Origin of the sequence: Blautia schinkii, from assembly GCF_013304825.1 — a bacterium.
Taxonomy (GTDB): Bacteria; Bacillota; Clostridia; order Lachnospirales; family Lachnospiraceae; genus Blautia_A; species Blautia_A schinkii_B.
Genome location: NZ_JAAWUO010000003.1, coordinates 1 through 115,343 on the forward strand (window position 1 = coordinate 1; position 115,343 = coordinate 115,343).

Genomic DNA, 115,343 nt, shown 5'->3' on the forward strand with positions numbered 1-115,343 from the left:
GAAGTGTGGTAACACATGGAGCTGACTGTTACTAATCGGGTGAGGGCTTGACCAAGAAACGCAGGTTAAAATTGATTCAAAATACGATTAACAATCATCACCAAAACCATGTATGTAGTTTTCAAGCTACAAGGAAAGAGTAAAACAGGTAAGTAAACCATTTAAAATTGGTTCATTTACCTGTTTTTATTACTCATTTTTTCTCAAAAACCTCATGATCATACATATTTACACCCACTTCCCCATGTGCTACAATAGGTAAGACCAAGGGAGCCGGACAGGCTGAGAGGAAGCACAAGCTTCGACCTTTGAACTTGATTTGGGTAATCCCAACGTAAGGAGGAGAGAAAGAATATGTTTGATTTTCTTGTGACTGCCGACGGCGGTCTCACAACGGCAGGTTACACTGCATCTATCGTAGCAGTTCTGGTACTTGTAGTTCTTATAGCTGCATTACTTCAGAAGAAAACATCCACTTTAAAACTTACCACACAGCAGCTTGTTACCTGCGCGGCAGCACTTGCCCTGGCATATGTAACATCTTATATTAAGCTGTTTAAACTGCCATTTGGCGGATCTGTAACTTTGTTCAGCATGCTGTTTATTGTTCTGATCGGTTACTGGTACGGTGTTAAGGTTGGAATTCTTACAGGCCTTGTATATGGAATTTTCCAGTTCCTGCAGGAGCCATATGTGCTTTCATTTTTTCAGGTATGCTGTGATTACATCTTTGCATTCGGAGCAATGGGACTTTCCGGATTATTTACGAAATCCAAAAAATATGGCCTTCTGAAAGCCTATATTACAGCCATACTGGCAAGAGGTGCATTCCACGCGCTAGGTGGATATCTCTACTGGATGGATTATATGCCGGATAATTTCCCGAAATCCCTGACTGCATTGTATCCGATCATCTATAACTACAGTTATATTCTTCTGGAAGGTATATTGACCATTGTGGTGATTTCTGTCCCGGCAGTATCCAGTGCACTTGGAAGAATGCGGGCAATGGCAACTGGCGGAAATCGTCAGCCGGCAGCGCAGAAATGATATAATCAAACAACAAAAAAGATCGCAGGCTCATCTTTAAAAGATACATTGTATAATCAGAAAAGATGAATCCGCGATTTTTTTATTTCCCGGTTTTTACACAAATAATGCTTTTTGACAGTAGCGGCAGAGGCAGCTTCCGTTGTTCCGATGACTGGGATTGCCAAAAACACAAAGAATACTTTTATCTTAAAGCAAGTTGTGCTATGATAAATCAGGCAGAGAAAACATTCGATTTGCGGCAGATATCATATATCTGACAATATAAAAAACAAAAGAAAAAGCAGCGATACAACTGCGAAAAGGAGAAGAAAAAGATGGCTAAAAAGATTGAAAGAAATGATCCGTGCTGGTGTGGAAGCGGAAAGAAATATAAAAAATGCCATGAAGCATTTGATGAAAAGATGGAGCTCATGAAAAAGAAGGGATATGCGGTTCTTGACCATGATCTGATTAAGACACCTGCACAGATTGAGAAGATCAAAGAGAGCTGCAAGATTAATATTGCAGTTCTTGATTATGTTGCAGAGCATATCGGACCAGGCGTAACCACACAGCAGATCGATGACTGGGTACATGAGGAAACGGTACGCCATGGAGGAATTCCGGCACCACTTAATTATGAAGGTTTTCCAAAGAGTGTGTGTACTTCTATCAATGAAGTGGTATGCCACGGAATACCGGATGAGGAGATCGTTCTGAAAGAAGGAGATATTGTCAATGTAGATGTTTCCACGATTTATCAGGGATATTTTTCTGATTCCTCCCGTATGTTCTGCATTGGCAAAGTAAGCCCTGAGAAGGAGAAGCTTGTCCGTGTAACAAAAGAATGCGTAGAGCTTGGCCTTGAGCAGGTAAAACCATGGACTCCGATCGGAAATATGGGAAGTGCAGTGCACAAACATGCAGTTGAAAATGGCTACACTGTAGTCAGGGAAATAGGTGGCCACGGAGTAGGCCTTGAATTCCACGAAGATCCGTGGGTAAGCTATACATCAAAAGAAGATACCGGCGTACTTATGGTTCCGGGAATGATCTTCACAATCGAGCCGATGGTTAATATGGGATCCGATGAGATCTATACAGACGAGATCGATGACTGGACTGTACGTACGGAAGATGGCCTTCCGTCAGCACAGTGGGAGATCATGGTACTTGTCACAGAGACAGGACATGAGGTACTCTGCTGGTAAAACCCCTCGAAAATCCAGGAAAAAAGTTCTTGCATTGAGAACTTTTCTAGTGTATAATCACTTATGTTGTGAAAAAAGATGGTCCTCTGTTACCATATGGGTATTAAGAACATCCAGTATAATTAAGGAGAGAAAGACATGAACGAAATTATTAAGAACATTGAGTCCGCTCAGCTGAAAGCTGAAGTACCGCAGTTCCGCGTAGGAGACACAGTAAGAGTACACGCACTTATCAAAGAGGGAACACGTGAGCGTGTTCAGATCTTCGAGGGTACAGTACTTAAGAGACAGGGAGGAAGCACAAGAGAGACTTTCACAGTTAGAAAGAGCTCCAACGGTGTTGGTGTTGAAAAGACATGGCCGCTTCATTCCCCACACGTAGTTAAGGTTGAGGTTATCCGTCGTGGTAAAGTACGTCGTGCTAAACTGAACTACCTGAGAGATCGTGTAGGTAAAGCAGCTAAGGTTAAAGAGCTTGTAAAATAATTTCATATGTAAAGAGTTGGGGACAATAACATTTGCTATTGTCCCTCTTTTTACATCAGCAGGCATAAAATCATATCCGATATTTTTATGCTGTACAGGGGACTGAATATGAGATTAAAAGAAAAAATAAAAATTGACAGTCTGAAGGAAAACATAACTGTGTCTGAAGCAAGAGAGAAACTTCGCGATGACAGGACACGAGGGATTGTCAAATGGATATTTGAGATTGCTGTAACCATCGTTTTTGCGATTTTGGTGGCAATTTCCGGATTTCAGAGTGTGACGCTGCAGGAGAGTGCCATGGAACCCACTTATTCCGTAGGGGAGAAATTTTTTGTAAACAGGGCTATTTATAAATTTGGTTCTCCGAAGCGCGGTGATGTGATCGTGTTTAAGACAAGTGCCAGCGATGATGCAGCACTCCACATTCGAAGAGTGATCGGACTTCCGGGGGAGACTGTCCTTATCAAAGATGGCCAGGTGTACATCAACGGAAAAGTGTATGATGAGGACGGAGCTTATGCGGATATCACCAATGCAGGGCTTGCAGAAAGCTCTATCACACTGGAGAGCGGGGAATATTTTGTTCTGGGAGATAACCGGAACAACAGTGAGGACAGCCGCTTCAGTGATATTGGAAACATAAGCAAGAAATATATTGTAGGAAAACTGTGGTTTACAGTTTCTCCGAAGAGTAAAATTGGTTTTATAAAATAAATGAGGTGAATTATGAACGTACAGTGGTATCCTGGACATATGACCAAAGCGAAACGTCAGATGCAGGAAGATATCAAGCTGATCGATTTGATCATTGAGCTTGTAGATGCAAGGGTTCCTCTTTCCAGCCGTAATCCGGACATTGACGAACTTGGAAAAAACAAGGCGCGGATGATCCTTCTTAACAAGGCTGATCTTGCTGATGAGAAGCAGAGTCGCGCATGGATGGAATATTTTAAGGAAAAGGGATTTTATGCAGTCAGCATAGACTCCAGGAATAAAGGTTCCATGAAAGCTGTTTCTGCAGCTATTACAGAGGCCTGCAAAGAGAAAACCGAGCGTGACAGAAGACGTGGGATCAAGAACCGTCCGGTACGCGCCATGGTAGCTGGAATCCCAAATGTAGGTAAATCAACATTTATCAATACATTTGCAGGAAAAGCCTGTGCAAAGACTGGAAACAAGCCGGGTGTTACAAAAGGAAAACAGTGGATCCGTCTGAACAAGAGCGTGGAGCTTTTGGATACACCAGGTATCCTTTGGCCGAAATTTGAGGATCAGGAAGTTGGTATGCGTCTTGCGTATATCGGTTCCATCAAGGACGATATCCTGAATATTGAGGAGCTTGCACTTGGACTAATCGGATATCTGCAGGAGTTTTATCCGTCATCTCTTTCAGAGCGATATGGTCTGGAAGGAGAACAGAAGCCTTTGGATATTCTCACAGCTGTAGCGAAAGCAAGAGGATGTCTTAAGAAAGGTGAAGAACTTGATTATGAAAAAGCTTCCCGTCTTTTACTGGAAGAGTTCCGGTCCGGAAAACTTGGCAGGGTAACGCTGGAGTTTTCTGGAAAGCTGGAGGAAGCATAATGGAAACAATGAAAGATATCAAGGCGCGTTTTGCGTCGGCGAAGGAGGGCGAATATAACGCCCTTTTTCAGCATTATGAAAATGATGAGAGAAGCGGCGTACAGAAGCTGATCCAGCAATACCGCAAAAAGCTTGATGCCTTGGAAAAAGAGCGCGGGCGCATAGAAATCATGAAGGAATATGAACATAAATATGAGCATTTGGGTTATCTCTGTGGCATTGATGAGGTAGGAAGAGGTCCTCTTGCAGGACCTGTGGTAGCCTGTGCAGTGATTTTGCCGAAGGACTGTGATATTCTCTGGCTTAACGATTCCAAGAAGCTTACTGCGAAAAAGAGAGAAGAGCTTTACGATGTGATTCTGGATGAGGCAGTTTCTGTTGGAATCGGAATGGCAAGTCCGGAAAGGATTGATGAGATCAACATCCTTCAGGCAACTTATGAGGCTATGCGCCAGGCTGTAAGCAAACTTTCTGTGCAGCCGCAGCTTCTTTTAAACGATGCTGTCACCATACCAGAAATTACCATTCTGCAGGTTCCGATCATTAAGGGCGATGCGAAAAGCGTGTCAATAGCAGCGGCAAGCATTGTGGCAAAAGTGACCAGGGACCGGATGATGGAAGAGTATGATAAGGTTATTCCTGAATATGGTTTTGCATCTAACAAAGGATATGGTTCAGCGGCGCATATTGAGGCATTGAAGAAATATGGCCCAAGTCCGATACACAGAAGAACTTTTATTACACATTTTGTATAAAAACAGAATTACAGAAGATACCCACATTAAAATAGAAAGGAATTTTTTTTCTGGCAGAAAACAGAAGAGCGAAAGGTGCTTATTATGAGGAAATAGCGGCGGAATTTCTGAAAAGGAAAGGCTTGCGGATCATGGAGAGAAATTTTCGCTGCAGGAACGGTGAGATCGATCTGATTGCTCGGGATGGAAGATATCTTGTATTTATAGAAGTGAAATACCGGAAGAACCGGAGAAGCGGAAGTTCTTTTGCAGCAGTGGGGAAACAAAAACAGCGGACTATCCTCAAAGTCGCGCTGTTTTATCTTATCAGGAATGGATTTCAGGATGACATTCCCTGCCGTTTTGATGTGGTAGGGATTGACGGAGAAGAGATCCGGTGGATCAAAAACGCGTTTGAATACAGGCAAAGGTAATAATACAGATTCGTAAGGAATGGGCGCTGATATGCTCATCTTGCAAATGAAAGGGTTGGTATACAGAATGGAGATTAAATGGTATAAGAACAGACAGCTGATGAACGTAAATCAGAGAGAAGGAGTTACCTGGCTTACATATCCGGCTTTTGAGTCACTTCCAGGAGTGGTGCATGGTTTCAGCACACGTCTTGGCGGCGTCAGCAAAGGTATTTATGAATCTATGAATTTGAGTTTTACAAGAGGCGATGACGAAGAAGCAGTAAGGGAAAATTATCGCAGGCTTTCCGGCGCGATGGGATTTTCCATGGAGGATATCGTAACGTCGGATCAGACACATACAACTAATGTACGTGTAGTAACAGAAGAAGACAGAGGGAATGGTATTACGAAACCAAGACCATATACAGATGTGGATGGAATGATCACCAATACACCGGGTCTGGTACTGGCAACTTTTTATGCAGACTGTGTGCCGCTGTTCTTCTCAGATCCGGAGAATAAGGCTGTTGGACTTTCCCATTCAGGATGGAGAGGAACTGTTGGAAAAATTGGTAAAGTAACTGTGGAAAAAATGGCAGAAGAATTTGGAACAGACCCGTCACAGCTTTATGCAGCTATCGGTCCGTCTATCTGTCAGGAGTGTTATGAAGTCAGTGAAGATGTGATCGAACAGTTTAAAGAAGCTTTTGATGAAAAATACTGGGATGTCCTTTTTTACGGGAAGCCAGATGGCAAATATCAGCTCAATCTGTGGGAGGCCAACCGCAGGATCCTTCTGGATGCAGGTATAAAAGAAGAGCGGATATCCATGCCAGGTATCTGTACCTGCTGTAATCCGCTCTTTCTATATTCGCACAGGGCTTCTCACGGGAAGCGTGGAAACCTGGGAGCATTTATTACTTTTCGTTGACTTTCTTCATGAGATCCATGATCTTCTCGTTACTGGAACGAACTTTCTCAACAGATACATCATGGTTGATGATGTCCATGATGCTTGCAAGATATTTGCTCATATTAGCTTCGATGTAATATGGACGGTCAAGAAGATCAGGAACACGATAGTTAAGGTTGGTTGTGATAACTCTGTCAAGCCAGCCTTTTTCGTAGTATTCGTCGAATTTGGAAACGCCGTCTGTGAACAGACCGTAAGTGGTGCAGACAAATACACGTCCTGCCTTACGCTCTTTCAGCTGACGGGCAACATCCAGCATACTCTCTCCGGAAGAGATCATATCGTCGATGATGATAACATCCTTGCCTTCTACAGAGTCGCCAAGGAATTCATGAGCTACGATAGGATTCTTTCCGTTGACTACAGTGGAGTAATCGCGGCGTTTATAGAACATACCCATATCAACTCCAAGAATATTGGAAAAATATACAGCACGTGACATGGCGCCTTCATCCGGGCTGATGATCATAAGATGGTCATTGTCAACTTTGAAATCCGGAACATTCTTAACCAGTGCCTTCAGGAACTGATAAGTCGGGAAAAAGTTGTCAAAGCCTTTTAACGGAATGGAATTCTGTACACGTGGGTCATGGGCATCGAAAGTAATGATGTTGGAAACGCCCATTGCACTTAACTCACGAAGTGCAAGTGCACAGTCAAGAGACTCTCTCTTGGTACGTCTGTGCTGACGTCCTTCATAAAGGAATGGCATGATAACGTTGATACGGTGTGCTTTACCGGTGGCGGCAGAAATGATTCTCTTCAGATCCTGATAGTGATCGTCCGGAGACATGTGGTTCTCATGGCCGCATACGCTGTAAGTAAGACTGTAGTTAGTTACGTCTACCATAATAAAAAGATCTGTTCCGCGGACGGATTCCTTGATGTAACCTTTACCTTCACCGGTTCCGAAACGAGGACACTCGCAGTCTACAAGGAAAGATTTCTCTGCATAGCCCTGAGGGATGATTGCGGACTTTTTGGCTGCTACAAGTTCTTTACGGAATTTAACCAGCTTTTTGTCAACCTCCTCGGCCAGTTCGCGGCATCCGGCAAGTGCGGCGATGCGGATCGGGGCAACAGGCATAGACTTCTCCAGCAATTCTATGTTTGGCATAATATTCCTCCTAAGTGTATGTCATAAAAAAATTCTCAGTCTATTTATAACATCAGATACACATGTCAGTCAAGGTGTTTTCTCAAAGTGTTGCTTTTTGGCTGCAAAGTTGTTATTATAATAGGTGCTATCCTCAGGTGATATTCCGCGTGCTGTTGGCTACATTGCGAACAGTAGCATTATATACGGGATAGAAAAGGGAGATAATGATGAAATTAAGAAAGCATATGATTTCCAGGGTGCTGCCCGACAGTATTGCCGAGGAGCTGGGGCTGGAACCGGGAGACAGACTGATATCTGTCAACGGACAGCCTGTGGAGGATGTCTTTGATTACCGGTATCTTATGAATGAAGAGCTTGTCGTACTTCTGGTGGAGAAGCCTGACGGTGAGGAATGGGAGCTGGAAGTAGAGAAGGAATATGAGGAAGACCTTGGAATAGAATTTGAGAACGGGGGACTGATGGATGATTACCGCTCCTGTTCAAATAAGTGCATATTTTGCTTTATTGATCAGATGCCGCCTGATATGCGGGAGACGCTGTATTTTAAAGATGACGATTCCAGGCTTTCTTTTCTGCAGGGAAATTATGTGACACTTACCAATATGAGTGAGAGGGATATCGAACGTGTGATCCGGTATCATCTGGAGCCGATCAATATTTCGTTCCAGACCATGAATCCGGAACTCAGGTGCAAAATGCTGCATAACCGTTTTGCGGGAAAGGCTTTGGAGAAGGTAGATACCCTGTATAATGCAGGAATCACCATGAATGGCCAGATCGTACTGTGTAAGGGAGTAAATGACGGAGATGAGCTGGATCACAGCCTTGAGAAGCTTTCTGCTTATGCGCCGATCCTTCAAAGTGTTTCGGTTGTGCCAGTAGGACTTACGAAATACAGGAAAGGCTTGTATCCGCTGGAGCCTTTTAACAAAGAAGATGCAGAGGAGGTTTTGGAGCAGATCCACCGCTGGCAGAAGATCATGATGGAGAAGCACGGGATACACTTTATCCATGCTTCTGATGAATGGTATATCCTGGCAGGCAGAGAACTTCCAGAGGAAGAAGAGTATGACGGCTATCTTCAGCTGGAGAATGGTGTGGGAATGTTGAGACTTCTGGAAACAGAGGTGAAAGAAACCCTGGAGGATCTGAAAGGAGATGGCCGTAAGGCGACAGGAACTGTTGCTACAGGTAAACTTGCAGCTCCGTTTATCAGCCATTATATAAAAGAAATACAGAAGAAATTTCCCGATGTACAGATTCAGGTCAGAACAATTGAGAATCGCTTTTTCGGTGAGAAGATCACAGTATCCGGCCTGATCACAGGACAGGATCTTAAAGAACAGCTTTCCGGGATCGAACTCGGAGAGAAACTTCTCATTCCATGCAGTATGCTGAAAGGTGATGAGGAGATATTTTTGGATGATATGACGCTGGAAGAACTTTCTGATGCACTTGAAACAGAAATTGTAATTGTAGACACAGGAGGAAAGGATCTGGTAGAGGCTGTGATCAATCCTCCGGAACATAAAAAAACAAGAAGGAGACAGATTTATGAGCAAACCAGTAGTAGCGATAGTGGGAAGGCCTAATGTAGGTAAATCCACTTTATTTAACGCTCTGGCAGGTGATAATATTTCCATAGTAAAGGATACACCAGGAGTAACACGTGACAGAATCTATGCAGATGTCACATGGCTTGACAGAACATTTACCCTGATCGATACAGGCGGTATCGAGCCGGACAGCAGTGATATCATCCTTTCCAGGATGAGGGAGCAGGCACAGATCGCCATTGATACAGCAGATGTGATCATTTTTATCACAGATGTGCGTCAGGGGCTTGTGGATTCCGATGCCAAAGTAGCAGATATGCTCCGCCGCAGCGGAAAGCCGGTACGCCTTGTGGTTAATAAGGTAGACAGCCATCAGAAATATATGATGGATGTCTATGAGTTCTATAATCTTGGAATCGGTGAGCCGATTCCGGTTTCAGCAGCTAACAGACAGGGACTTGGAGATATGCTGGATGAAGTGATCAGAGAATTCCCGGATAAGAGTGAGGAAGAAGATCAGGATGATATTCCGAAGATCGCCATTGTAGGTAAGCCTAATGTGGGTAAATCCTCCCTCATTAATAAACTTCTTGGTGAGGAGCGGGTGATTGTATCCAATATCGCAGGAACCACACGTGATGCCATTGATACCAAGGTTACATGGAACCATAAGGATTATGTATTTATCGATACAGCAGGACTTCGCCGTAAAGGCAAAGTAAAAGAAGAGATTGAGCGTTACAGCGTTATCCGTACAGTAACTGCAGTGGAGCGTGCAGATGTGGTAGTTGTTGTGATCGATGCTTCTGAGGGAGTTACAGAGCAGGATGCCAAGATCGCAGGTATCGCGCATGACAGGGGTAAGGGTATCATTGTAGCGGTAAATAAATGGGATGCCATTGAGAAGAACGACAAGACTATCTACAAGCATACAGAGAAGATCCGTCAGATCCTTTCCTTTATGCCATATGCCCAGATTATTTTTATCTCTGCAAAAACAGGCCAGAGACTTCCGAAACTTTTTGAAAATATTGATATGGTCATTGAGAATCAGACACTTCGTGTTCAGACAGGTGTTCTCAACGAGATCCTTTCCGAGGCTGTAGCTTTGCAGCAGCCGCCGTCTGACAGAGGACGAAGACTGAAGATCTTCTATATGACTCAGGTTGCAGTAAAACCGCCGACATTTGTTATCTTTGTAAATGACAAGGAACTTATGCATTTCTCCTATGTAAGATATCTGGAGAACAAGATCAGGGATGCTTTCGGATTTGCAGGAACTTCTCTGAAATTCATCATCCGCGAGCGCGGGGAAAAGGAATAAGCTATGGAACGTATTATTTGTCTTGTTATTGGTTATGTGTGCGGACTTTTTCAGACAGGCTATATTATAGGAAAGGTTCACAAGACAGATATCAGAGAACACGGCAGCGGAAACGCAGGAACTACCAATGCGTTTCGTACTTTCGGAAAAAAAGCGGGAGCACTTACCCTGTTGGGAGACTGTCTGAAATGTGTGCTGGCGATCATGATTGTAAGAATTATTTATGGCGATTCCATGAGCAGCATCCTTCCGCTTCTGACATTGTATGCGGCGCTGGGATGTATCCTCGGACACAATTTCCCGATTTCCATGGATTTCCGCGGCGGCAAGGGAATCGCAGCTTCAGTTGGTATGATCATTGCCTTTGACTGGCGGATCTTTCTTGTGTGTGCAGTGATCTTTTTTGCACTGTTTTTTACAACGCATTATGTATCTTTGTGTTCACTCAGCGCATATGCGGCAGCATTTATTCTGGTTCTTGTTTTTGGACAGATGGGAAAATACGGGATGGATCAGCCACATACGATCGAGTTGTATGCTGTAATGGCGGTTCTTACAGGAATGGCTTTTTACAGACATCGTGCAAATATCGGCAGGCTTATTCACGGAACGGAGAACAAGGTGTTCCTGAGCGGTAAGAATAAAAATAAGAGGTAAGATTTATGGCAAAAATCAGCGTACTTGGTTCAGGAAGCTGGGGGATGGCTCTGGCTCTCCTTCTGCATAATAACGGCCATGAAGTACTTCTCTGGTCAGCAAGGCCGGAAGATGCCCGGAAACTCCGGGAAAAAAGAGAAAATTCCAGCAGGCTTCCAGGTGTGGTGCTCCCTGATGCAATCGAGATCCTGACAGACCTGGAACGTGCACTGCGGGACGCAGATGCAGCAGTGCTGGCTGTAGCTTCTCCATATATCCGAAGCACAGCACACAAAATGGCACCTTTTGTCCGGGAGGGACAGAAAATCGTCAATGTTGCAAAGGGTATCGAAGAAAAAACACTGAAAACACTTAGTGAAGTGATCGAAGAAGAAATCCCGCAGGGAGATGTGACAGTACTTTCCGGGCCCAGCCATGCTGAGGAAGTCGGAAAGGGTATTCCTACCACCTGTGTAGTTAGTGCACATACGAGAGAAACTGCGGAGTATCTTCAGGGTATTTTCATGAGTCCGGTATTCCGTGTGTATACAACACCGGATATTCTTGGAGTTGAACTTGGCGGAGCACTTAAGAATGTGATTGCCCTGGCAGCGGGTACTGCAGACGGACTTGGGTATGGTGACAACACAAAAGCGGCACTGATCACCAGAGGAATCACAGAGATTGCAAGACTTGGAAAGAAAATGGGAGCACAGATGGAAACATTCTACGGTCTTTCAGGAATCGGAGATCTGATCGTTACCTGTGCGAGTGTACACAGCCGCAACCGAAAAGCAGGCTATCTCATTGGACAGGGAAAGACAATGGAACAGGCCATGGACGAAGTTCAGATGGTTGTGGAAGGCGTTTACTCTGCAAGAGCTGCAAGAGAGCTTTCTGAGAAATATGAGGTAGAAATGCCGATTATTACAGAAGTGAATAAAGTGCTTTTTGAAAAGAAACCGGCAGCAGAAGCAGTTATGGATCTGATGCTGCGGGATAAAAAAGTAGAAACACCAATGCTTCCGTGGGAATAAAGATCTGAAATCCGGAAGCGTTTGGACTATAACTTTAGAAGTATATTAAAAAGGATATCTGTATGGATCGAATATATACTGTCCCGGATGAAAAAGTCAGATTTTAAAATCTGATTTCGGGAGCGTATATGGCAGACCAGCCGGATATCCTTTTTTATATTTAATGTCTTATATTATATCATGTTTGTCAAAACTGAATGTCTCGGAGATCTTCCGGGACATGAGATACATGCAGATTCTCATTCAGTGTATCAATGATAGCCATATCTTCCTCTTCAATATTAAAATCAAAAATATCACTATTGCTCCGGATACGTTCCGGATTTATAGATTTCGGAATTACGGAGATTCCCTTCTGGACAGCCCAGCGAAGTCCGATCTGCGCAGGAGTTCTTGCATATTTCGTTCCAAGGACACACATCACATCATTGTCAAAATAAGCACCTCTTGCCAGGGGAGAGTAAGCCTGTACCTGGATACCAAAAGCCCTGCAGTATTCAATCAGTTCAGAAGGAAAGCACAGAGGATGGCATTCGATCTGATTAACAGCAGGAATGATACCGGAAACTTTACGTAGCTCTTCCAGATGGCGGATGTCGAAATTGCTGACACCAATGCTTAAGGCACGGCCGGATTCCAGGATATTTTCAAGTTCCTTCCAGGTGCTTAAGTAGCAACCGGGAACAGGCCAGTGGATCAGATAGAGATCAACATAGCTGAGTTTGAGACGATCAAGACTTCGTGAAAAAGCTCCCTGGACATCTCCCAGCCGCTGGGCAGTGTTCCAGATTTTGCTGGTGATAAAAAGATCTTTGCGGGGGACACCGCATTTCGCAATGGCACGTCCTACACTTTCTTCGTTCTTATACACAGAAGCAGTGTCGATCATGCGGTAGCCTGAGGAGATCGCAGAGGTAACGGCAGCTTCAGCCTGTACGTCATCGGGCAACTTATATACACCAAGCCCCAGAAGGGGCATTTCTCTGTCGTTGTTCAGAAAAACAGTTTCTTTCAAAATAATTCCTCCTATTGTTTGTTCTGTTTCCCAAGTTTTTGCTATTATAGCACAAAAATATGAAAGAATCACATCAAATATATTACAAAAGTGATAAAGCTTGAATGCAGAAGCAGAGCGTCAGAAGACAATAGCTGCTGGTTTGGAAAAACTAACTTCGTTAAAATAGAAACAATCGGGTTAATTAGCTGTCAAAGTTTTTGAAAAAACAAGAAATAAGGGACTGAAAATTGGCTATTTTTTATAATAAATTCCTTGATAATGAAAGGAAAAAGATGTATAATGAATTTAATTGATAAATTCTTGTCATGAAGGTGTCCGTCATACGGATACAGGAAAGGGGTATTTATGCATTTAATCAAAGATGAGAATGGCAATCTTGTACAGCATGGCCATGCTGACAGCCACGAACATACACATGAGCATACTCATGAAGATGGTATGACTCACAGCCATACACACAGTCATGCGGAAGGAGAGGGACATTGCCATACACACGGTGATGGACATTGCGGATCCTGCGAGTCCGGCGACTGCAAGAATGAGACAGTAGCACTTCTTACCTATATGCTGCAGCATAATGAGCATCATGCAGCAGAGCTTGACCAGATGGCTGATAACCTTAAGAAGCTTAATATGGATGCAGCTGCCAGGACGATCAAGGAGGCAGTATCTGACTTTCAGAAAGGTAATATGAGACTGGGTCTTGCCCTTACACTTGTTAAGGAAGAGCTGAAATAAATTTGACAGAGTGATTTTGACAGCATAGCGGAAGACAGAAACCGCTAATTGGAGGAATTGAATATGTGTCTTGCAACTGTATATAAAGATGAAGATAATTCGGTGATTTTTAAAAATGTGAGCCGGATCGATGTAGATGGAAATAAGCTGATTCTTCGTGACATCATGGGAGATGAGCGCGTGGTAGAAGGCAGTATCCTTATGGTGGATCTTGCAAATAGTATCGTTAAACTACAGTGTGACTGATTTTTGCACCGGATGACTGAAATGTGAACTGAGAAAATGATAAAGATCATTTCTATAATAAAAAGTTAAGACGTGGAGGAACGATCAATGAAATTATCAGATGCAATGAGAGAAAAAATGTTGCTTTCCTTTGAGCTTTTTCCACCAAAAACAGAAAAAGGCATGACAAATCTGCCGGGAACCATCGAACATCTCATGAAGTACAAGCCAGAGTATATTTCCTGCACATACGGTGCAGGCGGAGGAAATGTCGGAGCTAACAGAGAAGTATGCCAGATGATCAGGAATGCAGGAACAATTCCTGTAACACACTTCACAGTAATCAAGAATACAAAAGAAGGAATTAAAAAACAGCTTCAGCAGTATCTGGCTGAAGGCGTTGACCATATGCTTGCGCTTCGCGGTGATATTCCGCTTGGCGAGACAACAACATGCGGCGATTTTAATTATGCGACAGACCTTGTTAGATTTGTGCGTGATGAGTTCGGCGATAAGTTTGAGATCGCAGTAGCCGGTTCACCGGAAGGACACATCGCATGCCGCAGTCTGGATGCAGATATCGCTGTTTTAAGACAGAAACAGGATAACGGAGCTGACTACATTATGACTCAGCTCTGCTGGGATATGGAGCAGTTTAAATATTGGCTGGATGCGATTCGTGAGGCTGGTGTTACAATGCCTGTGGATGTTGGAGTTATGCCGATCCTTGATCAGGCTGCCACCATCAATATGGCTCTTTCACGTAACGGTTGTGTAATGGACAGTGAGCTTTGCAGACTCATTTCCAGAAACTGGCTGTTCCCGAATCCGTTCAACGCAAAAGATGCTGACGGAAAACCGTTTGATATGTTCTATGAGGACAAGCTTAAACGTTTTAAAGAAGAAGGAATTGAATATACTATCAGACAGATTGATGAATATCGTGCACTTGGTGTTGACGGAATCCATCTTTATGCATTAAACAAGTGGAAGGATGTATCCGAGATCATTGACAGATCCGGACTTCGGACACTTATCTAATTATCAACAGAATAAATAAGAATTCCGGCACGATGCGGAGGTGCCAGAACAGTATCAGGCACCTCCCTTATGCGCCGGCATAACAGATATAAAATCAGGAGGTGCCCGTTTTATGGCACATGTTATTGCAGTCGCAGGAAAAGGCGGCGTTGGAAAAACTACATTATGCGGAATGCTGATCCAGTATCTCTGCGAAAAGAAAAAAGGACCTGTACTGGCGGTAGATGCAGATGCCAATTCAAATCTGAACGAGGTTCTTGGCGTAGAAGTAGACACAACTCTTGGCGATGTACGTGAGGAGATCGCACATGCTGAGATGACAGAGAAAAGCCCGATTCCAAAAGGAATGTCCAAGGCAGATTATGCAGAGGTACGTTTCGAGGATGCTCTTGCTGAGGAAGATGATTACGATCTTCTTGTGATGGGAAGAACACAGGGAAAAGGATGCTATTGCTTTGTAAACGGTCTGCTTCAGGCACAGCTTGCCAAATACCAGAAGAATTATCCATATATTGTTGTGGATAATGAAGCAGGAATGGAACATATCAGCAGAGGAATCCTTCCAAGTATGGAAACGGCAATCCTTGTAAGTGATTGTTCCAGAAGAGGAGTACAGGCTGTAGGCAGAATCGCGGAACTTATCAAGGAATGTGAGATGAAGCCTTCACGAGTAGGACTTATTATCAATCGCGCACCAAAAGCAGAACTGAATCCGGGAATCCTTGAGGAGATCCAGAAACAGGGACTCGATCTGATCGGTGTAGTACCACAGGATGAAGCAGTTTATGAGTATGACTGCGATGGGAAACCAACAGTCACTCTTCCTGAGGATAATCCGATGAGAAAAGCAGCTTTTGAAATTTTTGATAAATTAGGTTTATAATTAAATATAAACCTTTTTTTAAAAAAGAGAATAACCCATGGGTGGGGATGGGTTCCTGCCCGGGGCTTATTATAAAAAAGAAAAAATAAATAGATGTGCTATTAAAGGAGGTCTATAATGAGTGAATTCAAATTAACTACAGTGGAGGAATTTGAAGCCGCTACAGCCCGTCTTCTTGAGACAGGTGCAAAGGTAGGAGCAGATGCATGGCAGATCCGTGCAAAGAACCAGACTCCGCACTGTAAATTCGGTGAGCAGGGTATCTGCTGTCGTATCTGTGCAATGGGACCGTGCCGTATTACACCGAAGGCTCCAAGAGGAGTCTGCGGATGTGATGCTCATGGTATCGTAGGAAGAAACTTCCTTAAATTTACAGCTGGTGGTGCAGCTACTCACTCTGATCATGGTCGTGAGATCTGTCATACACTGTACTGCGCAAAAGAGGGCGGAAATTATCAGGTAAAAGATCCTGAGAAACTTCTTCGCATTGCTAAAGAGTGGGGCGTAGAAACAGAAGGCAAGGATATCTATGATCTGGCTCATGAGATGGCAGAGATCGGTCTTATGGAATATGGTAAACCGTTCGGATATCAGAGATTCCTTGACAGAATGCCAGCAGGACAGAAAGAAAAACTGATTGAGAACGAAATCGCACCACGTGCTATTGACCGTGAGGTTGCAAGTTCTCTGCATATGTCTCATATGGGATGTTCTTCTCTTCCGGAAGCACTTGTAAAACAGTCTCTTCGTTGCGGCATGGCTGATGGATGGGGCGGTTCCATGATGGGAACAGAGTTCTCTGATGTATTATTCGGAACCCCGAAGCCGCTTGACACAGAGGCTAACCTTGGAGTAATGGTTGAAGAGAACGTAAACATTGTTGTGCACGGACATGATCCGAGTCTTTCTGAGATGATCTGTGAGTATGCAGACAGCAAAGAAATGATCGATTATGCAAAATCCGTAGGAGCAAAAGGAATTACAGTTTCCGGTGTATGCTGTACTTCTAATGAGGTAGCTATGCGTCGTGGTGTTCCGATGGCTGGTAACTTCCTGCAGCAGGAGAACGTAGTGCTGACAGGTGCCTGCGAGGCGATCGTAGTTGATGTTCAGTGTATCTTCCCTGCATTAGGACCTCTGAGCAAATGCTTCCATACTAAATTTGTTACAACTTCTCCGATCGCTCAGATGCCGGATTCTGAATTTATCAGATTCAACGCTGAGACAGCAGGAGAAAATGCAAAAGCAATCGTTAAGATGGCTATCGATAACTTCAAGAACAGAAAACCTGAGCTTGTACATATCCCACAGCTGAAACAGAAAGCTACTGTTGGTTACTCAGTAGAAGCGATCGTTAAAGTTCTTGATGGTGTTACAAACTCTCAGGTTGACGTAACAGGAACAACCAAACCATTACTTGAGTGCATCACTTCCGGTGTTATCCGTGGTGCTGTTGCTATGGTTGGATGTAACAATCCTAAGATCCGTCCTGACTATGCACATATCGAACTGATGAAGAAGTGTATCGCAAATGATATCATTATCATCGCTTCCGGATGTTCCGCACAGGCAGCTGCTAAAGCTGGTCTGATGGACAAATCCGCAAGAGATCTCTGCGGTGCAGGTCTGAAACGTGTCTGTGAGCTGGCTGATATCCCACCAGTACTTCATATGGGATCCTGCGTAGATATCTCCCGTATGATGATCCTGGCTGCTGAACTTGCAAAAGATTCAGGACTTCAGATCAATCAGCTTCCTGTAGTAGGATGTGCTCCTGAGTGGATGTCTGAAAAAGCTGTATCCATCGGTAACTACGTAGTTGGTACCGGTATTGATACATTCCTTGGTGTTGATCCATATGTTTCCGGTTCTTCAGAAATGTGTGAACTTCTTACAGAGGGAACAAGAAAATGGACAGGTGCTGCTTACACAGTAGAGACAGACATCGAGAAATTAGTTGATCTTATGATCGAGAGAATTGAAGAGAAGAGAACAGCATTAGGAATCTAATCCGTTGCAATCTTTAAAATGTTATAAAAGGTGGAAGACGTAAAATGAAAATAGCAGTAACCGGTAAAGGTGGAGTAGGAAAGACCACTTTCGCAGCAACACTTGCAAGATTATACGCAGATGAGGGAAAGAAAGTCCTTGCAGCAGACGTGGATCCGGATGCAAACTTGGGTCTTGCCCTTGGATTTGATGAGGAAACATTGGACTCTATTGTTCCGATCTCAAAAATGCGTAAGCTTATAGAAGAACGTACCGGAGCCAACAGCCAGAATCAGTTTTATAAACTGAACCCAAAGGTAGACGATATTCCGGATACTTATGGAAAAACCTGTAATGGCGTAAAGCTGCTTGTCCTTGGGACTGTGGAAACAGGTGGAGGCGGATGCGTCTGTCCTGAACATGTGATGCTTAAAAGAGTGATCAATAACCTTGTGATCCACAGAGGTGATGTGGTGATCATGGATATGGAAGCCGGCCTGGAACATCTGGGCCGGGGCACCACGGAGAGCATGGATGAATTTATTGTAGTGATCGAACCAGGGGCAAGAAGTGTTCAGACTTATAAAAATGTCAAACGTCTTGCAAAAGATCTGGGAGTTTCCCAGGTCAAGGTCGTGGCCAATAAGGTAAGAAATCCGGAAGATGAGGAATTTATACGGAATAAGATCCCGGCAGAAGATCTGCTTGGAATGATCCACTACAATACAGAAGTTATAGATGCTGATCGTCAGGGAAAATCTCCCTACGATTTCAGTGAAACTGTAACAGCTGAAATCAGAAAAATCAAAGACAAAATTGATCAGAATTCAATTCTGTAAAAATAGGAGGTATTACAGTGACTTTATTTGATAGAGTATTCGGCGGAAACGATGCTGTATATGGTTTAACAGAGGGTGCTATTGACGGCGCGATCGCTCAGTATGGCGAAGACAAAGCTGTCAGCTTCCCGAATACCGCTTACAGCCTTCCTTGCTACTATGCTGTAACAGGAACAAAAGTTACAACATTAAAAGAATTAAAAGAAGCTCTTGGCGTTGTAAAAACACTTATGACAAGAGAGAAAAGACTGAATGATGCATTTATGTCCGGTGTTGCTACAGCACTCTGCGCAGAGTTCATCGAGGTTCTTAAATATATCGACGGAGCAACTCCTTATGAGGAGCCATGCTATGGCCATCTTGGTGATGCTGTTATCCGTGAGCTCGGTGTACCGCTTGTAACAGGCGATATCCCAGGCGTTGCAGTTATCCTTGGTGCTGCTCCTACTACAGAAGAGGGTGTTGCCCTTGTAAAGAGCTATCAGGCACAGGGTATCCTTGTAACACTGGTTGGAGGAATCATCGACCAGGTTGCTGAAGCCGGAATGAAGACAGGCGCTAACGTACGTGTTATTCCTCTTGGAAAAGATGTTACATCTGTTGTTCATGTAGTTTCCGTTGCGATCCGTGCAGCTCTGATCTTCGGTAATGTAACACCTGGAGATGCAGGAACACTTATGAAATACACAATGGATCGTGTACCGGCATTCGTTAACGCATTCAAACCTCTGGATGATGTGATCGTAGCATGTGGCGCAGGTGCTATTGCACTTGGTTTCCCGGTTATTACAAATGAGACAGAGAATATCTTCCGCGTACCGAAGAGCCTTATCGTTCAGGAGGACGTAAGCAAATTCAACGCTACTTCCCTTGAGGCACGTGACATTAAGATCAAGATCACAAATATCGATATTCCGGTTGCTTTCGCATCTGCATTCGAGGGTGAGATCATCCGTCGTAAAGACATGCAGGTTGAGTTCGATGGTTCCCGTGTAGACTGTGCAGAGCTTGTACATACCTGCGATGCTTCTGAGATCGAGGATCACAAGATCACAGTAATCGGACCTGAAGTAGACGAGATGGAATTCGGCAGCAAGAACAGCATTGCATATGTTGTTAAAGTTGCAGGTAAGAACATGCAGGCTGACTTTGAGCCGGTTATCGAGCGTAAATTCCACAACTACATCAACTGTATCGAGGGTGTATACCATACAGGACAGCGTGATATGCAGCGTATCCGTATCAGCATTGACGCATTTAATGCAGGATTCAGAATCAAACATATCGGTGAAGTTCTTTATGCATCTGTTAAAAATGAGTTCGATGCAGTTGTTGATAAATGTGAGGTTGTTATCTATACAGATCCTGCTGAGTGTACAAGAATCCGTCATGAGGTTGCAATCCCGATCTTTGACAAACGTGATGAGCGTCTTGATACTCTGACAGATGAATCTGTTGATGTATATTACAGCTGTATCCTTTGCCAGGCATTCGCACCAAGCCATGTATGTGTAGTAACACCGGAGAGACTTGGACTTTGCGGTGCGGTTTCATGGCTGGATGCAAAAGCTACTCATCAGCTTGACCCGGCTGGTCCTTGCCAGATCATCACAAAAGAGCGCCCGATCGATGAGAATCTTGGTTCTTATGAGGACGTTGATGAGGCAGTTCAGAAATTCTCCCAGGGTGCTCTGGAACACGTTACACTGTACTCCATCATGCAGGATCCGATGACTTCCTGCGGATGCTTCGAGTGTATCTGCGGTATCGAGCCATTCTCCAACGGTGTTGTTATTGCCAACCGTGAGTATGCAGGCATGACACCACTTGGAATGACATTCCCTGAGATGGCATCCATGACAGGTGGTGGAGTTCAGACACCTGGATTCATGGGACATGGTAAACATTTCATTTCCTCCAAGAAGTTCATGAAGGCTGAGGGCGGTATCGAGCGTATCGTATGGATGCCGAAAGAACTGAAAGAGTTCGTAGCTGACAGACTTAACAAGACTGCAAAAGAGCTTTACGGAATCGACAACTTCACAGATATGATCGGTGATGAGACAATCGCGGAAGATCCAGAGACACTGGTAGCATTCCTTACTGAGAAGGGACATCCGGCACTGGGACTTGATCCGATGATGTAATTAAGTAAGGAGAAAGGATGCAAAAGCGTTCTTTCTCCTGAAAAATGTTAAAAAGTTTGTTGATTTTTTAACGGAAATACGCGGCTACACCTTGCCAATAACTGGTATGGTGTAGTATAATATATAAAGCTCTGTAGTTTTTAATTATTATTTTTAAGGAGGCTAACGAAAAATGCCGTTTAATCAGAAACCACAAAAGTTCAATGCAAAGATTAATGCTGTCACAATCGGAAGCGGAGATAAGACTGTGACAATTGGTGGGGATTGTACATTCCCGTTTTATTCCTTTGACGCAGAGTCAGAGAACTGCCCGAAGATTGGTGTAGAGATCTCTGATATGGGTCTTGAGGGCGTATCTGAAGGTATCAAAGCTTACTATGAAGGCGCTACTACAATGGCTGACATTGCTAAGAAAGCAGCAGCTATGGAGGGTGCTGACTTTGTTGCACTTATTCTTGAGGGCGGCGACCCGAATGGTGTTAACAAATCTATCGATGAGCTGATCGCAGTTGTTAAAGAAGTTGCAGATGCAGTTGACTGTCCACTGGTTGTAGAGGGCTGCAAGAATGTTGAGAAGGATGCAGAGCTCCTTCCGAAGGTTGCAGAGGCTCTTCAGGGCAGAAACGCTCTGATCCTTTCCGAGAAAGAGGAAAACTATAAAGCAATCGGTGCAGCAGCAGGTCTTGCTTACAATCAGATCGTAGGCGCTGAGTCTGCCGTTGATATCAACCTTGCTAAACAGCTTAACGTTGTTACTACACAGCTTGGCGTAGATGCTAAGAAGATCGTCATGAATATCGGTAGTGCAGCAGTTGGTTATGGATATGAGTACGTAGTATCTACTATGGACCGTATCAAAGGTGCCGCTTTAGGCCAGAATGATAACATGCTGCAGATGCCTATTATTACACCTGTATCCGCTGAGACATGGAATGTTAAAGAGGCAATGGCTTCCGAAGCAGACATGCCGGCATGGGGACCACAGGATGAGCGTGGAATCGACATGGAAGTTGAGACAGCAGCTGCTGATCTTGCAGCTGGTTCTGATGCAGTTATCTTAAGACATCCGGAATCTGTTAAGACAATTTCCAAGCTGATCAAAGCACTTGCGTAATAAATAGGAGGATAAAGAGCTATGGCACTGAATGGTATTCAGATCTTTAAATTAACACCAAAGAAAAACTGTAAGGAATGTGGATGCCCTACATGTATGGCTTTCTCTATGAAAGTTGCACAGGGCGCACTGAAAATTGAGCAGTGTCCTCATATGTCCGAGGAAGCACTGGCTTCTCTTTCTGAGGCAACTGCACCGCCAATGAAAACTATCAAGATCGGAACAGGCGATGGAGAGTTTACACTTGGTGGAGAGACTGTTCTTTTCAGACATGAGAAGACATTTGTAAGCAAAACAAGATATGCCGTATCACTTTGCACATGCATGAGTGATGAAGAAGTAGAAGCAAAACTTGCAGAGATCCCACACGTTGATTATGATCGTATCGGTGAGAGAATGCATGTAGAGCTTGTATATGTAAACTGCGATGAGAATGCAGATGCTGCAAAATTCACAGCACTTGTAGAGAAGGCTAAAGGTCTTGGAAGAACACTGATCCTTGGCTGTACAGATCCTGAAATCGCAAAAGCTGCCCTTGAAGTATGTAAGGACGGCAAACCGGTTCTTAACGGAGCAAACGCTTCCAACTACGAGGCAATGAGCAAGGTTGCTACAGATGCAGGTGTAGTTCTCGGTGTATCCGGTAAGGACATCAATGAGTTATATGATACTACAGCAGCTATTGAGAAACTTGGCAACAAGAATCTCGTACTTGATACAACAGGAGCTGACATCAAAGAGACTTTTGCAAATACTGTACAGGTTCGTCGTGCAGCTCTTAAGAATCAGGATAGAACATTTGGTTATCCTTCTATCGTTAACCTTGTTAAACTTGCGAAGGGTGACAAACATTTACAGGCAGCACTTGCTTCCATGTTCACTATGAAATATGGTTCCATCGTTGTTATGGAGCAGATGACATATGCAGAAGCACTTCCGCTGTTCGGTCTTCGTCAGAACGTATTTACAGACCCACAGAAGCCAATGAAGGTAGAACCGGGTATCTATCCTCTGAACGGAGCAGACGAGAATTCTCTCGTTGTAACAACAGTAGACTTCGCTCTTACATATTTCGTAGTGTCCGGCGAGCTGGAGCGTTCCGGTGTTCCGCTTAACCTGGTGATCAATGATGCAGGCGGACTTTCCGTACTGACATCCTGGGCAGCAGGTAAATTCTCCGGAAACAGCATTTCCGAGTACATCAAAGAGAATGTTGAGCCGAAGGTTAAATGTAGAAGACTGGTTATTCCTGGTAAAGTAGCAGTTCTTAAGGGCGATCTTGAGGCTAAGCTTCCTGGATGGGAGATCATCGTAGGACCAAGAGAAGCAGTACAGCTTGTGAAATTCTTAAAAGACCTTGACGCGTAAACTTAAGGTTTAAGAAATCAGCTGTCAGGCAATACCGCCGACAGTTATAAGCGGCTGTGTAGGATTGCTGCACAGCCATATCCTACTAATATGTAAAGGAGAACACGAGTATGGCAAAATTTGTAACAATTGGGGAGAGACTTTCAACAACAGCACCGGCAGTAAATAAAGCATTTACTGAGAGAGATCCTGAGCCGATCATCAAAAGAGCAAAACAGCAGCTTGATGCTGGAGCTACATATCTTGATGTAAACATCGGACCTGCTGAGAACGATGGTGAGGATCTTATGAAATGGGCGGTACAGCTCCTTCAGTCCGAGTTTGACAACGTTCCGCTTGCTCTGGATACAACAAACCAGAAAGCAATTGAGGCCGGTATTTCCGTATACAACAGAAGCAAAGGAAAACCGATCGTAAACTCTGCAGATGCTGGTGACAGAATCACTAACATTGATCTTGCAGCAGCTAATGATGCAATCTGTATCGCACTTTGCTCTTCAGGAATGGTTGCAGCAGACAACGATGAGCGTATGATGCACTGCCAGAACATGCTTGAGAGAGGTCTTGGCCTTGGTATGGAAGCAGAGGATCTCTGGTTCGATCCGCTTTTCCTGGTTGTAAAAGGAATGCAGGACAAACAGATGGAAGTTCTTGAGGCAATCAAGATGTTCTCCGAGATGGGTCTGAACTCCACTGGCGGTCTTTCCAACAACAGTAACGGTATGCCAAAACATATCCGTCCGATCATGGATTCTGCTCTTGTAGCTATGGCTATGATGAATGGTCTTACATCTGCGATCGTTAACCCTAACGACCTTCGTCTTATGGAGACAATCAAATCCTGTGACGTATTCAAGGGTAACACACTTTACGCAGATTCTTACCTTGAGATCTAATTTGGCGTGTGAACAAAACAGGAGCGCTGTTTCAGAGGCTGGGGGCTTCGGCCTTCAGCCTCTTTTTTATTAATATAGTTTAGTCTAACTCCCAACGCCACAGGTGGAAGACGAATAACTTTTACGAGGCGAGAAAGGTGGTTGCCGAATGTTTAAGGTGACTTTTGCTTTTGAAAATGGCAGTACGGTAGAAGCATTTGCCAATGCGGGGGATAATTTACTGGAGGTTGCTCGTGGTGCCAATGTGGCTATCGATGCACCATGTTCCGGAAACGGAGCCTGTGGAAAATGTCGGGTACAGTTAAAAGGCGGAGAACTGGACTCAAAGAAAACTCTTCATATTTCGGATGAAGAGTACAGTGCCGGATGGCGTCTGGCCTGTATGAGCAAGATCAGTGCTGATGTCGAGGTGCTTGTGCCGGATATCGCATCCGCGTATAAGAGCAGAATGAAGGTTGCTGACTTAAGCTCAAAAGAAGAAATCGCGATTTTTGAAAAAGCCAAGCATGATGTTGAATTGGCTGGCATAGAACTTACAAACAGTCTTGATGTTGTAGAACTTAAGATGGATGTTCCGACACTGGATGATACCATGCCGGATAATGAGAGACTGACCCGTGCACTTCAGAAATATATGAATTTAAAGCGTGTCAGAATACCATATGCAGTACTTAAGAAACTTCCAGACGTACTCCGTGAAAGTAAATTTTCTGTGAAGTGTGTAGTTCGTACAGCACCAAATGATATGTATGTATACGATATTTTTGACAGTAAAAAAGATGTTGTGATCGGTGGTCTTGCTGTAGATATCGGTACTACAACAGTTTCTGCAGTTCTGATCAATATGGAAACAGGAGAGATCCTGGCTAAGAGTTCTTCCGGTAACGGTCAGATCCGTTTTGGTGCGGATGTTATCAACCGTATCATCGAATCTCAGAAACCTGGCGGAAAGAAGAAACTTCAGGATGCAGTAATTAAAGAGACTATCAATCCGATGATCCATGAAATGTGCAGAAGCATTCATTTCCCGGAGGAACAGATCTACCGGATGTGTGTTGCTTCCAATACAACCATGAATCATCTGTTTGCAGGAATCAATGCGGATCCGCTTCGTATGGAACCGTATATTCCTACATTTTTCAAAACAAATTCTCTGTTTGCATCGGATGTGGGAATTGAGATCAATCCGGATGCACATATTATCATGGCTCCGAATATCGGAAGCTATGTAGGCGGAGATATCACTGCAGGTACATTGGTAAGTATGATCTGGAACAGACCGGAATTCTCCCTGTTTATAGACCTTGGTACAAACGGAGAGCTTGTATTCGGTAATTCCGATTTTATGATGAGCTGTGCATGTTCCGCTGGTCCTGCCTTTGAGGGTGGAGATATCAGCTGCGGTATGCGTGCTACAGACGGTGCTATCGAGGCATGTACTATTGATAAAGAGACTATGGAGCCGACTTATAAGGTTGTGGGTGAGCCTGGAACAAAGCCGGTAGGACTTTGTGGATCAGGAATCATTGATGTGATCAGTGAACTCTTTATGACAGGTATCATTAATCCTAAGGGTAAATTTGTCCGTGAGGGCAAGAGAGTCCGTCACGATCATTATGGCATGGGAAGCTATGTGATCGCCTTCGAAGAGGAAGCTGGCTCTGCCAAGGATGTTGAGATCACAGAAGTAGATATTGATAACTTTATCCGTGCCAAAGGTGCTATTTTCTCTGCAATCCGTACTATGCTGAATTCTCTTGATTTCGATGTTTCCATGATCGATGACGTATATGTTGCCGGTGGAATCGGAAGCGGAATCAATATGGCCAATGCAGTGCATATCGGAATGTTCCCGGATATCCCTCTTGAGAAGTTCCATTACATTGGTAACTCTTCTCTGACAGGAGCTTATCTGATGCTTCATTCCACATCGGCAGAGAAAAAGACTTACGAGCTGGCATCCAATATGACGTATCTGGAGCTTTCCACAGTTCCTACCTATATGGATGAATTCGTAGGTGCATGCTTTATTCCACATACAGATACAGGACTTTTCCCATCTGTTACGGAAGAACAGCAGAAGAGATAAGACAGACTAAAATGGCAGAGGTAAAACATGGCTTTTAGTATAAATGATTTGAACTATGAAAAAGACAGCAAGGAAAGAATGCCCTGGGAGCATTATACAGAGGAGTTTGGAAAGGCAGATCCGGCAGAAATTGCCGGACGTCTCTCCATTCCTTATGATGAGGAGAAGAAAGAACTGACTCTGAAATTTCTTGGGACGGTTTATCACATTTCCTGGCCGGATTTTCAGGTAACTCATGATAAAGATGATATGGGATTTTATCCTCTTGAGGAAATGCACTATGCGAAGATCCTTACCATCCGTTTTCTGCTGAACGGGAATATTTCCCAGGGAAGCGGAAAGTTTAAAACCTACCGGGAGATGCCCTGGGGAGAGGTATATCTCCGCCAGTTTGATGGAAGATGTATCAAGCGGCTGGCTTTTACATACGGAAACAGGCTGAAGGATTTTAAGGGGATCATGGAGCATATCCATGCAGTTCCTGTAAAGCATGGAGATATTTCCTATCAGGTAGAGATTTTTTCCGGATATCAGATTCAGATGATTTTGTGGGAAGGTGACGATGAATTTCCACCGTCCTCACAGATCTTGTTTTCCGATAATTTTCCGGTTTCCTTTGCAGCTGAGGACATGGCTGTTATGGGAGACGTTATCATTGGGTCTTTAAAGGCGTTTCTGAAATGTCTTTAAATTTAAAATAGTTAAGAACAGGATGGGACCTGTTTTTATAGAGATGCAGTTTTAAGGGATTAAAAACTGTAAAAATACCTAAAGGGAGGTAACATTATGGGATTCAAAAGTGACATCGAAATTGCACAGGAGTGCGAAATGCTTCCAATCACACAGATTGCAGAGAAGGCAGGTATTGACGACAAATATCTGGAGCAGTACGGAAAGTACAAAGCAAAAATTGATTACAATCTGTTAAATGAGAGTGACAAAAAAGATGGTAAGCTGATTCTTGTAACAGCTATCAACCCGACACCGGCAGGAGAAGGAAAAACAACTACAACAGTTGGTCTTGCTGACGGAATGCAGAAACTTGGAAAGAACGTAATGGTTGCACTTCGTGAGCCGTCCCTGGGACCGGTATTCGGCGTAAAAGGCGGTGCAGCAGGCGGCGGTTATGCTCAGGTAGTTCCGATGGAGGATATCAACCTTCATTTTACAGGCGACTTCCATGCTATCGGTGCAGCTAATAACCTTCTTGCAGCAATGATCGACAACCATATTTTCCAGGGCAATGAGCTGAATATTGATCCGAGAAAGATCACATGGAGACGTTGCGTTGACATGAACGACCGTCAGCTTCGTAATGTAGTAGACGGCCTTGGCGGAAGAACAAATGGTATGCCGCGTGAGGATGGATATGATATCACAGTTGCATCTGAGATCATGGCAGTTCTCTGTCTTGCAAGTGACATCAAGGATCTGAAGGAGAGACTTTCCAGAATCATTATCGGATATACCTATGGTAAAGTTTCCGAGCAGAAACCAGTAACAGCAGGTGATCTTCATGCAGAGGGTGCTATGACAGCACTTCTGAAGGACGCCCTGAAACCGAACCTTGTACAGACACTGGAGCATGTTCCTGCAATCGTACACGGCGGACCATTCGCTAACATCGCTCACGGATGCAACTCCGTAACAGCTACAAAGATGGCTATGAAGCTTGCTGATTACGCTATCACAGAGGCTGGATTCGGTGCTGACCTTGGTGCTGAGAAATTCCTTGACATCAAGTGCCGTATGGCTGGTCTTACACCAAGTGCAGTTGTTATCGTAGCAACCGTACGTGCGCTGAAATACAACGGCGGTGTTGCAAAAGCTGATCTTAACAATGAGAACCTTGAGGCTCTTGAGAAGGGTATCCCGAACCTTCTGAAACATGTTGACAATATCAAGAACGTTTACAAGCTTCCATGTGTTGTTGCAATCAACGCATTCCCGACAGATACCAAGGCAGAGCTTGACCTGGTAGAGGCAAAATGTAAAGAGCTTGGTGTTAATGTTGCACTTTCCGAAGTATGGGCAAAAGGCGGCGAGGGTGGCCTGAAGCTTGCTGAGGAGGTTATCCGTCTTGTTGAGGAGCCGAACGATTTCACATATGCTTATGAGCTTGAGGGTTCCATTGAGGATAAACTGAACCAGATCGTACAGAAAGTATATGGTGGTAAGAAAGTTGTTCTTACAGCGAATGCTCAGAAACAGGCAAAACAGCTGGAGGCACTTGGATTTGGTAACTGCCCGATCTGCGTAGCTAAGACACAGTACAGCCTGACAGATGATCAGACAAAACTTGGTGCACCGAAAGACTTTGAGGTAACAGTACGTAACCTTAAGATCTCTGCTGGTGCAGGATTTATCGTAGCTCTTACAGGTGAGATCATGACTATGCCAGGTCTCCCGAAAGTACCGGCTGCAACTAAGATTGATGTAGATGAGACAGGAAAGATCACAGGTCTCTTCTAATCACAATATAAGATTATGAAACAACCGGAGGGGGCTTTTTATAAGGCCCCCAATGGGCTCTCAGGAGTGCTAAAATAAGAATATAAGGAGGAGAGTCCTATGGGATTTTCTACAAGTACTTGTACTGAATTTGTCGAGGTATTAAGCTCCAAGGCACCTGTTCCCGGCGGCGGCGGTGCATCTGCCCTTGTAGGTGCTGTTGGTACAGCTCTTGGAAACATGGTTGGAAGCCTTACTGTTGGTAAGAAAAAATATGCAGATGTAGAAGATGAAATGTGGGAGCTGAAAAAGAAATGTGATCAGCTTCAGAAAGATTTCCTTCATCTGATCGAGAGAGATGCGGAAGTTTTTGAGCCTCTTTCCAAGGCTTATGGAATGCCAAGAGAGACAGAGGAAGAGAAGGCTGAGAAGGCTCGGGTAATGGAAGCTGCCCTCAAGGAAGCATGCTCTGTTCCTATGGAGATCATGGAGAAATGCTGCGAGGCTATTGAACTTATCGTTGAGTTCGGAGCAAAAGGTTCCAAGCTTGCAATCAGTGATGCCGGTGTAGGTGCTGCATTCTGCAAAGCAGCTCTTAAGGGAGCAAGCCTGAATGTGTACATTAACACAAAATCCATGGCTGACCGTGCGTATGCAGAGGAATTAAATAAAAAAGCAGACGCTATGCTTGAGAAATATACAAAGATTGCAGACGAGACATTTGACAGTGTTCTCGGAAGATTGAAATAGGAGGAACCAGACAAATGGCAAAGCAGTTATTAGGTAAAGAAGTTACAGCAGCTCTCAATGAGAAGATCAAAGCTAACGTTGCAGAGCTTCAGGCAAAAGGTGTAGATCCTACACTTTGCATCATCCGCGTTGGTGAGAACCCAAGCGATATTTCCTACGAGAGAGGTGCTACAAAGCGCTGTGAGACTCTTGGTGTTGCATGTGAGAAGATCCTTCTTCCGGAGGATGTCTCCCAGGATGAGCTTCTTGCAACAATTGATAAAGTAAACAAAGATGACAAGATCCACGGAGTTCTTCTGTTCCGTCCGCTTCCGAAACATCTGGATCAGGCAGTGATCGAGAATGCACTTGCAGCAGAGAAAGATGTTGACTGTATGACAGATCTTTCCATGTCCGGTGTATTCACAGGCAAGAAGATCGGATTCCCACCATGCACACCGCAGGCCTGCATGGAGATCCTTGATCATTACGGAATTGACTGCACAGGCAAAAAAGCTGTTGTAATCGGAAGAAGCCTTGTAGTTGGCAAACCGGCTGCAATGATGCTTGTTAAGAAGAATGCGACAGTTACTATCTGCCATACAAGAACTGTTGATATGCCGTCTGTTGCAAAAGAAGCTGATATCGTGATCGTTGCAGCAGGCCGTGCTGGTGTTGTCGGTGCTGATTATGTCAGAGAGGGACAGACCATTATCGATGTAGGTATCAATGTTAATGCAGAGGGTAAGCTTTGCGGTGATGTTGATTATGCGGCAGTTGAGCCGATCGTTGATGCGATCACACCGGTTCCTGGCGGAGTTGGAAGCGTTACAACTTCTGTTCTTGTAGGACACGTAGTTGAAGCAGCAATGAGAAAAGCGCAGTAATAAAGGATTGATTATTGATATATGTACAGATTCCGAAATAGTTTTTGTTTACGGATGATGATGCTTGCAGGCGTTCTGGTGATCGGAACGCCTGTGGGTGTTTTTGCGGAAGAAGTGGATCATTCCATGGAGGGACAGATCTCCAAGCCGCAGTCATCCGGAGAGAGTGATATAGATAGTTTTGTGGATGATTCCACAGATAATACTTACGGATATTATACGATCATGGGATGTACCACAGCGACTGAGGAGGATATGGTGGCGCAGTATGAGGCGCAGAATGTAGAGTATCCTTCCGGTATCCTGACAGAGGGCGGTGCACCGAACATTGATACGTTTTGCACAATTGTGATAGAGGAAGCGGATACGGAGGGTGTCCGTGGTGAAGTTGTATATGAACAGGCAATGCTTGAGACCGGGTGGCTTCAGTTTCAGGGAGATGCCAGTGCCGGGCAGTTTAATTTTTCCGGACTTGGGACTACCGGCGGCGGTGTTGCCGGAAATTTTTTTCCTGATGTCAGGTCCGGGATCCGGGCTCAGGTACAGCATTTGAAGGCTTATGCGTCTTCAGATGAACTGAACCAGGCCTGTGTGGATAACCGTTTTCAGTATGTGACCCGGGAAAGTGCACCTTATGTGGAATGGCTTGGGATTCAGGAGAATCCTTATGGTGGTGGATGGGCCGCCGGGAGAAGCTATGGATATAAGCTTAGAAGCCTTCTGGCAGATCTGAAAGGTGAAGAATATACCTGGCCGGAGAGCACAGAGACTGTGGAGAAATGATAAAATGGAGATATGTGTCTTGTGTAAGATGCATGTCTCTTTTTTGTTCACAAAAATTATCAGAAAAGTGATTTTTAACATTGGAAAAATGGAGAAATATGGTAAAATAAAAAGAAAAGAGCACAGGGAGGAAAACTATGCGAAAAAGAAAAATTTTCAGTGTATTAATGGCAGCTGCAGCATCTGCGTCCATGCTTTTTGCACCTGTTGTTGCGAAAGCAGATGGAACAGAAAGCTGGGTACGCAATTATCAGTCACTTGTAAATGCTGCAGGAGGAAATTGTACAATAGCACCGGAAACACCATTTGGATGGCCTGAAGAAAATACAACGGTAAAGCTTGGAGCCTTTGATATTGGCTGGGATTCTTGGGTTATTCCTAAACAGATCACAGTAAATCAGAAAGGTGATATGGGATATACCAAGGATGTGGCAGTGATCATACAGGGAAAATGGTTTACAGATGGTGGAACGTATCATGGAAATGTAATTATTGATAATGGTGGCTCCATGACTGTAAAAAGGGCAGATATGTCTGGTGGATGGAATTGGTACGATAATGTTACAGTAAAAAATGGAGGAACACTAAATGCGGATGGATCAACAGTAATTGGATATAAAGGAACACTTAATTTAGAAAGAAAGGCAATTGTTAAGTCTACTGACAGATGGTCTCTTCGAATTCAAGGCGGCACTCTGAATGCGGATGATTCTACTATAACTGGAGCACTCTGTGCAGAAGATCAGCAAGAATTAAAAACTGTAATAAATGGAAAATTAACTGTTGATAAATTCTATGGCGGTGCACTTACATTACCAACCGGAACAACTTTAACTGTGAAAGATTATATGGATTTATCACATGATGGAGATAACGAGCAGTTTGTGGTAGAAAAAGGAGCTGTGCTCAATATAGAGGAGGAGCATAGTATATTAAGTCATTCCTGGAAGCTAGGACATCCGGCCAGAATATTAATTAAATCTGGTGGAACTGTAAATATGCAAAGAGTTAGCCTGGGACAAGGTGTTGAGATTAAAATAGAAAAAGGAGGAGTCCTTAATCTGAATAAAGGTTTTTCTACTACATCTGGCAGGGAAATCACAGGTTCAGGAACTGTAAACATTAAAGGAACAGAAGTTACCACAACAGGGAAGCGTACAAACGAGGCTTTCGCGCGTTCTTTAACTATAAATCATAAAGGGGATCATTGTTATGAGTACTATTATGATGCTGCTGCACAGGAAAAGGGATATGGAATGCAGTATTGTCGTTACTGTGGAAAAGAGCAGAAAATAAAAATCGCCACCCCAACTCCAAAACCATCTGCAGAAGCAAAAAAAGGCACAACCTTCAAAGTATCCGGGCTTACCTACAAGATCACAAAAACAGGAACAGGCCGCAGCGTTTCTCTCACTAAAGGAGTTTCCGGGGCAGTAGTTTTAGTTCCTTCAAAAGTAACCTACAAGAAACGCAGCTACGCAGTGACCTCTATTGCTGCAAAGGCATTCTATAATAACAGGAGGCTTACAACAATAACAATCCCGGCCTCTGTAAAGACTATTGGAACCCAAAGCTTTGTAAACTGCACAAAACTGAAAAAGATCAATGGCTTCACAAAAGTAACAGCAGTAGGAAAACAGGCATTTTATAAATGCACGGCATTAACTCAGATCGGAAGCAAGGCATCAACCATCACACTGCCGGCAGTGCAGAAGCTTTACAGCGGCGCTTTCCAGAACTGCAGTAAGATCAGTCGGATCACAATCAGCAGTAAGAGTTTTAAAACAGTGGAGAGCAAAGCAATCACCGGAATCAATAAAAAAGCAGTAATACGCGTGCCGGCATCAAAACTGACTGCTTATAAAAAAATATTCAAAACTTCAACCGGATATGTAAAAACCATGAAAATCACAAAATAAAAAAGATGTGCGTCTGAACAAAAACAGGCGCACATCTTTTTGTGTTAAAGAATTTAATTCAATTCCAGATTTTCAAGCTCCTGAGATGGAATCTTAGGGTCTGAGCCATCTACATATTTCTTGAGTGCTTTGGAGGTTTTTGCGAAGCCGGCATTGGTTCCGGCACCGCCGATGCAGCCTCCTGGACAGGCCATTCCTTCGATCATGCAGTTTTTGATCTTGCCGGCTTTGGCCAGAGTGAGGACTTTTTTGCACTCAGCGAGGCTTTCTGCGTGTTCGATGTGGACGGGGACATCAGGATAATATTCCTTCAGACAGGCTTCAATAGCACCTGCTACGCCGCCTGCGATGGCATATCCTCTTCCGGCAGCTGTTGCAGTCTGGGTTTCTTCCGGGATGTCCTCGCATGCAGATGGAATGATATCTTTGGCATCGAACATTCCCCAAAGTTCTTCGAAGGTGATAACGAAATCTACATCACTTCTTACGGAATGGCGCATGGCTTCCAGCTTCTTGGAGGCGCAGGGGCCGATGAATACTACTTTCGCATTGGGGTGCTCTTTTTTTACAATGCGGGCAGTTGCCACCATCGGTGTCAGCTCCTGTGAGATGTTGTCGATCATAGCCGGGAAGTATTTCTTCGCCATTACAGACCATGACGGGCAGCAGGAGGTAAGCAGGAACGGGAGATTGCCGGTGGCTACTTCTTTTGCATAATGATGGGCCTCGGAAATACAGCCGATGTCTGCGCCGAGTGCTACTTCATAAATATTGGAAAAGCCAAGCTGAGTTAAAGCAGAGCGGAATTTACCGGGAGTTACATCTTCACCGAACTGATTGATGTAAGCTGGTGCAACTTCTGCAATGATCTCAGTTCCCTCACGGAGGGCATGTGCCAGCTGGAAAATCTGGGATTTATCAGAGATGGCACCGAATGGGCAGCTGACCATACACATACCGCAGGATACACATTTATCCTGGTTGATGGAAGCGCGTCCCTGCTCATCGCTTTCGATAGCTTTTACACCACAGGCACGTTCGCAGGGGCGTTCTTTATGGGCAATGGCATCATAAGGACAGACCGCTTTGCATCTTCCGCAGTGGATGCATTTGTCCTGATCAATAAAAGATTTCCCATCAACCATGGAGATGGCTCCTTTAGGACAGGTCTGAATGCATGGATGGGCAACACAGCCGCGGCACATATTGCTTACTTCGTATTTATTGGATTCGCATGCAGAACATGCAGAAGGGATTACCTGCATAAGAGGTGGTTCGTAATATTTCTCATCAATATTGCTTGACTTTACGCCGTCAGTAAGATGGACAGAACGGTTCTCCGGGCGGAGGGAAAGTCCCATAGCCAGACGGACACGTTCACTTGCAACAGCTCTTTCACGATAGATGCTCTCGCGGTATTTCGCGCGTTCCTCTACAATATTGTAAGGGATGGATTCAATATCGTGGATCAGGGATTCGTCCGTGGATTCAAATCCGATCTTCGCAATTTCTGTAAAAATCTTTCGCCGGATCTGTTTAACTGGTGTGTCGAGATTTCGCATAAATGTTCTCCTTTTCAAAAAATGTTTAAAATGTTTTCCACGCACTTTTTATTCATCTTATAGTAATTGAGAAATAAAATCAATAAAAGAAAATGTTTTTTAGCAAAAACAAAAAGAGATTATTTGTTTCTTTATTGTCATGAATGTTAAAAAATGCACATTTATTGTAAAAAATAGATGCAAAACAAGTAAGGCGTTGTAAGCTTTTCGATATATTCTGAAAAAAGCAAAAAAATTACTTGTGAAAAATGACGATATAAGTTATAATTAAAAGCACGAAAATAGTGCAATATAATGATAGGCACGTAAATGAGACACTGACAGAGTGTTAAATCATTAACTTGTGGTAGGAACAGGTTAATCAAGTGGAAAATCTATGAGAAACAAGGAGGGAACCGAATGTTAGACCAGACGTATTACAGGAAAACGGATGAGATCATCGAGCATTACGGCCGGAAAGCTGCATCACTGATACCGATCATGCAGGATATCCAGGCTGAGTACCGTTATCTCCCGGGAGAGCTTCTTACTTATGTTGCGGAACAGATTGGTGTAAAAGAAGCGAAGGCGTACAGCGTAGCTACTTTCTATGAGAATTTTTCCTTTGAGCCGAAGGGCAAGTACATCATCAAGGTATGTGATGGAACTGCCTGTCATGTACGTAAGTCCATGCCTGTAAAGGAAGCAATGCTTAAAGAACTCGGACTGAGCCATAAGAAACATACAACCGATGATATGCTTTTTACAGTTGAGACAGTATCCTGTCTTGGTGCATGCGGACTTGCACCGACCTTAACTGTAAATGATGAGGTTCACCCGAAAATGACACCTGAGAAGGCTATTGAGCTTTTAAATGAATTGAGAGGTGAGAACGTATGAGTATAACCAGTATGGAAGATCTGAAAAATAAACAGGCTGAGGTTAAGAAGAATCTTGATGGCTATACTTGCCGTGTTCTCGTCTGTTCCGGTACCGGATGTATCGCTTCCGGTGCTCAGAAGATTTATGAAGAAATGTCAAGACTCTGTGAAGGTATCGAGGGTGTTGCAGTAGAAATGCAGAAAGATGTTCCACATGTGGGCATCGTTAAGACCGGATGCCAGGGACTCTGCGAACTTGGACCTCTTATGAGAATTGAACCGTATGATTATCAGTATGTACATGTACAGGTGGATGACTGCCGTGAGATCGTTGAGAAGACGATCATCTGCGGACTTCCGGTTGAGCGTCTGTTCTATCGCCATAATGATGAAGCCTGTCCGCATCCGGATGATATTCCGTTTTTGAACCAACAGACCAGAATCGTTCTTGAAAACTGCGGTAAGATCGATGCGGAATCTATTGATGAATACATTGCTGTAGGTGGATTTTCAGCCATGGCAAAGGCTTTCTTTGAGATGACCCCACAGGGTGTTATTGATGAGATCACGAAATCCGGTCTTCGCGGCCGTGGCGGTGCCGGATTCCCGGCAGGCAAGAAATGGTCACAGGTAGCACGTCAGCCAGAGAAGGTTCGCTACGTAGTATGTAATGGTGACGAGGGTGATCCCGGAGCATTTATGGATGGTTCCGTAATGGAAGGTGATCCTTACAAGATGATCGAAGGTATGGTCATTGCAGCTTACGCAGTAGGCGCAGAGGATGGCTATATCTATGTACGTGCCGAGTATCCTCTTTCTGTACAGAGACTCCGGATGGCCATTGAACAGGCAGAATCCTATGGGCTTCTTGGTGACAATATCCTTGGTTCCGGTATTAATTTCCACTTACATATCAATCGGGGTGCCGGAGCGTTCGTATGTGGTGAAGGTTCTGCCCTGACTGCATCCATCGAAGGCAACAGAGGTATGCCTCGTGTTAAACCGCCGAGAACTGTTGAGCAGGGTCTGTGGGGCAAGCCAACTGTTCTTAATAACGTAGAGACCTACGCTAACGTACCGAAGATCATCCTTCAGGGTGCTGACTGGTTCCATACCATCGGTACAGAGGGAAGCCCCGGAACAAAGACATTCTCACTTACCGGTTCCATTGAGAACACTGGTCTTATCGAGGTTCCTATGGGAACAAGTCTTCGCCATATTATCTATGATATCGGCGGCGGCCTTAAGAGCGGTGCTGCATTTAAGGGAGTGCAGATCGGCGGACCATCTGGTGGATGTCTGATCGATGACCAGATCGATCACCCGCTTGATTTTGACTCTGTTAAGAAGCTGGACGCTATCATGGGATCCGGCGGACTTGTTGTTATGGATGAGAATACCTGTATGGTAGAGGTTGCACGTTTCTTCATGAGCTTTACACAGCGTGAGAGCTGCGGTAAATGTGTTCCATGCCGTGAGGGTACGAAACGTATGCTTGAGATCCTTGAGAGGATCGTTGAAGGCAAGGGTGAGCTTTCCGACCTGGATGAGCTGGAAGAGCTTGCAAACATGGTTCAGAGCATGGCTTTGTGCGGCCTTGGCAAGAGTGCACCGCTTCCGGTCATCAGTACCCTGAAGCGTTTCCACGATGAATATGTAGAACATATCGTAGATAAGAAATGCCGGGCGAAAGTCTGCACGGCACTCCGTCAATTCCATATCAATCCTGAATTCTGTATCGGCTGCGGCAAGTGTGCTAAGAACTGTCCGGCAGGCGCGATTTCAGGAAAGATCAAGCATCCACATGTAATCAACAACGACGTATGTATCAAATGCGGTTCCTGTAAGGATAACTGTAACTTTGATGCGATTTATGTGGAAGCATAGAAGGGAGGATATCTTATGGGTACAATGACAATTGACGGAAGAAAAGTAGAATTCACCGACGAAAAAAATGTCCTGACAGTCATCAGGAATGCCGGTATCAATATCCCCACACTGTGCTATCATTCAGAGGTTTCCACATTTGGTGCCTGTCGTCTCTGTACAGTTGAGGATGACAGAGGCAAGACATTTGCGTCCTGTTCCGAGCAGCCGAGAGACGGAATGGTTATCTATACCAACTCCGGTCGTATTAAGAAATATCGTAAACTGATCGTGGAGCTGCTTCTTGCAGCACATTGCCGTGACTGTACAACCTGTGTAAAGAGCGGCGAATGTATCCTGCAGGAGTTGGCACATCGCCTTGGCGTGCGGGATATCCGTTTTGAAAATACAAGAGAACAGCACGAGATCGATGACAGTTCACCGTCCATCATCCGTGATCCGAACAAATGTATCCTCTGCGGCGACTGTGTACGTGCCTGCGAGGAGCTTCAGGGAATCGGAGCTCTTGGATTCGCATTCCGTGGAACAGAGGCCATGGTCATGCCTGCATTCAATAAAAAGATTGCTGAGACACAGTGTGTAAACTGTGGTCAGTGCCGTGTTTACTGTCCGACAGGTGCGATCTCCATCCGTACACATATGGATGAAGTATGGGATGCACTGGCTGATAAGAATACTCGTGTTGTTGCACAGGTTGCACCGGCAGTTCGTGTTGCAGTTGGTGATCATTACGGACTTGCCAAAGGCAGAAGTGTTATGGGTAAAATCGTTAACGCGCTTCACAGAATGGGCTTTGACGAAGTATACGATACCACATTCAGTGCCGACCTTACCATCATGGAAGAGACCAAGGAGTTCCTAAACAGAGTGGAGAAGGGTGAGAATCTTCCGCTTCTGACTTCCTGCTGTCCTGCATGGGTGAAGTTTATCACTGATCAGTATAAGGAATATGTTCCGAACATTTCTACCTGCCGTTCCCCACAGGGAATGATGTCTGCGGTTATCAAGGAATACTTCCGTGATCCGGAGCATGCAGCAGGCAAGAAGACTGTTATGGTTTCTATCATGCCATGTACTGCCAAGAAGGCAGAGGCGATCCGCCCCAACAGCTTTACAGATGGTGAGCAGGATACCGATATCGTTATCACAACTACCGAGCTCCTTCGAATGATCGATAACTTTGGTCTTGATTTTGCAACACTGGATCCGGAAGCATGCGATATGCCGTTTGGATTTGGTTCCGGTGGTGGTGTTATCTTTGGTGTTACCGGCGGTGTTACCGAGGCAGTTCTCCGAAGACTGAGCCCGGATCACAGTAAGGAAGCCATGCATGAGATCGCAGAGTGTGGTGTCCGTGGTGAAGATGGAATCAAGGAATTTACCGTGCCGTATAAGGGAATGGATATCAATGTATGTGTTGCCAGCGGCCTTGCAAATGCAAGAACTGTTATGGAACGTGTGAAGAACGGTGAGGCAAACTATCATCTGATCGAGGTTATGGCATGCCGCCGTGGATGTATCATGGGTGGAGGTCAGCCGACCAGATCCGGTGACAGAACCAAGGCAGCCAGAGCAAGAGGACTGTATAATGCAGACAATACAATGATCATCAAGAAATCGGATGAGAACCCACTTGTTCTGGAGCTTTATGAGGGTCTTCTTAAAGGTAAGGAACATCACCTGCTCCACAATGAATTCTATATTAAGGAATAGTGAATAATTGATGCTGTCCGCAGAGTGAATAATAACGGCTAATGAAATAAACTGCTGTCTGCAGATGAACAGTAGCATATAAGAAGCCTCCATAGCATATACTGTGATATACGGGAGCTGTCCGTCGGGCAGTTCCCGGGATTTACAGGCCAATATATGCAGGGAGGCTTTTTTATATGGAAAACTTTCAGGTTTACCATGATATCCAGGCCCGGACCGGCGGGGATATCTACATAGGGGTGGTGGGCCCGGTGCGAACAGGAAAATCCACTTTTATCCGCAGATTTATGGAACTGGTGGCTCTGCCTGCTATCAGTGAAGAGAAAAGGGCAGAGCTTCAGGATGAGCTGCCTTTAAGCGGAGCCGGAAAAATGATTACAACAGTGGAACCGAAATTTATTCCAAAAGATGCAGTGGAAGTTACCATAGGTGAGAACCAGAAGATCCGCGTAAAACTCATTGACTGTGTAGGATTTCTGGTAAAAGACGCATCTGGAAATGTGGAGGAAGGCCGTGAGCGGATGGTTAAGACTCCATGGATTGAAAAAGCGATCCCTTTTCATGATGCAGCCAGGATCGGTACGGAAAAAGTCATCGGTCAGCATTCTACCATAGGAATTGTCATTACTGCAGATGGAAGCTTCGGGGAAATTCCAAGAGAGAATTTTATCCCTGCAGAGGAGCAGACTATAAAAGAACTGAAGACACAGGGCAAGCCATTTCTGATCCTGGTAAACTCCCAGGCTCCCTACAGTGAAGAAACTGGAAAAACCGTGCAGGACATGGAAGAAAAATATGGGGTCTCCGTTCTGGCAGTCAACTGCGAACAGCTTCGAAAAGAGGACGTTACCAGGATTCTGGAAAAAATCCTTTACGAATTTCCGGTTAGTGAGATTGAACTATTTGTTCCGAAATGGGTGGAAATGCTTTCTCCGGAACATGAAGTAAAGGCAGCGTTATTAAATGAGATCCGGGAAAAAATGACGAAGCTTACTCATGTGAGAGATATAAACAAGGATTCTGTACAGCTGGAAAGCCCTTATGTGGAAGATACACTCCTGGAGAAAGTCAGTCTTTCTGATGGAACTGTGCGTGTCCGTATTTCTGTAAAAGACGGCTATTATTACAGGATGCTCAGTGAGATGAGCGGCATTCCCATGGAAAGTGAATACGAACTGATCCAGACAATGAAAGAACTTGCAGGTATGAAGGAACAGTTTGTAAAAGTACAGGCAGCACTGGAAGCGGTGAAAGGAACCGGCTATGGTGTGGTAGTTCCGGAGCTTTCCGAGATCACCATTGAAGATCCGGAAGTGATCCGCCAGGGAAATAAATTTGGGGTGAAGATCCGCTCTAAGAGTCCGTCCATTCATATGATCCGTGCAGGGATCGAGACAGAAATCGCGCCTATTGTGGGAACAGAGCAGCAGGCAGAAGATCTGATCAAATATATCAGGGAAAGCCCGGAACGTGGAGAAAGCATCTGGGAAACCAATATATTCGGGAAATCCATCCAGCAGCTTGTAGAAGACGGGATTCGCAGCAAACTGGCCATGATCAGCGAAGAAAGCCAGGTGAAGCTCCAGGATACCATGCAGAAGATCGTCAACGACAGCAAAGGCGGACTGGTATGTATTATCATATAATTGTTTAACCGAATAAACTGCGGAGCAGTTATTCGGTTATGAGCAAGTAGCGAAAGCGGATTGCGAATATCCGATTGACTAAAAAAAGGACGTTTCTCAGCAGACGTCCTTTTTTCCGTGATGTTTCTTCCATTCCGTGATAAACTGCAGCTGTTCCAGGTCGGAAAGCTCCTGTGAGGCAGCGTCGTTTCCGGCAGCAGCACAACAGAAAAGGATAAAGATCTGAATTCCGAAGAATATAAGAAAAAACAGAAACATAAAGAACCCTCCTGACATTTTTGATTGATATCTGATCACAGTTCCGAAATATTTAGGGTTTTCCGGATAGTGATAAGTATGGGAGGAAAAAGTGAATTTTATACATTATATGACAGAAAAACGAAAAAATTACATATTATGAATGAAGTTGCAAAAAAGCATGGCCCTGAATAGGCTAAAGAGAAACCATCTGTCCGGCAGGAGATTTTTTGCCATGCGTAAAAAAGTGTATACAGGAAAAGGAATCGGTGTGGCTGTGCTGGACACCGGAATTTTTCCTCATATAGATTTCGGCAGCCGTATCAGGGCTTTCTGTGATTTTACAAAAGGAAAAACAGGACCTTATGATGATAATGGACATGGAACCCACGTAAGCGGGATCCTGGGAGGGGATGGAGCTGCGTCAGATGGCAGATACAAAGGAGCTGCACCTGGATGTAGCATCATTGCCCTGAAAGTTCTGGACCGGTTCGGGAACGGAAGCCGGGAAGATGTGCTCAGGGCTTTCAGATGGATCGTGAATTTCGGACAGATCTATAATATCCGTGTTGTGAATATTTCTGTTGGAACTACTTCCAGGAGTAGAAACGAACAGCAGGATCTTCTGCGTGGAGTGGATGAGCTCTGGGATCAGGGACTTGTGGTGGTGGCAGCTGCCGGAAACCAGGGGCCTGGGTCAGGAACTGTAACTGCACCGGGAAGCAGCCGTAAGATCATCACCGTAGGTTCCAGTGATATGCTCCAGGGAAATAAGGCTGTTTCCGGTAGAGGACCTACATTTGAGTGCGTGTGCAAGCCGGATCTGGTAGCACCTGGAAACCGGATCACAGCCTGCACACCCGGCTATCCTTATTCCTATGGGATCAAAAGCGGAACATCCATGTCAACTCCAAGAATTTCCGGTGCAATAGCCTGTCTTCTGGAAAAAGAACCTCAGCTTTCCAATGTGGAAGTAAAAATGTTGTTAAAAGAAAGCACGGATGATATGGGACTTCCCAGAAATCAGCAGGGATGGGGTAAATTTAACTGTGAAAAACTAATGAAATGTTAAATTATTATATAATTTCTATAAACATGTTATGGTAAAGTATAAAAGCGTTGACGGAAATAGAAAATATGAGTACAATGTACAGTAAAAGTGCAAAAGAAAGACTCTAAAGGAGAAAATATTATGGAAAAAATTAAAATGCAGACACCTTTAGTTGAGATGGACGGAGATGAGATGACACGTATCCTGTGGCAGATCATCAAGGACGAACTTCTCACACCATATCTTGATCTGAATACAGAATATTATGATCTTGGTCTTGAGCACAGAAATGAGACAGATGATCAGGTAACTATCGATGCAGCAGAGGCAACCAAGAAATACGGTGTTGCTGTAAAATGTGCAACCATCACTCCGAATGCAGCCAGAATGGAAGAGTATGACCTCAAAAAAATGTACAAGAGCCCGAACGGAACCATCCGTGCCATTCTTGATGGAACTGTATTCCGTGCACCGATTGTAGTAAAGGGCATTGAACCATGTGTAAAGAACTGGGTAAAACCGATCACACTTGCCCGTCATGCATATGGAGATATATACAAGAACACAGAGTTCTATATCAACAAACCGGGAGATGCTTATCTTGTATTTGAAGGTGAGGACGGAGAAGAACGCAAAGAGCTGATCCAGCATTTTGACGGTGCCGGTGTCCTTCGTGGCATGCACAATCTTGATGATTCAGTGAAGAGCTTTGCAAGAAGCTGTTTTAACTATGCGCTGGATACCAGACAGGACGTATGGTTTGGAAGCAAAGATACCATCTCCAAGACATATGACGGCAGATTTAAAGAGATCTTCCAGCAGATCTTTGATGCAGAGTTCAAGGATAAATTTGAGGAAGCAGGACTCACCTATTTCTACAGCCTGATCGATGATATCGTAGCACGTGTCATGAAGGCAGACGGTGGATTTATCTGGGCATGCAAGAACTATGACGGTGATGTTATGAGTGATATGGTTTCTTCTGCATTTGGTTCTCTTGCAATGATGACATCTGTCCTGGTATCTCCGAAGGGATATTTCGAGTACGAGGCTGCTCACGGAACAGTACAGAGACATTACTACCGTCATCTCGAGGGAAAAGAAACTTCCACAAACTCCGTTGCAACGATCTTTGCATGGACAGGTGCTCTCAGAAAGAGGGGAGAGCTGGATGGAAATGCAGCACTTGCTGATTTTGCGGGAAAACTGGAAAAAGCAACTCTTGACACTATCGAAAGCGGAAAAATGACAAAAGACCTTGCTCTTATCACATCCCTGAAAGATGTACAGGTACTGAACAGCAGGGACTTCATCCTGGCTGTAAAGGCAAGACTTGATGAGCTGATGGCATAAGATCTGATCAGAGAAAGAAATTATTCTGATGTGATAAAAAAACTGCACCGAAGATCCTGAAATATGGATCACGGTGCAGTTTTTTAATATCAATTACAAAATTAAACTGATGCGTTCATGGCAGCCTGTACATGATCAACAAGGATCTGTCTGATCTCTGGGTATTCTCCAAGACCCTTTAATACTGGTGTAACCTCATATCCACCGGAAGAAAGAAGATTCATCCAGGAATCCGGATCATCCCCTGCAAGGTCGTTCTGTGCGTGATCTCCGGCTACGATCATAAACGGAGCAAGTATGATCTTCTTTGGCTTAAAAGTATCAGCAGCACGGAGAAGAGAGTCCAGTGCAGGATAAGCTTCCACAGTGCCAAGAAAAATATTCTTGTGTCCCATATCCTGGAAGCGATAAGCCAGTGCTGCATAGACAGTGTTGGAATAATGTTCTGTTCCATGTCCCATAAGAACAAGGGCTGTCATTGAATCCATATCCTGAAATTCATCTGCTACAGCTTTCACAACAGCCTGGTTGTCATTCTCTGTGGTAAGAAGCGGGTTTCCAAAAACAATGCTTGCAAACTGATCTTTAAAAGAAAGAGCATCTGCCTTCATCTGATCATTCTCAATACCGTTGATCACATGGGTGGGCTGTACTACAACATCTGTGATCCCATCGCGGAGCATCTGCTCCATGGCTTCTTTTACAGTGTTTATAATGATCCCGTCGCGTTTCTTAAGCTTGGAAATGATCATCTTGCTTGTCCATGCACGGTAGGTTGGACAGGCCGGGAATGCATCGGCAATATCGCGCTCAATAGCATCAATGGTAACTTTACGCGTATTCTCGTAGCTTGTGCCGAAGCTGACTACAAGGATCGCTTTTTTTGAAGCTGAATTCATACTGGGATTTCCTCCATCCTGGAAAATATTGATTTTTATATTTTTCCGCAAAAATATAAAAGAATTATACAGATTTCTACCTGATGAATATTATAAAAGGCGGGCACAGGATTGTCAATCATAGTTGACTTTCCAGCCGGAAATGTTTATCATTATATAAGACTGCGAAATATGCGAAATGTACAGGAATATACGTGTGAGAGAACGGAATTTCGGCAGAAAAGACATAAATTTTGCTGGATTTATATTATAGAAACAAAGGAGAAACATAAGACATGAGTATATTCATGCTTGGAATTGACCACAATATGGCACCTGTGGATATCAGAGCTCTTTTTGCCTTTACCCGGAAGAATACCGGGGAGGCACTGCAGCAGCTTCATAAAGAGCCGGGGATCTGCGGGTGTATTATTCTGTCAACCTGCAACCGCCTGGAGTTGTGGGTAAGCACAGATGATGATGAAAAGCCGGAACTGTATCAGTGGCTTTGTTCATTGAAGGGAGTGCAGGGAGAAGAATACCGGAAATATTTCATCAGCAGGGAGAATGAAGAGGCAGTGGAGCATCTTTTTTACTTGACCAGTGGTCTGAAATCACAGATTCTGGGAGAAGATCAGATTCTTACCCAGGTAAAAGAAGCCTTAAGCTTTGCAAGGGATGAATTTACCACAGACAGTGTTCTGGAGGTGCTTTTCCGTATGGCTGTTACAGTTGGCAAGAAGATCAAGACGGAGGTTCCTTTTTCCCATGGAAATCCTTCCGTGATCCATCAGGCCATCCGATTTCTGGAAGAGGGCGGATATCACATCCGCAATAAGGTCTGTATGGTGATCGGAAACGGCGAGATGGGTAAGATGGCGGCACAGACATTAAGAGAAGCAGGAGCTGATGTAACGGTCACCATCCGTCAGTACAGAAGCGGTGTGGTAAACATCCCGGTTGGATGCAGCAGGATCAATTACGGTGAGAGAATGGATTATCTGCCGGAATGTGATCTGGTCGTCAGTGCAACGGCAAGTCCGAACTATACACTGACAGAAGAGCTGTTTGAGGATGTGAGACTGGAGCGGCCTATGATACTGATCGATCTGGCTGTGCCGAGAGATATTGATCCGGAGATCGGAAAGAAAGAGAATCTGACGCTTTATGATATGGACAGTTTCCGTGTCAGCGAGACACCGAAAGAGCTTGCAGATAATCTGGAGGCAGCCGGTGCGATCGTAAAAGCACAGATGGATGAGTTTTTTCAGTGGCTGGACGGACGGGATATTATTCCGCGTATCCAGGAGATCAGAGCTGATGCAGTGGAAGATCTGAATTTAAGGATCGAGAAGATTTTCCGTAAGACTCCGATGGAAGACTCAGACAGAGAAAAATTAAAAAAAGCAGTGGATACTGCGGCCGGAAAAGTTGTGAACAAGCTGATCTTCGGACTCAGGGACAGCCTGAACCAGGATGCTTTTCTGGAATGTGTGGAAGGACTGGAGAAACTTTATGAAGAATAAACCTTATTTCCCCATGTTTATAGATTTGTCAGATAAGAACATCGTTGTGGCAGGAGGCGGCAAGATCGCCACAAGAAGAGTGCGTACACTTCTGAAATTTACAAGAAATATTACTGTGGTGGCACCGAAAGTTACACAGGAACTGATGGATCTTGGAAAGGCAGGAACAATAACCTTACATAACCGGCCTGTGAAACGTTCTGATTTTGCAGCCGCATATATGGTGATCGCAGCCACTAATGACTGGAAATTAAACGATGAGATCCACCGTGTCTGTCGTGAAGAGGGTATTTATGTGAATGTAGCCTCCGACAGAGAAGCCTGTGATTTTTATTTCCCGGGTGTTTATATGCGGGATGAGATGGTTGTAGGTGTTACGGCCAGCGGCCTTGACCATAAGAAAGCGAAGCGTATACGGGAAGAGATACAGAAAGCACTGGAAAAAGTATTAGAGGAGCAGGACGATGAAGAAGAATAAGATCGTGATCGGAAGCAGAGAGAGCAAGCTTGCAGTGCTCCAGAGCGAAATGGTCCGTGACTATATAAAGAAACAGAATCCGGAACTTGAGGTGGAAATACTTACCATGAAGACCACCGGAGATATCATCCTTGACCGCACCCTGGATAAAGTAGGGGGAAAGGGTCTCTTTGTAAAAGAACTGGACAAAGCACTGATGGACGGAAAAAGCATTCTTTCTGTACACAGCCTTAAAGATATGCCAATGGAAGTACAGGAAGAGCTGCCGCTTCTGGCATTTTCCAAAAGAGAAGACCCGAGAGATGTGCTGGTACTTCCGGAGGGCGTTACAGAGTTAGATAAGAATAAACCTCTTGGATGCTCCAGCTTAAGACGAACTCTGCAGCTGAAAAAAATATATCCGGATATGGAAGTGAAGAGTATCCGCGGAAATCTCCAGACAAGACTTCGTAAGCTGGATGAAGGCCAGTACAGCGGCCTGATCCTGGCAGCGGCAGGACTTAAGCGACTGGGACTTAAGGCACGCATCAACCGGTATTTTACAGCAGATGAGATCATTCCGGCGGCAGGCCAGGGAATCCTTGCTGTGCAGGGCCGTAAAGGGGAAGATTACGGATTTCTTGATGGTTATTGTGATGCAGACGCCTGGGCAGCAGGAAGTGCGGAGAGAGCGTTTGTGAAACTTCTGGATGGTGGATGTTCTTCACCTGTGGCAGCTCATGCGGAAGTTTATGGGGAAGAGATTTATCTCCGCGGTCTTTACTACAATGAAAAAGACGGTTCCTATGTAACAGGAACTCTGCGTGGACAGAGAAAAGATGCAGAGAAACTTGGCAGAGAGCTTGCAGAAACTCTTCGGGAAAAAGGAGAAAATAAAGAATGAAAACAGGAAAAGTTTGGCTTGTAGGTGCAGGCCCTGGGGATATCGGTCTTTTTACATTAAAAGGTCTTAAGGTTCTGGAGCAGGCAGATGTGGTTGTTTATGACAGCCTTGTGGGACAGGGCGTACTGTCACGGATCCCGGCAGAGGCGAAGCTGATCAACGTGGGAAAACGTGCCAGCCATCACATCATGCGCCAGGAGGATATCAATCAGGTGCTTCTTGAGGAGGCGCAGAAAGGACATCGCGTAGTACGACTGAAAGGCGGAGACCCTTTTCTTTTCGGAAGAGGCGGCGAGGAGCTGGAGCTTCTTGAGGAGAACGGAATCGCTTATGAGGTGGTTCCGGGAGTTACCTCTTCCATCGCAGTTCCTGCATACAACGGAGTTCCGGTAACACACAGAGATTTCTGTTCTTCTGTGCACATTATTACGGGACATAAGCGTGCAGGAAAGGAGTACGACATTGATTTTCGCGCTCTTGTTGACACAAAAGGTACCCTGGTATTTCTTATGGGTGTGTCCGCACTTCCGGATATCTGTGCAGGACTTATGAATGCAGGAATGGATAAAAATATGCCGGCAGCGATCCTCCAGAAGGGAACCACAGCAGGACAGAAACGCATCGTGGCTACAGTTTCCACTCTGGAAGAAGAAGTGAAGCGTCAGGGAATCGAGACGCCGGCTATTATTGTTGTGGGCAAAGTCTGTACACTGGCTGAGAAATTCGGCTGGTATGAGGAACTTCCTCTTGCAGGCTGGAAGGTTCTTGTCACAAGACCGAAGGAACTGATTTCCAGAACAGCAGAAAAACTTCGTGAGAAAGGTGCCGAGGTACTGGAACTTCCGGCTATCCGTACTGTGCCAATGGAGGATCAGAAGCTCCTCCATGAAGCTTTTGCGAAGCTTGAAACATATCAGTGGCTGGTATTTACAAGTCCTACGGGAGTAAGAGTATTCTTTGAGGAGCTAATCCGTTACGGAAAAGATATCCGTGCTATGGGAAATATCCGTCTGGCAGTGATCGGAGAGGGAACAAAAAAAGCTCTGAGGGAGCGAGGCCTTCTTGCAGATTTCGTGCCGTCTGTATATGATGGCGATACCCTTGGAAAAGAGCTTGCAGAGATCCTTTCCGGAGGCGAGAAGATCCTGATTCCCCGTGCTGAAAAAGGAAATGAGAAGCTTACTGCATTTCTTACAGAGGCGGGCGCATCTGTTTCTGATATTCCGACTTATCAGACCGTTTATGAGGCGAGTCAGCTTATTGACGAGAAGAAGGAATTTGAGAACGGCGAGATCAGCTGTGCAGTATTTACAAGTGCTTCCACAGTGAAAGGCTTTGTGGAAGGAACAAAAGGACTGGATTATTCAAAAGTCAAAGCAGCCTGCATCGGAAAACAGACCAAAGCAGCGGCAGAGAGTTTTGGAATGAAAGCATATATGGCAGAAAAAGCCACCATTGACAGTCTTGTCAAACTGGTGGAGGATATGAAAAGGAGCGAATGATCATGGAATTGACAAAAAGACCAAGAAGATTAAGAAACGGAGAGTATCTTCGCAAGATGGTGCGTGAGACAAGAATGGATAAATCTTCTCTTATGTATCCGATGTTCGTAATGGAAGGCGAGAATAAGGAAGAAGAAATCCCGTCCATGACAGGACAGTACCGCTATAGTCTGGACCGCCTCCCATATAAGCTGGAGCAGCTTGCAAAAGCAGGTGTCGGAAGTGTTATGCTTTTCGGTATCCCGGATCATAAGGATGAAGTAGGAAGCGGCGCATACGATCCGGAAGGAATCGTACAGAGAGCACTTCGCGTTGCAAAAGAGAAATTCCCGGAGCTTTATTATGTAACAGATGTATGCATGTGTGAGTATACTTCCCATGGTCACTGCGGTGTTCTCTGCGGCCATGATGTAGATAACGACAAGACTCTGGACCTTCTTGCAAAAACAGCTCTTTCCCATGTAGAGGCAGGTGCTGATATGGTAGCTCCTTCTGACATGATGGATGGCCGTGTTGCAGCAATCAGAGAATGCCTGGATAAAGCAGGACATTACACAACACCGATCATGTCCTATGCTGTAAAATATGCTTCTGCGTTTTACGGCCCGTTCCGTGAAGCAGCAGATTCAGCTCCGGCCTTTGGCGACAGAAAGAGCTACCAGATGGATCCGCACAACAGCAGAGAGGGACTGAAAGAGGCCCTCGCAGATGTGGAAGAGGGTGCTGATATTATTATGGTAAAACCGGCTCTTGCATACCAGGATATGATCTGGCAGGTAAAAGAGGCAACAAACGTACCGGTTGCAGCATACAGCGTCAGCGGTGAGTACGCAATGGTAAAAGCCGCAGCAGCAAATGGCTGGATCGATGAGGAGAGGATCGTAGGCGAGATGGCTACCGGAGCATTCCGTTCAGGAGCACAGGTTTATCTTACTTATTATGCAGAACTTCTTGCAAGACTTATGGATGAAGGGAGAATCGGCTGATGACAAGATCAGAACAGTTATTTGAGCGTGCAGTAAAAAGGATCCCGGGCGGCGTAAACAGTCCGGTAAGATCTTACGGAGCTATTGGCGAGGCACCTCGTTTTATTGAAAAAGCAGATAAATGCTATATTTATGATGTAGATGGCAACCGTTATGTAGATTATATTGATTCCTGGGGACCGATGATCCTGGGACATAATTTCCCGGAGATCCGCGAGAGCGTAATCAAGGCCTGCGAGAATGGCTTAAGTTTCGGATGCGCCACAGGTATTGAGGTGGAGATCGCAGAGTTCATCTGTGAGCACATTCCTCATGTAGATATGATCCGTATGGTAAACTCAGGAACAGAGGCTGTTATGAGCGCCATCCGTGCAGCAAGAGGATACACAGGAAAAGATAAGATCATTAAATTCGCAGGATGCTATCACGGACACAGTGACTGCCTTCTGGTAAGCGCCGGTTCTGGTGTGATGGCAAGCGGAATTCCGGACAGTGCAGGCGTTCCGAAGGGATGTACACAGGATACCATGACAGCAACCTATAATGATGCAGCCAGTGTGGAAGCACTTCTCAAGCAGGAAGAAGGAAATGTGGCAGCAGTGATCGTGGAAGCTGTAGGAGCCAACATGGGTGTTGTTCCTCCGAAACCAGGATTCTTAAAAAGACTTCGTGAGCTCTGCGATGAGCATAATTGTCTGCTGATCTTTGATGAGGTTATCACAGGCTTCCGTCTTGCTTTCGGCGGCGCAGCAGAGTATTTTGGCATCCGTCCGGATCTTGTAACTTACGGAAAGATCATCGGAGCGGGTATGCCGGTTGGTGCATACGGCGGACGTAAGGAGATCATGGAGCTTATTTCTCCATGCGGCCCTGTATATCAGGCAGGTACATTAAGCGGAAATCCGGTTGCCATGGCAGCAGGATTCACACAGCTGAAATACCTCTATGAGCATCAGGAAATTTATAAAGAGCTGAAAACAAAAGGTGAAAAGCTTTACGGCGGATTAAAGAAGATCGTTGAGGAAAAAGGTCTTCCATATCAGGTAAATTATGATTCTTCCCTGGCAAGTATTTTCTTTACAGATCAGGAAGTAAAAGATTATGTTTCTGCAAAAACTTCTGATCTTGATCTTTTTGCGAAATACTTCAAGGGAATGTTGAAACGTGGTATTCATCTTGCACCATCACAGTTTGAGGCAATGTTCCTTTCCACAGCACATACAGACGAAGTTATTGATGAGACTCTGGAGGCAATGCGTGGTGCACTGGGAGATCTGTAAAAAACAGCAACTTTGCATAAAAAATTGCACAAAAGATAACAGGATGATAACTTGTCCTTGTAGGAACTTTGTGATAAAATAAACATAAAAATACGCAGCGAATGTGAAAGCAGGAGGCCAGAGCTTATGGGAAAAAAGAAGTACGTGGCTTACGTGGGAACTTATACCCATGGAACCAGTAAAGGAATTCAAGTATACGACGTAGATGTAGAGAACGGAACACTTACAGAGCGCAGTGAGGTAGAAGTCAGCAATGCTTCTCACCTGGCAGTTTCCAAGAACGGCAAATATCTGTACTCCATCGAGGATGAGGGTGTAGCCGTATTCCGCAGAGATAAGAACGGTGATCTTTCCCGTATCAACAGTGTTGATATCAACGGAATGAGAGGATGCTATCTTGCAACAGACGTAGATGGAAGATATCTTTATGTGGCTGGTTATCATGATGGTAAGGTAACGGTTGTACATACACATAAAGACGGACGTCTTGGAAGCGTTATGGACGGTGTTTTCCACAAAGGACTTGGAAGCGTGGCAGAGCGTAACTTCCGTCCGCATGTAAACTGTGTCCGCCCCACACCGGATAACAAATATCTCTGTGCAGTAGATAACGGTATCGATCAGGTGAAGATATACCGTATCAACAAGAAGAAAGATAAACTGGAGCTTGTTGATATCCTTCGCTGCCCGAGAGAGAGCGGCCCGCGTATCATCCGTTTCAGTGATGACGGAAGATTTGCATATCTTCTTTTTGAGCTGAGCAATGAGGTTAAGGTATACAGCTATGACGGAAGCGGCAAGAACCCGGAATTCGAGCTTCTTCAGAGCATCACTACCCTTGGAAAAGAGGACGCAAATGATGCAATCCATAATGCCGCATCCGGTATATCCATGTCTGCAGACGGTAAATATCTTTTCTGTACAACAGCAGGCGAGAATACTGTCACAATGTATGCAGTAGACCAGGAAACAGGCCTTCTGACAAAGAAATTTTCACTTCCGATCAGTGGCGATTATCCGAAAGACCTGATGATCTTCCCGGACAACAAGCACATTGCAGTTGCTAATCATGGAAGTAACAGCATAACAGTATTTACTGTTGATTATGAGAAAAATATTATCATGATGAATGAGAAGCCAAGAAAGATCGAGACACCGAACTGTATCCATATCTGGCCTGTGCCGGATGAATGGGAGGATCCGGCAGATCCATTAACTTCTGCTGAAAAGTAAAACAGAATATAATATAACAGAATAAAACAGACTCAGGGACGAGTGGTAAGACAGCCGGTTCTGAGTCTGTTTTTCTGTTTTTATCTGTGATAAAATTCATGGATACGGTCCATGCGTGCGCTCATGTTGTTAAAGAGTGCGTCTGTGATCGTAAGTGCTGCCATAGCCTCCACAACAACTACTGCACGAGGGACGATCACCGGGTCGTGGCGTCCTTTGATCTCAAGCTCCAGATTTTCGCCCTCACTGGTGACAGTGGACTGAGGCTGGCTGATAGATGGGGTAGGCTTGATGTGGGCACGAAGGATAATATCACTTCCGTCACTCATACCACCCATGATACCTCCCGCATGGTTGGAAGTCTTGGTAATGATGCCGTCTTTCAAGGAAAAACCATCGTTGTCAGCGGAACCGGTCAGTTTTGTTACCTGAATTCCGTCACCGATCTCAACAGCTTTTACAGCACCGATGGACATGATCGCATGGGCAAGAGTTGCATCCAGCTTGTCAAAAACAGTATCGCCAAGCCCGGCAGGAACATTTCTGATCCGGCATTCTATGATGCCGCCTGCACTGTCCTGATTTTTGAGGCATTCTTCAAGATAGGCAGAAGCTTTCTCTGCTGCGTCTGCATCCGGCATGCAAAGTGCATTATTTTTGATCTCATCTTCTGAAAAAGACCGAATCTCCACAGGCCCGATCGATTTTGTATAAGTGGTAAAAGTAATGCCAAGTTCATTAAGCAGCTTGATTGCAATCGCACCGGCCGCCACCCGTCCGGCAGTTTCTCTTCCTGAAGAACGTCCGCCGCCCCGGTAATCACGGAACCCGTATTTCTGGTCAAAAGTATAATCTGCATGTCCCGGCCGGTAGGAATATGCGATATTTCCATAGTCTCTGGAACGCTGGTCTGTGTTGCGGATGAGAAGAGAGATCGGAGTTCCGGTAGTTTTTCCCTCGAAGACACCGGAGAGGATTTCTACCAGATCACCTTCCTTACGTGCTGTTGTATAGCGGCTCTGACCTGGCTTTCTGCGGTCAAGGAACACCTGGATATCTTCCTCGCAGAGAGAAAGACCTGCCGGGCAGCCGTCAAGAACTGCACCGATAGCCTTGCCATGAGATTCGCCCCAGGTGGTAACTACGAATTTTTTTCCGAATGATGACTGACTCATTTGTATAACTTCCTTTCGTTGGAATTCTGGAATCATTATATAGGAAGCCGGAAAAAATGTAAAGAAGAGGAGAATGCTTACGTAAAGATTCTGTGAAATTATAAAAAAGCTTTTTTAAAATGAAAATGTATGAATTGACAAAGCTATTTTGACTATTTATAATAAAAAAGAATTTTGCCCTGGCAAAAGCAAAGCAAAAGAAGGGAAGTGGAAATCGTGGTAAGGATTTATAAGACAATAGACGGGGCCATCCACCAGATACAGGAACCGGAGGAAGGCTGCTGGATTGCACTGACGAATCCGACGGCAACAGAAATTTTTGAATTTTCCGAGAAGTTTGATATAGAGGTTGACGATCTGCGATCCCCTTTGGATGAGGAAGAACGGTCACGTATCGAAGTTGAGGATAATTATACACTGATCCTGGTAGATGTTCCTATGATCGAGGAACGTAATGATAAGGACTGGTATGGAACCATTCCTCTTGGTATCATTGTTACCGGTTCCATGATCATTACCATCTGTCTGGAGGACACGCCGGTTCTGACTAGATTTATGGAGGGAAGGGTCCGGAGCTTTTTTACCTATATGAAGACACGCTTTATCTTCCAGATTCTTTACAGAAATGCAAGTATGTACCTGCGTTATCTGCGTATCATCGATAAGAAAAGTGAGCAGGTGGAGGAGAAACTGCATCTTTCCACAAGGAATGAGGAGCTGATCGAGCTTCTAGAACTGCAGAAATCCCTGACATATTTTATCACATCTCTGCGGTCTAACGAAGTTGTGCTGGAGAAGCTTCTGAAGATAGACAGCATCAAGAAATATCCGGAGGACACAGATCTTCTGGAGGATGTTATCACTGAGAACAAGCAGGCGATCGAAATGGCCAATGTGTACAGTGGAATCCTGAACGGAACCATGGATGCTTTTGCATCGATCATTTCCAATAATATGAATATCGTCATGAAAGTACTGGCGATCATTACCATTGTTATGAGTATTCCGACTATCGTGTTTAGTGCCTACGGAATGAACGTGGCAGGTTCCGGTATGCCGTTGTCTCACAGTCCCTGGGGCTTTTTGCTCATCATAATTTTTTCTGTAGCAATCAGTGCTGTTGCGGCTATTATTCTTTCCAAGAAGCGCTTTTTCTGATTTTTCAAGAGTTTTCTGAAAGGAGATTTTAATGAAATTTATCAACAAACTGGAACGTAAGTTTGGAAGATTTGGTATTCCCAATCTGACAGTTTATATTATCGGATGCTATGTGCTGGGGTATTTTCTGGCTATGCTTGCTCCTGGAGTTCTGGATATGCTGAGTCTTGATATGTCCATGGTAATGAGAGGACAGATCTGGAGACTTGTGACATGGGTGATTTATCCGCCTTCCAGTGTAGGAGGAACCGGTAATCTTGTGATGTTCCTTCTGGCAATCTTTTTCTTTTATTATCCGATCGGTACTTCACTGGAGCGTACGTGGGGAACATTCCGGTATACTTTGTATATTTTTTCAGGACTTTTGTTCACTGTGATCGCAGCAGTTCTTCTGCATGCGTTTACAGGTGGTTATGTGACAATGAATGGAATTACGTATTCTCTTGGCGGCAGTATTTTTACCACCTATTATATCAGTCTTTCCATTTTTCTGGCTTATGCAGTCACATATCCGGATCTGGAGCTTTTGCTTATGTTTGTCATCCCTATCAAGATGAAATGGATGGCATTTATATACGGACTTTTTATTGCATGGGATATTGTATCCTATCTTAGAGCAGGACTTTGGGTAGGCGTTGTGCCAATCGTGGCATCGCTTTTAAATTTTGTGATCTTTTATTTCAGCACAAGAGATATGAACCGCTACAATCCGAAAGAGATCCGCAGGAAGCAGCAGTTTAAGAAGGCTATGGCTCCGTCCAGAACGGGTTATGGACCGGATGGAATCGCAAAGCATAAATGTGCGATCTGTGGCCGTACTGAGAAGGATGATCCGAATCTGGAGTTCCGCTTCTGCTCAAAGTGCAAAGGAAATTATGAATATTGCCAGGATCATTTATTTACGCACAAACACGTACAGTAAAACGTAAAAAAGGGAGGATATTCAATTATGAAAAGAACGAAGATCATCTGTACACTTGGACCTGCCAGCAACAACAGGGAGACTCTGAAAGCTCTTATGGAGAATGGAATGGATATTGCCAGATTCAACTTTTCCCATGGAGATCATGAGGAGCAGAAGGGCCGTGTGGACATGATCAAAGAGCTTCGTGAGGAGCTTGATATACCTATAGCCATGCTTCTTGATACAAAAGGACCTGAGATCCGTACCAGACTTTTAAAGGACGGACAGAAGGTAAAACTGGAAGCAGGAAAACAGTTTGTACTTGGAATTGGTGATTTTGAAGGTGACGACAAGAAAGTTGCCATCACATATGAGACACTTTACAAAGATGTAAAACCAGGAAATAGAATTCTTATTGATGATGGTCTGATCGAGCTGGAAGTTAAAAAAATCAAGGGAACAGATATCATCTGCAGCATCTTAAACGGTGGAGAGCTGGGAGAGAAGAAGGGTGTAAATGTTCCTTATGTAAAGGTTAATCTTCCGGGAATCACAGAGCAGGATAAAAAGGATATCCTTTTTGGTATCGAACAGAAATTTGATTTTATCGCAGCATCTTTCGTCCGTTCCGCTGAGGTGATCCGTGAGATTCGTAAGCTTCTGAATGATAACGGTGGACAGGATATCGGCATTATCGCAAAGATCGAGAATGCAGAAGGTGTAGAGAACATTGATTCTATCATCGAGTCTTCTGACGGAATCATGGTTGCCCGTGGAGATCTTGGAGTTGAGATTCCGGCAAGCCAGGTACCGCATATCCAGAAAGAGATTATCCGTAAATGCAATGATCATTATACACCGGTTATCACAGCAACACAGATGCTGGATTCCATGATCCGTAATCCTCGTCCGACACGTGCTGAGGTAGCTGATGTTGCCAATGCGATCTATGACGGAACAGATGCGATCATGCTTTCCGGAGAGACAGCAGCCGGTAAATATCCTATTGATGCGCTCCACATGATGGCAGAGATCGCAGAGATGACAGAGCCGCATCTGGATTACAAAGTGTTTATTGAGCATCGTTCCATGGATGGAAGAGAGAAGATTTCCAGTGCAGTAGCACTTGCGGCAGTACGTACTGCAAAGAACCTGAAGGCTAATGCCATTGTAACACCGACTATGAGTGGAAATACAGCAAGACTGATTTCCAATTTCCGTCCGAAGGTTCCAATCTATGCGATCACACCGAACTCAACCATCCAGCATAAGCTTCAGTTGATCTGGGGCGTAACACCTCTGAAGGGATATCAGAGAGATACCACGGACCATATCATGTCTCAGGCCATGAATGTTGTCCGCAGCCGTCATCTGATCCATAAAGGTGACCTTGTTGTATTTACAGCGGGCGACCCTGCAACCAATATGACAAATGGTCATGGCGCAGTTACTAACATGATGCACGTGATCGAGGCAGAATAATGTTACTGTTCTGCAATTGCAGACAGTGAGCAAACGAAACAGGAGATGCAGTTATTATGAAAAAAGTACCATTTGTGACACTTGAGAAACTGAACGAGATTACTGAGAAATATCCGACACCTTTTCATCTTTATGACGAGAAGGGAATCCGCGAGAATGCAAAAGCTCTCAAAGAAGCTTTTGCCTGGAACAAAGGATTCAAGGAATTTTTTGCAGTAAAGGCAACACCGAACCCGTATCTTATCAATATTCTTCAGGAGTATGGCTGTGGCTGTGACTGCTCCTCTGCAACAGAGCTTATGATGGCCAAAGCTGTAGGCTGTAAAAAAGGAGACATCATGTTCTCATCCAACGATACACCGGAGAAAGAGTTCAAATATGCAGATGAGATCGGCGGAATCATCAACCTTGATGATATTACACATATTGAGAGTGTAGAGCGAGCTCTTGGAAAGATCCCGGAAGTGATCAGCTGCCGTTATAACCCGGGTGGAGTATTTAAGATCAGCAATGGTATCATGGATAATCCGGGAGATGCCAAGTATGGTATGACTACAGAGCAGATTTTTGATGCTTTCCGTATCCTGAAATCAAAGGGAGCGAAAGAGTTCGGTATCCACGCATTCCTTGCAAGCAATACGGTAACTAACGATTACTATCCGATGCTTGCAAAAGTAATGTTCGAACTTGCTGTAAAGCTTCAGAAAGAAACAGGTGCACATATTAAGTTCATCAACCTTTCCGGTGGAATCGGAATTCCTTATAAACCGGATCAGGAGCCGAATGATATCCGTGTGATCGGTGAAGGTGTCCGCAAGGTTTATGAAGAGGTACTTGTTCCGGAAGGAATGGGTGATGTGGCGATCTATACAGAGCTTGGCCGTTTCATGATGGGACCGTATGGCTGCCTTGTTACAGAAGCAATCCATGAGAAACACACACATAAAGAATACATAGGTGTAGACGCCTGCGCAGTAAATCTGATGCGTCCGGCTATGTACGGAGCTTATCATCATATTACAGTTATGGGCAAGGAGAACGAGCCATGTGACCATAAATATGATGTAACAGGATCTCTCTGCGAGAACAATGATAAATTTGCCATTGACCGTATGCTTCCGAAGATTGATATGGGAGATCTTCTTGTGATCCATGATACAGGTGCTCATGGTTTTGCAATGGGATATAACTACAATGGTAAACTGAAGTCTGCTGAAATTCTTCTTCATGAGGATGGAAGCTTCGAGATGATCCGCCGTGCTGAGACACCGAGAGATTATTTCGCAACATTTGACTGCTTCCCTGTTTTTGAAAAACTTCTCCAGGACGAGGATGAGCTGAAATAATATATAGTTATACGATATGAAAATATGAAAAAGACCGTCTGTGCATATGGTTAATTATGCGTGGACGGTCTTTTTTTGCTACATGAAAAAATATTTATGAGTTCTGGCTGCCTGACATTTCTGCCAGTGCTTTTCGGAACTCGAAGAAGAACAGGATTGCAGTAAATGTAACTGCCAGGATATCTGCTACCGGTTCTGCCATATAAACCGCATTTGTCTGATTGCCGCGGAAAATATGAGGCAGAATATAGATCAGTGGGATGACCAGCACAAATTTCCGGACAATGGCCACGATAATGGAATCCTTGGCTCTGCCGAGAGAGATGAAGGTCATCTGGCATGCAATCTGGACTCCGAATATAAATACTACAGCCATGTAGATACGGAGAGATGTTTTTGTAAAGGCAAGTAGTGTGCTGTCCGAAGTGAACATTCCGGCGAAAATTTGTGGGAAGATCATGATGATCATCCAAAGGATCACAGAATAGGTGACGCTTGTTTTCAGAAGGAGTTTAAAAGTGGAACGTACACGGTTCTCGTTGCGTGCACCGTAATTATAGCTGATGATCGGCTGTGCACCTTGTCCAAGTCCCTGAAGAGGAAGCATAGCGAACTGCATAACGCTGGTAAGGATGGTCATGGCTCCTACAGCAACATCTCCTCCGTATTTCAGGAGAGAAGAGTTATAGCAGACAGAGATGATGCTCTCACTGAGCTGCATAACGAAAAGGGAAGAGCCAAGAGCCATACAGGGCAGAAGAATATCTGCTTTCAGCTTCATGGTTTTTCTTCGAAGACGGAGAAATGTCTTTTTTCCAAAGAGAAAAGATAGCACCCAGATACAGGAAAGTGCCTGGGAGATCACGGTTGCAAAAGCAGCACCACGTACACCCATATGGAAGCCGAAGATGAATACGGGATCCAGGATGATGTTAGCGACTGCACCAATGAGAACAGAGAGCATTCCTGTTTTTGCGAAGCCCTGAGCAGTGATGAAGTTGTTCATGCCAAGTGTAAGCTGTACAAAAACAGTTCCGATCGCGTAAATGTTCATGTAACCAACAGCGAAATCAATAGTGTTGGTACTTGCACCGAAGGCCATGAGAAAGCTGCGGTTTCCCATAAGCAGGATCACGGTCAGTATTACGGAGATGATGATCTGCATGGTGAAACAGTTTCCCAGGGTACGTTCAGCTTTATCGGTATCATTTTTTCCCATAAATATGCTGGCTCTGGGAGCACCACCGTTTCCGACAAGAGCAGCGAAGGCAGACACTACCATGATCAGCGGCATGCAGACACCGACACCAGTGAGTGCCAATGCGCCATCACCGGGAATGTGTCCTATGTAGATGCGGTCAACAATGTTATAAAGCATGTTGATCAGCTGTGCAGCTACGGTAGGAAGTGCAAGGCGCAGAAGCAGGTGGCCAATGGGCTCAGTACCTAAAAAACTTTTGTCTTTTTCCATTCATTTCAGTCCTTTCGTGAAATTGCTACAGTTAACTTTTATATAACAAAAACCTGACAGATCACTCCGTCAGGTTTTCCTGATAATGCCGCTGGCCGGACTCGAACCGGCACGGATTGCTCCGCTTGATTTTGAGTCAAGTGCGTCTGCCAATTCCGCCACAGCGGCATAACCATTTATTATAATATCATAGGAACAATGGGAATGCAAGGAATTTTTTTGAAATTGCGATAATATATGCAAAAAATTCAAATTCTAAAAAGTTTATGAAATCGAAGTGTTTTCCTTGAAATAGACTGAAAAAAGTGGTACAGTGTCTTACAAAGCTGTATCACATGATATAGCACTGTGGATATAGCAATATACTATAAGATAACGGAGGAGACTACATGAATCTGAATTCCAAAAAACCAGAGAAGCGGCCTTTGTATGTATATTACATCATTGCGGTCGTGATCATTATTCTGCTCAATGTTTTTGCTCTTCCTGCCATTTCAGAGAGAAGTGTGAAGGAAACGGATTACACTACCTTTCTGAAAGCTGTAGACAGAGGAAAAGTATATGAAGCAACCATTAATTCCGATTACATTTACTATACTATGAAGGTAGATGGAAATGATGTTTACTGTAAGACGGTATCCGTAGATGATAAGGATCTTGTTTCACATCTTTATGATGCTGGTGTAAGCATTGAGGGAACAGCACCGCAGAGACAATCACTGCTTTTGTCACTGATCGCAGGTTATATTCTCCCGATTGCTGTTTTTATTCTTCTTGGACGTTGGCTCAGCAAGAAGATGATGAGTTCCATGGGTAACGGTGGTCCGGGAGGCATGATGTCTTTTGGAAAGAGCAATGCCAAAGTCTATGTGAAGTCCTCCACAGGAATTAAATTTTCCGATGTGGCAGGAGAAGACGAGGCTAAGGAGCTTCTTTCAGAGATAGTAGATTTCCTGCACAATCCACAGAAATACAGAGAGATCGGTGCATCCATGCCAAAAGGAGCACTTCTTGTAGGCCCTCCGGGAACTGGTAAAACACTTCTTGCCAAGGCTGTTGCCGGTGAGGCGGAGGTTCCGTTTTTCTCCATCTCAGGTTCTGAGTTTGTGGAGATGTTTGTTGGTATGGGTGCTGCCAAGGTCCGTGACCTCTTTAAACAGGCTAATGAGAAAGCTCCCTGCATTGTGTTTATCGATGAGATCGACACGATTGGTAAGAAACGTGACGGCGCGGGAATGGGCGGTGGAAATGATGAGCGTGAGCAGACACTGAACCAGCTGCTTACAGAGATGGATGGTTTTGACGGTTCCAAGGGTGTTGTGATCCTGGCTGCTACTAACAGACCGGATTCCCTTGATCCTGCACTTCTCCGTCCGGGACGTTTTGACAGAAGAATCCCGGTTGAACTTCCGGATCTTCAGGGTCGTGAGGAGATCCTGAAGGTTCATGCCAAGAAGATCAAGATAGCAGACAGTGTCCGTTTTGATGAGATCGCCAAGGCAGCAGTTGGTGCTTCTGGTGCCGAGCTTGCCAATATTGTCAATGAGGCCGCACTTCGTGCAGTTCGTGACGGACGTAAATTTGCCACACAGGCAGATTTTGAAGAAAGTATTGAGGTTGTTATCGCAGGATATCAGAAGAAGAACCGTGTACTTTCCAATAAGGAGAAACTGATCGTATCTTATCATGAGGTTGGTCATGCCCTGGTTGCTGCCAAGCAGACGGATTCTGCGCCTGTCCATAAGATCACTATTATTCCTCGTACTTCCGGTGCACTTGGATATACCATGCAGGTGGATGAGCAGGAGCACTTCCTGATGACCAAGGAAGAACTGGAGAATAAGATCGCTACGTTTACCGGCGGACGTGCTGCAGAGGAGCTGATCTTCCATTCTATTACAACAGGAGCATCCAATGATATTGAGCAGGCAACCAAGCTTGCAAGAGCGATGATCAGCCGTTATGGTATGAGTGATGAGTTTGATATGGTTGCTATGGAGAATGTAAGCAATCAGTATCTGGGCGGTGATGCAAGCCTGACCTGTTCTTTTGAGACACAGACACTTCTGGATAAAAAGGTTGTGGATGTTGTTCGGAAGCAGCATGAGAAGGCTACGAAGATCCTTACGGATAATATTGGTAAACTTCATGAGATCGCCAAGTATCTTTATGAGCATGAGACGATCACAGGAGAGGAGTTTATGAAGATCCTTGAGGATAAATCGGTGGAGATCGAAGCTCTGCAGGAAAATATGGAAGCATAATCATCAGTTACAGAAAAAAATACAGCAATAAAAAAAGTTCGGAGCCGGATGGCAGAAAAGAAGTGCCATCCGTATACCGGACTTTTTTTATTATAATACATAGCTGTCTGCAAATTTATAATTTACCAGATTTCAGGATGTACCTTAGAGCAGGTGAGCGCCAGGGAACCAGGTCCGATGTGGCAGGAGACGCTTAAGGAAAGAGGGAAGATATTAATTTCACCGATATTCGGAAAATTAGCGAGAGTTTCTTTTCTGAATTCCTCGGCAGCGGCAAGGTTGTGAGAGTGGATGACATCCAGATTGATCTTTTCACCGAAACGGTTGGAAATATCGTCTCTGATAGCTTTGGTCATGGTGCTTTTTGCCTGGATCATGGTGCGGGCTTTGGAAAAGGCATCCAGCTTTTCACCCTGGATCTGGAGTATTGGCTTCAGACGGAGCATGGTTCCGATTGCAGCGGCAGCAGGGGTGATACGACCGCCCTGCTTGAGAAATTTCAGTGTTGCTACTGTGATGTAGATACTGGAATCAAAGCGGGTTTCTTCCAGCCAGTCACCGATCTCGGATGCTGAGAGGCCGTTTTTGGCCTGCTGGATGGCTTCAATGGCAGAATAGCGTAATGTTCCGGAAATTCGCTGGTTATTTACAACGCGTACGCGGCCATCGTAATCTTCGGAAAGCATCCTTGCTGTCTGCATAGAGCTGGAAAGTCCGCTGGACATGGGGATATGTACGATCTCATCGTAATCTTTAAGGAGTTTATCCCAGAGATCTGTAACAGATTCCGGAGTCGGCTGTGAGGTAGAAACGCGGCATCCCGGATTCTGCTCCAGATGCTGGAAAAACTCTGCCTGATTCATATCAATATCTTCCAGATATTCTTTATCATCTATAAAAAATGGCATGGGGAGCATATGTACTCCAAGTTCACGGGCCTGGGCTGGTGACATACCGCAGTTGCTGTCTGTAACAATGGCAATGGATTTCATAGTTGTAATCCTCCTTGTTGGAATATTTTGTGATCCGTACAGATAACCCAGTGAGGATTCTGCACAGCTGTTTTCAGTATACCACAGGAAACCACCCTTGTCATTCACAGTTTAATTCGCTATAATGATAAACAATGTTACTGGTTACTGTTTATTTACAGCAGCCGAACAATTACGAAGCAGTAAAGAGAGGGAATCATATGGATTGTCGTATTGCAGAAGAAATGGTCAGTAAATATATCAATCATACGCTGCCTTTAAATGATCTGGAGGATTTTCTGGAGCATATTGAGAACTGTTCCTCCTGCTACGATGAACTTGCCACATATTTCATTGTGCATAAAGCCATGCAGCAGCTGGATGAGCAGAAGGAAGATTCGGTTCTGGATTTCAGGAAACTTCTGGAGGAGGATATCCGGAAATCCAGGAAATATATTCGCAGGAAGAAATTTCACAGAGCTGTAGCAGCCGTTGCGGTCTGTGCTCTGATCGCTGTGCTTGTGGTCTTTCTCATTTTCGTGATCCTGGAAATTAAGGAGGGAATTAGATTTTGAGTGAAAAAATATTACTGATCGACGGACACAGCATTTTGAACCGTGCGTTCTACGGGCTGCCGGATCTTACCAATGCCGAGGGACGTCATACAGGAGCCGTATATGGATTTCTGAACATTATGTTCAGGATTATGGAGGAGGAAAATCCGGAATATCTGACAGTTGCTTTTGATCTGAGTGCACCTACGTTCCGCCACAAGAGATATGAAGCTTACAAGGGGACTCGTAAGCCTATGCCGGAAGAACTCAGGGAACAGGTTCCCCTGATCAGAGAAATGCTTACTGCGATGGGAATCAATATCATGTCGCTGGAAGGATATGAGGCAGATGATCTTCTTGGTACGGTTGCCAGAAGGAGTGAAGCGAAGGGGATGGATGTTACCATTCTTTCCGGAGACAGAGATCTTCTCCAGCTTGCCACAGATAAGATCCTGATCCGTTTGCCGAAGACAGTCCGGGGTAAGACAACCATTGAAAACTACCACACAGCGGAAGTTTTTGAAAAATATCAGGTAACACCGCCGCAGATTATCGAGCTGAAAGCATTGATGGGCGACAGTTCTGATAATATTCCGGGAATTCCAGGAGTAGGTGAGAAGACAGCCACCAAAATGATCGTTCAGTTTGGATGCATTGAGAATGCACATGAGCATCTGGAAGAAGTGAAGCCAAACAAGGCAAGAGAGTCTCTTCGGGAGCATTATGATATGGCACAGCTTTCCAAAGAGCTTGCTACTATTAATACAGACAGTCCTCTTGAATTTTCCTATGAGAAGGCAAAAGTTGAAAATCCGTACACACCGGAAGCTTATGAATTGTGCAAGAGACTGGAATTCAAAAATATGCTGAACCGTTTTGACACATCTATAGCAGCAGATTCTTCCATGGATCTGGAGTTTTTTACCTGCAATGATCTCTCAGGGGTGGAGACTCTGTTTGAAAAAGCTGCGAATAAGAAGCAGGTGGGAATATCCATCCTTGCAGATCCGGAGCAGGTATATACGGTAGGACTTGTCCTTGATGAAAAAGATATTTATCAGATTTCGGTGGGAGGACTTCTTACAGGAGAATATCTGTGCGGAAAAATTGCAACTCTTGGGGAACATACAGTAATCTGCGCCATGGATATCAAGGCAGTACTGAAGCATGCGGCACTTGCTGACCCGGCGAAGGTTTTTGACGCAGGTGTTGCCGCATATCTTCTAAATCCTCTGAAATCTTCCTACACTCACGATGATATTGCCAGAGAATATCTGGATGGCATGATGCTTCCTGCAAAAGAGGACCTTCTGGGAAAAACATCACAAAAGAAGGCCTGGGAGGATGAGATGGAGGGCCTAGGCAATTATGCCTGCTATCAGGCTTTTGTGCCTTATATGGCATGTAAAGTCCTTCTTGAGAAGCTGGATGAAACAGGAATGAGAAAGGTTTATGATGAAATTGAGCTTCCGTTGGTATTTACGCTGAATTCCATGGAGAAATGGGGAATTTCCGTCAAAGGAGAGGAACTTAAAAGTTACGGAGAGAAACTGAGTGTGCGTATTCAGCAGCTGGAGAAAACAATCTGGCAGGAGGCAGGGGAGGATTTTAATATCAATTCCCCAAAGCAGCTTGGAGTGATCCTTTTTGAAAAAATGGGACTTCCAGGTGGAAAGAAGACCAAGACAGGCTATTCTACTGCGGCAGATATCCTGGATAAACTGGCACCGGATTATGCCATTGTGAAGGATATTTTGGAATACCGTCAGCTTACCAAACTGAAATCCACCTATGCGGATGGGCTTGGAAATGTGATTGGAAAAGACGGACGAATCCACTCCACTTTTAATCAGACGATTACAGCTACCGGTCGTATCAGCAGCACAGAGCCGAATCTTCAGAATATTCCGGTACGTATGGAACTTGGAAGACTGATCCGCAAGGTTTTTGTGCCGGAGGATGGATATGTGTTTCTGGATGCCGATTATTCTCAGATCGAGCTTCGTGTGCTGGCCCACATGTCCGGGGATGAGAAACTGATCCAGGCATACAGAGAGGCAGAGGATATCCACCGCCTTACAGCATCCCAGGTGTTCCATGTGCCCCTCGATGAGGTTACACCGCTGCAGAGACGAAATGCCAAGGCTGTAAACTTCGGAATCGTGTATGGAATCAGCTCTTTCGGACTGAGCCAGGATTTGAGTATAACCAGAAAAGAGGCAGCAGCCTATATCGAAAAATATTTCGAGACATATCCGAAGATCAAGGGATTTCTGGATGGCCTTGTAAAAGATGGCAGGGAACACGGTTATGTAACGACTATGTTTGGCAGAAGAAGACCGGTGCCGGAACTGAAATCAAGCAATTTCATGCAGCGTTCTTTTGGTGAGCGTGTAGCTATGAATTCCCCGATCCAGGGAACTGCGGCAGACATCATCAAGATTGCCATGAACCATGTTTATGAACGAATGAAACGAGAAGGCTTAGAGTCAAGGCTGGTGCTTCAGGTACACGATGAGCTTCTGATCGAGACCAGGAAGGAAGAAATCGAAATTGTTTCCCGCATTCTGGAAGAAGAGATGAAGGGAGCTGCCCATCTGGCAGTGGAACTTGACGTGGATATGCACCAGGGTGACAGCTGGTATGAGGCGAAATAAATGAGAGTGATCGGAGTAACCGGCGGAGTAGGTGCCGGAAAGAGTACAGTGCTTGGGATATTGGAAAAAGATTTTGATGCTTATGTGATCCAGGCAGATCTTTTAGGCCATGTTCTGATGGAACCAGGCGAAGAATGTTATGATGCAGTGATCGCATTGTTTGGAAAAGAAATCATAAAAAAAGATAAAACTATTGACCGCAGACGGATTTCTGATGTAGTATTCACAGATAAGGATATGCTTTTGAAATTAAACGGGATCATTCATCCGGCTGTGAAGCAGAGAATCCTGCACCTCATCGACAAACAGAGAGAGGCAGGAAGAGGAATCTGTGTTGTGGAAGCAGCTCTTTTTCTGGAAGAAAGATATCAGGAGTTCTGTGATGAAGTCTGGTATGTATACACAGAGGAGGAGATCCGGATACAGCGGCTGATGGAAAGCCGAGGCTATTCCAGGGATAAATCTCTTGGCATTATCCGAAACCAGGTATCCGATCAGGTGTTCAGGGAGAATACAGACTATGTGATCGAAAATAACGGAGATCTGGAGGATACCCGGAGACAGATCAGAGAAGGGATAGAGAGAAATGAGACTTTGTAGTATTGCCAGCGGAAGCAGCGGCAACTGTATCTATGTGGGTTCGGAGGAAGCACATGTACTGGTGGATGTGGGAATCAGCGGAAAGAGCATTGAGAAAGGTCTGAATTCGCTGGAGCTTACCGGGAAGGATGTGGACGGAATCCTGATCACTCACGAACATTCCGACCATATCAAGGGACTAGGGGTGATCTCCAGAAAATACGGAATCCCCATCTACACCACAGGTGGAACAGCAGATGCCATGCTTCGGATGAAATCCCTGGGAAAAATGCCGGAAGGGCTGATCCATGAGATCCGGGAAGACGAACCTTTTGAGATCAAGGATCTGACAGTGAATCCTTTTACCATTCCTCATGATGCTGCCCAGCCGGTAGGTTATCGTCTGGAGTGTGGGGAGCATTCAGTTGGAATTGCCACAGACCTTGGGAAATACAATGATTATATTGTTAAGAATCTGGAGAATCTGGATGCGGTGCTTCTGGAAGCAAATCACGACATCCGTATGCTCCAGGTTGGTAAATACCCATATTATCTGAAACAGAGAATCCTGGGAGACAGAGGTCATCTCTCCAATGAGAATGCAGGAAGGCTTCTCTGCCGGATCCTCCATGATAATCTGAAAGCTGTTTTTCTCGGCCATTTAAGTCGTGAGAACAATTATGAAGAACTTGCCTACGAGACAGTCTGCTCGGAGGTGACACTTGGTGACAACCCGTACAGATCCAGGGATTTCAGAATCCAGGTAGCAAAGCGGGATCACATATCAGAAATAATCACAGTGTAGAAAGGAAAAAACGATGAAGAAGACAATTATCACAGTAGTAGGAAATGACACAGTAGGAATTATCGCAAAGGTTTGTACATATCTTGCAGAAAATCAGGTAAATATTCTGGATATTTCTCAGACCATCGTTCAGGGGTATTTCAACATGATGATGATCGCAGATACAGCGAAATGTGAGAAAGATGGCGGCACACTTGCCGGCGAGCTTGAGAATCTGGGCAAAGAGATCGGCGTAGTGATTCACTGCCAGCATGAAGATATTTTTAACATGATGCACAGAGTGTAATAAAATAACAGTGTAGTGTATCAGTTATTTTATTAAATGAATTATATCTATTTTACATCATTCATCAGGGAGAAAATAAAAAATGATCAATATTTTTGAGGTAAACGAGACAAATAAAATGATCGAGCAGGAAAACCTGGATGTGCGTACCATCACTATGGGTATCAGCCTTCTGGATTGCATCGATCCTGACCTGGATGCACTGAATCAGAAAATATACGAGAAAATCACCACAAAAGCAAGAAATCTTGTGGCAACAGGTGATGAGATTGCGAAAGAGTACGGAATCCCGGTCGTAAACAAAAGAATCTCCGTAACTCCTATCGCATTGGTTGGCGGAGCTGCATGTAAAAAAACAGAAGATTTTGTAACGATCGCAAAAACACTGGATAAATGTGCAAAGGAAGTTGGGGTTAACTTTATTGGAGGATATTCTGCACTGGTAAGCAAAGGAATGACTCCAGCAGAGGAGCTTCTGATCCGTTCTATTCCGCAGGCTATGGCAGAGACAGAACGTGTCTGCAGTTCTGTAAATGTTGGTTCCACAAAGACTGGTATCAACATGGACGCTGTAAAACTGATGGGCGAGATCGTTCTTGCTACTGCAGAAGCTACCAGGGAGCAGGATTCCCTTGGCTGTGCCAAGCTTGTGGTATTCTGCAACGCACCGGATGATAACCCGTTTATGGCAGGTGCTTTCCACGGTGTTACAGAGGCTGACTGCATTATCAACGTAGGTGTCAGCGGTCCCGGAGTTGTTAAGAAGGCACTGGAACAGGTTCGTGGAGAGGACTTCGGAACACTTTGCGAGATGATCAAGCGTACAGCATTTAAGGTAACACGTGTTGGACAGCTTGTTGCACGTGAGGCATCCAGGCGTCTTGATGTACCGTTCGGTATTGTGGATCTTTCCCTTGCACCGACACCGGCAATCGGTGATTCTGTAGCAGAGATACTGGAGGAGATTGGCCTTGAGAGAGCCGGTGCACCAGGAACAACAGCAGCACTTGCACTTCTGAACGATCAGGTTAAAAAGGGCGGCGTTATGGCAGCAGCGGCTGTAGGTGGATTAAGTGGCGCATTTATTCCGGTCAGCGAGGACCAGGGAATGATCGATGCTGTAAACGAGGGCGCACTTACTCTGGAGAAGCTGGAGGCCATGACCTGTGTATGCTCTGTAGGACTTGATATGATCGCAGTTCCAGGAGATACCAAGGCTACTACACTGGCAGGTATCATTGCAGATGAGTCTGCCATCGGTATGGTAAACCAGAAGACAACAGCAGTACGTCTGATCCCGGTTATCGGTAAAGGTGTTGGTGAGACTGTTGAGTTCGGAGGTCTTCTTGGTTATGCACCGATCATGCCTGTAAATTCATTCTCCTGCGATGCATTTGTGCAGAGAGGTGGAAGAATTCCGGCACCGATTCACAGCTTCAAGAATTAATCGTTACTGTTCACTCTGTGACCAGCAACACGCTTCGCGATGCACAGAAATCATGCTGTGCATGATTTCGCGCCGCAATTCTCGGGTTTTCTGTGACCTTTGCTCACAAAAAACGCCTCGCGGGATATTACCAGTGAACAGTAACAATTAATCCTGAAATAATTTCATTTCGGGGTTGACAGAGTTACGTTGATGTGCTAAAGTAAACACAACTTAAAAAACAAACCAGTGAGAAAGAGAAGTAGACATTTCAGGAAGCTTCACAGAGAGCGGTGATGGTGGAAATCCGCAGGGGACCAGATGTTGAATGGACTTTCGAGGGCGGCCCGAACTATTTATCTGTACAGTAGGCGCCGACGGGAACCGAACCCGTTACCAATGAGGAGTGTATGTTAGTACACCGGAAAGTGGGCGATTCGTCAATTTGAGTGGTACCGCGATAATAAAGAACTTTTATTACCGTCTCAAGCATAATATAAGCTTGGGACGGTTTTTGTGTTACAGGAAAAAGCTTCTGTTGCATAAAAAAGTTGTTCCGGATGAGAGCCTGGATTCCGAAGGGAAACAGTGCTCTGGATAAGCAGACCGCAGGTGTACAAAAGTTAAGTAAAGCGGATTTAAGAAGGGAGAACAAAACTATGAAAAAAAGAATGTTAGTAATCGCAGCAGCAGTAGCAGCAACAACTATGATGATGACCAGCCCGGTTATGGCAGAGGATTTCAAAGTGGGTATCTGCAATTATGTAGACGATGCTTCCCTGAATCAGATCGTAGATAATATCCAGTCCCGTCTGGAAGAGATTGGCAAGGAAAAAGGCATTACATTTGATGTATCTTACGATAATTGTAATGCAGATGCCAGTGTTATGGAACAGATCATTTCTGATTTCCAGGCTGATAATGTTGACTTGATGGTAGGTGTGGCTACACCGGTAGCAATGCGCATGCAGTCTGCTACAGAAGGAAGTGATACACCGGTTGTTTTCTCGGCAGTATCTGATCCGGTTGGCTCCGGCCTTGTAGATTCCCTGGATGCTCCCGGAGCTAATATAACAGGAACCAGTGACTATCTGGATACTTCTTCTATCATGAAACTGATCCAGGCACAGAATCCGGATGTAAAGAAAATCGGTCTTCTTTATGATGTAGGACAGGATTCCTCCACAACAGCTATCCAGGAAGCAAAAGATTATCTGGATAAAGAGGGAATCGAATATGTAGAGCGTACCGGAACGACTACAGACGAAGTTCAGCTTGCAGCAGATGCACTGATTGCTGACGGTGTGGATGCCGTATTTACACCTACAGACAACACCATCATGACAGCAGAGCTTTCTATTTATGAAAAATTCATCGACGCAGGAATCCCGCACTACACAGGAGCTGACTCCTTTGCATTAAACGGTGCTTTTGTAGGATATGGTGTTGATTATGCAAACCTCGGACAGAAAACAGCCGATATGATTGCAGATATCCTGGTAGATAACGCTGATCCGTCCAAAACAGCTGTTGAAACATTTGATAATGGTACTGCAACAGTTAATACAGAAACCTGTAAAGCACTTGGCCTTGATTTCGATACAGTAAAGAAGGCATTTGGGCCTCTTTGCACACAGGTAAATGAAATCACAACTGCAGAAAGCTTTGATGAAGTAGAAACAAAATAAAGAAGCTGCTCACCTTTGTGAGCAGTTATGAAATAAATCCAATTGGAGGAAATCACTGTGACGATTGCAACTATGCTCTCCCTCGGGGAGACTGCCCTGAAGCTTGGACTGATCTGTTCACTGACAGTTCTTGCTCTGTTTCTTAGTTATTCCATGCTGAATGTCTGCGACCTTTCTACAGATGGCTGCTTTACCTTCGGAGCTGCTGTAGGAGCCGTGGTTGCTGTAAGCGGGCATCCGTTTCTGTCCATTGCGGCAGCTATGGCAGCAGGTGTTACATCGGGATTTGTAACTGCGATCCTGCAGACAAAGCTGGGAGTAGACAGCCTGCTTGCAGGTATTATTGTAAATACTGCATTATATTCCGTAAATATTGCGGTCATGGGAGGTTCGTCCCTGATCAATATGAACCGGACAACCACAGTATTTACCATGATGAAAGATGCACTTGCAGGTACACCTTTAAAAGGCAGGGAAGATATTTTTATAGCAGCCATCGCAGTGATCCTTGTGATCGTATTTCTGGTATTTTTCCTGAAAACAAGGCTTGGTCTGGCAATCAGGGCAACAGGAAATAATTCTGACATGGTAAAATCTTCCTCCATTAATCCGGTATTTACAACTGTGATCGGTCTTTGCGTGGCAAATGCATTTACAGCACTTTCCGGATGTCTTCTGTCTCAGTCACAGAAATCGGTAGATATCAATATCGGGCAGGGAATGGTTACCATCGCGCTGGCCTCTCTGCTGATCGGAGGCACACTTCTTGGTCGTGGAGGAATTTTTGTGAGAGCGGTAGGAATGGTGCTTGGTTCCTTTATTTTCCGTCTTGTATACACCATTGCACTTCGTTTCAACATGCCGGCATTTATGCTGAAACTGGTATCTTCTGTGATCGTTATTCTTGCAATTTCCGGCCCGTATCTTAAGAAGCAGTGGCCGCAGATACGAAGAAGAATGACTCATGCAAAAGGAGGCAGATGATCCATGTTAAAAATCAGCCATATTTCAAAAACATTTAATCCGGGAACTGTAAACGAAAAAAAAGCAATAGAAGATCTTTCCCTGGAACTGAAAAAAGGTGACTTTGCTACGATCATCGGTTCCAATGGTGCAGGAAAATCAACACTCTTTAACGCAATCTGCGGTGATTTTCTTACAGATGCAGGGTCGATCGAACTGGACGGCAGGGATATCACATTTATGCCGCAGCATGCACGCGCAAAAGAAATCGGCCGTCTTTATCAGGATCCCATGCGCGGAACTGCACCAGGCATGACGATCGAAGAAAATCTTGCACTTGCAGCTGGCAAGGGCGGATGGCTTTCTCATACGACCCGGCAGGAAAAAGAACGTTTCCGTGAGGAACTGAAGAAGCTGGACATTGGACTGGAAGAGCGGATGAGTCATCCGGTAGGTCTCCTTTCCGGTGGACAAAGACAGGCACTGACACTTCTGATGGCGACAATGAACCCTCCAAAACTGCTTCTTCTGGACGAGCATACTGCTGCACTTGACCCGGGAACTGCTGAGAAAGTTTTGAATCTTACCAGAAGGATCGTGGAAGAACATCAGCTGACCTGCCTGATGATCACACACAATATGCAGTCTGCGATCGATCTTGGAAACCGTATCCTGATGATGGACTCCGGTAATATCGTGCTGGACATCGGAGGAGAGGAAAAGAAAAACATGACTGTGGATGGTCTTCTTGAGAAATTTAAGACAGGAGCCGGCAAAGCCCTGGATAATGACCGTATTCTATTATCTGAATAAACTGAAAAATAATGAAGAACCATTACCGATTGCGTGCAGAGTGGAAAATGAACAGCTGCTTTGCACAGGTGATGGTTCTTTTTTTACTGAAAATTCTTGAGTATGCCACGTTACCGTGGTAAAATAAATGAAATCGCTTTGCGATTTCGTTTATAAACATGCAGCAGAGCAGAATGCTTACAGGCTTAGACGATTATAATTTATTATGGAAGAGGGACGAATGATATGCAGTTTTCAAAAAGACTGGACAGATTTGGAGATGAAATTTTTGCAGCTCTGAACAACCGGCGCATGGAGCTGGAAGCACAGGGCATGAAGATCTATAACATGAGTGTGGGAACTCCGGATTTCAAGACACCGGAATATATTAAAAAGGCCGTAGCGGAAGCGGCCATGGATGACGACAACTGGAAGTACAGCTTACGTGATCTGCCGGAGCTTCTGGACTCTGTCTGTACTTATTATAAGAAACGCTTTGATGTGGAACTGACATCGGACATGGTGATGACTGTTTATGGAAGCCAGGAAGGAATGGGACATCTTGGCATGGCGCTATGCGATGAGGGAGATACAGTACTTCTCCCGGATCCGTGCTATCCCGTATTTGCAGCAGGCAGCCTGATGGCAGGGGCAGTTCCTTATTATTACCCGCTTGTTGCAGAACATGATTTTCTCCCTTATGTGAAGGGCATTCCGGAAGAAGTGGCGAAGAAAGCCAAATATATGGTAGTGTCCCTGCCGTCCAACCCGGTAGGAAGCATTGCTACCCCGGGACTTTACGAAGAAATCGTGGAATTTGCGAAAAAATATGATATTCTGATCATTCATGACAATGCTTACAGCGATATCATCTTTGACGGAGCTTTCGGCGGAAGCTTCCTGGCAACTCCGGGAGCGAAAGATATTGGCGTGGAGTTTTTCAGTCTTTCCAAATCATTTAATGTCACAGGTGCGAGACTCAGTTTCCTGGTAGGCCGTCCGGATGTGATCGCAGCACTTCGTAAACTGAGAAGCCAGATTGACTTCGGTATGTTTCTGCCACTCCAGAAAGCTGCCATCGCCGCACTGAATGGCCCGCTGGAAAGTGTAAAAGAACAGTGCCAGATGTACCAGGAGAGAAGAGATGCACTCTGCCAGGGACTTCGCGATATTGGCTGGGAACTTCCTAATGGAAAAGGCACCATGTTCGTCTGGGCGAAGATCCCGGGCGGCCGCACAGACAGTATGGCTTTCTGTATGGAACTGATGGAAAAAGCCGGTGTCATTGTAACCCCGGGAGCAAGCTTCGGTCCACACGGGGAAGGATATGTACGCTTCGCTCTTGTCCTTCCGCCAGAGAAGATCCAGGAAGCAGTGGAAGCGATCCGGAAGAGCGAGTTATAGTCAAGTGGAGATTCGCAACTTCGCAGGGGACTTCCTTGATTGGTTAAATGATCCGAAGTGGCTTTTTCATCTCATGGATAAAAGGCAGGCCTGTCTTGTGGCAGAGAAGCATTTCGTAAAGATTGGAAGCCTCACAGGTTTCATGAAAAAGCTGAAGTGCATTTTCATCAAGGATTGAAGAGGCATCCGCTGCCTTGGTAATTAATGGGATTGAGGAATTCTTCTTGATCTGGCTGAGAAGCGGAGCACTGCTTTTTCGAAAACCAAGTACCCGGGCATAGGGAATATGTCCGGGTGCTTTTGTTTTTTGATTAAGAAAGATTCGGACAAGGCTGCGGCAAATAGCAGAACGGGTAATATCCCGTGTTTTCAGAAGATCTGCAAACTGGGAAAAACCTTCATATTGATTACGGGATTTCAGTATACGTCGGATCAGTGCATCCGAAAGATCCGGATACATTTGTAAAGTTTCTTCGGATTCCAGAAGAAGTTTGTAATGCAGAGGAAGATCCAGTGCTGAGTCAGAAAGCCATGCTCCTTTTTCGAGAGAATCCAGAAATCCAGAAATAGAAGCAGAAGGAATCAATCGGGAAAAATCAGCAGACTGCCCGGCTTTTTCGGATTTTTTCATAAAGTTCCGGATGCCGGAAGCAGAGGGAAACTTTTCATCAGAAAGAAGAGAAAAATCCGTATCATGATAACCATTTCCTTTTCTTAAAAGTGCATGAGGAATGATCCGGCTGTTAAGACGGAGAAGTGCCTTGCAGTATTCGATTCCCAGGATATTGTTAGGAGAAGAAAGGACGAGCTCAATATGTTCTGACGAAGTACTACCCAATGTATTTAGCCCGAAAGCGATTTTTTCCTGAATGTAACCGATCAATGCACTGCTTCTTGCAGCAGGAAAACTCATTCCGGCACGAAGATTCTGCTGAAGGAGATCACGATATTCAGATGGTTCTTTCACCAGGATTTCTGCAACATCCATAAGAATCTCTGTATCTCCGCATTCACTTCCGAAACATAATTCGTCTATAACACCAAGCCCGTCAAGAAGGCTTACGCCACCTGCGGCAAATCCTTCTGCACTGGCCGTTGCTGTCTGCACCGGCATTTCCAGAACCAGGTCAGCACCACCAAGAAGAGCCATCTCAGCCCGGACATGTTTTTCCATAAGGGCAGGAGCACCTCTTTGTACAAAATCTCCGCTCATGGCGATTACAACATAATCAGCACCAAGAGTTTCTTTTGCATAACGGATCTGATATTCATGCCCCCTGTGAAATGGGTTATATTCTGCAATAATTCCAACAACTTTCATATAAAAATACCTGCCGTTTCTGAAAATTCAAATCTTGAAATAAGCTTTTATATTATAATAATGGTGCTATTTTAACATAAGCAATGTAAAAAGTTAAGCGGCATTCGAAATCTGTTTTGCTGCCATAAAACCGAATGCTGCTGTACGCTCTGTACCCGGCAACACCTTTTGTAAGATACAGAAATCACGCAATTCATGATCGTGAACCGAAATCCTCGGGCCATCTGTGACCTTTACCATAAAAAACACCTCGCAGAACATTGCCGGTGAATAGTAACCATTGCACTTCAAAAAATACGCAGTATAGCCATTTTCTGACAATGAAACGCTTGAAAAGAAAAGGGTAAGGGGGTATAATAAACACAGTGTAGTGCCCGAACAGACACTAGCGTTTTTGTTACATCAAGAAAGGAGCCATTTAATCATGGGATTTGTTGAACTGCTTAAGAAAAGAGCAAAAGAAAGCGTAAAAACAATTGTACTGCCAGAGACAGAGGATATGAGAACTCTTGAGGCAACTGACAAGATTCTGAAAGAGGGAGTTGCCAAGATCATCCTTATCGGTAATGAGGAAGAGATCAACAAGAAAGCTGCAGAGGGCGGCTTTGATATTTCCGGTGCACAGATCGTAGATCCGGAGAAATCCGACAGAACTCAGGCATACATTGATAAATTCGTAGAGCTGAGAGCTAAGAAAGGTATGACACCTGAGAAAGCGAAAGAGATCCTTCATACTCAGTACCCATACTATGGCGTAATGATGGTTAAGATGGGCGATGCAGACGGTATGGTATCCGGTGCCTGCCACTCTACAGCAGACACACTCCGTCCGTGCCTTCAGATCCTGAAGACTAAACCAGGAACAAAACTTGTATCTGCATTCTTCCTGATCGTAGTTCCGGACTGCGAGTACGGCGCAAACGGTGCATTCGTATTTGCTGATTCCGGTCTGAACCAGAATCCGACTCCGGAGGAACTTTCCGCAATCGCAGCATCTTCCGCAGAGTCCTTTGAACTTCTTGTTCAGGAGGAGCCGATCGTAGCTATGCTTTCTCACTCCACCAAGGGAAGTGCAAAACATCCTGACGTAGATAAAGTAGTAGAGGCTACAAGAATCGCAAAAGAGGAGCATCCGGAGCTTAAGCTTGACGGAGAGTTCCAGCTTGATGCAGCTATCGTTCCAAGCGTAGGCGCATCCAAAGCACCAGGAAGCGAAGTAGCTGGTAAAGCTAACGTACTGGTATTCCCTGACCTTGATGCAGGTAACATCGGATACAAACTTGCTCAGCGTCTTGGTAAAGCAGAAGCATACGGACCTGTTACACAGGGTATCGCAAAACCTGTAAACGACCTGTCCCGCGGATGCTCTGCAGATGATATCGTAGGTGTTGTAGCTATCACAGCAGTACAGTGCCAGGCAGAGGATAAATAATTATTGAAAATCAGGAGAGTAAAATCATGAACGTATTAGTTATCAACTGTGGAAGTTCTTCATTAAAATATCAGTTAATCGATTCCGAGACAGAGAATGTACTTGCAAAAGGTCTTTGCGAGAGAATCGGTATCGACGGAAGACTGGTATATCAGAAAGCCGGCTGTGACAAAGAGATCACAGAGGCAGCTATGCCAACACATAAAGAAGCGATCCAGATGGTACTGGATGCTCTTACAAACGATAAGACAGGTGCTATCGGAAGCCTGAAAGAGGTTAACGCTATCGGACATCGTGTCGTACACGGCGGCGAGAAATTCGCTTCTTCCGCAGTGATCACAGACGAGATGATCAAAGCAGTAGAAGAGTGCAATGACCTTGCACCGCTTCACAACCCGGCTAACCTTATCGGTATCCGTGTATGTGCAGAACTTATGCCAGGTGTACCGCAGGTAGGCGTATTTGATACAGCTTTCCATCAGACAATGCCGGCTAAAGCATATCTCTATGGACTTCCGCTTGACTTCTACAAGAAATATAAAGTAAGAAGATATGGCTTCCACGGAACATCCCACAGCTTCGTATCCAAGAGAGCTGTTGAGTTCCTTGGCCTTGACAAAGATAACTCCAAAGTTATTGTCTGCCACCTTGGAAACGGATCTTCCATCAGTGCAGTTGTAAACGGCAAATGCGTAGATACAACAATGGGTCTTACACCACTTGAAGGTGTTGTTATGGGAACACGTTCCGGTAACATCGATCCGGCTATCATGGAGTTTATTGCCAAGAAAGAGAATCTGGACATCGAGGGCGTTATGAACGTACTCAACAAGAAATCCGGTCTTCTTGGACTTTCCGGCGGACTTTCCAGCGACTTCCGTGACCTCAATGAGGCAGCTGAAAGCGGAAACGAAGATGCAGCTAATGCAATCGATGTTCTCTGCTACGGCATTGCTAAATTCGTAGGCGGATATGTTGCAGCAATGAATGGTGTTGACGCTATCGTATTCACAGCAGGTATCGGCGAGAACGCTATTCCGGTACGTGAGAAGGTTGTAAGCTATCTTGGATACCTTGGCGTAACACTTGACAAAGATGCTAACGGACATCGCGGCGAGGAGATCGTGATCTCCACACCGGATTCCAGAGTTAAGGTTGCTGTTATCCCGACTAACGAGGAGCTTGCAATCTGCCGTGAGACTGTAGCACTGGTATAATCAGAGTTACCTGACATTATCAGGCACGCCACAGTTCGGGCACATGACCGGAGATTTATATTGGAATTATCGGGGGCTGACTATCAGAAGTTCAGCCCCCGTAGTTTCCTCATCAAAAATTTAAAAAAATGTAATATTTTCCCGAAAATAACATTGACAAATCACAAGAGCATATGTATAATAAATCGAGTGTGGATAGGAGAGACTTATGCAGATTCAATTATTAGACATTTCTTCCTCTGATGGTAAGACAATCCAGGAGTCGGCAATCCCGGAACTGGAGAAGATTGATTTTCAGATGGGAAGTTTTCCGGTACTTGCGAAAGAACCAGTGGAACTTACGATCACCAACACAGGTGATAAGGTTCTTGAACTTACAGGAACCGGTAAGATTACAGTAGGGATTCCCTGTGATCGCTGTCTTGAGACAGTTTCAGTAGAGATACCGCTGGAATTCAAGAAGAAGCTTGATATGAAGCTTTCTGATGAAGAGCGTGTCAACGATCTGGATGAGAGCAGCTATCTCACAGGTATGAACCTGGATGTGGACCGGTTGGTCTATCTTGAGGTATTGATAAGCTGGCCTTTGAAGGTCTTATGTAAAGAAGATTGCAAAGGTATCTGCAGCCGCTGCGGGAAGAACCTGAACGAAGGTCCCTGCGGATGCAAGGAGGAGCCGAAGGATCCCCGCATGGCAGCTATCAGTGATATATTCAGTAAATTTAAGGAGGTGTAACCTATGTCCATTTGTCCTAAGAACAAATCTTCCAAAGCTAGACGTGACAAGAGAAGAGCGAACTGGAAAATGAGCGCTATGAACCTTGTTAAATGCAGCAAATGTGGAGCTCTTATGATGCCGCACAGAGTATGCAAAGCTTGCGGAAGCTACAATAAGAAGGAAATCATCAAAGTTGAGGACTAATCCTTCCAACTTATGCGATGCAGAAAAGAGTCTGGTATGCTTAATGAAGTATACCGGCTTTTTTTTATACTTAAAAAAATGAATCGTGAAAACTATATAACGAGGGGAAAAGGAAATAAAAATAATATGAAAACAAATTTACAGAAAGAAAATACCGCCAAAGTAAATCAGATCACAGAAGGCGTGATCTGGAAGCAGCTTCTGCTGTTTTTCTTTCCGATCCTGTTCGGAACATTATTCCAGCAGGTTTATAATACCGCCGATACTGTAGTAGTAGGGCGGTTTGTGGGAAAAGAAGCACTGGCAGCAGTAGGTGGATCTTCCAGCATGATCGTGAATCTGATCGTTGGATTCTTCGTGGGCCTGTGTTCCGGAGCAGCTGTAGTGATCTCTCAGTATTATGGGGCAAAAGACAGCAAAAATCTAAAAAAGGCACTTCATACTTCCATGATCTTCTGTCTGGCAGCCAGTGTGGTCGTAGGCATGGCAGGTTTTATCCTGGCAGAGCCGATCCTGCACCTTATGAAAACACCGGCAGAAGTAATCCCGGATTCTGTGCTGTATCTCCACATCTATTTTGCAGGAACTTTTTTTAACCTGGTATACAATATGGTATCCAGTATCTTACGTTCAGTAGGAGACTCAAAAAGACCCCTGTATGTGCTGATCATCACCTGCCTTCTTAATATTCTTCTGGATGTGATCTTTGTGGTGAGCTTCCATATGGGTGTTTTGGGTGTTGCACTTGCAACAGTAAGCTGCCAGGCAGTCAGTGCCATTCTTGTTACCTGGTTTCTGATGCGGGCGAACGATATTTACCGCCTAAAGTTCCATGAAATCCGGTTTGATGCACATTCTCTGGCAGCAGTTCTCCGCATCGGACTCCCGGCAGGACTGGAATCTGTAATGTACAACATTGCCAATCTGACCATTCAGATATTTGTCAATGAGCTTGGAACAGATACCGTGGCAGCCTGGGGAACCCTGGGAAAAATTGATGCTGTATTCTGGATGGTGTGCAATGCTTTTGCCATCTCAATTACCACCTTTGTGGGACAGAATTACGGTGCCGGAAAATACCGCCGTATGCAAAAAAGCGTCCGTGTCTGTATGATAATGGCTTACATTACCGCCTTTATTGTAAGCGGAGGTATTTTTCTGTTTGCAGAGCCTATTTACCGTCTGTTTACCACAGATCAGGGAGTTGTGGACATCGGTGTTCATATGATCCGTTTCCTGATCCCGTCCTATGCCCTTTATGTAGTGATCGGTATTCTCTCCGGTGCACTCAGGGGAGCAGGAAAAGTGCTGATACCCATGATCCTGACCTGCGGAGGAGTGTGTCTGATCCGTATTATCTGGCTGTTTGTTTTTGTTACCAGGCATCCGGGAATCAATAATATCATGCTCAGTTATCCGGTATCCTGGGTGATCACGGCAGTTCTGTTTGTGATCTACTATTTCAGCCATTTTCCGGGAATACGTAAAGAAAAATAAAAAATATTTAACGAAATCCGGACAAAAAACAAAGAAGATGGAGGAAAGCAAGCAGTTCTTGACGGGAACAGAAAAATTCGCTATCCTATCATGGAAATGATTTTTTCATGAACGGAGAAGATAAAGCATGAATATTTTGAACATAGAACACATTCATAAGATTTTTGGTGACAAAGTGATCTTTGATGATATTTCCTGCGGTATTGACCAGGGCGAGAAGATCGGGATCATCGGCGTGAACGGGACAGGAAAGACCACTCTGCTCCGCGTGATCGCGGGAGAAGAAGAACCAGATGAGGGACAGGTGATCACTCAGAACGGGATCCGCATCAGCTGGCTTCCCCAGACACCGGAATTTCCTCAACATATGACCATTCTGGACTATGTGGCAGAGGGAAAATGGCAGAAAGACTGGAGTACAGAGAGCGAGGCACGCCGTATGCTGAATACTCTGGGGATCACAGACCAGAATATCAATATGGATAATCTTTCCGGCGGAGAGAAAAAACGAGTGGCTCTGGCCAGAATGCTTCTCAACCCTGCAGATATCCTGATTTTGGACGAGCCTACCAACCACCTGGACGGAGAGATGGTAACGTGGCTGGAGGATTTTCTCCGGGGATTTCGGGGAACTGTGATCATGGTAACGCATGACCGTTATTTCCTGGACCGCGTAGCCAACCGTATCCTGGAAATCAGCCATGGCAAACTGTATTCCTATGCTGGTGATTATTCCAAATTTCTGGAATTGAAGGCTCAGAGAGAAGAGATGGAGCTTGCCAGTGACCGGAAACGCCGCAGCGTTCTCCGTATGGAACTGGAATGGGCTGCAAGAGGATGCCGTGCCAGAAGCACCAAGCAGAGAGCAAGGCTGGACCGTCTGGAAGCCCTGAAAGCAGGCAAAACTCCTGTAAAAGATTCCAGCGTGGAGATGGATTCCATTGAAACCCGCATGGGCAAAAAAACTGTGGAATTCCACCATGTAAGTAAAGCAATCGAGGGCCGTACGCTGATCAGTGATTTTGATTATATTGTGCTTCGAAATCAGCGCCTTGGGATTATCGGCCCTAATGGCTGCGGTAAATCCACACTCCTTAAGATGGTAGAAGGAATGGTAGCCCCGGATTCCGGTGAGATCCAAATCGGTGAGACCATCCGTATCGGGTATCTTGCCCAGAACGTTCCGGATATGGACGGGAGACAGCGAGTGATCGACTACATACGCGAGGTGGCAGAATATGTTCCGACGAAAGAGGGAAGGATCACTGCTTCTCAGATGCTTGAGAGATTTCTTTTTGACCCGGCTATGCAGTATACTCCGGTTGAGAAGCTTTCCGGAGGAGAGAAGCGAAGACTGTATCTTCTGAAAGTCCTGATGGAAGCTCCCAATGTGCTTCTTCTGGATGAGCCTGGAAATGATCTGGATATCCCGACCATGACCATTCTTGAGGACTATCTGGATTCATTTTCAGGCATTGTGATCACAGTATCTCATGACCGCTATTTCCTGGATAATGTTGTAAACCGGATCATGGCTTTTGAGGGAGAGGGCAGACTGGTACAGTACGAAGGGGGATATACTGATTACCTGGAGGCGAAAGCACGGAAAGGCCAGACTTTTGAGACCCGTGCTGATATGCCTGGCAGTACTCAGGCAGAGAACGAACCCCAGGAAAAAAAGAAATCTTCCGCAGATACCTGGAAGCAGAACAGGAAACAAAAGCTGAAATTTACCTATAAAGAACAGAAAGAATTCGAGACCATCGACGAGACGATAGCAGCACTGGAGGAACGTCTGGAACAGCTGGACAAAGAGATGGCTGCCAATGCCACCAACGCAGGGAAGCTCCGGGAGCTTTCTGATGAGCAGCAGGAGACTCAGCAGAAGCTGGATGAAAAGATGGACCGATGGGTATATTTAAACGATCTGGCAGAAAAGATCGCAGAGCAGGAATAGAAATATAGAATATCTGTTGGTTTGTCAGAAGAGATATCAAATGCTTAATAGAACAGAATATTTATCTGATCATATAAATGGAGGGCTCCGGCTCTCCATTTTGCTCTTTATTTAGCACAAATCAGCATAAAATCTGATAGTGAATTCGCTGTGAAATACAGGAAAGATATTGACTTCCCAGGCAAAATTTTAGTATCATAGAAAATGGTACGTAAAAACAGGTACTCTGCAGTGAAAATCCTTGTACTGCAAAGTCTGAGGATTTTCACTACAGTGTACCGCGAAACGTCCGAAATGGTTTTCGGGCAGAGAAAGGAAAAAAACATGGCAGAAATGGTAAAAGTCGTAGTAGACGCAATGGGCGGTGACAATGCCCCTGTGGAGCCGGTAAAGGCAGCAGTAGAAGCCGTAAAAGAAAAACAGAACATCCAGGTTATCCTTACAGGACAGGAAGATGTGATCCGAGCAGAACTTCAGAAATATTCAGATTATCCCGGGGACAGGATCCGTGTGGTACACGCATCCCAGGTCATCGAAACAGCAGAGCCTCCGGTAATGGCAATCCAGAAAAAGAAAGATTCTTCGATTGTAGTAGGATTAAACCTTGTAAAAAAACAGGAAGCAGACGCATTTGTTTCCTCAGGAAGTACAGGTGCAGTCCTGGTAGGCGGCCAGGTGATCGTAGGCAGGATCAAAGGAATCCAGAGACCACCCCTTGCTCCGCTGATCCCTACAGCCAAAGGTGTTTCCCTTCTTATTGACTGTGGAGCCAACGTAGATGCCAGACCGAACCATCTGGTGCAGTTTGCGCAGATGGGTTCCATTTATATGGAGAATGTAGTAGGAATCAGGAAACCAAGAGTAGCGATCGTCAACAACGGTGCAGAGGAAGAAAAAGGCAACGCCCTTGTAAAAGCAACGTTTCCTCTGTTAAAAGAATGCAGGGACATTAATTTTATCGGAAGCATTGAGGCCAGGGATATCCCGGCAGGCTATGCAGACGTAGTTGTGTGCGAGGCTTTTGTCGGAAATGTTATCCTCAAGCTGTACGAAGGCGTGGGAGCTACCATGATGTCTATGATCAAACAGGGCATGATGTCTGATTTCCGAAGCAAGATGGGAGCTCTGATGGTGAAACCGGCTCTTAAGAAAACACTGAAGGCTTTTGATGCCAGTGAGTATGGCGGAGCCCCTCTTCTCGGCTTAAAAGGTCTTGTGGTAAAAAGTCACGGAAGTGCCAAGAGCGTAGAAATCCGTCACGCGATTTTCCAGTGCGAGCAGTTTAAGGAAGAGAAGATCAACGAAAAGATCGAGGAATTTATCGCAGCTGAGCAGAAAGCCCAGGCAGAAGCCAAAGAGAAATAGATCAGAAACCATAACACAGACAGAAAAGGAGGCGAACAGTCGTGGAACTGGAAATGCTGAAAACTATAATCGGAAAAACCCTGGAAAGAAACGTGGATACCATCACAGAGAAGACTACTTTTGTAGATGAACTGGGAGTTGACTCCCTGGATTTCTTTCAGATTCTTATTGATCTGGAGGAGACATATGATATTCAGATCGACCAGGAGGAGGCCGAGGAGATCGTAACCGTCGGTGATGCAGTGGAGACTCTTCGCCGTGCAACGAAGGGATATAAAAATGGAAAATAATTTAAAAAAACTGGAACAGACCATCGGATATCAGTTTACTGCAAAATCTTTACTGGAACAGGCTATGACGCACAGCTCCTACGCAAATGAAAAACACCTTGGAAAGCTTGGATGCAACGAGCGTCTGGAGTTTTTGGGTGATGCTGTTCTGGAACTGATCAGCAGTGATTTCCTGTACAAAAAATTCCGCAGCAACCAGGAAGGTGAGCTTACCAAGAAACGTGCCAGCATGGTCTGTGAGAAGAGTCTTGCTTATTGTGCAAGAGAGTTCGGTCTTCCGGAATTTATCCTTCTTGGAAGAGGTGAGGAGATGATGGGTGGTCGAGGTCGCGATTCCATCGTGTCTGATGCCCTGGAATCCCTGATAGGAGCCATGTATCTGGACGGCGGTTTTGAACCGGCGCAGGCCTTTGTCATGAAATTCATCCTGAATGATCTGGAAGATAAGAGAATTTTCTATGACAGTAAGACTGTTCTTCAGGAGATGGTGCAGGAGGGCGGCAACCATCCGGTAGAATACCGCCTTCTCAAAGAAGAGGGACCGGATCACAGCAAGAGCTTTACTGTGGAAGCCCTGATCAATGGTGAGAGCATGGGAGCAGGAACCGGTCACACCAAGAAAGCAGCAGAACAGGCTGCTGCGCTTGAGGCAATTCGCAGGATAAAATAACAGCAGGTGGCCAATGTATCTAAAAAATATAGAGGTGCAGGGATTTAAGTCCTTTGCACAGAAGATCAATTTTGAATTTCATAATGGAATCACCGGTATTGTAGGCCCTAACGGAAGCGGAAAGAGCAATGTTGGCGATGCAGTCCGCTGGGTTCTTGGAGAGCAGAGTGCCAAACAGCTCCGTGGCGGAAACATGCAGGATGTTATTTTTTCCGGAACAGAACTCCGAAAACCTTTAAGCTTCGCATCTGTGGCAATCACGTTGGATAACAGTGACCACAAGCTTCCTGTGGATTTTGAAGAAGTGACTGTCACCAGAAGGCTTTATCGCTCTGGGGAGAGTGAGTACCGCATCAATGGAAGCTCCTGCAGGCTGAAGGACATCAACGAGATGTTCTACGATACCGGTATCGGAAAAGAGGGCTATTCTATCATCGGTCAGGGTCAGATCGATAAGATCCTGAGCGGAAAGCCTGAAGAACGCCGTGAGCTTTTTGACGAGGCAGCAGGAATCGTCAAGTTCAAAAGGCGAAAGAACACAACTCTGAAAAAGCTGGAAGAAGAGCAGCAGAACCTTGTCCGTGTCACAGATATCTTAAGCGAGCTTACCAAACAGCTGGAACCACTGGAACGCCAGTCTGAAACAGCAAAGATCTATCTGGCAAAAAGAGAAACCTTAAAAGAGCTGGATGTAAACATGTTCCTTCTGGAATATGAACATACAGGCAAGTTGCTTAAAGAACTGGAAGAAAAGACCAGGATTGCCGAGGGGCAGTTAAAAGAAGCTCAGGATGCCCACAGCCGCACCAGGGATGAATATGAACGTCTGGAAAAATCCCTGGAAGAACTTAATGAGCATATGGATGCTCTCAGGGAAGCCAGCCGTGACCGGGCCATCCGCAGGCAGCAGCTGGAAGGCGAGATAAACGTTCTCCATGAGCAGATCCTTGCAGGAGAGCAGAATGACAGCCATTACCGAAGCCGTCTTTCCACCATTCAGGAAGATACGAAGAAAAAAACAGCAGATAAAGAGGCACTGGATGAGCAGAAGGCAGATTTACAGAGCGGCCTTAAAGAGACCAGCCAAAAGCTGAAAGAAGAGCAGGATAAACTGGAAAATATCCAGAGCAATATCGAAGAATGTACTCAGGCTGTTGAGGATGGAAAAAATGAGATCATCGAGATTCTGAATTCCCGTGCCAACACAAAAGGTAAGGCGCAGCGTTTTGATGCAATGATGGAACAGCTGGATATCCGTAAGGCAGGGATCAGCCAGAGGATTCTTTCTTTGAAAACCCAGGAAGAGGAACAGCAGTCAGCTATCAATGAGGCGAAAGCAGAGTACGATGCCATCACAGAGGCCATTGCAGCAACCAATCAGGAAGGCAGCCGTCTCACAAAGGAGATACGCGAAATCCAGGAGAGCATGAAGCAGCAGAGCACACAGCTGGAAGCAGGACAGACTGCATACCACAGAGAAGCATCCAGGCTGGAATCTCTGCGAAATATCACAGAACGCTACGATGGCTACGGAAACAGTATCCGTCGTGTCATGGAACAGAAGGATCAAGTGCCGGGTATCCGCGGAGTTGTGGCAGATATCATCCACGTAGAGAAAAATTACGAGATTGCCATTGAGACAGCACTTGGCGGCAGCATCCAGAACATTGTTACAGACAATGAGCAGACAGCCAAGCAGATGATCGAATTCCTGAAGAAAAACCGTTATGGCCGTGCAACCTTCCTTCCTTTGAACAGCATTTCTGCAAGAGGGGATTTTAACCAGAGAGGTGCCTTAAACGAGCCCGGAGCCATTGGTCTTGCAAGTGGTCTGGTAACAGCTGACCGGGAATACGCAGGACTGATCGGATATCTTCTTGGCAGAGTGCTTGTAGTGGATAACATCGATCATGCCATTGCCATTGCCAGAAAATACCGCCACAGCATCCGTATGGTAACTTTGGAAGGTGAATCCCTAAGCCCAGGCGGTTCTATGACAGGTGGTGCGTTTAAGAACAACAGCAACCTTCTTGGCCGTCGTCGTGAGATTGAAGAGCTTGAAAAAAAGGTAAAAGAGCTGGCAGCACAGTACAATGCCATCCGCCAATCCCTCGAGGAGAACCGAACGAAGCGTAATGAGATGCGTGATACCGTTGCATCCCTGCAGCAGAAACTGCGGGAACAGTCCATTCAGCAGAATACAGCCAGAATGAACATTGAACAGCTGGAGAAAAAAGCGGAGGAGATCCGCGGCGGATACGCCAGGATCGAGAGAGAACAGGAAGAGATTCGCATCCAGACAAAAGATATGCAGGCAGATAACGCCCGTATCACCCAGGAACTGGAAGACTCCAAAAAAGATGAGGAAGAGCTGGAAACTTTCATCGAGACCCGCCAGAAAGAGCTGGAAGACTGGAAGAAAGACGAAGCTGAAGCATCGGAAAAACTGGAAAAGATCCGTCTGGACTCATCTGCAGCCCAGCAGAAAGAAAGCTTTGTCAAAGAGAATATAAGGCGACTGAAAGAAGAAATCGAAGTTCTTTCCCAGGAAAGAGAAGAGATCTTGGATTCTCTGGAAATAGGAAGCCAGGAAACAGCTGAAAAGAGAAAGACCATCGAAAACGTCCGTAAAGAGATTGAAGGTTTTGCCGCAAAAGAAGAAGCTGAGAACAAACAGCTCGCAAAAATGCAGCAGAAAAAGGAAGAAAGCACAAAGAGCCATAAAGAATTTTTCGAAAAACGGGATGAGCTTTCCAACCAGATCAGTCTTCTGGATAAAGAATGCTTCCGTCTGAAAACTCAGGCAGAGAAGATCGAAGAGAACCGGGAGGCCCGTATCACATATATGTGGGAAGAATATGAGATCACTCCGAACAATGCTCTTACATACCGTAAGGAAGAGATGAACGACCGCCATGTGATGAAGCAGCAGATCCATAAATTAAAAGATGAGATCCGCGCTCTTGGTTCCGTTAATGTCAATGCCATTGAGGATTACAGGGAACTTCTGGAACGCCACACCTTCCTGAACGGCCAGTATAATGATCTTCTGGAAGCAGAGAAAACCCTGGAGCAGATCATTCAGGAACTTGATGAGGGAATGCGTAAACAGTTCAGTGAGAAATTCGGAGAGATCCAGAAGGAATTTGATAAGGCATTCAAGGAGCTTTTCGGCGGAGGTCGAGGAACATTGGAGCTTGCAGAAGATGAAGATATTCTGGAAGCAGGCATCAGGATCATTTCCCAGCCTCCAGGCAAGAAGCTCCAGAACATGATGCAGCTTTCAGGTGGTGAAAAAGCACTCACAGCTATCGCGCTTCTTTTTGCCATCCAGAATCTGAAGCCTTCACCGTTCTGCCTTCTGGATGAGATCGAGGCAGCCCTGGATGATTCCAATGTAGGACGTTTTGCAGGATATTTACAGAAGTTGACGAAAAACACACAATTTATTATAATAACACATAGACGTGGTACCATGAATGCAGCAGACAGGCTTTATGGAATTACCATGCAGGAAAAAGGGGTATCAACGCTGGTATCTGTTGACCTGGTAGAGAACCAGCTTACCCAGTAGCAGAAGGGATGAATCAGTATGGCAGAAGAAAAAAAAGGATTTTTTAAACGTCTGGTAAGCGGACTTACTAAAACGCGAGACAATATTGTTGCCGGTTTTGATTCCATTTTCAGCGGCTTTTCCAGCATTGATGATGATTTTTATGAAGAGCTGGAAGAAATCCTGATCATGGGAGATATCGGTATTAATGCTACCACCTCCATTCTGGAGCATTTGAAGGAGCAGGTAGCTGAGCAGCACATTAAGGAGCCGTCTCAGTGCAAGCAGCTTCTGATCGACAGCATAAAGAAACAGATGCAGGTGGAGAGTACAGAGTATGAGTTTGAGAACCGTAAATCCGTGATCCTGGTGATCGGTGTCAATGGTGTAGGTAAGACTACATCCGTAGGCAAACTGGCCGGCAAGCTGAAAGACCAGGGCAAGAAAGTTATCCTCGGAGCAGCGGATACTTTCCGTGCAGCAGCAGGCGAGCAGCTGACACAGTGGGCTAACCGTGCGGGGGTTGAGATCATCGGCGGCCAGGACGGCGCAGATCCGGCATCTGTTGTCTATGATGCAGTGGCAGCGGCAAAAGCCAGAAATGCAGACGTTCTGATCTGCGATACAGCAGGAAGACTTCACAATAAGAAGAATCTTATGGAAGAGCTCCGCAAAATTTACCGTATTCTGGAACGAGAATACCCGGAAGCGTATCTGGAAACGCTTGTAGTTCTTGACGGAACCACAGGCCAGAACGCACTTTCCCAGGCAAGACAGTTTGCAGAGGTAGCCAACGTAACCGGAATCATTCTTACCAAACTTGATGGTACAGCGAAAGGCGGAATTGCAGTAGCGATCCAGTCTGAGCTTGACATACCAGTAAAATACATCGGAGTAGGCGAGAGTATCGATGACCTGCAGAAATTCGACGCAGACGCATTTGTAAACGCCCTCTTTGACGTAGAAGAAAGGAGCTAAATATACAGATGCTTACATTAGAAAGCTTTGAAGAAGCGGCAGCAAAAGTAAAAGAAGTGACACAGGAAACAAAGCTGATATACAGCAGCTATTTCTCTGACATGACAGGCAATAAAGTTTACCTGAAACCGGAGAACATGCAGAGAACAGGTGCTTACAAGGTACGTGGCGCATACTATAAGATCAGCACACTTTCTGATGAAGAGAGAAACAAAGGACTGATCACAGCATCCGCAGGAAACCATGCACAGGGCGTTGCCTATGCAGCACATAAATACGGAGTAAAAGCAGTCATCGTTATGCCGACTACCACACCTCTGATCAAAGTAGAGCGCACCAAAAGCTACGGAGCAGAAGTTATCCTTCACGGAGATGTATACGATGAAGCCTGCGCACACGCACTGCAGCTTGCAGAGGAAAAAGGCTATACTTTCATCCATCCGTTCGATGATCCGGCAGTAGCAACCGGACAGGGAACTATCGCCATGGAAATCGTACAGGAGCTTCCTCTTGTAGATTACATCCTTGTTCCAATCGGCGGCGGCGGACTTGCAACCGGTGTATCCACCCTTGCAAAGCTCCTCAACCCGCACATTAAAGTTATCGGTGTTGAGCCGGCAGGCGCAGCATGTATGAAAGCATCCCTGGAGAAAGGCGAGGTCGTAACACTTCCTCATGTAAACACCATCGCAGATGGTACTGCAGTACAGACTCCGGGAAAAAATATTTTCCCATACATCCAGGAGAATCTGGACGATATTATCACCATTGACGATGATGAGCTGATCGTAGCGTTCCTCGACATGGTAGAGAACCACAAGATGATCGTAGAAAACTCCGGTCTTCTCACTGTAGCAGCACTCCGCCACCTGGACGTAAAGAAAAAGAAGATCGTCTCCATCTTAAGCGGCGGAAACATGGATGTGATCACCATGTCCTCCGTAGTACAGCACGGCCTCATCCAGCGTGACCGAATCTTCACCGTTTCCGTCCTTATCCCGGACAAGCCAGGCGAACTCGTACGCGTAGCCAGTGTCATCGCCGAGAACCAGGGCAACGTTATCAAACTGGATCACAACCAGTTTGTAAGCACAAACAGAAATGCAGCCGTAGAACTTCGGATCACTATGGAAGCATTCGGAACAGATCACAAGAACCAGATCGTAGCAGCACTCGAGAAGGCAGGATGCAGGCCGAGAGTTGTGAGAGCGATACTGTAAGAAATAAGTAGTAATTAAATAAAGTATTGATTTGACCGGACTGTTTAAAATAACAATATTAACAGTCCGGTTTTGCAAAATATTAATTGAAAAATCTGAGGAAAAGGGGAAGCAAATGATAAGTAAATGGAAAAAGAAGCTTCGCAGAGCCTCTGACCGTAAATGTCAAAAGGGGATTATACTCAGAAGAAGAAAAAATAAACGCAGAAGAAATTTGAAAGCACTAAAGGGTGCGGAAATATATCCTAACAGAGTTTTTTATTTTCTCAGGGAAAAAGGATTTGGAAAAGAAAAAATCATAGGAAAAAAATTGGGTTATAAAAAAGTTCTAAAAGTTCCATCTATATTTTCAATTTCTGAAAATCCAGAGGGAACAATTGCTTTTCTCTAAAAATTATATTATTATGGTTCTAGATTAGATATAAAGGAAATACATATTGACCACAGTGAATGCTATTGTCTGGAAATTGCTGCAAGTACAATTATGGACGTGATTGTTCTGGCTATTAAAGAATACCATAGAAAAAATAAAAAGAATATTGAATTTAGTGGAACAATTCCTGCAGAGGGAAAAGTTAAGGATGTATTTATGGCAAGTGGTTTGGCTGCACATATGGATTTGAATATGGATGCAGGAATATTAATGAATTGGCATAATATTAAACGATTCAAGCTGATCAGTGGATATCATTATTCACAGATTTCGGATATTACAGCAACCAAGTTGGCAGAATATATAATTGAATGTATGAATACACAGGGATATACATTGAATGGGAAGGGAAAAAATATTCTTGGAACTTTGTTTGGTGAGGTGCTGGATAACTGTGAAATACACGGTGGGGAACAGACGACATGGTTTGCATTGGGGCATTATCAGCAAAACGTCCAAGTAGATAGCTATGGAGAAGTTCAGCTTGTCATTTTTGACTTTGGAAATACAATATATGAACAATTGAAAGAAAAGACGACTTCATCGAAAACAAGAGAGAAGCTTGAATTTCTTTCCAAAGAGCATGAGAAGTTTTATAATAAAAACTGGACAGAAGAAATGCTCTATACACTGTTTTCGCTTCAAGAAGGAATTAGTCGGCTAAAAGATGATAAAGTAGAAGGAAATCGGCGGAGGGGAACAGGAACCGTTCGTTTGATTAATAATTTCCAGTTAATTGGTAAGACAAATGAAAATAAAACTCCTTTGATGTCGATTACATCTGGGCATACACATATTTGTTTTGATGGAACTTATAAATTGAAATCTCAAATGGTTGAGGATAAAGAACTTGGAAATGAACAACGGAGAATAATAGCATTTAATGATAAAAATGATATTTTTCAACCGCCGGATGGCAGGTATGTAAAGTATATAAATACATTTTTCCCCGGAACAGTAATTTCATTGAAATTTTATTTTGACAGAGAATATTTGACACAAATTATGGAAAGTAAACGGTAGGAGGTATTACGTAGTGGAAAAAATAAATTTGTTAAACTTTAGAAGTAATGGCTCTAAAATTTTTTCTGGACGCGATAAAGGAATTGATGCGAGAAAAAAATTAAAATTAAATGAACTGGATTCGCAAGAACAGAAAATTGAAGTAATTGTGCCTAAGGATACATGGTCAATAAATTCTTCTTTTTTTGGTGGATTATTTGAAAGTAGCATAATAAATTTGAAGGAAGATGGATTTCGAAAAAAATATATATTTAAATTTGATGATGGAGCTGCCTTGTCTGAGGAATTGCAACATAATATTGATGAAGGAATTTATGAATCTCTAAAGGATATTTAAGAGAGGTGATGCATAGTGACACAAAATACGGCAGCAGTTATTCAGGCAATTACAAGTATAGTTAATCTTATTTTTGTTGGTGGAATTTTTATTTTTGAAAGAAGAACTGGCAAAAAGAGTATTAACGATGAAAAAAAAGAATTTTGGTATAGACAAACTTTGCTAAGTCGTGGTTTGGATCTTACAGGGGAATGTTTCGATACAATGGAACAACTTTTACGATCATCAGAAGAATTTATAAATGGGTGTACACCTGAAAATGAAAAGAAAATAAAAGAAATAATAGGTAAAATACAGCACCAAATATATATACTGAGAAATGGTGTTGTGAGTTATGCGAAATTATTTGATATAGCTCTTTTTAAACAATTAAAAGAAGAAGTAGAACGATTAGAAGATGGTATTACACAAGGAATAGAAAGTTGTTATTTGGCTGCTGGGAATAATGCAAAATTTGCTGACAAAGGTATAGAAACAGAACTTTCAAATCTTCAAAAGCATAGATATATGATTATTTCAAAATTGTATGATTATGATACAAAAGTATAAATGGAGAAAATAAATTAAGAAAGAAAAAGCCTTGGAGATACAGTTGTTCTAAAGCTTTTATAGGTTGATATAGCGGAAAAGACGAAAATAAATGAAACCTAAATTGAATTTCTGGAATAACAAAATGAGTCTAGAAGTTAAAAGCGAAATCTCTGTAAAAAATAAAAATGAAGAAATACTATGGAATTAATTGTTGTCTAAAGCGCATGACTGCGCATATCCTAAGTTACAGGCGTATCCGTCGATATTTAGCCTTGTCGCCTAAAGCGACCGAGGAGCATGCGACTTTAGTCATGTGAGATCCACTGGATTAGTGGATTTTTATATTCGTAGTCGATATACTATTGACATAATAAAAAAAGATTTAGCATATGAAACGGGATTGAAAGAAGAACTATGTGAATCAATGGCCGGGATGATTAAAGAAAATTATCAAACGTTGCAAATGGGACTTATTATGAGTTATCTGAGAAAAAAGTTTGATGAAGATGAAGAAGATTGTAATGGAAAAAACAAAAATTAAAATAGGCTTAAAAAACAACAGAAAAGCTGCAAAAGTACAGAATAAATGAAGGGGGAACGTGTTTGAAAAAGTATATTAATAATGCAGCAAAAAATACAAATCAGAAAGTAAATGAAGTCTTTTTGTTCAGGCAGATGGCAGGGGCATTAAATACTCAAACAAGTCATAGTGTTTTTGTGAAAGAGGCACATGCAAAGATGTATGTAAAGTATCAATTGGATCCGAAAAGGTTTGCTATGCTTCCTGGTTCTAAACCGATAATAAAAAAGGTAGAGTTGGGAGATTTGCTCATTCTTACATATGATAAATGGACAGGATTATTAAAAATGAGTATTATGCAGGCAAAATATAAGCCAATACCGTATAAAAATTTTCTGGATGTGCGTATGAATTTGTATCAGTGGGAGCTTTTGAAATATAAACCAATATTGGTATGGAGTAATTATGGTATTCCGTTTAATATACTTAATTCTCAAAATCTGTTTAAGAGTATAGCATCATATGGAATATTTTATAGAGATAATTACAATAATGAAATAGACATGTTATATGTAATCCCCGAATTGTTGAACTACAAAAATCCAAATATATATAAAAGTATAAATGGGATAATCGAAAATAAGAAAAGACTTCCTAAGACAAGGGACTATAGTTTTAAATTCAACTGTTTGCAAAATTTAAATGGGCAACTATATCGTACTTGTCATAGAGTGTTTGGACCGGGTGAAGTAATTTCAACTTGTTCAATAAACTCATTTAAAGACGAAATTCTGAACGGGAGAATAGGTGTACCATTGTCATCTAAAAAAGGCGACAATATTCAGATGTGGATTTTAGGTATATTAAAAAAATTAAGAAATGATTTCAATGATGATCATACGATACAGCAAATGATTGATGAAATACTAAAAGAATATAGTAGTGGTGATGAAAACTATATAAGGAACCTGAAAACACCGAAACATCTTCCACCTTTACTGTTCACAGGTGTAAATCTTCCACATAATGAAATAGAAATCAATGATTAGAAGAGAATAATTGCGCCTAAAAACAATATTGCCAATCACAACTAACCCGTGCTATACTATACACGGTTATCATGCAATAACAGAAACTTACGACCGGGCTGTTGCATATAATGTAGCAGTCCGGATTTTTGTGAAGAATACTTTTTTATAGAAAGAAAGGACAGAATCAATATGTGTGGAATTGTAGGATTTACAGGTAAGCACCAGGCTGCTCCGATCCTTTTAGATGGACTTTCAAAACTGGAATACAGAGGATATGATTCAGCAGGAATCGCAGTACGAAACGGCGATGGCGAAACAGAAGTTCTGAAAGCCAAGGGAAGATTAAAAGTTCTCGCTGAAAAAACAAACAACGGAGAATCCGTATTAGGAACCTGCGGAATTGGTCATACCAGATGGGCGACTCATGGTGAGCCATCTGAGAACAATGCACATCCTCATATGACAGACGATGGAAACGTTGTAGCAGTACACAATGGAATCATTGAGAATTATCAGGAACTGAAAAACAAACTTACACACAAAGGTTATACCTTCTATTCCGAAACAGACACAGAAGTAGCAGTCAAACTGATCGATTACTATTATAAGAAATATGAAGGGACACCGGTGGATGCTATTACACATTCAATGGTTCGCATCCGCGGTTCCTACGCACTTGCTATTATGTTCAAGGATTATCCGGGAGAGATTTATGTTGCCAGAAAAGACAGTCCTATGATTCTTGGTGTTGCAGATGGAGAGGCATTTGTAGCATCTGATGTACCGGCGATTCTGAAATATACCCGAAATGTATATTATATCGGCAATCTGGAGATGGCGCGGGTGAAAAAAGGCGAGATCACATTCTACAATCTGGATGGAGATGAGATCGAGAAAGAACTGAAGACCATCGAATGGGATGCAGAAGCAGCAGAGAAAGCGGGATATGAGCATTTCATGATGAAAGAGATCCACGAACAGCCGAAAGCAGTAATGGATACTCTGAACTCCGTACTTAAAGATGGAAAGATCGATCTGACAGAAGTTGGCATGGGGGAAGAAACCATTCAGAAGATCCAGCAGATATACATCATTGCCTGCGGTTCTGCTTACCATGTAGGAATGGCTGCTCAGTATGTATTGGAAGACCTTGCCCAGATCCCGGTAAGAGTCGAGCTTGCATCTGAATTCCGCTACCGCAAAATGGCTCTCAACACCAACAGTCTTGCAGTGATCGTCAGTCAGTCCGGTGAGACAGCAGATAGCCTTGCAGCACTTCGTAAATGTAAGGAAAAAGGCATCCTCACACTGGGAATTGTCAATGTAGTAGGCTCATCCATTGCCCGTGAAGCAGATAATGTGTTCTATACACTGGCAGGACCGGAGATTTCCGTGGCAACAACCAAAGCATACAGTACACAGCTGATTGCCTCTTATGCACTGGCGATTCAGTTTGCAAAAGTACGCGGAACTATCACAGAAGAAGCATATGATAATTATATCACCGAACTTCAGACACTCCCGGATAAGATTCACAAGATTCTGGAGGACAAAGAACGAATCCAGTGGTTTGCAGCCAAACAGGCCAATGTAAAAGATGCTTTCTTTGTAGGAAGAGGAATAGATTATGCGATCAGTCTGGAAGGCAGCCTGAAGATGAAAGAAATCAGCTATATCCATTCTGAAGCCTATGCAGCAGGAGAACTGAAACATGGAACCATTTCCCTGATTGAGGATGGAACCCTTGTGATCGGTGTGCTGACTCAGCCAGACCTCTATGAAAAAACGATCAGCAACATGGTAGAATGCAAGAGCCGTGGAGCATATCTTATGGGTCTGACAACATTTGGCAATTATAACACCGAAGACACAGCAGACTTCACAGTATACATCCCAAAAACAGATCCACACTTTGCCACATCCCTTGCAGTCATTCCGCTTCAGCTCCTCGGTTACTACGTAAGTGTAGCCAAAGGACTGGACGTAGATAAGCCGCGAAATCTGGCCAAGAGTGTTACAGTAGAATAAAATATAAATTTGCAATATAAAAAGCGTCTCGGATTTTGTCTGAGACGCTTTTGGACATTTATATAAAAAAAGTCGCTTAATATCCTCATAAGCGACAGGCATACGACTAACCTTGAATAAGGATATCACGCATCTTATACCTTGTCAAGACGAGCAAATGCCGCAAAATCTACCAAAAGTGTAACTTTTGAATCATATTTCTAAATAAATATTGTCAATAAACCAGTCAAATCTTAGAATTTCTATAAAAAACGATCTTTTGTTTATCGTGTTAGTACCATTAGTGGTCACTAAAAATGGTCAAATCTAATATTCAAAATTCCTTATAAAATAAGTCTATAAAAGAATTTCTATTTTTCTAATCGCAGTCTATTAGTGGTCAGATTTTTAAATTCCAACATTCCCAAACAGCTAATCAAAAGCATTTCAAGAGATTTTGTCGCTTATGAGGATATATTGCGACAACCGAAAAATAGAAATATTAGATAAGTTATTAAATTTATTTTCTTGCTGGCGAGCTTCAAGAAAAAAAGCAAAGGAAGAGATGTCATGAAAACAGGATACAGTATTAAAACATGGCGCATGCGTCTCTTTTGTCCGGAGCAGGATATGCTTGCAAAAACAGAGCAGCTGTATCAGGAAACAGTGGATTTTTATTACGAAATACTCCAGACAAGACAAGATATCTGGAAAGAAAACCTCCTTTCAATTCAGAGAGAACTGGAACTGTTGACAGTATCAGGCCGGGATGGAAGAGTACCCCTCTATACACCACCTCACGGTAAGCTGCCTGTATACTTCCGCAGATCCGCGATGAATAAAGCTGGAATTGCTGTGAAATCCGCAGCTGTAGTTGGAGAAAACCAGAAAAAAGAAATCGTTTTTCCGGAAAAGATCGATGCTTCTCTTACTTTTTTCAAAGGAATGTACAGAGATATTTCTGATACATCTATAAAGCTGAAACTCTGGGATGGAAAGAAATGGAAATGGATTTCCAGCCAATTGGAAGGGCGTCCTTTTCCGGTAAATGGCACAGTGCTGTCACCATCTCTCAGTCACAATGGAAAACTCCTTATGCTTCATGTTCCTGTAAAACAGGAAAATTCCGATGCACGCACAGCCAAAGAACGCGTACAGACAGGCAGCAGGATATGTAGTGTGCAGTTTACAAATACAGATATTTTTGCCATGTGCAGCATACAGGATGTCCAGGGAAAGCAACTGGCAGCAAAAGCCAGCAGAGGTGGAAACACATACCGCTATCGGGCAGAACAGGCTCTGAAAAAGCTTGAGAAATCTCAGAAATTCACAGAAAACGATAATGTTCCTCATGCAGATCAGAAACATTATATGTATCTGAAACATTTGAACGAGCATTTTGCTCACAAAGCAAGCCGTGAAATCGTGGATTTTTGTAAAGAACAAAATGCAGATCTGATAGTGCTTCCTGTATATGGAAAAGATTTTTCCAGGATGGCCATGTACCAGAGTGGAAATTACTCACCCTTTCATCTGAGCACCAGAATCCGTACTTATCTCATGTACAAGGCCTGGGCAGAAGGAATCCTGGTTCTGGAACTCCGCGCAGAAGGAACCGGCAAAATATGTTCCATCTGCGGTGCAGAAGGAACTCGTTCCGGAAAAATCTTCATCTGTAAAAACGGACACCAGCTAAATCGTTACCTGAACGAAGCCCGAAACTTAGGACTTCGAAGCAGGGAAACATTCCGCAAAAACGGATTTATCAAGACATAAGCGGCAGAAATGCCCTTATATAGATTCTGAGCAATCAGTAGAAAGAAGGCCGCCATCGACGACCCTCTAAAGGCTGAATACCGCCAGACGGCCCTGCGAAGGCGTCGCCAAGAACTGCCCTTCGGGTGGGGTATTCGAAGTTATGAAATCATTGACAGATGAGTAAAACTGGGATGGTTTTGTGGCTGGATTAGAGCTGAAAAAATAAAGAAGATTCGTGCCTATTGTTACTGGAATGTTTCACGTTGCAGTAGTAATGGGCATGATGTTTGAAAGAGCGTTTAGAAAAAATGTCATAGCAGGTTATACGGGTGTCGACTGTATAAAACAACACTTCGGTTATAGCAGCGTAGAGACGAGTGTACTCAACAAAATCAGTTGAGGTCTGATGGTCTATGGTGGAGATGAATATACATACAGATATAAGCATTTCTGCATAAATATACGCCAGTGAAAAGTAGTGAAAGATGCAACTGATTTTGTTGAGTGAACCTGTCTGGATAAAGATATGTAGGAAAATAGACGAAATATCGAGAAAAGATTTGATTGCTGGAGTAATTGGATACGACAGCATAAGAAAACACTTAGCTGTGTGAACGGTAAGAGGAAAAAGAAATACCATCTGTGAAGAGCAGATGTGTACATAGATTAGGAAGTTAACAAAAATGGAGGAATACATATGAGCACAGTTACTTTAGATAATAAAACGATTTTAGTCACAGGTGTAGCCGGTTTCATAGGCTCCAACCTTGTGAAACGAATTTATCAGGAGGCTCCTTCTGCTACGGTCATCGGCATCGACAACATGAATGCTTACTACGACGTGGCACTCAAAGAGTTCCGCCTGAACGAGCTGGCCAAGTATTCCACATTTACCTTTGTCAAAGGCAACATCGCCGACAAGGAGCTGATCACGGAGCTGTTCGAGAAGTACAAGCCGTCTGTGGTCGTCAACCTTGCTGCACAGGCTGGTGTGCGTTACTCCATCACCAACCCGGATGCTTATGTGGAATCTAACTTGGTCGGCTTTTTCAATATCCTTGAAGCATGCCGCCATTGCGAGAGTCTAGAGCATTTGGTTTATGCTTCTTCTTCCTCCGTCTACGGTTCCAACAAGAAGGTTCCGTACAGCACGGATGACAAGGTAGATAATCCTGTGTCTTTGTATGCAGCCACTAAGAAATCTAATGAGCTGATGGCACACGCATACTCCAAACTCTACAACATTCCTTCCACTGGTCTGCGCTTCTTCACCGTGTATGGTCCTGCTGGCCGTCCTGACATGGCCTACTTCGGCTTTACCAACAAGCTGGTAAAGGGTGAAACCATTAAGATCTTCAACTATGGCAACTGCAAGCGTGACTTTACTTATGTGGATGACATCGTGGAGGGCGTTGTCCGAGTGATGAAGAAAGCACCGGACAAGAAAAATGGTGAAGACGGGCTGCCGATTCCGCCGTATGCAGTTTACAACATCGGTAATCAGAACCCGGAGAATCTGCTGGACTTCGTGCAGATTCTGAGTGAGGAGTTGGTTCGTGCAAAGGTACTGCCAGAAGATTATGACTTCGAGGCACACAAGGAACTTGTTCCGATGCAGCCGGGTGATGTGCCTGTGACCTATGCAGATACCAGCGCACTAGAGCGTGACTTCGGATACAAGCCGAGCACAAGTCTGCGGACTGGATTAAGAAATTTCGCTGAGTGGTACGCTGAGTTTTATAAATAAAAGAATTAGAGGGATAGAGAAATGAGAGAGTTTAAAGATTTAAAAATTGCTGTGGCTGGTACTGGTTACGTGGGTCTTTCCATTGCTACGCTGTTATCTCAGCACCACAAGGTGACTGCTGTGGATATCATCCCAGAGAAAGTGGAGCTGATTAACAATAAGAAGTCTCCGATTCAGGACGAGTATATTGAAAAATATCTTACAGAGAAAGAGCTGAATCTGACGGCAACGCTGGATGCAAAGGAAGCATACAGTGATGCCGATTTTGTAGTAATCGCGGCTCCAACAAACTACGATAGCAAGAAGAACTTTTTTGACACAAGTGCGGTAGAATCTGTCATTAAACTAGTCATCGAATACAATCCGGAAGCCATCATGGTTATCAAGAGTACGATTCCTGTTGGTTACACTGCAAGTGTTCGTGAGAAGTTCCACTGTGACAATATCATCTTTAGTCCGGAATTTTTAAGAGAGAGCAAGGCTCTGTACGATAACCTTTATCCTTCTCGTATCATTGTTGGCACCGATGTTGAGAATGCTCGACTGGTAAAGTCTGCACATACTTTTGCAGAACTCCTGCAGGAAGGTGCTATTAAAGAAAACATCGATACGTTGTTTATGGGATTCACTGAAGCTGAGGCAGTTAAGCTGTTTGCCAACACCTATCTGGCTCTGCGTGTCAGCTACTTCAATGAGCTGGATACCTATGCTGAGATGAAGGGACTGAACACCCAGCAGATCATCAACGGTGTTTGCCTTGATCCTCGTATTGGTACTCATTACAACAATCCGTCTTTTGGCTACGGTGGCTACTGCTTGCCGAAAGATACAAAGCAGTTGCTGGCAAACTATGCGGACGTACCGGAAAACTTGATTGAAGCTATTGTTGAGAGCAATAGAACAAGAAAAGACTTCATCGCTGATCGTGTGCTGGAGATTGCTGGTGCTTATGAGGCAAATGATAGCTGGGACGAAAGCAAGGAGAAAGAAGTTGTTGTCGGCGTTTACCGTCTGACCATGAAGAGCAATAGCGACAACTTCCGTCAGAGTTCTATCCAGGGTGTCATGAAGAGAATTAAAGCTAAAGGAGCAACAGTCATCATCTATGAGCCAACACTGAAAGATGGCGAGAAGTTCTTTGGGTCAGTAGTAGTTAATGATTTGGACGAGTTCAAGAAAAAGAGCCAGGCTATCATTGCTAACCGATATGACAAGTGCTTGGATGATGTAAAAGAAAAAGTTTACACGAGAGATATTTTCCAGAGAGATTAAGCAGGACCAAAAAAGATTAGAGGAGATAGTCAGATGAAAGATGATAAAAATTTAAAGGTATGCTTGGTGGGTTCATCTGGCGGTCATTTAACCCACCTTTATATGTTAAAGCCATTTTGGAAAAACAAGGATCATTTTTGGGTTACGTTTGATAAGGAGGATGCAAGAAGCCTGCTCGAAGGTGAAAAAATGTATCCTTGTTATTATCCGACAAATCGTAGTCTAAAGGCTCTTATTAAGAATACCAAGATTGCATGGAATGTGTTACACAAGGAAAAGCCAGATTTGATTATTTCCTGTGGTGCAGCAGTTGCGGTCCCGTTTTTTTATATTGGTAAAATGATGGGTGCAAAGTTGGTCTACATCGAGGTTTTTGATCGAATTGATAAACCGACAATGACAGGAAAGATGGTTTATCCCATTGTGGACAAGTTTGTTGTGCAGTGGGAAGAACAGAAAAAGGTTTATCCAAAGGCGGTTAACCTTGGAAGCATATTCTAAGTAGGGGACGAGAAAATGATTTTTGTGACGGTAGGAACACATGAGCAGCCATTTAATCGGCTGATTCAGAAAATAGATGAATTAAAGAAAGACGGCATTATAAACGAAGATGTAATTATCCAGACTGGTTTTAGTACATATGAGCCGAAATACTGTCAGTGGAGTAAGCTGATTCCATATCAGCAGATGGTGAAAAATGTGGCCGATGCTCGTATTGTAATCACTCACGGTGGCCCGGCAAGTTTTATCATGCCACTACAGATAGGTAAGACTCCTATTGTTGTGCCGCGTCAGCATCAGTTCAATGAGCATGTGAACGATCATCAGGTGGAGTTTGCGAGAAACGTGGCTCAGAGAATGGGAACGATTATCCCGGTAGAAGATATTGAAACATTGGGAGATATCATAACGAACTATGATCAGATTGTTGCTGGCATGGGACATGGTATGAGCAGTAACAATGCAAAGTTTAATGAAGAACTTGAAAAACTGGTAGATGAATTGTATTGAGGATGGGTGGATGAGAAAAGTTGGAATCATGTCGATGCAGCGCATTGCAAACTACGGTTCGTTTTTGCAGGCATATGCATTGAAGCAGCTAATTGAGGAAGTTGGCTGTAATGTAGAATTTGTGGACTACCATGTAGGTGCTCCAGTAATTACAGAAAATGCAGATAGTAAAAACAAGGTTGTCCGAAAGATAGAAAAGGGGCTGGAAACCTTTCGGTATCGGGCTCCTCTTGCACACAAATTATCGTTCATCCGATATAAACAGTCTTTCGCTCAAAAGTATATGCCACTTTTAGGGATTACGGATGAAATGAACTACAATCCGACAGTGGATTGTCTTGTGATTGGCAGTGACGAGGTTTTTAACTGTATTCAAAAAAATTCCAATGTGGGCTATTCGCCAGAATTGTTTGGAAAAAATAACCATGCGAAGAAACTTATCACTTATGCAGCGTCTTTCGGTAATACCACATTGGAAAAGCTGGAAAAGTATAAAAAGGCCAATGAAGTCGGAGCTTTGTTGAAGAAGTTTGACGCGATTTCTGTACGAGATGCTAATTCAGGAACTATTATAGAACAGCTCACTGGGAAAGAACCAGTGTACAATCTGGATCCGGTTCTGACCTATGATTACATGAACTGCTGCGACAAAATCCCACAGGTTCAGACTAATGAGAAGTATTTGATTCTGTACGCGTATGCAGGTCGTATTTCCAATGATGAGGCAGATTGGATTGCTGCTTATGCAAAGAAAAAGAATTTGAAGGTATATGCAATTGGTGGTATCCAAAAATGTGCAGACCGATTTGTGGACTGCTCACCCTTTGAGGTTCTGGCCTATTTCAGAAATGCAGAAGAAGTTATTACCGATACCTTCCACGGCAGCATCTTCTCGGTGATCACACATCGGCCGTTTACAACATTGATTCGCAAGAGTGTAGGTAACAGCTATGGTAATGAAGAAAAGTTGAGCGATTTGCTAAAGCGACTGGGACTGGCTAATCGGATGACAACGAAAATTGAAGATACAGAAAACATCAATGAAAAGGCGATTGATTACGCGAAAGTTGATGAGCAGTTGAAAGCACATAGAAAAGTGGCGAAGGAGTATCTGAGAAAAAATTTAGAGGAATAAAATGGAGAACATATCGAGGATAAAAGAGAAATGTGTGGGATGTAAAAGCTGTGAGCAAAGCTGCCCAAAACACTGTATCTCTATGGTAGAAAACAAAGAGGGATTTTGGTATCCGTCTGTTGATGAAAAAAGCTGCATCGAGTGCAAGGTGTGCTTGAAAAAGTGTCCAGTAGAAAATACGGAATTTCATCGTAATGAGCCACATAAAGTTTGGGCGTGGCGCAATAAAAATGATGTGGATATTATGCGCTCTGCATCTGGCGGTGCGGCGGATAGTGCAGCGAAAACTATATTGCAAATGGGCGGTGTGGTTTATGGTGCTGCCTATGACGAGCAGCTGGCAGTAAGCCACATTGAAGTGACAGATGAAGCAGAAAGAGAGAAACTACAGTCCTCTAAGTATGTTCAGTCTGACCCGAAAGATAGCTACACAAAGGTCAAACAGCGTTTGTCAGAGGGAAAAACGGTACTTTTTACAGGAACTCCCTGCCAGATTGCAGGTCTGTATGCTTTTTTGGGTGGCAATCCAGAAAATCTATATACAGTTGACCTGATTTGCCACGGTGTGCCTTCGCCGAAGTTCTTCAAAAAGTATCTGGAATACCAGAACAAGCAGACGGCTGGCAGAGTAATCTATTTCAACTTCCGTTCCAAAGACAAGAGAGGTTGGGGAACACAATACCTGCTAAAGACAAAGACAAAGACAAAGACAAAGACAAAGACAAAGATACTCTCCCTTGATCGCTATGGAAAACATTTTATGGATGGCGACTGCTATAGAGAGAGCTGTTATAAGTGTGCTTATGCTAATACGAGCCGTGTAGGAGATTTGACAGTGGGTGATTTCTGGGGAATTGCAAAGAGCCATCCGAGCTTCAATTCTCCAAAGGGCGTGTCCAGTGTATTTGTAAATACCGAAAAAGGTCAAAAGCTCTTTGAAATGATGCGAGTTCTTGCAGAAGTAGAAGAAGCAACGTTGGAAGAGGGCATGGTGAAGCAGCATAATCTGGTGCAGCCGAGCAATAGGCCTGTGATCAGAGATACTTTCTATAAGAGCATCGATGAACCAGGCTTTATAAAGAATATAAAGGTTGGCTTTCAGCCAAAAGCACGGTTGAAATCTGTGCTGCCGAATAAACTGATTCAAAAAATCAAATCTCTTTGAGATTTTGTGGAGGAAGAATACATGGGAGAGCCTATAAGAGTTTTGCATATCTTGCAGCGAATGGAAGCTGGCGGTACGCAGGCTTTGTTGATGAATATATACCGGAAAATTGACAGAACGAAAGTACAGTTTGATTTTTTGGTCGTTTATAAGGAAAAACAGTTTTACGATGATGAAATTGAAAAAATGGGTGGACATGTTTACAAACTGTCTTTCCGGGAGGATTTGAACCTTCCTAAATTTCAAAAAGATTTGGCAGTTTTCTTTGCTCAGCATCACGAATATAAAATTGTTCATTGTCACGCCTACACGATTGGATATTTCTGCCTGAAAGCTGCAAAGAAAGCAGGTATCCCCGTCAGAATTGCTCATTCACATAATAATGAGACAGTACACGATATAAAATATTTACCGAAGCTGTTCATGCAGCGAATGTTTACCAAAAACGCAACAGATCTTTTCGCCTGCTCTGAAGAAGCTGGAAAATATCTGTTCAAAGACAAGTTGTTTCAAGTACTGAAAAATGCGATTGATTCGCAGAACTTTATTGCGGATGCGGATACCAGAAATAAAATCAGGAAAGAACTGGGGTTAAAGGATAAATTTGTTGTCGGCCATGTTGGTCGCCTGCATCCTCAGAAAAACCATGATTTCCTGATTGATGTTTTTGCAGAAATCAAGAAGAAAAAGCTTGACGCTGAATTGATTCTTATTGGCACCGGGCCATTAGAAGAGAAAGTAAAAAGCAAAGTGGTCGAAAAAGGCCTTTCAGATTGTGTGCATTTTCTTGGAAATAGAAAGGATATGAACAGAATTTATCAAGCGATGGATGTGTTTGTTTTTCCATCTTTGTTTGAAGGTCTGGGTATTGTTGCAATCGAAGCGCAGGCGGCGGGTGTTCCTATTGTCTGCTCTGAAGGATTGCCGCCGGAAACGGATATTACACCAATCTACCGGAAACTGCTGTTGAGTGATGGGGAAGAAAAGTGGGCGAATGCAGCACTTGAAATGGCACAGAATCCGAGTGCACATACAAACATGCAGAAGTATGTCATTGATGCCGGATTTGATATGGATGCAACTGCAAAATATATGGAAAGTTATTATTTAAATCGATGGAGTAGAAGATGAATAAAGAAGTTTTTTTCGTGATTGGAAGCTTAGGCGGAAAGGGCTGGGGAGGAGCTCATAGGGTAATTTGTATCTTGGCTAATTATTTAGCAGAAAAAGGCTATTCAGTGACAATAATAGTTTGGAGAGATAGTCCAGTTGATTATCCGCTTAATCAAGCAATCAATCTTATATGGTTGCATTGCAATGTGAAAAGAGAGATTGATATGATTGAACCTTGTATTAAAACAAGGAAAATTTTAAGGCAACATCCTGGGGCTTATCTCTACGCTTTTATGTCAAGAATGGCGACATATGCTCGGATATATACAATTGGATTAAATATTAAAGTGATTGGATCAGAGAGAACTGATCCGCGTACAGAACCGCATAATGCTATATTTCGGCTAATTCGAGATTATATGTTTGGCTTTATGTATAAAACAGTATATCAGACACCGGATGCATTAGCTTATTTTCCTAAGCGAGCACAGAAGAACGGATGTGTTATTCCAAATCCTATAACCCCGAATTTACCAAAGAGATTTGAAGGAATAAGAAGGAAAGAATTTGTAACGTTTTGTAGAATTGATAAACAAAAGAATCTTCCGATGATGATTGATTCTTTCATACAAGTTCATTCTAAATATCCAGAGTACAAATTGAGGATATATGGTACGGGATTGATTGAGACTGAAATAAAGGATTATATCAAGAAAAAACAAGCGGATGAGTATATAATAATGGAAGGCTTCGCTAGTAAGGTTCACGAAGGTATACTTGACTGCGCTGGATTCGTATCTTCATCTGACTATGAGGGGTTATCCAATTCAATGCTTGAGGCTATGGCGATTGGGTTACCATGTGTTTGCACGGATTGTCCGATCGGCGGCGCACATATGATGATTCAGGACGGTGTCAATGGGTTACTTGTGCCGGTTGGTGATAGCAATGCTATGGCAGCGGCAATAATCCGTTTAATCGAAAATGTTGACTTGGGAACTCGTCTATCCATTGAAGCCGAAAAAGTAAAACAATTTTTGGATGAAAATGTAATTTGTAAAAAATGGGAATCTTTACTTTACGAGGAGAATGAAAGATGAAAACTGCGGGCGTTGTTGTTACATATAATAGAAAAGAGGAACTTGTAAAGAATATTAGGGCTATACTGTCACAAAGCTATGTTGTGGATAGATATTATATTATTGACAACCATAGCTCTGATAATACGGAGCAATTATTGGAAGAGGAAGGTATTCTCGATAATCAGGTAATTAAATATGTTTATTTAAAAGAAAATATAGGTGGTTCTGGTGGGTTCTATACCGGGCTAAAAATGGCTTATGAAGATGGCTATAATTTTATCTGTTTAATGGATGATGATGGCCGTCCCGCTGATGAGAAAATGATGGAGATTCTTGTTAAAAGAGCAGAAGAATTGTATTCTGCGAATAAGCTTTTACTCTTGAACTCTCTCGTTTGCGGTTCTGATGATATATTGTCTTTTGGACTTAATGGTGGAATAAAGACCAAACAGATTGCGGCTGAAAGAGAAAGAGATAATCTGATTGTCGGAACGATTAATCCATTTAACGGAACTTTAGTTTCAAAAGAACTTGTTGAGAAGATAGGATATCCTAATAAGGATTTCTTTATAAAAGGTGATGAGCAGGATTATTATTACAGAGCATTAAAAGCAAATGCTTTTGTAGCAACGGTTTTTGATTCAAATTACTATCATCCAGTTTTGGAGCGTAAATACTTTAAAATATTAGGAAAAACAAAAAAAGGAAGCACAGAAGCTCCTTGGAAAGAATATTATCGGGCAAGAAATTTTACCTATATGTTTAAAAGGGATGGAGAACCGATGAAATATGTTAGACAAAATATTCGGCAAATTCTCATTGCAATTAAATACAATCCTAAAAAAGTACAGACAATAAAAATGATATTGAAAGGCTGGAAGGACGGTGTATCTGGTAAACTCGGCCCCACTGTAAAGCCATGATATTAGATACGGAGGAAGCAGGCTCATGAAGATAAAAACAAAGACCCTGTTTGAAAATATAGTGGCAATTTGCATTATTCTTGATTGTGAAAGTGTTTGGAAATGGATGCATGGAAGTGGTTACTTTCGTTTGGCATTGACACTGTGTTTTATGGGGTCATTGATGGCTCTATTGCTTAGAGATGGTGCTGTAGTTAGATATGGAAGTAAGAACCGAGCAATCTTTATGGGATTCTATTTGTCGTTTCTTGTAATATATAATGTAGCGATTAATTCAGCACATGTAATGGATGTGTTCCAACTTACACTTACACTTGCGCTAATGCTGCTGTTTTTTAATAACGAAGAAAATATAAGAGATATGATGCAGCGTTGTTCTAAAATCTTATGTTTTGTGGCGGTGGTTTCATTATTCTTCTGGTTGTTTGGAAGTATATTACATGTGTTTAATCCATCCCAGGAATTAACTATATATGTAAGCGATGTTCCAAGAGTGAAACAGTCGTATTTCTTTCTTCAATACGAGATGCAGAAGGAAGAGATTCTTGGAGCATCTGGAATTTGGAGAAACACAGGGTTCTTTTATGAAGGACCTAAATATGTTTTACTTTTATCTTTGATGCTTGCATATGAGTTATTTATAGCAAGGAGTACATCCTTTAAACGCTGTATCATATTTAGTATAACCGCGCTTTCAACAATGTCGATGACTGGAGTTTATGCTATAGGGTTAATTTGGATTCTTTATTTATTTGTCAGATATCCGGCTGGATCAAATAGAGGTCTATTCTTTAGGGCATTACTAGTTTTAGCACTTTTTGGAATTGGAACTCAGGTTGCGTCATACTTTGAGAGCACGTTTACACTGAAGGCATCGACAGCTTCTTATAGTACGCGAATGGATAATTATCAAGCGGGATTTGCAGCATGGCTAGAAAACCCCATTTTGGGTTCTGGATATCTTAATATGACTAATGTAATTGCCCATTATAGTAGTTTTAGATTAAATGATATAGGGTATTCGAATTCCATCTTTAGAGTGCTCGCACAAGGTGGAATCTATCTTGCACTTATTTATGTTGTGCCAATGCTCAAATCAATACAGGAAGCAATAATTACTCGTAATAGTAAAAAAGTTGGATTTTTATTGATTTTTTTATATTACTTTATAACAACATCATTTCCATACAACTACATATGTTACATGGTGTTACTCATCCTGTTCTTCTGTAAAAATGATACTGGTGAATATTCAGTTAGATGATTAATTTCAAGTATGAAATGTTTTGGAGGAGAATGAATGGAAAAGTCAAATAAAAATTATAACTCGATAGATTTATTTAAGCTTATAATGGCTGTATGTGTTGTTGCGATACATACAAATCCCCTATATAAGTGCGATAATAAGATTATTGTTAATATATATAATACAGTGGTTGGTGCAGCAAACCCGTTTTTCTTTTTATCCAGCGGATTCCTAATAGGAAAGAAATATTTCGGGGGGGGGCAAAATAATTACTATATTTTACAACACCTGAAAAAACTTTTAAAACTTTATTTAATATGGACATTGGTTTATTGTCCATTAGCCATTTATTATTACTGCAGCAATGGCTCATCGATTCTTTTTAATGTGGTAGATTTCATTAGAGGGCTTCTATTTGTAGGAGAACATTATAATTCTTATGCATTATGGTATTTGTTGTCTTGTATTTATGGACTTCTATTTATTTATATCTTATTGAAAAGACACGTTGGTTTTTCTCAAATAGTAATTGTATGTAATACGTTGATGATTTTCGGATTTGTATTTACAGAATTGGTTGCAGTCAAAGATTCGCTTCCTACATTTCTTGGAATTCCAACTAAGATTTTGTGGGTTATTCTTGGTCCTCGTGGCAGAATCTTTATGGGAGCCGGATATATAAGTATCGGAATGTTATTAGCCAAACGTGATAAAGAAACCAAAGGAAAGAAATATGCATTGTTGATTTTAGGAGCGATTATTACGACCTTTACAAGTGGATTTGCCAAATCACTTACCTTTGTTTGCTTTTCAACCTCGCTATTCTCTGTTGTAAAAGATATGAATTTTAGACACAACAAATTATCCTTGGTTTGCAGAAGATGCAGTACCGTTATGTATTTCTTACATTTATGGGTTTGGACGTTGTTCTACGTATATGTTTACGGAGAGAAAAAATATGGAATGGACAGCTTCATTGTTACAACGTGCACTAGCTTTATCCTAGGTGTTCTATTTTCTGCTTATAAGGATAAATGGCTGAAAAACTGTTTACGAGAGGATTAAGCATGAAGCAAAAATCTTTAAAATTAAATTTTATAATGAATGCGATTTTAACAATGTCGCAATTCATATTTCCATTAATTACATTTCCTTATGTGTCGCGTATTTTATTGCCTGACGGAACGGGAAAAGTTTCATTTGCAACCTCAGTGGTATCGTATTTTGCAATGTTCGCGCAATTAGGTATTCCGACTTACGGAATTCGTGCATGTGCAAAGGTTCGAGATAACAGGGAAAAGCTCACAAAAACAGTTCAAGAGCTCTTTATTATTAATTTTACGATGAGCCTAATTGCATATGTTGCACTGTTTGGCGCAATCATGTTTGTTCCAAGATTGCAGCAAGATAGGGCGTTGTTTTTAATTGTCAGTTTAACAATTTTGTTCAACGCAATTGGGATGGAGTGGCTATATAAGGCGTTAGAGCAATATACTTATATAACGGTTAGATCTATCATATTTAAATTTATTGCTCTAGTAGCGATGTTTGCATTAATTCATCAGAAGAGTGACTACGTGATATATGGAGGAATTTCGATTCTAGCTGCATCAGCCTCTAATATTTTTAATTTTTTCCATGTGCATAAGTATGTTTCACTTAAGCCGGTAGGAAACTACAATTTCAAACAACATTTTAAGGCTGTTGCAGTTTTTTTTGCAATGTCGTGTGCAACAACAATTTATACTCATTTGGATACGGTGATGCTTGGCTTTATGACATCGGATGCAGATGTTGGTTATTATAATGCAGCTGTGAAAATCAAATCTATTTTAGTCAGTATTGTTACATCTTTAGGTGTAGTCTTGCTACCGAGAGCCTCGTATTATGTCGAGCATAATCTCATGGAAGAATTTTATCGTATTACAAAGAAGGCTATAAATTTTGTCTTTTTAGTTGCTACGCCGATGATGGTGTATTTCATCATATTTGCAAAAGAAGGAATTTTCTTCTTATCCGGATCAGCATACGCCGGTTCGATTATTCCGATGCAGATTATTATGCCCACATTATTGCTTATAGGACTCACTAATATTATGGGTATTCAGATGTTGGTTCCATTGGGACGAGAAAAGACTGTCCTTTATTCAGAGATTGCAGGCGTTATAGTAGATGTTATTTTAAATGCGCTTTTGATTCCGCGATTTGCTTCCGCGGGTGCCGCAATTGGAACACTAGCTGCTGAGGCAGCAGTATTAATAGTGCAGTATATTGCATTAAGAAAAGAAATTAAAAATGCGTTTAGAAATGTTCATTATGGAGCATTAGTAATTGCGTTAGCAACTGCAAGTATATTATCTATATTTATAAAACAAACATCGTTTGGTATCTTTATAATGCTGTGCATATCTGCTGTCGTGTTCTTTGGCATATACTTTGGAATTTTAACTGTCATGGAAGAACCACTGGTGATTGATATAGAGAATCAATTATTGAAAAAAATTAAACATAACAAGTGAGGGGAAAAGAATTATGTATGATTATTTAGTAGTAGGTTCTGGTCTTTACGGAGCAATCTTTGCACATGAAGCCAAGGCTCATGGAAAATCTGTTCTGGTGGTAGACAAGCGTCCTAATATTGCGGGCAATATCTATACCGAGAATATCGAGGGTATCAACGTCCATAAGTATGGTGCTCACATTTTCCATACTAACAACAAAAAGGTCTGGAACTACATTACGCAGTTTGCTGAATTCAACCGCTTTACCAACAGTCCCGTGGCTAATTACAAGGGCGAACTGTATTCGTTACCGTTCAACATGTATACCTTTAATAAGATGTGGGGTGTAGTGACACCAGAAGAAGCCGCTGCCAAGATCGAAGAACAGCGCAAAGAGATTACTGGTGAGCCACAGAATCTTGAAGAGCAGGCCATTTCCCTGGTGGGTCGCGACATCTACGAGAAGCTGATTAAAGGCTACACCGAGAAACAGTGGGGCCGCGACTGCAAGGAACTGCCCACTTTCATTATTAAGCGTCTTCCGGTTCGTCTGACTTTTGATAACAACTACTTCAATGCACTTTATCAGGGCATTCCTGTTGGTGGTTATACCAAAATGATTGCTAATCTGTTGGATGGTATTGAGGTGCGTTTGAACACAGACTATCTGGAAAACAAAGCTGAGCTGGATGCATTGGCTGATAAGGTTGTATACACGGGACCGATTGATGCTTACTTCGAATATAAGCTGGGTACGTTGGAATACCGTTCTGTTTGTTTTGAAACGGAAACTTTGAATAAGCCAAACTTCCAGGGAAATGCCGCTGTGAACTATACTGACCGTGAAACCCCGTGGACACGCATTATTGAACATAAATGGTTTGAGTTCGGTAAAGATGAAAACGGCAATGATCTGCCGAAGACCATCATCAGTCGTGAGTATAGTAGTGAGTGGAAGCCGGGAGATGAACCGTATTATCCGGTTAATGATGCTAAGAATGGCTTGCTTTATTCTGAGTATAAGAAGCTAGCAGACGCAGAAAACAAGGTAATTTTTGGAGGTCGTCTTAGCGAGTATAAGTATTACGACATGGATCAAGTAATTGCCGCTGTATTGGATAGATGTGAAAAAGAATTTGCATAAAAATAAAATAGGAAGGTGATATGGGGGGATTGAAATTGGAAGATAGTAGTGGGATAATCTTGACAGACAGACAGACAGACAGACAGACAGACAGACAGACAGACAGACAGACAGACAGACAGAGAAATTCTAATATTGATTTGACTCGTATTTTTGCCTGTATAGCTGTTGTAGGGTTGCACACATTTCCTAGAGAACATTCGATCGGAACGCTTTTAGCATATTATCTATGTGGATTTGCAATTCCTTTTTTCTTTATGTCGAGTGGCTATTTTTTACTGAATCGCGGGAAAATTAATTGGAATTATCCATTAAAAAAGGCATTTAGCATTATAAGGTTAGTGGTACTGTGGAATTTGGTCTTTGACATCCTAAAGAGTGTATTTAAAGTATATTCAACTGGTAAGCTGAATATTGAATGGCTGGATATACCACAAGATATAATCAAGAGCTTTCTCCAGAAAGGTGAAATGGGACATTTTTGGTATTTGGGAGCCCTAATTATTGTGTATATTTTACTTCCATGGATGAGTCAAAAATCGCTTGAGAGCAAAAGGTTTTTACTGTTTTTAATTGGAACAGTATGTTTTATCATTCAGACCATCTCACTTTTTATTGCATATCCATTGCAGGCAGATGTAATACAGACGTTCCGAGTATGGACATGGTTATTTTATTTTCTTCTCGGCAGCTTTATTGAAGTAATAACCTCCCGACTAAAGAATAAAATACACTTTGATGCGCATTTAATCTTGACAGTAGTAGTGACTGGAATAGTATTAGCTTTTCATTATTATGTTGGAACGAGAGTCATTTTGCTAGAAGGAAAAATTCTTAAAGCAGAGTATTTTTATGATTCCATTTTAGATGTTATTTGGGTTGTACTCTTTTTTTCTCTACTATTAAGAATAAACCTTAGTAAACGTGTAGAAGAGTTTATACAAAAATTTGCAAGTCTAACATTAGGCGTATATATAATTCATTTCCCTCTTAGACTTATTGTGGCTCGTATTCTAAAAGTCAATTCACTTACAGAGGCAGTATGTTTTTGGTTAATCGTTTTGATTATTTCAGCGGGGATTACATGGATTATAGGAAAGACAAAAATTGGGCGTTACCTGACGAAAATATAGAATAAAGAGAGAAAAGGGAAATTATGAACACAACATTACTTATCATGGCCGCCGGAATCGGCAGCCGATTTGGAACAGGAATAAAACAGTTGGAGCCGGTCGATGATGCAAAACATATCATCATGGATTACTCAATTCATGATGCGATTGAAGCTGGTTTCAATCATGTGGTCTTTATCATCCGTAAGGATATTGAGCAGGAGTTCAAAGAGGTTATCGGCGATCGAATTGCTTCCATTTGCTCCAATCATAATGTAACTGTGGACTACGCATTTCAGGATATCAACGTTATTCCGGGAGAACTTCCGGCAGGCCGTACAAAACCGTGGGGAACCGGACAGGCTGTGCTTGCAGCGAAGGACGTAATTAAAACTCCGTTCATTGTGATCAATGCAGATGATTACTATGGCAAGGAAGGCTTTAAGGCAGTCCATGAGTATCTGGTGAATGGTGGAAAGTCCTGCATGGCAGGTTTTGTGCTGAAGAACACGCTGTCCGATAACGGCGGTGTGACTCGTGGCATCTGCAAGATGGATGAGAAGGGAAAATTGACTGAGGTTGTTGAGACAAAGAATATCGTCAAGATTGCAGATGGAGCAGAGGCAGACGGCGTGGCTGTTGATGTGAATTCTCTGGTGTCTATGAACATGTGGGGCCTGACTCCTGAGTTTCTGGATGTGTTGGAAGAAGGCTTCAAAGAGTTCTTCAAGAAGGAAGTACCGGGCAATCCTCAGAAAGCTGAGTATTTGATCCCGATCTTCATCGGTGAGCTGCTGGAGCAGGGGAAGATGTCCGTGAAGGTTCTGAAAACCAACGACACCTGGTACGGCATGACCTACCATGAGGATGTCGCAGCCGTAAAGGACAGCTTCAAGAAAATGTTAGAAAAAGGCGTGTATAAGGCTGATTTATTTGCAGACTTGTGATATACTGGGAGCGGTAGCTCCCTACGCTGCTCGTAATAATCACATACCTCTTCGTGGTGAGCAGCAGGCAACGATCTTATGATCGGCGAAGATGTGATGAAAATGGAAAGGGAGACGGCGATGTATTTCAAATACAAAGATTTGGCTGAATTTGAGAAAGTGTACAATGATTCTGTGACAATGCGGGAAATTACTGGCGCAGATTGTTCTTGTGGTGCACGCCGTGAAATGAAATTAGAAACGGTAACTGTTGATATTGGAAATTATCATATAGAAGTTGTTGATTGTCCCATAATGGGGTGCAACAATTGTGGAAGAAAATGCTTATGCCCAGATACTCCGCAAGAATTGTATAGAGCATATTTTCAACTGGAAAAAAGAAATCAGAATGCATGTCGAATCACGATGAAAGGTGATCACCGTTTTGAGTGGGCGGAAGATGCAGACTATAAATATGATTCACGAGATTTGAGTATTCCTGGATTGGGCATTGACCTTGATCCAACTCATCCAGAAGGCTTTTCCTGTCCTGTCTTTTTTGACAGAAAGGTTTTGGGCATATTTTATAATGATAGTGACTATGAACTGGATTTCTTTTCGGAAAGCTATGGAACCATAGCGGAAAAAGGAACTAGTGGGTATCAGTACGAGTGGA

103 protein-coding genes, 1 tRNA gene, 1 riboswitch and 1 other annotated feature (1 of these 106 running past the window's edge) are annotated in these 115,343 nt (G+C 43.6%); of the genes, 93 read left to right on the forward strand and 11 right to left on the reverse strand.

Going from position 1 to position 115,343, the window contains the following annotated elements; genetic code table 11:
* The first annotated feature begins 256 nt into the window (after positions 1–256).
* Positions 257–358, forward strand: a riboswitch (TPP riboswitch).
* From HFM85_RS02795 to pgeF, 8 genes are all read left to right on the forward strand, one after another.
* Positions 355–1,050 (forward strand): energy-coupled thiamine transporter ThiT, encoded by a 696-nt coding sequence (locus tag HFM85_RS02795; RefSeq protein ID WP_173737132.1) that lies wholly within the window; start codon positions 355–357, stop codon positions 1,048–1,050. Its footprint overlaps the riboswitch before it by 4 nt.
* A gap of 317 nt (positions 1,051–1,367) precedes the next feature.
* A complete protein-coding gene (locus tag HFM85_RS02800; RefSeq protein WP_173737131.1) occupies positions 1,368–2,243 on the forward strand; it encodes a methionyl aminopeptidase in 876 nt (291 codons plus the stop codon).
* A 138-nt stretch (positions 2,244–2,381) separates the two neighbouring features.
* Complete coding sequence (gene rplS, locus HFM85_RS02805; RefSeq protein WP_119240546.1) at positions 2,382–2,729, forward strand: 50S ribosomal protein L19; 348 nt, start codon at positions 2,382–2,384, stop codon at positions 2,727–2,729.
* 108 nt (positions 2,730–2,837) lie between these two features.
* A complete protein-coding gene (gene lepB, locus HFM85_RS02810) occupies positions 2,838–3,446 on the forward strand; it encodes a signal peptidase I (protein ID WP_173737130.1) in 609 nt (202 codons plus the stop codon).
* Positions 3,447–3,458: 12 nt separating this feature from the next.
* Positions 3,459–4,316 carry a ribosome biogenesis GTPase YlqF gene (gene ylqF / locus HFM85_RS02815; protein WP_173737129.1) on the forward strand — a complete coding sequence of 286 codons (858 nt, stop codon included), beginning with the start codon at positions 3,459–3,461 and terminating at the stop codon, positions 4,314–4,316.
* On the forward strand, positions 4,316–5,071 hold the full coding sequence (locus tag HFM85_RS02820) for a ribonuclease HII (protein WP_173737128.1): 756 nt from the start codon (positions 4,316–4,318) through the stop codon (positions 5,069–5,071). The genes ylqF and HFM85_RS02820 overlap by 1 nt, the downstream gene beginning before the upstream one ends.
* 50 nt (positions 5,072–5,121) lie before the next feature.
* Positions 5,122–5,484 carry a YraN family protein gene (locus HFM85_RS02825; protein ID WP_173737148.1) on the forward strand — a complete coding sequence of 121 codons (363 nt, stop codon included), beginning with the start codon at positions 5,122–5,124 and terminating at the stop codon, positions 5,482–5,484.
* 67 nt (positions 5,485–5,551) lie between these two features.
* Complete coding sequence (gene pgeF / locus HFM85_RS02830) at positions 5,552–6,397, forward strand: peptidoglycan editing factor PgeF (protein WP_173737127.1); 846 nt, start codon at positions 5,552–5,554, stop codon at positions 6,395–6,397.
* Here pgeF and HFM85_RS02835 read toward each other — a convergent pair.
* Complete coding sequence (locus tag HFM85_RS02835; protein ID WP_119240550.1) at positions 6,384–7,556, reverse strand: ribose-phosphate pyrophosphokinase; 1,173 nt, start codon at positions 7,554–7,556, stop codon at positions 6,384–6,386. The two genes, pgeF and HFM85_RS02835, sit on opposite strands and share 14 nt — an antisense overlap.
* A 209-nt stretch (positions 7,557–7,765) precedes the next feature.
* Here HFM85_RS02835 and HFM85_RS02840 point away from each other — a divergent pair, with 209 nt between their 5' ends.
* The 4 genes from HFM85_RS02840 to HFM85_RS02855 are packed head-to-tail and all read left to right on the forward strand — an operon-like array spanning position 7,766 to position 12,112.
* Positions 7,766–9,151, forward strand: a complete 1,386-nt coding sequence (locus HFM85_RS02840) for a DUF512 domain-containing protein (protein WP_119240551.1) — start codon at positions 7,766–7,768, stop codon at positions 9,149–9,151.
* Entirely contained in the window at positions 9,114–10,439 is a 1,326-nt protein-coding gene (gene der / locus HFM85_RS02845; RefSeq protein ID WP_173737126.1) for a ribosome biogenesis GTPase Der, read from the forward strand. Before HFM85_RS02840 ends, der begins: the two co-directional genes overlap by 38 nt.
* 3 nt (positions 10,440–10,442) lie before the next feature.
* Positions 10,443–11,096 (forward strand): glycerol-3-phosphate 1-O-acyltransferase PlsY, encoded by a 654-nt coding sequence (gene plsY / locus HFM85_RS02850; protein WP_173737125.1) that lies wholly within the window; start codon positions 10,443–10,445, stop codon positions 11,094–11,096.
* A 5-nt stretch (positions 11,097–11,101) separates the two neighbouring features.
* Positions 11,102–12,112 (forward strand): NAD(P)H-dependent glycerol-3-phosphate dehydrogenase, encoded by a 1,011-nt coding sequence (locus HFM85_RS02855; protein ID WP_173737124.1) that lies wholly within the window; start codon positions 11,102–11,104, stop codon positions 12,110–12,112.
* A 187-nt stretch (positions 12,113–12,299) separates the two neighbouring features.
* On the opposite strand, the gene HFM85_RS02860 is transcribed toward HFM85_RS02855, so the two are convergent.
* A complete protein-coding gene (locus HFM85_RS02860) occupies positions 12,300–13,127 on the reverse strand; it encodes an aldo/keto reductase (RefSeq protein ID WP_202020360.1) in 828 nt (275 codons plus the stop codon).
* A gap of 348 nt (positions 13,128–13,475) precedes the next feature.
* Between HFM85_RS02860 and HFM85_RS02865 the strand changes: the two genes are divergently transcribed.
* From HFM85_RS02865 to HFM85_RS02945, 17 genes are all read left to right on the forward strand, one after another.
* Positions 13,476–13,868, forward strand: coding sequence for a cobalt transporter (locus tag HFM85_RS02865; RefSeq protein ID WP_119240553.1), 393 nt, complete (start codon positions 13,476–13,478; stop codon positions 13,866–13,868).
* Positions 13,869–13,931: 63 nt separating this feature from the next.
* The gene (locus tag HFM85_RS02870) at positions 13,932–14,114 is read left to right on the forward strand and encodes a CooT family nickel-binding protein (RefSeq protein ID WP_119240554.1); all 183 of its coding nucleotides are present in this window, start codon (positions 13,932–13,934) and stop codon (positions 14,112–14,114) included.
* A gap of 87 nt (positions 14,115–14,201) precedes the next feature.
* On the forward strand, positions 14,202–15,134 hold the full coding sequence (locus HFM85_RS02875) for a methylenetetrahydrofolate reductase (RefSeq protein WP_173737123.1): 933 nt from the start codon (positions 14,202–14,204) through the stop codon (positions 15,132–15,134).
* A 112-nt stretch (positions 15,135–15,246) separates the two neighbouring features.
* Positions 15,247–16,017 (forward strand): ATP-binding protein, encoded by a 771-nt coding sequence (locus tag HFM85_RS02880; protein WP_173737122.1) that lies wholly within the window; start codon positions 15,247–15,249, stop codon positions 16,015–16,017.
* A gap of 117 nt (positions 16,018–16,134) precedes the next feature.
* Positions 16,135–18,027 (forward strand): anaerobic carbon-monoxide dehydrogenase catalytic subunit, encoded by a 1,893-nt coding sequence (gene cooS, locus HFM85_RS02885; protein ID WP_119240556.1) that lies wholly within the window; start codon positions 16,135–16,137, stop codon positions 18,025–18,027.
* Positions 18,028–18,071: 44 nt separating this feature from the next.
* Positions 18,072–18,845 carry an ATP-binding protein gene (locus HFM85_RS02890; protein WP_173737121.1) on the forward strand — a complete coding sequence of 258 codons (774 nt, stop codon included), beginning with the start codon at positions 18,072–18,074 and terminating at the stop codon, positions 18,843–18,845.
* 17 nt (positions 18,846–18,862) lie between these two features.
* Entirely contained in the window at positions 18,863–20,992 is a 2,130-nt protein-coding gene (gene acsB / locus HFM85_RS02895; protein WP_119240558.1) for an acetyl-CoA decarbonylase/synthase complex subunit alpha/beta, read from the forward strand.
* Between the two features lie 172 nt (positions 20,993–21,164).
* On the forward strand, positions 21,165–22,106 hold the full coding sequence (gene acsD, locus HFM85_RS02900) for an acetyl-CoA decarbonylase/synthase complex subunit delta (RefSeq protein ID WP_015525297.1): 942 nt from the start codon (positions 21,165–21,167) through the stop codon (positions 22,104–22,106).
* A 21-nt stretch (positions 22,107–22,127) separates the two neighbouring features.
* Positions 22,128–23,474 (forward strand): acetyl-CoA decarbonylase/synthase complex subunit gamma, encoded by a 1,347-nt coding sequence (gene acsC, locus HFM85_RS02905; RefSeq protein WP_119240559.1) that lies wholly within the window; start codon positions 22,128–22,130, stop codon positions 23,472–23,474.
* Between the two features lie 110 nt (positions 23,475–23,584).
* The gene (gene acsE, locus HFM85_RS02910) at positions 23,585–24,370 is read left to right on the forward strand and encodes a carbon monoxide dehydrogenase/acetyl-CoA synthase methytransferase subunit (protein ID WP_173737120.1); all 786 of its coding nucleotides are present in this window, start codon (positions 23,585–23,587) and stop codon (positions 24,368–24,370) included.
* 148 nt (positions 24,371–24,518) lie between these two features.
* Complete coding sequence (acsV, locus tag HFM85_RS02915) at positions 24,519–26,459, forward strand: corrinoid activation/regeneration protein AcsV (protein WP_173737119.1); 1,941 nt, start codon at positions 24,519–24,521, stop codon at positions 26,457–26,459.
* Positions 26,460–26,486: 27 nt separating this feature from the next.
* Positions 26,487–27,149 carry a DUF3786 domain-containing protein gene (locus tag HFM85_RS02920; protein ID WP_119240562.1) on the forward strand — a complete coding sequence of 221 codons (663 nt, stop codon included), beginning with the start codon at positions 26,487–26,489 and terminating at the stop codon, positions 27,147–27,149.
* A 96-nt stretch (positions 27,150–27,245) separates the two neighbouring features.
* On the forward strand, positions 27,246–28,931 hold the full coding sequence (locus HFM85_RS02925) for a formate--tetrahydrofolate ligase (protein ID WP_119240563.1): 1,686 nt from the start codon (positions 27,246–27,248) through the stop codon (positions 28,929–28,931).
* A 99-nt stretch (positions 28,932–29,030) separates the two neighbouring features.
* Positions 29,031–29,660: a cyclodeaminase/cyclohydrolase family protein gene (locus tag HFM85_RS02930; RefSeq protein WP_021977714.1), complete on the forward strand. Its 630-nt coding sequence runs from the start codon at positions 29,031–29,033 to the stop codon at positions 29,658–29,660.
* A 14-nt stretch (positions 29,661–29,674) separates the two neighbouring features.
* Positions 29,675–30,526, forward strand: a complete 852-nt coding sequence (locus tag HFM85_RS02935; RefSeq protein ID WP_015525289.1) for a bifunctional 5,10-methylenetetrahydrofolate dehydrogenase/5,10-methenyltetrahydrofolate cyclohydrolase — start codon at positions 29,675–29,677, stop codon at positions 30,524–30,526.
* A gap of 21 nt (positions 30,527–30,547) precedes the next feature.
* Positions 30,548–31,309, forward strand: a complete 762-nt coding sequence (locus HFM85_RS02940; protein ID WP_330596723.1) for a glucosaminidase domain-containing protein — start codon at positions 30,548–30,550, stop codon at positions 31,307–31,309.
* Positions 31,310–31,446: 137 nt separating this feature from the next.
* Entirely contained in the window at positions 31,447–33,228 is a 1,782-nt protein-coding gene (locus HFM85_RS02945; protein ID WP_173737118.1) for a leucine-rich repeat domain-containing protein, read from the forward strand.
* 53 nt (positions 33,229–33,281) lie between these two features.
* Here HFM85_RS02945 and HFM85_RS02950 read toward each other — a convergent pair whose 3' ends face one another.
* Positions 33,282–34,790, reverse strand: coding sequence for a 4Fe-4S dicluster domain-containing protein (locus HFM85_RS02950; protein WP_173737117.1), 1,509 nt, complete (start codon positions 34,788–34,790; stop codon positions 33,282–33,284).
* A 399-nt stretch (positions 34,791–35,189) separates the two neighbouring features.
* Between HFM85_RS02950 and HFM85_RS02955 the strand changes: the two genes are divergently transcribed.
* The 4 genes from HFM85_RS02955 to spoIVA all read left to right on the forward strand — a co-directional run bounded on the left by HFM85_RS02955 (position 35,190) and on the right by spoIVA (position 40,896).
* Positions 35,190–35,669 carry a complex I 24 kDa subunit family protein gene (locus tag HFM85_RS02955; RefSeq protein ID WP_119240672.1) on the forward strand — a complete coding sequence of 160 codons (480 nt, stop codon included), beginning with the start codon at positions 35,190–35,192 and terminating at the stop codon, positions 35,667–35,669.
* Positions 35,666–37,537, forward strand: a complete 1,872-nt coding sequence (locus HFM85_RS02960; RefSeq protein ID WP_173737116.1) for an NADH-quinone oxidoreductase subunit NuoF — start codon at positions 35,666–35,668, stop codon at positions 37,535–37,537. Before HFM85_RS02955 ends, HFM85_RS02960 begins: the two co-directional genes overlap by 4 nt.
* A 15-nt stretch (positions 37,538–37,552) precedes the next feature.
* Positions 37,553–39,250 (forward strand): [FeFe] hydrogenase, group A, encoded by a 1,698-nt coding sequence (locus HFM85_RS02965; RefSeq protein WP_173737115.1) that lies wholly within the window; start codon positions 37,553–37,555, stop codon positions 39,248–39,250.
* A 176-nt stretch (positions 39,251–39,426) separates the two neighbouring features.
* Positions 39,427–40,896, forward strand: coding sequence for a stage IV sporulation protein A (gene spoIVA / locus HFM85_RS02970; RefSeq protein WP_173737114.1), 1,470 nt, complete (start codon positions 39,427–39,429; stop codon positions 40,894–40,896).
* 96 nt (positions 40,897–40,992) lie between these two features.
* Here the strand turns inward: spoIVA and HFM85_RS02975 are convergent, their stop codons facing one another.
* Positions 40,993–41,154, reverse strand: a complete 162-nt coding sequence (locus tag HFM85_RS02975; RefSeq protein WP_173737113.1) for a hypothetical protein — start codon at positions 41,152–41,154, stop codon at positions 40,993–40,995.
* Between the two features lie 214 nt (positions 41,155–41,368).
* On the opposite strand from HFM85_RS02975, the gene HFM85_RS02980 reads away from it, so the two are divergent.
* A complete protein-coding gene (locus HFM85_RS02980) occupies positions 41,369–42,205 on the forward strand; it encodes a S8 family peptidase (RefSeq protein ID WP_173737112.1) in 837 nt (278 codons plus the stop codon).
* 120 nt (positions 42,206–42,325) lie between these two features.
* The gene (locus tag HFM85_RS02985) at positions 42,326–43,537 is read left to right on the forward strand and encodes an NADP-dependent isocitrate dehydrogenase (protein WP_173737111.1); all 1,212 of its coding nucleotides are present in this window, start codon (positions 42,326–42,328) and stop codon (positions 43,535–43,537) included.
* 101 nt (positions 43,538–43,638) lie between these two features.
* Here HFM85_RS02985 and HFM85_RS02990 read toward each other — a convergent pair whose 3' ends face one another.
* The gene (locus HFM85_RS02990) at positions 43,639–44,436 is read right to left on the reverse strand and encodes a sirohydrochlorin cobaltochelatase (protein ID WP_173737110.1); all 798 of its coding nucleotides are present in this window, start codon (positions 44,434–44,436) and stop codon (positions 43,639–43,641) included.
* Positions 44,437–44,711: 275 nt separating this feature from the next.
* Between HFM85_RS02990 and hemA the strand changes: the two genes are divergently transcribed.
* From hemA to HFM85_RS03025, 7 genes are all read left to right on the forward strand, one after another.
* A complete protein-coding gene (gene hemA / locus HFM85_RS02995) occupies positions 44,712–45,941 on the forward strand; it encodes a glutamyl-tRNA reductase (protein ID WP_173737109.1) in 1,230 nt (409 codons plus the stop codon).
* Positions 45,931–46,419 (forward strand): precorrin-2 dehydrogenase/sirohydrochlorin ferrochelatase family protein, encoded by a 489-nt coding sequence (locus HFM85_RS03000; RefSeq protein WP_173737108.1) that lies wholly within the window; start codon positions 45,931–45,933, stop codon positions 46,417–46,419. The genes hemA and HFM85_RS03000 overlap by 11 nt, the downstream gene beginning before the upstream one ends.
* On the forward strand, positions 46,406–47,302 hold the full coding sequence (hemC, locus tag HFM85_RS03005; protein WP_173737107.1) for a hydroxymethylbilane synthase: 897 nt from the start codon (positions 46,406–46,408) through the stop codon (positions 47,300–47,302). The genes HFM85_RS03000 and hemC overlap by 14 nt, the downstream gene beginning before the upstream one ends.
* The gene (gene cobA, locus HFM85_RS03010; protein WP_173737106.1) at positions 47,299–48,804 is read left to right on the forward strand and encodes a uroporphyrinogen-III C-methyltransferase; all 1,506 of its coding nucleotides are present in this window, start codon (positions 47,299–47,301) and stop codon (positions 48,802–48,804) included. The genes hemC and cobA overlap by 4 nt, the downstream gene beginning before the upstream one ends.
* A 2-nt stretch (positions 48,805–48,806) precedes the next feature.
* On the forward strand, positions 48,807–49,790 hold the full coding sequence (gene hemB, locus HFM85_RS03015; RefSeq protein WP_173737105.1) for a porphobilinogen synthase: 984 nt from the start codon (positions 48,807–48,809) through the stop codon (positions 49,788–49,790).
* Positions 49,790–51,070 carry a glutamate-1-semialdehyde 2,1-aminomutase gene (hemL, locus tag HFM85_RS03020; RefSeq protein WP_173737104.1) on the forward strand — a complete coding sequence of 427 codons (1,281 nt, stop codon included), beginning with the start codon at positions 49,790–49,792 and terminating at the stop codon, positions 51,068–51,070. The genes hemB and hemL overlap by 1 nt, the downstream gene beginning before the upstream one ends.
* A gap of 126 nt (positions 51,071–51,196) precedes the next feature.
* A complete protein-coding gene (locus tag HFM85_RS03025; protein ID WP_173737103.1) occupies positions 51,197–52,303 on the forward strand; it encodes a lactonase family protein in 1,107 nt (368 codons plus the stop codon).
* Between the two features lie 80 nt (positions 52,304–52,383).
* Here HFM85_RS03025 and aroC read toward each other — a convergent pair whose 3' ends face one another.
* Entirely contained in the window at positions 52,384–53,478 is a 1,095-nt protein-coding gene (gene aroC / locus HFM85_RS03030; RefSeq protein ID WP_173737102.1) for a chorismate synthase, read from the reverse strand.
* A gap of 216 nt (positions 53,479–53,694) precedes the next feature.
* Here aroC and HFM85_RS03035 point away from each other — a divergent pair, with 216 nt between their 5' ends.
* The 4 genes from HFM85_RS03035 to HFM85_RS03050 are packed head-to-tail and all read left to right on the forward strand — an operon-like array spanning position 53,695 to position 58,368.
* Complete coding sequence (locus tag HFM85_RS03035) at positions 53,695–54,636, forward strand: CorA family divalent cation transporter (protein WP_173737101.1); 942 nt, start codon at positions 53,695–53,697, stop codon at positions 54,634–54,636.
* A 31-nt stretch (positions 54,637–54,667) separates the two neighbouring features.
* Entirely contained in the window at positions 54,668–55,558 is an 891-nt protein-coding gene (locus tag HFM85_RS03040; protein ID WP_173737100.1) for a hypothetical protein, read from the forward strand.
* A 27-nt stretch (positions 55,559–55,585) separates the two neighbouring features.
* The gene (gene pyk, locus HFM85_RS03045) at positions 55,586–57,022 is read left to right on the forward strand and encodes a pyruvate kinase (RefSeq protein WP_173737099.1); all 1,437 of its coding nucleotides are present in this window, start codon (positions 55,586–55,588) and stop codon (positions 57,020–57,022) included.
* Between the two features lie 56 nt (positions 57,023–57,078).
* Positions 57,079–58,368, forward strand: a complete 1,290-nt coding sequence (locus tag HFM85_RS03050; protein ID WP_119239851.1) for a diaminopimelate decarboxylase — start codon at positions 57,079–57,081, stop codon at positions 58,366–58,368.
* Between the two features lie 94 nt (positions 58,369–58,462).
* On the opposite strand, the gene HFM85_RS03055 is transcribed toward HFM85_RS03050, so the two are convergent.
* Both HFM85_RS03055 and HFM85_RS03060 read right to left on the reverse strand, forming a co-directional pair.
* Positions 58,463–59,839 carry an MATE family efflux transporter gene (locus tag HFM85_RS03055; protein ID WP_173737098.1) on the reverse strand — a complete coding sequence of 459 codons (1,377 nt, stop codon included), beginning with the start codon at positions 59,837–59,839 and terminating at the stop codon, positions 58,463–58,465.
* A gap of 86 nt (positions 59,840–59,925) precedes the next feature.
* Positions 59,926–60,007 (reverse strand) — tRNA-Leu (locus tag HFM85_RS03060).
* 221 nt (positions 60,008–60,228) lie between these two features.
* Here HFM85_RS03060 and ftsH point away from each other — a divergent pair.
* The gene (gene ftsH, locus HFM85_RS03065) at positions 60,229–62,103 is read left to right on the forward strand and encodes an ATP-dependent zinc metalloprotease FtsH (protein WP_173737097.1); all 1,875 of its coding nucleotides are present in this window, start codon (positions 60,229–60,231) and stop codon (positions 62,101–62,103) included.
* A gap of 122 nt (positions 62,104–62,225) precedes the next feature.
* Here ftsH and HFM85_RS03070 read toward each other — a convergent pair whose 3' ends face one another.
* Positions 62,226–63,095, reverse strand: coding sequence for a DegV family protein (locus tag HFM85_RS03070; RefSeq protein ID WP_173737096.1), 870 nt, complete (start codon positions 63,093–63,095; stop codon positions 62,226–62,228).
* Positions 63,096–63,295: 200 nt separating this feature from the next.
* Between HFM85_RS03070 and HFM85_RS03075 the strand changes: the two genes are divergently transcribed.
* From HFM85_RS03075 to HFM85_RS03120, 10 genes are all read left to right on the forward strand, one after another.
* A complete protein-coding gene (locus tag HFM85_RS03075; protein ID WP_173737095.1) occupies positions 63,296–63,649 on the forward strand; it encodes an anti-sigma factor family protein in 354 nt (117 codons plus the stop codon).
* Complete coding sequence (polA, locus tag HFM85_RS03080; RefSeq protein ID WP_173737094.1) at positions 63,646–66,285, forward strand: DNA polymerase I; 2,640 nt, start codon at positions 63,646–63,648, stop codon at positions 66,283–66,285. Before HFM85_RS03075 ends, polA begins: the two co-directional genes overlap by 4 nt.
* Positions 66,286–66,885 (forward strand): dephospho-CoA kinase, encoded by a 600-nt coding sequence (gene coaE / locus HFM85_RS03085; RefSeq protein WP_173737093.1) that lies wholly within the window; start codon positions 66,286–66,288, stop codon positions 66,883–66,885.
* Positions 66,872–67,669, forward strand: coding sequence for an MBL fold metallo-hydrolase (locus tag HFM85_RS03090; RefSeq protein WP_173737092.1), 798 nt, complete (start codon positions 66,872–66,874; stop codon positions 67,667–67,669). Before coaE ends, HFM85_RS03090 begins: the two co-directional genes overlap by 14 nt.
* Positions 67,670–67,682: 13 nt before the next feature.
* Positions 67,683–67,955, forward strand: a complete 273-nt coding sequence (locus HFM85_RS03095; protein ID WP_119239857.1) for an ACT domain-containing protein — start codon at positions 67,683–67,685, stop codon at positions 67,953–67,955.
* An 82-nt stretch (positions 67,956–68,037) separates the two neighbouring features.
* Positions 68,038–69,402, forward strand: a complete 1,365-nt coding sequence (locus tag HFM85_RS03100; RefSeq protein ID WP_173737091.1) for a PFL family protein — start codon at positions 68,038–68,040, stop codon at positions 69,400–69,402.
* 219 nt (positions 69,403–69,621) lie between these two features.
* Positions 69,622–69,872, forward strand: a binding site (T-box leader).
* 168 nt (positions 69,873–70,040) lie between these two features.
* A complete protein-coding gene (locus HFM85_RS03105) occupies positions 70,041–71,069 on the forward strand; it encodes an ABC transporter substrate-binding protein (RefSeq protein ID WP_173737090.1) in 1,029 nt (342 codons plus the stop codon).
* 72 nt (positions 71,070–71,141) lie between these two features.
* The gene (locus HFM85_RS03110) at positions 71,142–72,053 is read left to right on the forward strand and encodes an ABC transporter permease (protein ID WP_173737145.1); all 912 of its coding nucleotides are present in this window, start codon (positions 71,142–71,144) and stop codon (positions 72,051–72,053) included.
* A gap of 3 nt (positions 72,054–72,056) precedes the next feature.
* Complete coding sequence (locus HFM85_RS03115) at positions 72,057–72,845, forward strand: ABC transporter ATP-binding protein (protein WP_173737089.1); 789 nt, start codon at positions 72,057–72,059, stop codon at positions 72,843–72,845.
* Positions 72,846–73,070: 225 nt separating this feature from the next.
* Positions 73,071–74,228 carry a pyridoxal phosphate-dependent aminotransferase gene (locus HFM85_RS03120; protein WP_173737088.1) on the forward strand — a complete coding sequence of 386 codons (1,158 nt, stop codon included), beginning with the start codon at positions 73,071–73,073 and terminating at the stop codon, positions 74,226–74,228.
* A gap of 43 nt (positions 74,229–74,271) precedes the next feature.
* Here HFM85_RS03120 and HFM85_RS03125 read toward each other — a convergent pair whose 3' ends face one another.
* Positions 74,272–75,549 (reverse strand): tRNA(Met) cytidine acetate ligase, encoded by a 1,278-nt coding sequence (locus HFM85_RS03125; RefSeq protein ID WP_173737087.1) that lies wholly within the window; start codon positions 75,547–75,549, stop codon positions 74,272–74,274.
* Between the two features lie 93 nt (positions 75,550–75,642).
* On the reverse strand, positions 75,643–75,789 hold the full coding sequence (locus tag HFM85_RS03130; RefSeq protein ID WP_173737086.1) for a hypothetical protein: 147 nt from the start codon (positions 75,787–75,789) through the stop codon (positions 75,643–75,645).
* A gap of 184 nt (positions 75,790–75,973) precedes the next feature.
* Between HFM85_RS03130 and pta the strand changes: the two genes are divergently transcribed.
* From pta to HFM85_RS03310, 36 genes are all read left to right on the forward strand, one after another.
* Positions 75,974–76,981, forward strand: coding sequence for a phosphate acetyltransferase (gene pta, locus HFM85_RS03135; protein ID WP_173737085.1), 1,008 nt, complete (start codon positions 75,974–75,976; stop codon positions 76,979–76,981).
* Positions 76,982–77,007: 26 nt separating this feature from the next.
* Positions 77,008–78,198 carry an acetate/propionate family kinase gene (locus HFM85_RS03140; protein ID WP_173737084.1) on the forward strand — a complete coding sequence of 397 codons (1,191 nt, stop codon included), beginning with the start codon at positions 77,008–77,010 and terminating at the stop codon, positions 78,196–78,198.
* A gap of 208 nt (positions 78,199–78,406) precedes the next feature.
* On the forward strand, positions 78,407–78,934 hold the full coding sequence (locus HFM85_RS03145) for a YceD family protein (protein ID WP_173737083.1): 528 nt from the start codon (positions 78,407–78,409) through the stop codon (positions 78,932–78,934).
* A 3-nt stretch (positions 78,935–78,937) separates the two neighbouring features.
* Complete coding sequence (rpmF, locus tag HFM85_RS03150; protein ID WP_015525241.1) at positions 78,938–79,120, forward strand: 50S ribosomal protein L32; 183 nt, start codon at positions 78,938–78,940, stop codon at positions 79,118–79,120.
* A gap of 126 nt (positions 79,121–79,246) precedes the next feature.
* Positions 79,247–80,617: an MATE family efflux transporter gene (locus HFM85_RS03155; protein ID WP_173737082.1), complete on the forward strand. Its 1,371-nt coding sequence runs from the start codon at positions 79,247–79,249 to the stop codon at positions 80,615–80,617.
* A 127-nt stretch (positions 80,618–80,744) separates the two neighbouring features.
* A complete protein-coding gene (locus tag HFM85_RS03160; RefSeq protein WP_173737081.1) occupies positions 80,745–82,574 on the forward strand; it encodes an ABC-F family ATP-binding cassette domain-containing protein in 1,830 nt (609 codons plus the stop codon).
* A 324-nt stretch (positions 82,575–82,898) separates the two neighbouring features.
* On the forward strand, positions 82,899–83,939 hold the full coding sequence (plsX, locus tag HFM85_RS03165) for a phosphate acyltransferase PlsX (protein WP_173737080.1): 1,041 nt from the start codon (positions 82,899–82,901) through the stop codon (positions 83,937–83,939).
* A 41-nt stretch (positions 83,940–83,980) separates the two neighbouring features.
* Complete coding sequence (locus HFM85_RS03170) at positions 83,981–84,229, forward strand: acyl carrier protein (protein WP_330594698.1); 249 nt, start codon at positions 83,981–83,983, stop codon at positions 84,227–84,229.
* Complete coding sequence (gene rnc / locus HFM85_RS03175; RefSeq protein WP_173737079.1) at positions 84,219–84,899, forward strand: ribonuclease III; 681 nt, start codon at positions 84,219–84,221, stop codon at positions 84,897–84,899. The genes HFM85_RS03170 and rnc overlap by 11 nt, the downstream gene beginning before the upstream one ends.
* A gap of 13 nt (positions 84,900–84,912) precedes the next feature.
* Positions 84,913–88,473, forward strand: a complete 3,561-nt coding sequence (smc, locus tag HFM85_RS03180) for a chromosome segregation protein SMC (protein WP_173737078.1) — start codon at positions 84,913–84,915, stop codon at positions 88,471–88,473.
* A gap of 18 nt (positions 88,474–88,491) precedes the next feature.
* Positions 88,492–89,430 (forward strand): signal recognition particle-docking protein FtsY, encoded by a 939-nt coding sequence (gene ftsY / locus HFM85_RS03185; protein ID WP_118062468.1) that lies wholly within the window; start codon positions 88,492–88,494, stop codon positions 89,428–89,430.
* 8 nt (positions 89,431–89,438) lie between these two features.
* Positions 89,439–90,650, forward strand: coding sequence for a threonine ammonia-lyase (gene ilvA / locus HFM85_RS03190; RefSeq protein ID WP_173737077.1), 1,212 nt, complete (start codon positions 89,439–89,441; stop codon positions 90,648–90,650).
* A gap of 115 nt (positions 90,651–90,765) precedes the next feature.
* Positions 90,766–91,041: a hypothetical protein gene (locus HFM85_RS03195; protein ID WP_173737076.1), complete on the forward strand. Its 276-nt coding sequence runs from the start codon at positions 90,766–90,768 to the stop codon at positions 91,039–91,041.
* Positions 91,042–91,134: 93 nt separating this feature from the next.
* The gene (locus tag HFM85_RS03200; protein ID WP_173737075.1) at positions 91,135–92,106 is read left to right on the forward strand and encodes a hypothetical protein; all 972 of its coding nucleotides are present in this window, start codon (positions 91,135–91,137) and stop codon (positions 92,104–92,106) included.
* Between the two features lie 13 nt (positions 92,107–92,119).
* Positions 92,120–92,443 (forward strand): hypothetical protein, encoded by a 324-nt coding sequence (locus HFM85_RS03205; protein WP_148447139.1) that lies wholly within the window; start codon positions 92,120–92,122, stop codon positions 92,441–92,443.
* 15 nt (positions 92,444–92,458) lie between these two features.
* Positions 92,459–92,992 (forward strand): hypothetical protein, encoded by a 534-nt coding sequence (locus HFM85_RS03210; RefSeq protein WP_173737074.1) that lies wholly within the window; start codon positions 92,459–92,461, stop codon positions 92,990–92,992.
* Positions 92,993–93,305: 313 nt separating this feature from the next.
* On the forward strand, positions 93,306–93,515 hold the full coding sequence (locus HFM85_RS03215) for a hypothetical protein (protein ID WP_173737073.1): 210 nt from the start codon (positions 93,306–93,308) through the stop codon (positions 93,513–93,515).
* Between the two features lie 62 nt (positions 93,516–93,577).
* Positions 93,578–94,543, forward strand: coding sequence for a hypothetical protein (locus HFM85_RS03220; protein WP_173737072.1), 966 nt, complete (start codon positions 93,578–93,580; stop codon positions 94,541–94,543).
* Positions 94,544–94,714: 171 nt separating this feature from the next.
* Positions 94,715–96,553 (forward strand): glutamine--fructose-6-phosphate transaminase (isomerizing), encoded by a 1,839-nt coding sequence (glmS, locus tag HFM85_RS03225; protein ID WP_173737071.1) that lies wholly within the window; start codon positions 94,715–94,717, stop codon positions 96,551–96,553.
* Between the two features lie 549 nt (positions 96,554–97,102).
* Entirely contained in the window at positions 97,103–98,308 is a 1,206-nt protein-coding gene (locus HFM85_RS03230) for a zinc ribbon domain-containing protein (protein WP_173737070.1), read from the forward strand.
* A 679-nt stretch (positions 98,309–98,987) separates the two neighbouring features.
* A complete protein-coding gene (locus HFM85_RS03235) occupies positions 98,988–100,037 on the forward strand; it encodes an NAD-dependent epimerase/dehydratase family protein (protein WP_173737069.1) in 1,050 nt (349 codons plus the stop codon).
* A gap of 21 nt (positions 100,038–100,058) precedes the next feature.
* Entirely contained in the window at positions 100,059–101,309 is a 1,251-nt protein-coding gene (locus tag HFM85_RS03240) for a nucleotide sugar dehydrogenase (RefSeq protein ID WP_173737068.1), read from the forward strand.
* 33 nt (positions 101,310–101,342) lie between these two features.
* Positions 101,343–101,810 carry a PssD/Cps14F family polysaccharide biosynthesis glycosyltransferase gene (gene pssD / locus HFM85_RS03245; RefSeq protein ID WP_173737067.1) on the forward strand — a complete coding sequence of 156 codons (468 nt, stop codon included), beginning with the start codon at positions 101,343–101,345 and terminating at the stop codon, positions 101,808–101,810.
* 15 nt (positions 101,811–101,825) lie between these two features.
* On the forward strand, positions 101,826–102,320 hold the full coding sequence (locus HFM85_RS03250) for a glycosyltransferase (protein ID WP_054751124.1): 495 nt from the start codon (positions 101,826–101,828) through the stop codon (positions 102,318–102,320).
* 10 nt (positions 102,321–102,330) lie between these two features.
* A complete protein-coding gene (locus HFM85_RS03255) occupies positions 102,331–103,455 on the forward strand; it encodes a polysaccharide pyruvyl transferase family protein (RefSeq protein WP_173737066.1) in 1,125 nt (374 codons plus the stop codon).
* Position 103,456: 1 nt separating this feature from the next.
* Positions 103,457–104,620 (forward strand): Coenzyme F420 hydrogenase/dehydrogenase, beta subunit C-terminal domain, encoded by a 1,164-nt coding sequence (locus HFM85_RS03260; protein ID WP_173737065.1) that lies wholly within the window; start codon positions 103,457–103,459, stop codon positions 104,618–104,620.
* Positions 104,621–104,641: 21 nt separating this feature from the next.
* Positions 104,642–105,751: a glycosyltransferase family 1 protein gene (locus HFM85_RS03265; protein WP_173737064.1), complete on the forward strand. Its 1,110-nt coding sequence runs from the start codon at positions 104,642–104,644 to the stop codon at positions 105,749–105,751.
* Entirely contained in the window at positions 105,748–106,833 is a 1,086-nt protein-coding gene (locus tag HFM85_RS03270; RefSeq protein ID WP_173737063.1) for a glycosyltransferase, read from the forward strand. The genes HFM85_RS03265 and HFM85_RS03270 overlap by 4 nt, the downstream gene beginning before the upstream one ends.
* On the forward strand, positions 106,830–107,738 hold the full coding sequence (locus HFM85_RS03275; RefSeq protein ID WP_173737062.1) for a glycosyltransferase: 909 nt from the start codon (positions 106,830–106,832) through the stop codon (positions 107,736–107,738). The genes HFM85_RS03270 and HFM85_RS03275 overlap by 4 nt, the downstream gene beginning before the upstream one ends.
* A 25-nt stretch (positions 107,739–107,763) precedes the next feature.
* Positions 107,764–109,002: an O-antigen ligase family protein gene (locus tag HFM85_RS03280; RefSeq protein ID WP_173737061.1), complete on the forward strand. Its 1,239-nt coding sequence runs from the start codon at positions 107,764–107,766 to the stop codon at positions 109,000–109,002.
* Positions 109,003–109,038: 36 nt separating this feature from the next.
* Positions 109,039–110,049: an acyltransferase family protein gene (locus HFM85_RS03285; protein ID WP_173772927.1), complete on the forward strand. Its 1,011-nt coding sequence runs from the start codon at positions 109,039–109,041 to the stop codon at positions 110,047–110,049.
* 2 nt (positions 110,050–110,051) lie between these two features.
* Positions 110,052–111,503, forward strand: a complete 1,452-nt coding sequence (locus HFM85_RS03290; protein ID WP_173737058.1) for a flippase — start codon at positions 110,052–110,054, stop codon at positions 111,501–111,503.
* 13 nt (positions 111,504–111,516) lie between these two features.
* A complete protein-coding gene (gene glf, locus HFM85_RS03295) occupies positions 111,517–112,629 on the forward strand; it encodes a UDP-galactopyranose mutase (protein ID WP_173737057.1) in 1,113 nt (370 codons plus the stop codon).
* Between the two features lie 20 nt (positions 112,630–112,649).
* Complete coding sequence (locus HFM85_RS03300; RefSeq protein WP_173737056.1) at positions 112,650–113,762, forward strand: acyltransferase; 1,113 nt, start codon at positions 112,650–112,652, stop codon at positions 113,760–113,762.
* Positions 113,763–113,785: 23 nt separating this feature from the next.
* Positions 113,786–114,688: a sugar phosphate nucleotidyltransferase gene (locus tag HFM85_RS03305; RefSeq protein ID WP_173737055.1), complete on the forward strand. Its 903-nt coding sequence runs from the start codon at positions 113,786–113,788 to the stop codon at positions 114,686–114,688.
* A 78-nt stretch (positions 114,689–114,766) separates the two neighbouring features.
* Positions 114,767–115,343: the 5' portion of a hypothetical protein gene (locus HFM85_RS03310; protein ID WP_173737054.1), read on the forward strand. 716 nt of this gene lie beyond the right edge of the window; 577 of the gene's 1,293 nt are visible here — the first part of the coding sequence; the start codon lies at positions 114,767–114,769; its stop codon lies beyond the right edge, outside the window.

What these genes read in the sequence shown, in the direction of transcription:
- HFM85_RS02795 (WP_173737132.1), top strand. Translation starts at nt 355, where the DNA reads ATGTTTGATTTTCTTGTGACTGCCGACGGCGGTCTCACAACGGCAGGT.
- HFM85_RS02800 (WP_173737131.1), top strand. Translation starts at nt 1,368, where the DNA reads ATGGCTAAAAAGATTGAAAGAAATGATCCGTGCTGGTGTGGAAGCGGA.
- rplS (WP_119240546.1), top strand. Translation starts at nt 2,382, where the DNA reads ATGAACGAAATTATTAAGAACATTGAGTCCGCTCAGCTGAAAGCTGAA.
- lepB (WP_173737130.1), top strand. Translation starts at nt 2,838, where the DNA reads ATGAGATTAAAAGAAAAAATAAAAATTGACAGTCTGAAGGAAAACATA.
- ylqF (WP_173737129.1), top strand. Translation starts at nt 3,459, where the DNA reads ATGAACGTACAGTGGTATCCTGGACATATGACCAAAGCGAAACGTCAG.
- HFM85_RS02820 (WP_173737128.1), top strand. Translation starts at nt 4,316, where the DNA reads ATGGAAACAATGAAAGATATCAAGGCGCGTTTTGCGTCGGCGAAGGAG.
- pgeF (WP_173737127.1), top strand. Translation starts at nt 5,552, where the DNA reads ATGGAGATTAAATGGTATAAGAACAGACAGCTGATGAACGTAAATCAG.
- HFM85_RS02835 (WP_119240550.1), bottom strand. Translation starts at nt 7,556, where the DNA reads ATGCCAAACATAGAATTGCTGGAGAAGTCTATGCCTGTTGCCCCGATC.
- HFM85_RS02840 (WP_119240551.1), top strand. Translation starts at nt 7,766, where the DNA reads ATGAAATTAAGAAAGCATATGATTTCCAGGGTGCTGCCCGACAGTATT.
- der (WP_173737126.1), top strand. Translation starts at nt 9,114, where the DNA reads ATGAGCAAACCAGTAGTAGCGATAGTGGGAAGGCCTAATGTAGGTAAA.
- plsY (WP_173737125.1), top strand. Translation starts at nt 10,443, where the DNA reads ATGGAACGTATTATTTGTCTTGTTATTGGTTATGTGTGCGGACTTTTT.
- HFM85_RS02855 (WP_173737124.1), top strand. Translation starts at nt 11,102, where the DNA reads ATGGCAAAAATCAGCGTACTTGGTTCAGGAAGCTGGGGGATGGCTCTG.
- HFM85_RS02865 (WP_119240553.1), top strand. Translation starts at nt 13,476, where the DNA reads ATGCATTTAATCAAAGATGAGAATGGCAATCTTGTACAGCATGGCCAT.
- HFM85_RS02870 (WP_119240554.1), top strand. Translation starts at nt 13,932, where the DNA reads ATGTGTCTTGCAACTGTATATAAAGATGAAGATAATTCGGTGATTTTT.
- HFM85_RS02875 (WP_173737123.1), top strand. Translation starts at nt 14,202, where the DNA reads ATGAAATTATCAGATGCAATGAGAGAAAAAATGTTGCTTTCCTTTGAG.
- HFM85_RS02880 (WP_173737122.1), top strand. Translation starts at nt 15,247, where the DNA reads ATGGCACATGTTATTGCAGTCGCAGGAAAAGGCGGCGTTGGAAAAACT.
- cooS (WP_119240556.1), top strand. Translation starts at nt 16,135, where the DNA reads ATGAGTGAATTCAAATTAACTACAGTGGAGGAATTTGAAGCCGCTACA.
- HFM85_RS02890 (WP_173737121.1), top strand. Translation starts at nt 18,072, where the DNA reads ATGAAAATAGCAGTAACCGGTAAAGGTGGAGTAGGAAAGACCACTTTC.
- acsD (WP_015525297.1), top strand. Translation starts at nt 21,165, where the DNA reads ATGCCGTTTAATCAGAAACCACAAAAGTTCAATGCAAAGATTAATGCT.
- acsC (WP_119240559.1), top strand. Translation starts at nt 22,128, where the DNA reads ATGGCACTGAATGGTATTCAGATCTTTAAATTAACACCAAAGAAAAAC.
- acsE (WP_173737120.1), top strand. Translation starts at nt 23,585, where the DNA reads ATGGCAAAATTTGTAACAATTGGGGAGAGACTTTCAACAACAGCACCG.
- acsV (WP_173737119.1), top strand. Translation starts at nt 24,519, where the DNA reads ATGTTTAAGGTGACTTTTGCTTTTGAAAATGGCAGTACGGTAGAAGCA.
- HFM85_RS02920 (WP_119240562.1), top strand. Translation starts at nt 26,487, where the DNA reads ATGGCTTTTAGTATAAATGATTTGAACTATGAAAAAGACAGCAAGGAA.
- HFM85_RS02925 (WP_119240563.1), top strand. Translation starts at nt 27,246, where the DNA reads ATGGGATTCAAAAGTGACATCGAAATTGCACAGGAGTGCGAAATGCTT.
- HFM85_RS02930 (WP_021977714.1), top strand. Translation starts at nt 29,031, where the DNA reads ATGGGATTTTCTACAAGTACTTGTACTGAATTTGTCGAGGTATTAAGC.
- HFM85_RS02935 (WP_015525289.1), top strand. Translation starts at nt 29,675, where the DNA reads ATGGCAAAGCAGTTATTAGGTAAAGAAGTTACAGCAGCTCTCAATGAG.
- HFM85_RS02940 (WP_330596723.1), top strand. Translation starts at nt 30,548, where the DNA reads ATGTACAGATTCCGAAATAGTTTTTGTTTACGGATGATGATGCTTGCA.
- HFM85_RS02945 (WP_173737118.1), top strand. Translation starts at nt 31,447, where the DNA reads ATGCGAAAAAGAAAAATTTTCAGTGTATTAATGGCAGCTGCAGCATCT.
- HFM85_RS02950 (WP_173737117.1), bottom strand. Translation starts at nt 34,790, where the DNA reads ATGCGAAATCTCGACACACCAGTTAAACAGATCCGGCGAAAGATTTTT.
- HFM85_RS02955 (WP_119240672.1), top strand. Translation starts at nt 35,190, where the DNA reads ATGTTAGACCAGACGTATTACAGGAAAACGGATGAGATCATCGAGCAT.
- HFM85_RS02960 (WP_173737116.1), top strand. Translation starts at nt 35,666, where the DNA reads ATGAGTATAACCAGTATGGAAGATCTGAAAAATAAACAGGCTGAGGTT.
- HFM85_RS02965 (WP_173737115.1), top strand. Translation starts at nt 37,553, where the DNA reads ATGGGTACAATGACAATTGACGGAAGAAAAGTAGAATTCACCGACGAA.
- spoIVA (WP_173737114.1), top strand. Translation starts at nt 39,427, where the DNA reads ATGGAAAACTTTCAGGTTTACCATGATATCCAGGCCCGGACCGGCGGG.
- HFM85_RS02975 (WP_173737113.1), bottom strand. Translation starts at nt 41,154, where the DNA reads ATGTTTCTGTTTTTTCTTATATTCTTCGGAATTCAGATCTTTATCCTT.
- HFM85_RS02980 (WP_173737112.1), top strand. Translation starts at nt 41,369, where the DNA reads ATGCGTAAAAAAGTGTATACAGGAAAAGGAATCGGTGTGGCTGTGCTG.
- HFM85_RS02985 (WP_173737111.1), top strand. Translation starts at nt 42,326, where the DNA reads ATGGAAAAAATTAAAATGCAGACACCTTTAGTTGAGATGGACGGAGAT.
- HFM85_RS02990 (WP_173737110.1), bottom strand. Translation starts at nt 44,436, where the DNA reads ATGAATTCAGCTTCAAAAAAAGCGATCCTTGTAGTCAGCTTCGGCACA.
- hemA (WP_173737109.1), top strand. Translation starts at nt 44,712, where the DNA reads ATGAGTATATTCATGCTTGGAATTGACCACAATATGGCACCTGTGGAT.
- HFM85_RS03000 (WP_173737108.1), top strand. Translation starts at nt 45,931, where the DNA reads ATGAAGAATAAACCTTATTTCCCCATGTTTATAGATTTGTCAGATAAG.
- hemC (WP_173737107.1), top strand. Translation starts at nt 46,406, where the DNA reads ATGAAGAAGAATAAGATCGTGATCGGAAGCAGAGAGAGCAAGCTTGCA.
- cobA (WP_173737106.1), top strand. Translation starts at nt 47,299, where the DNA reads ATGAAAACAGGAAAAGTTTGGCTTGTAGGTGCAGGCCCTGGGGATATC.
- hemB (WP_173737105.1), top strand. Translation starts at nt 48,807, where the DNA reads ATGGAATTGACAAAAAGACCAAGAAGATTAAGAAACGGAGAGTATCTT.
- hemL (WP_173737104.1), top strand. Translation starts at nt 49,790, where the DNA reads ATGACAAGATCAGAACAGTTATTTGAGCGTGCAGTAAAAAGGATCCCG.
- HFM85_RS03025 (WP_173737103.1), top strand. Translation starts at nt 51,197, where the DNA reads ATGGGAAAAAAGAAGTACGTGGCTTACGTGGGAACTTATACCCATGGA.
- aroC (WP_173737102.1), bottom strand. Translation starts at nt 53,478, where the DNA reads ATGAGTCAGTCATCATTCGGAAAAAAATTCGTAGTTACCACCTGGGGC.
- HFM85_RS03040 (WP_173737100.1), top strand. Translation starts at nt 54,668, where the DNA reads ATGAAATTTATCAACAAACTGGAACGTAAGTTTGGAAGATTTGGTATT.
- pyk (WP_173737099.1), top strand. Translation starts at nt 55,586, where the DNA reads ATGAAAAGAACGAAGATCATCTGTACACTTGGACCTGCCAGCAACAAC.
- HFM85_RS03050 (WP_119239851.1), top strand. Translation starts at nt 57,079, where the DNA reads ATGAAAAAAGTACCATTTGTGACACTTGAGAAACTGAACGAGATTACT.
- HFM85_RS03055 (WP_173737098.1), bottom strand. Translation starts at nt 59,839, where the DNA reads ATGGAAAAAGACAAAAGTTTTTTAGGTACTGAGCCCATTGGCCACCTG.
- ftsH (WP_173737097.1), top strand. Translation starts at nt 60,229, where the DNA reads ATGAATCTGAATTCCAAAAAACCAGAGAAGCGGCCTTTGTATGTATAT.
- HFM85_RS03070 (WP_173737096.1), bottom strand. Translation starts at nt 63,095, where the DNA reads ATGAAATCCATTGCCATTGTTACAGACAGCAACTGCGGTATGTCACCA.
- HFM85_RS03075 (WP_173737095.1), top strand. Translation starts at nt 63,296, where the DNA reads ATGGATTGTCGTATTGCAGAAGAAATGGTCAGTAAATATATCAATCAT.
- coaE (WP_173737093.1), top strand. Translation starts at nt 66,286, where the DNA reads ATGAGAGTGATCGGAGTAACCGGCGGAGTAGGTGCCGGAAAGAGTACA.
- HFM85_RS03090 (WP_173737092.1), top strand. Translation starts at nt 66,872, where the DNA reads ATGAGACTTTGTAGTATTGCCAGCGGAAGCAGCGGCAACTGTATCTAT.
- HFM85_RS03095 (WP_119239857.1), top strand. Translation starts at nt 67,683, where the DNA reads ATGAAGAAGACAATTATCACAGTAGTAGGAAATGACACAGTAGGAATT.
- HFM85_RS03100 (WP_173737091.1), top strand. Translation starts at nt 68,038, where the DNA reads ATGATCAATATTTTTGAGGTAAACGAGACAAATAAAATGATCGAGCAG.
- HFM85_RS03105 (WP_173737090.1), top strand. Translation starts at nt 70,041, where the DNA reads ATGAAAAAAAGAATGTTAGTAATCGCAGCAGCAGTAGCAGCAACAACT.
- HFM85_RS03110 (WP_173737145.1), top strand. Translation starts at nt 71,142, where the DNA reads ATGCTCTCCCTCGGGGAGACTGCCCTGAAGCTTGGACTGATCTGTTCA.
- HFM85_RS03115 (WP_173737089.1), top strand. Translation starts at nt 72,057, where the DNA reads ATGTTAAAAATCAGCCATATTTCAAAAACATTTAATCCGGGAACTGTA.
- HFM85_RS03120 (WP_173737088.1), top strand. Translation starts at nt 73,071, where the DNA reads ATGCAGTTTTCAAAAAGACTGGACAGATTTGGAGATGAAATTTTTGCA.
- HFM85_RS03125 (WP_173737087.1), bottom strand. Translation starts at nt 75,549, where the DNA reads ATGAAAGTTGTTGGAATTATTGCAGAATATAACCCATTTCACAGGGGG.
- HFM85_RS03130 (WP_173737086.1), bottom strand. Translation starts at nt 75,789, where the DNA reads ATGGTAAAGGTCACAGATGGCCCGAGGATTTCGGTTCACGATCATGAA.
- pta (WP_173737085.1), top strand. Translation starts at nt 75,974, where the DNA reads ATGGGATTTGTTGAACTGCTTAAGAAAAGAGCAAAAGAAAGCGTAAAA.
- HFM85_RS03140 (WP_173737084.1), top strand. Translation starts at nt 77,008, where the DNA reads ATGAACGTATTAGTTATCAACTGTGGAAGTTCTTCATTAAAATATCAG.
- HFM85_RS03145 (WP_173737083.1), top strand. Translation starts at nt 78,407, where the DNA reads ATGCAGATTCAATTATTAGACATTTCTTCCTCTGATGGTAAGACAATC.
- rpmF (WP_015525241.1), top strand. Translation starts at nt 78,938, where the DNA reads ATGTCCATTTGTCCTAAGAACAAATCTTCCAAAGCTAGACGTGACAAG.
- HFM85_RS03155 (WP_173737082.1), top strand. Translation starts at nt 79,247, where the DNA reads ATGAAAACAAATTTACAGAAAGAAAATACCGCCAAAGTAAATCAGATC.
- HFM85_RS03160 (WP_173737081.1), top strand. Translation starts at nt 80,745, where the DNA reads ATGAATATTTTGAACATAGAACACATTCATAAGATTTTTGGTGACAAA.
- plsX (WP_173737080.1), top strand. Translation starts at nt 82,899, where the DNA reads ATGGCAGAAATGGTAAAAGTCGTAGTAGACGCAATGGGCGGTGACAAT.
- rnc (WP_173737079.1), top strand. Translation starts at nt 84,219, where the DNA reads ATGGAAAATAATTTAAAAAAACTGGAACAGACCATCGGATATCAGTTT.
- smc (WP_173737078.1), top strand. Translation starts at nt 84,913, where the DNA reads ATGTATCTAAAAAATATAGAGGTGCAGGGATTTAAGTCCTTTGCACAG.
- ftsY (WP_118062468.1), top strand. Translation starts at nt 88,492, where the DNA reads ATGGCAGAAGAAAAAAAAGGATTTTTTAAACGTCTGGTAAGCGGACTT.
- ilvA (WP_173737077.1), top strand. Translation starts at nt 89,439, where the DNA reads ATGCTTACATTAGAAAGCTTTGAAGAAGCGGCAGCAAAAGTAAAAGAA.
- HFM85_RS03195 (WP_173737076.1), top strand. Translation starts at nt 90,766, where the DNA reads ATGATAAGTAAATGGAAAAAGAAGCTTCGCAGAGCCTCTGACCGTAAA.
- HFM85_RS03200 (WP_173737075.1), top strand. Translation starts at nt 91,135, where the DNA reads ATGGACGTGATTGTTCTGGCTATTAAAGAATACCATAGAAAAAATAAA.
- glmS (WP_173737071.1), top strand. Translation starts at nt 94,715, where the DNA reads ATGTGTGGAATTGTAGGATTTACAGGTAAGCACCAGGCTGCTCCGATC.
- HFM85_RS03230 (WP_173737070.1), top strand. Translation starts at nt 97,103, where the DNA reads ATGAAAACAGGATACAGTATTAAAACATGGCGCATGCGTCTCTTTTGT.
- HFM85_RS03235 (WP_173737069.1), top strand. Translation starts at nt 98,988, where the DNA reads ATGAGCACAGTTACTTTAGATAATAAAACGATTTTAGTCACAGGTGTA.
- HFM85_RS03240 (WP_173737068.1), top strand. Translation starts at nt 100,059, where the DNA reads ATGAGAGAGTTTAAAGATTTAAAAATTGCTGTGGCTGGTACTGGTTAC.
- pssD (WP_173737067.1), top strand. Translation starts at nt 101,343, where the DNA reads ATGAAAGATGATAAAAATTTAAAGGTATGCTTGGTGGGTTCATCTGGC.
- HFM85_RS03250 (WP_054751124.1), top strand. Translation starts at nt 101,826, where the DNA reads ATGATTTTTGTGACGGTAGGAACACATGAGCAGCCATTTAATCGGCTG.
- HFM85_RS03255 (WP_173737066.1), top strand. Translation starts at nt 102,331, where the DNA reads ATGAGAAAAGTTGGAATCATGTCGATGCAGCGCATTGCAAACTACGGT.
- HFM85_RS03260 (WP_173737065.1), top strand. Translation starts at nt 103,457, where the DNA reads ATGGAGAACATATCGAGGATAAAAGAGAAATGTGTGGGATGTAAAAGC.
- HFM85_RS03265 (WP_173737064.1), top strand. Translation starts at nt 104,642, where the DNA reads ATGGGAGAGCCTATAAGAGTTTTGCATATCTTGCAGCGAATGGAAGCT.
- HFM85_RS03270 (WP_173737063.1), top strand. Translation starts at nt 105,748, where the DNA reads ATGAATAAAGAAGTTTTTTTCGTGATTGGAAGCTTAGGCGGAAAGGGC.
- HFM85_RS03275 (WP_173737062.1), top strand. Translation starts at nt 106,830, where the DNA reads ATGAAAACTGCGGGCGTTGTTGTTACATATAATAGAAAAGAGGAACTT.
- HFM85_RS03280 (WP_173737061.1), top strand. Translation starts at nt 107,764, where the DNA reads ATGAAGATAAAAACAAAGACCCTGTTTGAAAATATAGTGGCAATTTGC.
- HFM85_RS03285 (WP_173772927.1), top strand. Translation starts at nt 109,039, where the DNA reads ATGGAAAAGTCAAATAAAAATTATAACTCGATAGATTTATTTAAGCTT.
- HFM85_RS03290 (WP_173737058.1), top strand. Translation starts at nt 110,052, where the DNA reads ATGAAGCAAAAATCTTTAAAATTAAATTTTATAATGAATGCGATTTTA.
- glf (WP_173737057.1), top strand. Translation starts at nt 111,517, where the DNA reads ATGTATGATTATTTAGTAGTAGGTTCTGGTCTTTACGGAGCAATCTTT.
- HFM85_RS03300 (WP_173737056.1), top strand. Translation starts at nt 112,650, where the DNA reads ATGGGGGGATTGAAATTGGAAGATAGTAGTGGGATAATCTTGACAGAC.
- HFM85_RS03305 (WP_173737055.1), top strand. Translation starts at nt 113,786, where the DNA reads ATGAACACAACATTACTTATCATGGCCGCCGGAATCGGCAGCCGATTT.